Source organism: Dyella sp. SG609 (assembly GCF_012275375.1).
GTDB lineage: Bacteria > Pseudomonadota > Gammaproteobacteria > Xanthomonadales > Rhodanobacteraceae > Dyella_D > Dyella_D marensis.
Genome location: NZ_JAAZQJ010000016.1, coordinates 1 through 91,678, shown reverse-complemented (window position 1 = coordinate 91,678; position 91,678 = coordinate 1). Strand labels below are relative to the sequence as shown.

Sequence of the window (91,678 nt, the reverse complement as noted above, 5' to 3'; positions counted from 1 at the left end):
TCTTTGGTTACTTTCTCTTTGGGCCAGCAAAGAGAAAGTAACTCGGGCGCCGGCAGGCGTCCGAAATGCCCGCTGCATAAGCGGCCAAGTCGCGGCCACGCAAAACCAGGCGACACCGCAAAAAAGATCCCGGCCTAAGCCGACATAATCACGGAGTCCCCGAGATAATCGAGCATCGCCCGATTGAATTCCCCCGGCCGCTGCAGCAACGCAAAATGAGTCCCCCCCGGCAACGCAATCAACTTCGCGCCAGGAATAACCTCCGCCAGGTGCTCCGTATGCCCCCGCGCAACAAACTCATCACGCTCCCCCACCACGATGGCCACCGGCACGCGTATCGCCGCCAGCTCCGCATCGCCATACGTAGGCTGCGTATCCGTCATCCGGCCGACCGCCTGGGCAATCTCCTCGAACCGTTCCGCCTCCGGCGAAAACCGCGCATGGTCGTGCTTCACGCGGTTGAACATCCGCCCCAGCACCGGGTCGTCCATATCCAGCGGCGTCAGGCCGTCCAGATGCATCACCGTGCCGAACGCAAACACCCGGGACACCCGTTGCGGCTGCTGCATCGCCATGGTCAGGCCGATGATGGAACCGTCGCTCCAGCCCACGATGGAAGCTGCCGGCAAGTCCAGCGCATCCATCACCGCAAACACCTCTTCCGCTTCCAGCGCATAGCTCAGCGGCTGCGTACCCAACGTGCTGCGTCCGCGGCCGCGGTTGTCGATGGCGATGGCGCGGTAGCCGGCCTCGGTCAGCGCGGCGATCTGGCGGCTCCAGTCGGCGGACTGGTTGAACGCGCCGTGCAGCAGCAGCACCGGCGCGCCTTCGCCGTAGACACCGCACCAGATCGAGGCGCCGGCATGGTCCACGTGCAGCTCCCGCACAGGCGCCGGCAACGGCGGTGTGCCGTGGGCGGCGTAGTGGCTCAGATCGTCGTCGCGGAAGTCCATCAGGCCACCGCCACGTCGCGGCCGGCCAGCCACAGCGCCACGTTGCGCACGTAGCGGCGCGTGGCGTCGAGCGCATGCGGATGCTGCCGGATCGCATCGCCCGGCGCTTCGCTGACGAAGCTGGGACAGCCCAGGCGCGGGTCCCAGTTGTAATCGGCGAAATGATGGAAGGTGGATTGCGCGATCGCCCTGCCGCCTCCGTCCTTCGATTCGAACGCCACCGCCAGATTGAAGGCCTGCCCCGTCGCCTTGCTGCGCCCCTGCGCAATCACGCGGGCGCTCGCATCGCCGGCGGGCGCGTCGACCGCACCCTCATGCGGATGCGACGGCAGGTAAGCCAGCACACCGTTTGCTTCGTCGGGATCGTGCAGCACGGGATGCGGCTCGCCCACGGCGACGACGTGCTGCCAATCGCCATTGGCACCGGAGTGGAAGTTCGGCCACAGGATGTAGGCGGTGTCGCGGTCGTCGATCTGCCGGCGCGCGGGATCCGGATCGAGATTGTGCGTGTGGAAATAATTCGCCGCACCGATGCCGGCCAGCGAGCAGATCGAGCAGCCCAGATCCATATGGTCGCGCGCCACCAGCACGCCGCCGCCGCGTCCGCGGAAGCGCCCGATGGCTTCGCAGTCCGCGTCGTGCAGGCCGTCGCCGACGTCGACGGCGAACAGCCAGAGCTGGTCGAAGCCGGAGCGGTCCAGCGTGGACAGCACCGGATCGGGCTGACCTACGGGGCCGCGGTCGCGTGCGGTCACCTCGAACAGCGGCGCGCCATCCGCGCCGCTCGCCGCGGCCAGCGTCTGCGCCAGCTGCGAAAAGCGCCCGATATGCCAGTCGTCGGCGGCAGTCGGGATGGTGGTCTGCAGGAGCACCCGGATCGGCTGGCTCATGAAAGCGTCCTCATGTGGTGCGGCACGGAAGGCCAAGCTGACAGCATGAACCGAAGACCGGCGCCTGGGAAGGAAGCGCCGCGCGCATCACCGTGTTGCGCCGGCTGCAACAGCCGCCACCGGGGCAACGGCCTAGAGCGCGAGCTGTCCGTCGACGCGCGTGACGCAGGCGCCGCCGATCCACAGGTCCGCACCGCCGCCGCGCACATGGATGCGGCCCGCGCGCCCGATCGCGGTGCCTTGCGCCATCGCGAAGGGCGCCGCCGCCATGCCCTCCTCCAGCAGCCAGCGCGCGAGGCCGGCGTTGAGGCTGCCGGTGGCCGGGTCTTCGGGCACCGCATCGCCGCCGATAAACGCGCGCACTTCGAACGCGGCATCGCCGCCGGGCCACGGTGCGAACAGGCCGATGGGCACGCCGTGCAATGTGGACAGGTCCGGCGCCAGGCCGAGCAGGCGCTGGCGATCGTCCAGCATCAGGGCCAGCCAGCCGGCGCCGTTGTCGACCCACTGTGCCCGCTGCACTTCATGGCGCTGCAGCCCGAACGCGCCGAGGATGCCTGCCAGCAGCGCTTCTTCCACCGGGCCGGCACGCAGCAGAGGCGGCGCGCGGAAGGCCAGCTGAGCGTGCTCTGCGCGGACATCGACGAGGCCCACGGCGCAGGACTGCACCAGCTGCTGGCCCTTGGGCACACCACCGGCCGCCAGCCAGGCATGCGCGGCGCCGAGCGTGGGATGCCCGGCGAACGGCATTTCGCGCAACGTAGAGAAGATGCGCAGGCGGTAATCGGCGCGCGGATCGTCGGACGGCAGCAGGAAGCAGGTCTCGCTGAGGTTCGTCCAGCGCGCGAGCGCCTGCATGTCCTGCTCCGGCATACCGCCGGCGTCGTGCACCACGGCGACGGGATTGCCGCGAAACGCTTCGGTGGAAAAGACGTCGACCAGGGTGAATCGCTTCGCGCGCATCGGTGTCCCGCCATGGCCGGCGCGCACCGCGCGGCGCCGGAAAGGCGCGACTTTAGCGCAGCGCGCTTATCCCAGCTTGGGCCCCTGCGGCGCGGCCTGTGCTTCCTGCCGCTGATCCAGCGCGGCCGAGCGCTGCAGGCTTTCCTGCAGCGGCGGCGCGGGCCTGGCCAGGTCGACCTGGCCGAGCATGCCGGGAATGCGGCCGGCGATATAGACGGTGTCGTTCTCCACCAGCACGGCGCGCACGTGGCCGGCCTTGATGCCGCCTTCCTTCGCGGCGAGCGTGACCTGGGCAAGGCGGTCTTCCGGCAAGCCGGGGGGCAGCTGCGGCTTCAACTCGTCGTAGAGCGCCGGTGCGATGTCGCGCGCGGCGAGCGTTGCGGCGGCGGGCTCCGCAACCGGCGGTGCGGACGGCGTGCGTTCGGACAGTGCGAACGGGCTGGCGGCAAGTTCGTGGAAGCGGTCCGCCGGATGGATCTCACGCAGCTTCTGCGCGCGCTCCAGGCGCACCTGGCGCGCATCGTCCAGCTCCGCGCGTTCCTTGGGATCGGTCACCGGCCCCGCCACGTCGTGCTGCCACTGCCGGCTGTGCGGATCGAAGGCGTAGCGGTCGTCGCCGCGCTGGATGCGGTCCGGGTCGACCTGCGGCGTGGCGGCCATGGCGCCGGCGTAGGCCACGCCCATGTCCTTGACGTACTCGGCACGGCGCATCTCGTCGTCGCCGTACGCGGCGACCACCGCGGTGAGCGTGTCGTAGCCGCGCCAGGCGCCGAGGCGGCCGCCGTCGAGCATGCTGCGCCAGGCGCCTTCGGTCGCGGTCTCGCCGCCGTGGCGGCGCGCGGCGTCGAGCAGGCGGTTGGGCGTCCAGGCGTCCGCGTCGATGCGCTTGCGCGCGAAGGCTTCGGTGTAGGTCTCCTGCACGTCCTTCACCGGCAGGTTGAGCGCCAGCTCCGGCGCGCCGCCGTTGAAATGCGCGGCGCGGCGCGCGTAGTCCACGCGCACCAGGTCCTGGCCGAATTCCTCCCAGCCGCGTTCGCTCAGGATGGTGTGGTTGCGGCTGTAGGCGTAGTTCTGCGCATAGAGATTGGCGACGGCGCCCGGCGTGCTGTCGTTGCGCACCGCGCCCAGCGCGAGCAGGCCGTAGCCGTCGGCGCCTTCGTGCCTTGCCAGGTAGTTCCAGTAGCGCTCGCGGTTGCCCTGGCGGGCATAGTGGCCGAGCACGTCCATGTCCCTGGGGGTAAGGCCTTCCATCGCTGCGTCTCCCTGCATGCCGATGACGCGCGCCGTGCCGACGGCAACGCGAACACACCTCGCAGCCCACCCTGGGCCGAGGCGAAGCGCAAGATCATAGCGGCTGGCCGGCGAATCGACCACGCGGGCACGGCTTTTACCCGGGCCTCTGGCTGGAAATGTCGTTGCGCGCACATTTCCGGGACCTTCCGGTGGCATGAACCGGCGGGATAAAAAAAGGGGCCGGCCGCGGCAGAGGGGAGATATCCCGCCGTGACCGGCCCGGCGCCTAAAAGTTTGGCGTTACAGCTTGAAGTTGACGCCAACGGCGAAGGTGCGGCCGTTCTTGTACATGCCGATCGGCGCGTACTTCACGTCGTTGTACCAGTAGTAGGTGGAATCGAGCAGGTTGGTCGCGCTCAGGGTCACCGCCATCCACTGGTTCACCTGGTACGAGGCGCTGACGTCCAGCTCCTTGTACTGGTCGGCGAACACGTGCGAATCGAGGCGGCCGATCTGGGTGAAGTACGGCGAACGCCAGCTGTAGTTGACGCGCGCCGACCACGGCCCCTTCTCGAAGTACGGAATGATGTTGAAGGTGTTCTTCGACAGGTACGGCAGGTTCAGGCCCGTGCTGGTGTCGGCATGCGCATAGGTGTAGTTGGTCTGCACGCCGAAGCCGTGGCCCAGGTCCTGCTGGTACAGCAGGGAGATGCCGCGCACCTTGGCGTTGGAGACGTTCACCGGCGAGGTGATGGTATAGACGTTGGTCTGGCCATTGGTCGGGTCGAAGAACGTGCGCTCGTCGGTGGTGCTGACGATGTAGTTGCCGATCTTGCGGTAGAACACCTCGGCGCCGAGCATGCTGGACGGCGCGAAGTACCACTCGCCGGCCAGGTCGTAGTTAGTGGACGAATACGGCTTGAGGTTCGGGTTGCCCGCGCTGCCGGTGCAGTTGCCGCCGGTGCAGCTCAGCGAGACCGAGCCGGCCAGGTCCGCATAGCGCGGACGCGCGATCACCTTGGACACGCCGAAGCGCGCCACCTTGCTGTCGTCGATGTCGTAGGCGATGTTGAAGCTGGGCAGCGGCTTGTAATAGTGCGTCTTGCCCTGCGTCAGGTAGTACGCGCTGCCGCTGGTCGACTGGTAGTAGGTGGACTTGTCGGTGGTGTCCACGTAGCGCACGCCGAAGTTGCCGCGGAAACCGCCGGCGTTGTAGTTGAACTGCGTGTACAGGTCGCGCGTCATTTCGCGCACGTTGTAGATCGACGGATAGTTGATGTTGTACGGACCCTGCGGCTGGCCGTTGAGGTAGGACTTCACCGTGCCCAGGTTCGCGGTCGGCCAGTCGGTCAGGTCGCCGCCGGCGTGCAGGCCGTCGTACAGGTTGCCCGGCGTGGTGCCCGGATCGAAATCGGTCAGCGAGATCGCATCGGTGGTGTTGATGCGGTTGCCCTGCGAGAACTGCGAGTTCACGTGGTTGATGTACTTGAAGCCCATCTGCACCTGGTAGATCGGGCCCCATTCCAGGTCGCGGCTGGCGTCGAACTGGGCGTAGCGCTCGCGGTCCTTGGTGGTCTCGTAGTAGATGCCGCCGGCCTGGTACTTGCCGTTGAGCGTGGAATCGCCCGGCGGCGAACCGGCCGGCGAGGCGGGCAGGCCCCAGTTGGCGGCCGAGCCGTTGTCGTAGTTCACCGCGGTGTTGCGGCCGTCGTAGCTGAAGTTGTAGCCGCCGGAATTCAGCAGGTACTTCATCAGGTATTCGGGGTCCTTGCCGCCGCGCGCGGCGGTGTAGCCGACCTGGCTGGTGAAGATCCACTTGTCGCCGTTGTAGTCGTGGCGCAGGTTGAGGCTCTTGGTGGTCACCTTCGACATGCGGTAGTTGGCGTCGAGCTCGGCATACGGCTGGCCGATGCCGGTATTGCCGGACACCGTGGCATTGGTGATGTAGCCGTTGTTGACCGTGAGGTCGGTGATCTTGTTGGTGTCGCCGCAACCCGGGCAGACGTAGCGCGATTCGCTGAAGTTGTTGTACGAGCCGCGCACGTAGATGCCGGTGAGGTTGAACTCGTTCTTTTCGTCCGGCCGCCACTGCAGCGCGGACTGGATGCCGTCGCGCTTGCGCACCTGCTGGAAGTAGGAGCTGTTGATGCCCACCGGGTACTTGGCGGTGGCCACGTCGCCGCTGCCGTGCACGGTGGCGGTGGACGGAATGCTGGTGCCGGGGGTGGAATAGCCGAAGAACTCGATGCCGGCGCGCGACAGGTTTTCCTTGTCGTGCGTGACCGCGGTGAGGAAGCCGAAGGTGCTGTCGCTGTTCTTCCAGCTCCACAGCACGGAGCCGCGCGGATTGCCTTCCTGCGAGCGATCGTTGTAGCTGTAGCCGAGCGAGCCGCGCAGGGTGTTGGCCGGCAGGTCCAGCGGCTTGCGCGTGTTGACGATAACGGTGCCGCCGATGCTGCCTTCGTCGATATGCGCCTCGGGCGACTTGTACACCTGCATGTTGCCGATGATTTCCGGCGACAGCAGGGTGTAGTTGAAGGTGCGTCCGCTGGTGTCGGTGGGGTTGCCGCCCCAGTCGCCGGAAGCGATGGTCTGGCCGTTGATCAGCACGCGGTTGAGCGCCGGATCGGTGCCGTTGATGCTGACCTTCTCGCCCTCGCCGAACTGGCGGTCCACCGAGATGCCCGGCAGGTGCGACAGCGATTCGGCGGCGTTGGTGTCGGGGAACTTGCCGATGTCCTCGGCGTTGATCGCATCGACGATGGCATTGGCGTTGCGCTTGATCTCGATCGCCTTGGCCAGGCTCTCGCGGTAGCCGGTCACCGTCACCTGCTGGAGGTTCTGCGCCTGCTTTTCCTGCGCGCGCTGCTGCGGGGTCTTGCTCTTGTCGCCGCTGCCGGCGGCGGTGCTGCCGTTCTGCGCCGGCGCGGCGGTGTCGTTCTGCGCATGCGCGGCGCCGGCGAGGCCAAGGCCGCACAGGATGCTGACGCACAGGAGTTTCTTGCCGTTCTTGATCATCAGGTCCCACCCCTTTCGTTGATTGCCGCGGCCCCCCCTCCCAGGAGGCGCGCCGGCGACGCTGTGCTGTGGATTCCGCCCGCTCGGACGGTTCGGCCCTTATCCCGGCGCCTGTTTCGCGGTGCGTGTATGCAGATGCCAGCTGGCGGCACCGACGACGCCGAGCTGTCCGTGGTCCACCACGCGAATGGGGACCTTGTGCAGGAACGGGCGCATCACGCCCTTGTCGAGGAAGCGTTCGACCAAGGGGCCGCAGCGCAGCAGGTCGACGATGCGCGAGAGAAAACCGCCGGCCAGGTACACGCCGCCGGTGGTGCCGTAGAGCATGGCCAGGTCGCCCGCGAAGGAACCCATCCAGCCGCCGAACATCTGCAGCGTCTCGTAGGCCACTTCGTCGCCGGCCTCCGCGGCGGCGACCACGTCGGCCGGCTCGGCGTACGAGGGATAGCGGTCGTACACCGCGCACAGCGCGGCATACAGGCGATGCAGGCCGGGGCCGGACAGCACCGCTTCGTAGGGCGTGTGGCAATCGGGCGCGGCGATGCGGTCGAGCACTTCGCGCTCCAGGCCACCGCGCGCGGCCAGCTGGATCTGCCCCGCCTCGGTGGCGATCACGCGCGGCGGCTCGCCGGGGAACCACACCGCGGCGCCCAGGCCGGTGCCCGGGCCGATCACCGCGATGGGGCCTTGCTGCGCATCGGGCGCGAACGCGGTCTTCAGCGCCACCGAGCTGTGCTCGTCGACGTAGGCGATGGCGTGGGCCAGCGCTTCGAAATCGTTGAGGAAGCGCACGCGCTCCAGGCGCAGTTCCTGCGCGAGCGTGGCCGGCACCAGCGGCCAGGCGAGATTGCGGTTCACCACCACGCCGGCATGCAGATAGCCCGCGCTGGCCAGCACCAGTTCGCGCGGACGCGCGTCCAGCTCCGCGCAGAACTGCCGCACGATGCCGTCGAGATGCGGATGGTCCGCGCAGCGGTAGCTGCGGTAGCTCAGCACGCGCGGCGCGCCTTCCAGCTGCGGCGCCACCAGGCCGAGGCGCGCATGGGTGCCGCCGATATCGGCAGCCAGGAACGGACGCTGCGCATCGGCGTCGCGCACCGTGGGCGCGGAGAAGTACGCGAGGTCTTCGCCGGATTCGATGTTTCGCACGCTCGCAACCACTGGATGTGTCATAGCCGCCCAGCCCTCCCGGCCGCCTCCCCGGCGACCCATGTTCACTGGCGAAACAGAATTTCATATTTAATTTAGATCGTGGCAAGCCGCGCTGCAACAACGACTTACGCGAGGCCCGCTTCGTAAAAAAAAGGAAGAAATTGAAAGAAAAAGGAGGGTCTGGCGGGGCCGTGCCATGATCCCGGCACGCCCTGCTCCCCACACCCCCTGTTCCCAAAGGACGCGCCCATGCAGAACAGCGTTTCCACTCGCCGCCTCGCCGATGCGCTGGCCGCGATCGCCCATCACGAAGCCGCCGCGCAGGCGCGCGACGCGCTGCAGGCAGCCGTGGCCGATGGCGCGCTGCTGGCGCAGGCACTGCTCGATCTGCTCGACGAAGGCGAGGCGCGCGCGGCCTACGATCAGCCGGCGGCGTTCGAGGCGTTTATCCGCGGCGGCGACAACGTGCCGCTGTACGAAGCGACCAGCACGGCGCTGGCGCGCCTCTACGACACGCTGCCGGTGACTTCATTGCTGGATATCGGCTGCGGCGACGGCATGGCGCTGATCCCCGCCCTGCAGCGCGCGCGGCACGCGCCGACGCAGCTGGATCTGGTGGAACCGTCGCCGGCCCTGCTCGGCCATGCCAGCGAAGCGCTGCGCACGATCCCGCTCGCACTCGATCATCTGCTCGCCTGGCCGATCGGCGCGCAGGATTTCGCCGCGTCGCTGCGGCCGGAACAGCAATGGGACCTGGCGCAATCCACCTTCGCCCTGCAATCGCTGCCGCCGGCCGAACGCAAGGACACCTTGCGCCGCCTGCGTCCGCATGTGCGGCAGCTGGCCGTGGTGGAATTCGATGTGCCGGTGCTGGAAGCGCGCAGCGCGGAGTATTTCGATTCGCTCGCGCAGCGCTACGAGCGCGCGCTCGCCGGCTATGGCGAAGATGCGCCGCTGGTCGCGGGCGGCTTCCTCGCGCCGATGCTGCTGGGCCAGCTGCGGCAGGCCTCGCGGCCGTCCAACTGGGAGCAGCCGATCCAGGCCTGGCTGGAGGAATTGCGCGAGGCCGGCTATGCCACCGTGCGCACCGAGGCGCTGTACGACTACAGCTGGTCGCCCGCCGTGCTGATGCTGTTCGAGTAGGTTGGGGTGAGCCGCAAGGCGAACCCCAACGTTGCCGCGCCGTTGGGGTTCGCCTTGCGGCTCACCCCAACCTACCGCAGCCACTGGCGGAACCACGCACCCGCCAGCGCAGCGACATGTTCCAGCGCGCCGGGTTCGTCGAACAGATGCGTGGCGCCGGGCACCAGCACCAGTTCGACCGTATGCGTCATCGAGGCCAGCGCGGATTTGTTGAGTGCGACCACGTCGGTATCCGCCGCGCCGACGATCAGCAAGGTCGGTGCCTGCACCTCGCCGAGCGCGCCATGGCCGGCCAGGTCCGGCCGCCCGCCGCGCGACACCACCGCCTGCACCGCGCGCGGCAGGCGTGCCGCCACCGCCAGTGCGGCCGCCGCGCCGGTGCTCGCGCCGAACAGCCCCAGCGGCAAGCGCGCCAGCGACGGCAGGCGCATCGCCCAGGTCACCGCGGCTTCCAGGCGTCCGGCCAGGCGCTCGATATCGAAGCGCGATGCCAGCGCGATGTCTTCTTCCGCACCGAGCAGATCGAACAGCAGCGTGGCCATGCCGTGCTTGCCGAGTTCCTCCGCCACCTGCCGGTTGCGCGGACTGAAACGGCTGCTGCCGCTGCCATGCGCGAACACCACCAGGCCCCTGGCCTGTTCGGGCACGTGCAGGTCGCCTTCCAGGCGCACGCCGTCGGCCGGGATGCGCACCGTCTGCATGCCGCCGGCCGGCGCCTGCAGCCGCGTCAGCAGGCGCACCACCTCGTCGTCCGTCACCGCGGGAAAGTCGCGGTAGTACTGGCTCACCGCGCCGAAGTCGCGCGGCGACGCCGGGCAGACCACGTCGTCGCACAGCGGCCGCAGCTCCGCCAGGCTGCGCGACGAAGCGACGGGCACGGCGCAGACCAGCGACTGCGGCCCCAGCGCGCGCACCGCGGTGAGCGCCGCGCGCATGGTGGCGCCGGTGGCGAGGCCGTCGTCCACCACGATGGCGATGCGTCCGGCCACCTCGAAAGCTTCGCGATGGGGGTCGTACAGCTGGCGGCGGCGGGCGATCGCGTCGAGCTGGTGCGCGGCCTCGCCGCGCAGATAGTCCGCGTCGGCGCCGGCACGCGCGGCATGTTCGGCCACCAGCACCTGGCCGTCCTCGCCGATCGCGCCGACCGCGAATTCCTCCTGGCCCGGCGCGCCGAGCTTATGCACCAGCACCACGTCGAGATCGCCGTCGAGCCGGTCGGCCAGCACGCGGCCGATCGGCACGCCGCCGCGCGGAATCGCCAGCACCAGCGGATGCCTGCCGCGATAGGCCAGCAGCGCTTCGGCGAGCTGCTCGGCGGCATGCTCGCGATCGTCGAAATAACCCTGGCGAGGAAGCGTCACCCGTACCGCCCTCCGCATCGAAATCGCCGCCCGGCACCGCGCGCCAGGCGGCGAGGCTCAAGCATAAATGGTGGGTCCGCTGGCGTTAATGCCGCGCGATGGCGCGTGAATACGGGGCTACCGCTTTGCCGGGCCGCTCACGCGCGGGTCACGGCCGCTGGACGGCAGCGGCGCCAGAGTGCGGACCTCTCATTGCAGTTCGAGGAGCAAGCGCCATGGCAGAGAACGGCTTCAAATGCGCACACCGGCCGTGCAAATGCACGGTGCCGTCCGAGGGAGAGTTCTGCGGGGATCATTGCAGCAAGGCGGCGGGCAGCCAGGCGCCGGAGACCTTGTGCGGCTGCGGCCATCCGGCCTGCGGCACCAGCCCGCAAGCGCGCCCCGAGGAACAGTCGGATGGTTGATGCCCCAGCCGCGACGGCGCCGTCGATACCAACCTCCCAAGCCTTGAGGCCGCCGATGAACACCGCCCATGCCCAACTGCTCGACTGGCTGCGCAATGCGCACGCGATGGAAGTGCAGTCCGAGGAAATGCTGAAGACGCATATCCGCCGCCTGCGCCACTATCCGCGCTTGCGCGACCGCATCGTCGGCCATCTGGCCGAGACCTGCGAGCAGCAGGCGCGGCTGGAAAGCTGCCTGCGCGAACTGGGCAGCGAGCCTTCGGGGCTGCGCGAGTTCAGTGCGCGCTTTCTGTCGCTGGGCCATGGGCTGCTGCAGGTGGCCTCCTCCGACGAGGTGGTGAAGAGCCTGGTGCTCACCTACTCCTTCGAGTCGATGGAAGTGGTGGTCTACCGCACCCTGGCCACCGCGGCGGAAGTCGCCGCGCAACCGGAAGTGGCCGGCATGTGCGAGGAGATCCTGCGGCAGGAGGAAGCGATGGCCGAATGGCTGCGCGAGCATCTGCCGGATATCGTGCGGCAATACCTGGTGCGGCTGGAGCTGCCGGGCATCCAGGCCAAGCGCTGAGCTAGCGCCCCGGGTCGCCGTCGTCCGGCGGCGCGCGGTCGCGGCGCAGCGCATTCACCACCAGGCCGAAGCCGATGATGCCGGCCAGCGCGAACATCGCACCCGCCAGATAGCCATAGCCGGAACCGGCCGGCGCCAGCCGCGCGATCAGCGCGCCGGCGATCAGCAGCGCCGCGGTGATCAGGCCGGCGGCGATGCGGTTGGCGATCTTCTGCAGGTTCTCGATCAGGTGCGATTCCTCCAGCCCGTCCAGGCGCACGCGCAGGCGGTTGTCCGCCAGGATCTCCACGAAGCGGCCGAGCTGGCCCGGCGCATTGATCGAATAGCGCTGCGCTTCCAGCAGCAGCGCGCCGCCGCGCGCCTGCGACACCGGACGCAGCAGTTGCGCGGCGACGACTTCGAGCAGGCGGGCGCGCATCATCTCGCGCGTCGGCAGGCCGTCGGCCAGGCGCGCCAGCGCCGGCTCCAGGTTGAGCAGCGCGCGGCCCAGCAGGCTCAGTTCGGCCGGCGGGCGCAGGCCGTTGTCGGCGCCGATGCGGGTGAGCGAAAGCAGCAGGCGCCCTTCTTCCAGGCGGCTCTGGTCGCTGGCGCCGGCATAGCGCAGCACCGCGTTGCACACCGCGCGGCGATACGCGGCGCGGTCCATTTCCGGCAGTACCACGCACAGGCGTTCGCCGATATCGGCCACGCCGTCGCCGTCGCCATCCGCGGCGGCGAGCATCAGCCGCAGCAGGTCGTTGCGCATGGCCGGCGACAGGCTGGTGACCATGCCGAAATCCAGCAGGCCCAGCCGGCCATCGTCGGTCAGCACCAGGTTGCCCGGATGCGGATCGGCATGGATCAGGCCATGCACGAACACCTGGTCGACATAGGCCGACAGCAGCTCGCCGGCCAGTTCGGCGCGCGGCGGCTGCGGCACGCCGCCCGGCGGCGCGCCGAGCTTGTGGCCGTGCACGCGCGCCATGGCCAGCACGCGCGAGCTGGTGAAGTCGAAGAACGGCGCGGGGATGTACAGCCCGCGATAGCCCTCCAGCTGGCGGCGGAAGGTATCGAGGTGGCTGGCCTCGGCCATGAAATCCAGTTCGTTGAGCAGGCTGCGGCGCAGCTCGGCGATCCACGGCACGAAGCCGTAGCGGCGGCCGACTTCGGTATGGCGTTGCGCGGTGAGCGCCAGGCGTTCGAGGGCGTCCAGATCGGAGCGGATGCGCTGGGCGATGCCGGGGCGCTGCACTTTGACCACCGCGTCCATGCCGTCGGGCAGCACCACCGCGTGCACCTGCGCGAGCGAACCTGCGGCGAGCGGCACCGGGTCGAAAAAGCGGAACAGTTGTTCCGGCGGCGCGCCGAGTTCGCGGGCGATCACGCCGCGCACGTCGGCGACGTCGATCGGTTCGACGCGGTCCTGGATGCGCGTCAGCGCCGCCAGGAACGGCGCGCGCACCAGGTCCGGCCGGCACGACAGCGCCTGGCCCAGCTTGATGAAGGCGGGGCCGAGGCGTTCGAGGTCTTCCACCAGGCGCTGCGGCAGGCGCTCGTCGGCCAGCTCCGCGCCGCGGCGATGGCCCGGCAAGCCGCGCAGCACGCCGGCGCGGCGGTAGCGCAGCACGAACAGAGCGATGCGCGAATAGCGCGAGAGATAGGTCATCCGCGGTGGCGGTCGTCGATGGCGAACGGGCGTCCGGGGCGTTGCGGTCTCATGGTCGGCGCGCGCGGTTGAAAGCGGTGGCTGCGGCGGATCAACAGGCTCGTCCACAAGGCCGCGATGAACGCTTTGCGCGCGTGGATGACCGGCGAGTGGATGACCGGCGCGTGGATGAGTCGGGGCACGGCGCGTCGACGTCGATGAATCGCAGCTGGCGCGCAGCCGCCGCGTTCACCGCCGCCCGACGCGGCATTCATCGCCGAAGCGCGATCAATGGCGTCCCTACCCTAACCTCACCCAGCACGGAGCCAGGCCCATGAATGCCATCGATCTGCTCGTCAGCGACCACCGCACTGTCGAAAAACTGCTGGAAGAGCTGACGGAAACCACGCCGCGCGCGGTGAAGACACGCGAGATGCTGGTGCAGAAAATCGGCGCGCTGCTGAAGGCGCACACCATGATCGAGGAAGAGATCTTCTACCCGGCGTTCAAGCAGGCCGGCGACAAGGAAGAAGCGAAAATGTATTTCGAGGCGGTCGAGGAACACCGCGCCGCGGGCGAGCTGGTCCTGCCCGACCTGCTGGAAACCGATCCGTCGGGCGAGCAGTTTTCCGGCCGCGCCAAGGTGCTGAAGGAACTGATCCTGCATCACGCCACGGAAGAGGAGAAGGAGATGTTCCCGGCCGCGAAGAAACTGCTGGACGCGGCGAAGCTCAAGGAGCTGGGCGAGCAGATGTCCCAACGCAAGCAGGAACTGCTGAAGGACAAGGAGGAATTGCTGCAGGAGACGCTGCGCGAGCGCGCCTGAAGCACGCCGGCGGGCCAGGCGGGTTGGGGCGAGCCGGCCGCGGGTCCGGCCGGGCGCACCGTGGAGCGTCTGCACCGGCTTGCCGGTGCTCGCCCCAACCCACCTGGCCTGCCCACCTGGCCTGCCGCGCGCACTCGCTACGCCTGCGGCGACGCGCTATCGTTGAGCGCTTTCCTGGCAGCGCGGGCAGTACACCGTGATCGAATGGGTCGGTTTCGACGGCGACGATACCCTCTGGCATAGCGAGGGCTATTACCAGGACGCGCACGCGCAGTTCGAGGAGATCGTCGGCCGCTATGTCGACCTGGCCAACCTGCGCCTGCACGACCGCCTGCTGGCGGTGGAACGGCGCAATATCAAGCTGTTCGGCTACGGCGCCAAGGGCATGACGCTGTCGCTGTTGGAAGCGGCGATCGAAGTCACCGGCTCGCGCATCAGCGCGGCCGATCTGCACCGGATCATCGGCATCGGCAAGCAGGTGCTCGCGCATCCGGTGAAACTGCTGCCGGGCATCCGCGCAGCGGTGGAAGCCGTGGCGGCGACGCATCGCGTGGTGCTGATCACCAAGGGCGACCTGTTCCACCAGGAGCAGAAAGTGGCCGCCTGCGGGCTGGCCGACCTGTTCCATCGCATCGAGATCGTGTCGGAGAAGGACGAGCGCTCGTACCGCCGCCTGCTCGACGAATTCGGCGTGGGCGCCGAGCGCTTCGCCATGGTCGGCAATTCGTTGCGCTCGGATATCGCGCCGGTGGTGGAACTCGGCGGCTGGGGCATCTACATGCCCTACCACGTGACCTGGGCACACGAAGCCGACACCGATTTCGCCGCCGCCTCGCCGCGCGTGGCGCAGGTGAGCGATGCCGGCGGCATTGCGGCCGCGCTGGCCGAACTGGGACTGCGGGCCGCGGCATGAATGCGGACGCGCTGCCGGATGGTTCGCTGGAAGACGACCTGGCGCGCCTGCGCGACTTCATCGCGGCGCATCCGCGCCTGTTCGTACTGACCGGCGCCGGTGTCAGCACCGATTCGGGCATTCCGGACTATCGCGACAACCAGGGCGGCTGGAAGCGCCCGCAGCCGGTGACCTACCAGGCCTTCATGGGCGACGAAGCCACGCGCCGGCGCTACTGGGCGCGCAGCCTGGTGGGCTGGCGGCGCTTCTCGCGGGCGCATCCGAATGCGGCGCACCTGGCGCTGTCGCGCATGGAGGCCGCCGGACAAGTGGAAGTGCTGCTGACCCAGAACGTCGATGGCCTGCACCAGGCGGCGGGCAGCCACCACGTGATCGACCTGCACGGACGGCTGGACCGGGTGCGCTGCATGGCGCACGGGCACCTGGTGCAGCGCTCGGCGTTCCAGGCGGTATTGGAAGAACGCAATCCCGAGTGGGCGCTGCTCGATGCCGGGGACGCCCCGGACGGCGATGCCGATCTGGAAGGCCAGGATTTCTCCCGCTTCGACGTACCCGCCTGCCCGCTCTGCGGCGGGCTGATGAAGCCGGACGTGGTGTTCTTCGGCGAAGGCGTGCCGCGCGAACGGGTGCTGGCCGCCACGCATGGCCTGGAACAGGCGGATGCGGTGCTGGTGGCCGGTTCCTCACTGATGGTGTTCTCCGGCTTCCGCTTCGTGAACGCGGCGGCCAAGGCCGGCAAGCCGATCGCGGCGGTGAACATGGGCCGGACCCGGGCCGACGATCTGTTCAGCCTGAAGATCGAGCGGCCGGTGGCCCAGACCCTGGCGGCTATCGCTTGAGGCTGTCTCGCCAGCTGGCGGATTTTGTAGCAGAGTAAAGAGCCCGGCACGGCCTTCGGTCGCGTCCGGCTCGTTCATGTTGACCTGCATCAGGAGGCGCGGTCGGCGCCTCGGCTAGAAATGACGGGTGGAATCCGTCCCTCTCCGCAGCGGTCGAGTCGAGCCATGAGTGCGATACCTCACCAGCCCAGCCAGTCCATTCCCCGCCCTCGTCCGCCGAAGGCCGCCAAGCCGCCTTCCGCCATCGCCGACCTGTGCGCGACCTACGACGGCTACCTGGCCAAGGCGACCAAGGCCCGCGCGGCCCTGCTGCGCAAGTACGAATCGAAGTCGCTGCACGCCTGGCGGGTGAGCCTGCGGCGCATCACCGCCACCCTCGACCGCGTGGCCGCGGCCCTGCCCGGCGAGCAGCCGGATGGCGTACTGGCGCAGCTCAAGGAGTTCCGCAATGCCACCGGCGGTGCGCGTGATCTGGATATCCTGCTGGACGAGACCCTGCCGGCTTTTCTCGCACACGGCGGGCATGGCGACCGGCTGGATGGCGAACTGCTGCATGCCTTGAATACCCGGCGCGTGCATGGGCATCAGGAAGCCATCGAGGGACTGAAGAAGGCCCGGCTGACCACGGCGGTCCATCATTTCCACGCCTGGGCCGAGACCCATCGCAACGTCACCGAAGACGAACTGCGTGCGGCGGCTGCGGGCGTGATCGACACCCGCTTCCGCCAGCTGCGCAAACGGGCGGCGCGGATGCACGAGGGGCGGATCCGTCTCCATCGCGCGCGCACCGCCACCAAGAAGCTGCGCTACACCATCGAGCTGTTCCAGCCGCTGTTTCCGCGCGAAGCCAGCCAGGCCTGGCTGGAAAAACTGGCCGAGGTGCAGAGCCATCTCGGCGAGGCGCATGACCGGCTGACCGCACGAGCCTTGTGCAAGGAGCTGCTGCCGGCGTCGAGCGAGCACGCCCAGCTGAGGGCCCTGCGCAAGTGGGCCAAGCACACCTCGGGGGAAGCGGCGGCCAAGGCGGAGCATTCGCTGGAGCGGCTGGACAAGCTAGGTCACTACTGGCGGCACTGAAGCTGCCATGCAGGTTGGGGGTGAGCCGCAGGCGAACCCCAACAATGCGCTAAATCCTAGACACTGCGTTGGGGTTCGCCTGTGGCTCACCCCAACCTACGACGGTCAGCGCCTGGAACGAAAGAAATCCCTCAACATGGCCGACGACTCCTCGGCCAGCAGCCCACCATCGACCTGGATACGGTGGTTGTGCCGCTCCGAGATCAGCGTGTCGAACACGCTGCCGGCGGCGCCGGTCTTCGGATCGGTCGCGCCGTAGACCACCCGCCCCACGCGGGCATGCACCAGGGCCATCGAGCACATCGCGCAGGGTTCCAGCGTCACGTACAGCGTGGCGCCGACCAGGCGGTAGTTGCCGATCTTTTCGCCGGCCGCGCGGATGGCCTGGATCTCGGCGTGCGCGGTGGGGTCGTTGAGGGTGATGTTGCGGTTCCAGCCCAGGCCGATGATCTCGCCGTCGAGCACGACCAGGGCGCCGACCGGCACTTCGTTCTCCGCATCGCGGGCATGCCCCGCCAACTGCAGCGCGCGGCGCATGAAGCGCTCGTCTTCGTCGCTGAAAGTGGGCGTGGACGAATCTGGGAGATCGCTACTCATCGGGAGGACAAAGATCAGCAAATAGTCTGAATTGTAGGGTCCTGCTGACTGTTTAGATACGAACAGCTGCTACTTGGCATGCCTGTCCTTTCGCACAAGGCCATGGCGATGACCCAAGACCGGCTTGCCGCGTACCAGGCATTCTGCCGCGACTGCCGCGGCGACTTCCGGCGCATCGCGCGCAAGGCAGGCGACTGCGATGCGGACGATGTCGCCTGCGAAGCCTGGCTGATGGCGGCGGCGTTCGAGGCCGGCGGGACCGGCGTGGATTTCGCGGACACCGATTTCCGGCAACGCCTGCTGGCTCACCTCTTTCAGCATTTCGTCCGCTACAACGACCGCAGGATTGCGGCTGCGCTGCGCTTCGAAGTCGAGGACGAGGCACTGCCGCTGCTGGAGAGGCTTGCGGCGCCGACGCCCGACCCGCTGTCCGTGGCCTTGGCGACCGAAGAACACGTCGATATGCCGCTGCCGTCCTATCGCCATTCGCAGGCAGCCGCCTGGGCCAGTTTCATATCCGTGCGCGGCGGCCATATGCCGACGGTCGCGCGCCATCTGATGATTTCCCTGTCCTGGTGCTATCGCCGCTACACCCGCGCCTTGCGGCTGGCGGAGACGCAGTGGCCCCTGCCGGACGGGCTTCCCGTCCCGCCCGGCGAGCAACCGCAGCCATGGCGGCGCTACCGGGCGATGCGTACGCCGCACCAGTTCAGTTTCGACTTCGATCCGGTGCTGGCGCTGGACGTGCCGCTAGCGGACCAGCGCTTCCAGTTCCTCGAAGGCGGACCGTGGCAGGCGCCGCCCTTCCTTGGCCGCATTGACCTGTAGCGCCACCTGCGCCACCTCGAACATGGCCGGCGCGATCGCATAGCCGCCCCTGGCCTTCAGCCAGGCCAGCACGTCGGCCAGATGCCAGATCGACGCGCTGCCCTCGTGCACCGGCGCCGGGAAGCTGCCCGCATTGACCAGCATCAGCTTGCGCATGTTCTGCCGCGACACGCCCACGATCTCGGCCACGTCGGTGAGCCCCACCAGGTCGGGCGCCACCTCAATCAGCCGCGCGCCGGGCACCGCGCGGCGCACGTCGGCCAGTGCGCTGCGCACGGCGGTTTCCGCGTCGGCAGCTTCGCGGGTGAACTCCAGCGCCAGGCGGCCCGGCAGGCCGGTGCCGATCAGCGCGTCATCGCAGCCGGCTTCGCCCAGGCGGCCGACCAGGGCATCCGGGTCGCGGTCGTCGTCGGCCAGCTGGTATTTGAGGGTGAAGATGTATTCCATCGTGCTGCTCCCCGGCATCGCCGTCGGTGTCGCTAGTGATACGCCGTGCAGTTGTCCACCACGCGCCGCAAGGCGCGCGCATGGTTGTGCGGGTTCTTCGGCGTGCTCCAGATGCTGCTGATGCAGAACTCGCCGCAACGGCAGTCCTGGCTGTTGCGCGGGCAATACATCCGGCCCCAGGCATGGCTGCCGCCGGCCTCGACGCGCCAGCCCCGCTCTTCGGCGTGCCGCAGGGCGAGCTCGACGTTTTTCTTGGGATGAGAGGGACGGGCCATCCATGGTCTCCAGTCTGAGGGGGATTGGTCGGGTTGTCAATTGACAACTTATCCGAATCTTGGACATCGACACCGAGCGGCATCGATATCGGGCAAGCGGCCCGGCCACCTGCATGGTGGCTCACCCTCGCGGCGCATGGCGCATCGAACCGGCCAAATTAGGCCTAGTTCTAGATTTCCTGGCGAGGGAGCATCCGTGCTCGTGCGCCAGTTCGGAAAATCAAAGATTTACGACAACTTCCTATGGGCCGATGGAGCGGCGCGGGCCAGGGGAACTCACTCCCACTCAATGGTCGCCGGCGGCTTGCCACTGATGTCATAGACAACGCGAGAAACACCGCGCAACTCGTTGATAATACGATTGGAAACCTTACCGAGGAACTCATACGGCAAATGCGCCCAATGCGCCGTCATGAAGTCGATCGTCTCCACCGCGCGCAGGGCGATCACCCATTCGTAGGCCCGTGCATCCCCTACTACGCCGACAGATTTCACCGGCAGGAACACGGCGAATGCCTGGCTGGTCTTGTCGTACAGGTCCCAGCGGCGCAGCTCCTCGATGAAGATGGCGTCGGCGCGCGCCAGCAGCTCGGCGTACTCCGGCTTCACCTCGCCCAGGATGCGCACGCCCAGCCCGGGGCCCGGGAACGGATGGCGGTAGACCATCTCGCGCGGCAGGCCGAGTTCGACGCCGATGCGGCGCACCTCGTCCTTGAACAGCTCGCGCAGGGGCTCGACCAGCTTGAGCTTCATGTGCTCCGGCAGGCCGCCGACGTTGTGGTGGCTCTTGATGACGTGGGCCTTGCCGGTCTTGCTGCCGGCCGACTCGATCACGTCCGGATAGATGGTGCCCTGGGCCAGCCACTTCACCTGGCCGCTGCCCGCGGCGGTGACCTTGGCCGATTCCTCGTCGAAGATCTCCACGAACAGGCGGCCGATGATCTTGCGCTTGGCCTCCGGATCCGCCACGCCTTCCAGCGCCTTGAAGTAGCGCCCGGCGGCGTCCACGCGGATCACCTTCACGCCCATGTGCTGGGCCATGGTGGCCATCACCTGGTCGCCTTCCTGCCAGCGCAGCAGGCCGGTGTCGACGAACACGCAGGTGAGGCGGTCTCCGATCGCACGGTGCAGCAGCGCGGCGACCACGGAGGAATCCACGCCGCCGGACAGCCCCAGCAGCACGTGGTCGTCGCCGACCTGGGCGCGCACGCGCTCGATCTGGTCTTCGATGATGTGGGCGGCCGTCCACAGGGTGCGGCAGCCGCAGATCTCGGTGACGAAGCGCTTGAGCAGTGCGGTGCCCTGCTTGGTATGCGTCACTTCCGGATGGAACTGCACGCCGTACCAGCGCCTGGCTTCGTTCTCCATCACCGCGACCGGGATGCGGTCGGTAGTGCCGGTGACGACGAAGCCCGGCGGCGCCTTGGCGACGTGGTCGCCGTGGCTCATCCACACGTCCAGGCGGTGCGCGTCGGCGTGGTCGCTGAGTCCGGCGAACAACCGGCTCGATGCGTTGATGTCGACTTCGGCATGGCCGAACTCGCGCGCATCCGCTGCTTCGGTGGCACCGCCGAGCTGGGCGGCCAGGGTCTGCATGCCGTAGCAGATGCCCAGGATGGGCAGGCCCGCCTCGAACACTTCCTGCGGCGCGGCGGGCGCGCCTTCCAGCGTGGTGGACTCGGGGCCGCCGGACAGGATGATGCCCTTGGCGCCGAACGCGGCGATCTCGGCCGGATCGTGGTCCCAGGCCCAGATCTCGCAGTACACGCCGATCTCGCGCACGCGGCGGGCGATCAGCTGGGTGTACTGCGCGCCGAAATCGAGGATGAGGATTTTGTCGCTGTGGATGTCGGTCATGAGGGCCGGGAATCGGGAATGGAGAATCGGCAATAGAAAAGGGCAAGGCGCCGTGGCGCGCCCTGCCCCGATTGGCTTTGGCGAGGGGGCACGGGGAATGCAGGAGATGCTTTCACTATTCCCTTCTCCCGATTCCCTATTCCCTCAAGAATTCAGCCGGTAGTTCGGCGCTTCCTTGGTGATCTGGATGTCGTGCGGGTGCGCTTCGGTGACGCCGGCCGAGGTCACCTTCACGAACTGCGCCTGGTGGCGCACGTCCTCGATGGTGGCCGCGCCCAGGTAGCCCATGGAGGCGCGCAGGCCGCCGATCAGCTGGTGGATGATGTTGCGCAGCGGGCCGCGGTAAGGCACGCGGCCTTCGATGCCTTCGGGCACCAGCTTGTCGGCGTCGGCTTCGTCCTGGAAGTAGCGGTCCTTGGAACCGAGCGCCATCGCGCCGAGCGAACCCATGCCGCGGTAGCTCTTGTACGAGCGGCCCTGGAACAGCTCCACCTCGCCGGGGGATTCCTCGGTGCCGGCGAACATCGAACCGAGCATCACGCTGGACGCGCCGGCGGCGAGCGCCTTGGGGATGTCGCCGGAGTAGCGGATGCCGCCGTCGGCGATCAGCGGGATCTCGTCCTTCAGCGCGGTGGCGACCATGTCGATCGCGGTGATCTGCGGCACGCCCACGCCGGCCACCACGCGGGTGGTGCAGATGGAACCCGGGCCCACGCCGACCTTCACCGCATCCACACCGGCGTCCAGCAGCGCGCGCGCCGCTTCGCCGGTGACGATGTTGCCGGCGATCACCTGCACCTGCGGGTAGTGCTTCTTGACCCACGCGGCGCGCTCGATCACGCCCTGCGAATGGCCGTGCGCGGTGTCGACCACCAGCACGTCCACGCCGGCGTCCACCAGCGCGGCCACGCGCTGCTCGGTGTCGCCGCCCACGCCCACCGCCGCGCCGACCAGCAGGCGCTCGTGGCGGTCCTTGGCGGCGTGCGGGTTGTCGCGGGCTTTCTGGATGTCCTTGACGGTGATCAGGCCGCGCAGCTGGAAGTCGTCGTTGACCACCAGCACCTTCTCGATGCGGTTCTGGTGCAGCAGCTGCAGCACGTCGTCGTGGCTGGCGCCCTCGCGCACCGTGACCAGCTTCTCCTGGCGCGTCATGATGTTGCGCACCGGGTCGTCGTGCTTGCGCTCGAAGCGCAGGTCGCGGCTGGTGACGATGCCGACCAGCTTCTCGCCTTCCACCACCGGCACGCCGGAGATGTTGTGCGCGCGGGTGAGCTGCAGCACTTCGCGGATGGAGGTGTGCGGGGCGACGGTAATCGGGCTGCGGATGACGCCGGCTTCGAACTTCTTCACCAGGCGCACTTCGGCGGCCTGCTGCTCGGCGGTCATGTTCTTGTGGATGATGCCGATGCCGCCCTGCTGAGCCATGGTGATGGCGAGGCGGGCTTCGGTGACGGTGTCCATGGCGGCGGACACGATCGGGATATTCAGCCGGAGGTTGCGGGTGAGCCGCGTGGAGGTGTCGACGTCGCGTGGGAGGACGGCCGAGTGGGCCGGAACGAGGTACACGTCGTCGTAGGTGAGGGCCTCGGCGAGGATGCGCATGCGATTTTGTCCCGCTGCAAAGATGGAATTATACGCTCCCGCCCGTGGCGCCGCCAGAGCGCCACGGCTGTACGGAACGTCGCAGCCGCCGCCGTTCGTGGCGTCCCGGAAGCGGGCGTTTCCTCAATGCACCTTGTGCGTGGCGCCGCGGGTTTCGGCCGCTTCCAGCGTGTTCTCCAGCAGCGTGGCGACCGTCATCGGGCCGACGCCGCCGGGCACCGGCGTGATCCAGCTGGCGCGCTCGGCGGCCGGTTCGAATTCCACGTCGCCGACCAGGCGGCCGTCGTCCAGGCGGTTGATGCCGACGTCGATCACCACCGCGCCCGGCTTGATCCATTCGCCCTTGATCAGGCCCGGGCGGCCCACCGCGACGATCACGATGTCGGCCTGGCGGATATGGCTTTCCAGGTCGCGGGTGAACTTGTGGCAGGCGGTGGTGGTGCAGCCGGCGATGAGCAGTTCCAGCAGCAGCGGACGGCCGACATGGTTGGACACGCCCACCACCACCGCATGCTGGCCGCGCACCGGCCGGTCGGTATGGCCCAGCAGGGTCAGCACGCCGCGCGGCGTGCATGGGCGCAGGCCGAAGCGGCGCAGCGCGAGGCGGCCGATATTGATGGCCTGGAAGCCGTCGACGTCCTTGGCCGGATCGATGCGGTCGACCAGGGCGTCCTCGTCGATATGTTCCGGCAGTGGCGACTGCACCAGGATGCCGTGCACGGCAGGGTCGGCGTTGAGCTGGTCGATCAGCGCGAACAGTTCTTCCTGCGTGGTGCTGGAAGGCAGGTCGTAGCCGAAGGAGTTGAAGCCGACCTGCTTGCAGGCGGCGCGCTTGTTGCGCACGTAGACGGCGGACGCCGCATCGTCGCCGACCAGCACCACCGCCAGGCCCGGCTCGGCCAGGCCCTGCGCCTTGCGTTCGGCCACGCGGCGGCCGATGCGGTCGAGCAGCTCCTTGGCGATGCGTTTGCCGTCGATGATCCGTGCGCTCATGGTGTCTGCCCGCCTGCAAAGATGCCTATTATCCGGACTCGCTCCGACCCGCACAAACCGCCCATGTCTCAGGACCAAGCTCCCTGGCCTTCCTTTCCGCTGCCGCCCGGCACGCTGCGGGTGCGTCCGTGGCAGCCGGAAGACGCCGACGCGCTGTTCGCCGCGGCCAGCGAGTCGATCCAGAGCGTGGGACGCTGGCTGCCGTGGTGCCGCGCGGGCTATACGCGCGAGGACAGCGTGGCGTGGATCGCGCACGCCCAGGGCTGCTGGCAGCTGGAGGAACTGTTCGCCTTCGCCATCGTCGACGAAGCCGACGGCAGCGTGGCCGGCGGCGTGGGGCTGAACCAGTTCAACCGGCAGCACCGCAGCGCGAACCTGGGCTACTGGGTGCGGCAGTCGCGCCAGGGCCAAGGCATCGCGCCGCGCGCGGTGCCGGCGGTGGCGCGTTTCGGTTTCGGGACGCTGGGCCTGGTGCGGGTGGAGATCGTCGCCGCGGTGGACAACGTGCCCAGCCGCCGTTGCGCGGAAAAAGCCGGCGCGCGGTTCGAAGGCATCGGACGGCAGCGGCTGGTCATCGACGACACCGCCGTGGATGCGGCGGTGTATGCCTTGATTCCGTCCGACCTGGCCTAGCGCTCAGGCCGAGGCGCAGAGTTCGGCGATGTCTTCGTAGCCATGGAAGACCGCCTCATGCCCACAGCCGGGGCATGCCGGGTCGCGCCGCAGCCGCGTCTCGCGGAAACGCATGGCCAGCGCATCGACGTGGAGCAGGCGGCCGGACAAGGTCTCGCCCAGATCCAGGATCAGCTTCAGCGCCTCGGTCGCCTGCAGCAGGCCGATCAGGCCGGGCAGCACGCCGAGCACGCCGGCTTCGCTGCAGTTCGGCGCTTCCGCCGCCGAGGGCGGTTCCGGGAACAGGCAGCGGTAGCACGGCGCGTCGTCGCGGCGCGGATCGAACACGCTGACCTGGCCGGTGAAGCGCTCCACCGCGCCGTAGACCATCGGCAGGCCCAGGCGCCGCGTCGCGGCGGCGATCAAATAGCGCGCGGGAAAATTGTCGGCGCCGTCGATCACCAGATCGTGGCCGGCCAGCAGGCGCTCGACGTTGTCGGCGCGCAGGCGCTCCTCGCGGGTCTCGATGCGCACGCGCGGATTGAGCGCGTTCAAGGCCAGCCGCGCCGATTCGGTCTTGGCCATGCCCACGCGCGCATCGGCGTGGATCACCTGGCGATGCAGGTTGGAACGCTCCACCCGATCGTCGTCGATCAAGGTGAGCTGCCCTACGCCCGCCGCGGCGAGATAAAGCGCCGCCGGCGCGCCAAGGCCGCCGGCGCCGAGCAGCGCGATTCTTGCCGCGCCCAGCTTCGCCTGCCCCGCTTCGCCTACCTGCGGCAGGCGCAGCTGGCGCGAATAGCGTTCGGCCGCGTCGGCGTCGAGCGCGCCGGTGACGATGGGCAGGCCTTCGGCCTTCCAGCGGTTGAAGCCGCCGGCCACCGACGACACCTGCCGATAACCCATGCGCTGCAGCGCCTCGGCCGCCAGCAGCGAACGCTGGCCGCTGCCGCACAGCGCGAGAATGGGACGTTCGCGGTTCGCTTCGGCCTGCTCGATGCGCAGCTCCAGAAAACCGCGCGACAGGCCCAGCGCGCCGGCCGGCGTGCCGTCGGCGCGTTCGTGGTCTTCGCGTACGTCGATCAGGAGGGCGCCGCCGGCCTGCCGGGTGAGCGCTTCCGCCGGGGAGATCTCCGGCACCTGCTGGCGCAGCTGCGCGAGCCAGCTCTCGCGATTGAATGACTCGGTCATGCGGGGGAGTTTAGGACGATCCGGGGAGGGGCGCGCGATCGACCGACGACGCGCCCCTGCTCGTCATTCCGGCGCAGGCCGGAATCCAGTGGCGATAACGCGAGTACAAGCTTCACCGCCCGGGACGCTTTTAAAGCATTGAGCCTGGAGCACATCGCCAGGTCCAGCTCTTCCGCTACTGGATTCCGGCCTGCGCCGGAATGACGAGGGTGTGGGGTGGCGCCAGGGACGAGGATGCGGGGTGACGCCAGGATCGAATCAGCGCTTGCGCTTCTTCATCTCGCGGATCATGCGCTGGCGCTTGCGCATCTGGCCTTCGGTGAGCACGTTCTTCTTGCCGGCGTAGGGATTCTCGCCGTCGCGGAACTCGATGCGCACCGGCGTGCCTTCCAGGCGGAAGCGCTTGCGGAAGAAGTTCTCGAGATAGCGGCGGTAGGCCGGCGCGATGTGCTTGGTGCGGCTGCCGTGGATCACGATGGTCGGCGGGTTGCTGCCGCCGGGATGGGCGAAGCGCAGCTTCGGCGCGTGGCCGCGCACCAGCGGCGGCTGGTAGCCCTCGTAGGCGCGCTCCAGCGTACGGGTCAGTTCCGACGAGCCGAGCTCGCGGTTGGCCGCGTCGTGCGCGCGCACGATCGCGCGCATCAGCTCGCGCAGGCCGGAGCCGTGCAGCGCGGAGATGAACACGTTCTTGGCCCAGTCCACGAACTGCAGGCGGCGCTCCAGCGCGCGTTCGCACTGCTCGCGCTGGTACTGGTCCATGCCGTCCCACTTGTTGACGGCGATGACCAGCGCCCTGCCCTCGTCCACGGCGTGGCCGATCAGGGTGAGATCCTGGTCGGCCAGGTTCTCGCGCGCGTCGACCATCACCACCACCACCTGGGCGGCGGCCATGGACTGCAGCGTCTTGATGACGCTGAACTTCTCCACCGCTTCTTCCACGCGCGCCTTGCGGCGCACGCCGGCGGTGTCGATCAGCACGTAGCGGCGGCCGTCGCGTTCCAGCGGCACGCGGATCGGGTCGCGCGTGGTGCCGGCGACGCTGGAGACGATCAGGCGCTCTTCGCCGAGCAGGCGGTTGATCAGGGTGGACTTGCCGGCGTTCGGGCGGCCGACAATGGCCACGCGGATGGCGCCTTCGTCTTCCGGCGCGAGTTCCTCGTGCGCGTCTTCCGGCAGCAGCGGCAGTACGTGGCGCACCAGCTCGTCGGTGCCGCGGTTGTGCGCGGCCGACAGCGGCAGCGTGGACCCCAGGCCGAACACGGCGAACTCGGCCAGCGCGTTCTGCAGGTCCAGGCCATCGGTCTTGTTGACCGCGGCGATGATCGGCTTGCCGCTGCGGCGCAGGTCGTCGAGGATCGCGCGGTCCTGCGGCAGCAGGCCGTCGCGCGCGTCGAGCACGAACACCAGCACCTGCGCTTCCTCGACGGCGAGGCGGACCTGCTGCGCGGTGAGCGCATCCAGGCCTTCCTCGACGCCGGAAAGGCCGCCGGTGTCCACCACCACGAAGGGGCGGTCGCCGATGCGGCAGACGCCGTAGTGGCGATCGCGGGTGACGCCCGGCATATCGGCCACCAGGGCGTCGCGGCTGCGCGTCATGGCATTGAAGAGGGTCGACTTACCGACGTTGGGGCGGCCGACCAGGGCGACGACGGGCAGCATTTACGGGTACAACCTCGCCGGCTCAGTGCCCGCCGAGGCGGTAGGCGCCGATATGGCCCTTCACGTCCTCGACGTACACGGTATCGCCCACCACCAGCGGCTGGGCGCGGATCGGCTTCTTGGACAGGCGCTCGCGCGCGGCCAGGGCGCCATCGCTGGTCTGCAGCCAGTGCACGTAGCCTTCGCTGTCGGCGACCACCACGTAGTTGTTCTGCACGCTCGGCGCGGTGAGCCAGCGGTACTTGAGCTTCTCGTTCTTCCACATGTCGGCGCCGCCGCTCTTGTCGAACGACCACACCTGGGAATCCTCGTTCACGCCGAACAGCGCGTTGCCGCCGATGTCGACCGAGGTGAAGGTGGAGAACGGGCGCGCCCACAGCGGGCGGCCGCTGGGGCCGTCCACCGCCACGAGGTTGCCGTGGTAGGCGGCGCCGTACAGGGTGCTGCCGTCGAGCACGATGGCGCCGTCGGCGTCGTTCAGGCGGTCGATCTCGGTGCGGCCTTCGCCGCTGGCCATGTTCTGCTCCCACAGCTTCTCGCCGTTGTCCAGGCGCAGGGCGACCAGCTTGCCGTTGTCGCTGCCGAAGAAGATCACGCCGTTGGCCGCCAGCAGCGGGCCGTTGCCGCGCAGGCTGAGCAGCGGGACGTTGCCCTGGTCGTAGGCCCAGCGGCGCTCGCCGGTGCCGCTGTCCAGGCCGTACAGGCGGCCGTCGCCGGCACGCACCACCACCAGGTTGCCGACCACGGCCGGCGCGGCCAGCACTTCGGAGCTGACGCTGGCTTCCCAGCGCGGCGAACCGTCCTTGGCATTGATGCCGTAGACGTGGCCGTCCAGCGTGCCGATCGCCAGCAGGTCGCCGGACACGGCCGGGCCGCCGGCATAGAACGCATCCTTGCGCTTCTTGTCGCCCCAGCCGAACCAGCCCTTGGTGCTGGAGCTCTTGGACCACAGCGTCTTGCCGCTGGTGGCGTCCAGCGCCTCGATCTTGCCGTCGGTGCTGGCCACGTAGAGCACGCCGTCGGCGAAGGCCGGGCGCAGGCGCAGGCCGGATTCACCGGCGCCCTTGCCGACGCTGCTGGTCCACAGGCGGGTGACCTGCGCGGTCGGCTTGAAGTCCTTGTCGAGCGGCGTGGGCGGCTGGACGTTTTCCTTCTTGAAGGAATGGCAGCCGGCCAGGGTCGCCATCGACACCAGACCGACCAGCAAAGCTCGTTTCATCACACCAGCTTTCATGCACCCTGCTTCCCGGCCACGGCCAGATTGTCGAGTTTCAACTGCAAGGCGCCGCTCTGCGGCGCACCCACGCCCAGCACGGCCTTGGCGGCCTCGTAGGCCTTGCGCGCGTCATCCGGGCGACCAAGCTTGACCAGGGCGTCGCCGCGTAGTTCCTGGCTCAGGCCTTCGTAGTTTTTCGCGCCCATGCGGTCGAGCGTGGCCACCGCGTCGGCGGCCTTGTCCTGCGCCAGCTGCAGCTGCGCGATGCGCAACTGCATCAGGGCCTTCAGATTCGGATCGGCGGCATGGCTCTCGGCCCAGTTGAGCGAGACCAGCGCCTTGTCCAGCTGCTTGGCATTGGCCTGGCGCACCGCGCGGTCGCCGGCGGCGAACACCGCGTACGGCGAATCGGCGTAATCCTTGAAGAGCTGTTCGGTGAGCGTCTCGGCCTGGTCGTTCTTGCCGCCGGCGATGGCGCTCTGCACCTGCTGGTAGAGCTGCGACGCCTCGCTCTCGCGGCCGGCCTTGTGGTTGCTCCACTGCTGCCAGCCGAAGATGCCGACCAGGCCGATCGCGACGCCGACCACGATCGAAAGACCGTTCTGGCGCAACCACTTCTGTACGCGTTCGCCCTGCTCGTAGTCGTCGTAGACTTCAAATGCCATGCAATCACCCTTGAAGGGAACGGATGCCGCCGGAGGGCGCGGCGACCTTCCTGGCGCGATAAGAAAAACTGGAACGGACCCGGCCCGACGCTGCCGTCGAGCGGGCAAAGGGCAAGCATAACCGATCGCGCTACTGAGCGTGGCCCGCGGCACGCACCGCAAGTCAGCCCGCAGGCGGTGTCGCGCCAGCCGGCGCGACCCGCGCAAGCACGCTCAGACGCCGGCCGGAGTGGCCTTGCCGTCGCGCACGTCCACCTTGAAATGCGCCACGTTGGCGCGGCGGTAGCTGTCGAGCGCGACCGGCTGGCCGTCGATCGAGACCTGGGCGCCGGTGGCATTGCCGATGCGCACCGTCAGCGGCTTGTCGCTGTGGTAGGTCTTGCTGCTGCCGGCCGGCAGCAGGCCGTATTCCAGGCGGGAACCGTCCGTCGCGACCACTTCCACCCAGCTGGCGTTGGGCAGCTGCAGCGACAGGCTGTGCGCGCCGTCGCCCACCGGTTCGGCCTGGGCCGCCGGCTTGGGCTGCGCGGTGTCGGCGCTGCCCAGGTTCGGGAACGGCGCCATCGAGGCGAGCAGCGGCTGTTCCTGCTGCGCGTCGACCGGCGGCTGCTCGGCGGGCTTGGGCGCGGCGGCCGGCGCATGGGCCGCCAGCGTGCCGGCACTCGCCGCGCTGGTGGCTACCGCGGGCAGGTCCGCCTGGGCGACCGGCTTCGAATCCAGCGGCGCCAGGTGGCTGACGTCGCGGTCGAGCGTGCCGCGCACGCCCAGCCAGATGGTCGGCACCACGATCGCCGCGGTCAGCACCACGTAGGTGGCCGCGCGTGCATAGCGTTCGAGCAGATAGCGCGAATGCGAGATGCCGCCGGTGGCCACCAGGGTCGGCTGCACCGGGGTCAGGCGGGTGAGTTCGGCTTGCAGCGCCGACTCTTCCACGCCGACGTGGCGGCCGTACTTGGTGAGATAGCCGGCGAGATAGACCTGGTAGTCGATGCCGGCGTAATCGCCGCTCTCGAGCTGGCGCAGGACGCGCACCGGCAGGCGCAAGACCTGGCCGCAGCTTTCCACGTCCAGGCCGCGGGCCTCGCGTGCGGCGCGCAGGCGCGCGCCGAAATTATCCGTTACGGCGTTGTCCATCATGGCGGTCGCCCCCTGCGCGCTCGCGTCGAACAGACCTTTTTCACCGGCCTCCGGACCGGTTGGCTGTGACTGCATGGATGTCATTGGCTTGCGGTCGAGTCGATGGCGCGGGCCTGCTCCGAATCCGGGAACTGGCTCTGCAATCGCCTGCTGTAATTGCGGGCAGCGTCCTTGTTGCCCAGTCGGAGTTCGATGTCGTGGCCCAGCTTGAGTCCGGTCGGCGAGACCTGGCCCAGGCTGTCGTAGCGCTGCAGGAAGGCCCGCGCGCGGAAAGCATCGTTGCGCTGGAACAGCAGCGAGGCAACCTGCAGCAGCGCGTCCGCGTTCTGCGGATCGAGCGCGATCGCCTTGCGGTAGTCGTCTTCGGCGCCGGCGACGTCGCCGGTGCTTTCCAGGCAGCGGCCGGCATTGGTCCAGGCCGTGGCCGGCGTCTGGTAGAACGGATCGGCAACCGCCTTCTGGAAATACTGCGCCGCCTCCGCGCCGCGGCCGGTCTTGCACAGGAAGGCGCCGAGATTGTTGTTGGGATCGCCCTTGTCGGGCGCCAGCGCGGCGGCGCGGCGGTAGTGCTTTTCCGCCTCGGCCTGGTTGCCGATGCGCTCGTACAGCACCGCCATCACGGTGTGCGCCGGCACGTAGTTCGGATCGAAGGTGAGCGCCTTGTTGAGCTTGGTCAGCGCGCCCTGCAGGTCGCCGTTCTGCATGTACGACTGGGCCAGTTCGGTATGCACGCGAGCGCCTTCCAGCGCGTTGTCGCTCTTGGCGACGCGCGGGTTCGGGCCCGGGTCCACGCCGGTGGTCTGGCAGGCGGTGAGCGATGCAGCCAGGCAGGCGGCCAGCAGGATCCGGTCAAGCCGCATGGCTGGCGCCCTCGTCGAGTCGTTTACGGAATTCGGCCTGGCGGCGCGTGCGGTCCAGCACCTGTCCCTTCAGCTGGCCGCATGCCGCATCGATGTCGTCGCCGCGGGTGCGGCGCAGCATGGTGAGGATGTTGGCGTTGAGCAGCTGGGTCTGGAAGGCGCGGATCGTGTCGGCGTCGGAGCGCTCGAAGCGCGTGCCGGGGAAAGGATTGAAGGGAATCAGGTTGACCTTGCAGTTGGGCATCTTGCGCATCAGCTTGATCAGCTGGCGCGCGTGCTCGGGCTGGTCGTTGACGCCCTTCATCAGCGTGTATTCGAAAGTGATCGAGGTGCGCGCCCGGCGCTCCAGCCAACGGCGGCAGGCGCCCATCAGCTCCTCGATCGGATAGCGCTTGTTGAGCGGCACCAGCTCGGTGCGCAGCTCGTCGTTGGCGGCGTGCAGCGACACCGCGAGCGACACGTCGATGGCCTCGGACAGCTTGTCGATCATCGGCACCAGGCCGGCGGTCGACAGCGTGACGCGCTTGGAGGCCAGGCCGAAGCCCAGGTCGTCGCGCATCAGGCTCATCGCCTTGACCACGTTGTCGAAGTTCAGCAGCGGCTCGCCCATGCCCATCATCACCACGTTGGTGATGCGGCGGTTCTGGTGCGTGACGTTGCCCAGGTACTTAGCGGCGACCCACATCTGCCCGATGATCTCGGACGTGGCCAGGTTGCGGTTGAAGCCCTGCGTGGCGGTGGAGCAGAACTGGCAGTTCAGGCCGCAGCCGACCTGCGAGGACACGCACAGCGTGCCGCGGGTGGGCTCGGGAATGTACACCGCCTCCACCGCGTTGCCGCCGTCCATGCCCAGCAGCCACTTGTGCGTGCCGTCGGCGGCGCCCTTGTCGAACATGGTCTTGGGCGGGCCGATGTAGCAGGCCGCCTCGAGCTTGGTGCGCAGCGCCTTGCCGACGTCCGTCATGTTTTCGAAGTTGTCTTCCAGGCGGTGGTAGATCCACTTCATCACCTGCTCGGCGCGATACGGCTTCTCGCCGAGCTGGGCGAAGAAATCGCGCAGCCCCTGGCGATCGAAATCGAGCAGGTTGACCTTGTCGGTGGATGGAGTGGAAACGGCCTGGTTCATCGTCTTCAAAAAGCGCGGCCGCGTTGGCCGCATGGCGGACGGCGCCCGTTGCACGGGCGCCGCGGTGAATTACCTGGAATGCACTTCGGTCGCGGCGAAGAAATACGCAATCTCGACCTGTGCGGTTTCAGACGCATCCGAACCATGCACCGCATTCGCGTCGATCGAATCGGCGAAATCGGCGCGGATGGTGCCCGGCGCGGCTTCCTTCGGATTGGTGGCGCCCATCAGCTCGCGGTGCTTGAGCACGGCGTTGTCGCCTTCCAGCACCTGGATCATCACCGGGCCGGAGATCATGAATTCGACCAGCGCCTTGAAGAACGGGCGCTCCTTGTGCACGGCGTAGAAGCCTTCGGCTTCCTGGCGCGACAGCTGCTTCTGCTTGGCGGCGACGACCTTGAGGCCAGCCTTCTCGAAACGGGCGTAGATTTCGCCGATGACGTTCTTGGCGACGGCGTCGGGCTTGATGATGGAAAGGGTGCGCTCCAGCGCCATGAGTAGTCTGCTCCGGAAAAACTGGTATCTGAGTGGGCGGTCTGGCCAGGCTAGCCAGCAAAGTAGGCCAAATCCGATGACGTTTAGAGGATTTAGCTCACGAAAGTCTGACAGATTCTAACTGATTCGCAAGCCGGGCGCCGGGCGTTGTAAACGATCGTTTGACGGCAGGGATTCCTCCCCCGTATGCTCAAACGATCGTTTGATTCCTGCCGTAGCCACCCGGGGGACCGCCCGCTTGCAAGCCGTGCCGCATTCGACCAAGGAACGCATCCTGACCGCCGCCGAGGAGCTGTTCGCCCGGCACGGTTTCGACGGCGCCTCGCTGCGCCAGCTCACCGCCGCCGCGGGCGTCAACCTGGCCGCCGTGAACTACCACTTCGGCAGCAAGGACCGCCTGATCGAAGAGGTCTTCCGCCGCCGCCTGGACCAGCTCAACGGCCACCGCATGACCGCCCTGTCGCGCATCGCCGGCCTGCCGGAAACCAGCCTCGAGGACGTGCTGGCCGCCTTCATCAAGCCGGCGCTGGAGCTGTCCCACGAAGGTAGCGGCTCGCTGTTCATGCGCGTGCTGGCGCGCGCCTTCGCCGAGCACGACGACACCCTGCGCAAGTTCCTGTCGGAGAACTACGGCCACGTCATGCGCCAGTTCACCGCCGAGTTCGGCCGCCTGCTGCCCCAGCTGAGCCGGGAAGAACTGTACTGGCGGGTCGACCTGGTCACCGGCGCGCTGACCCATGCCATGTCCGGCTTCGGCATGATCCAGCGCAAAAGCGATGTCACCGAGCGGGTGCATCGTGAACAGACGGCGGAGCACCTGATCCGCTTCGCCGCCGCCGGCCTCAACGCCCCCTGATTTCCTTACGGAGGCCGGCAACGGTCTCCTTCGCGTTTCAACACCCCTCAAGTGTCCGTCCCACGGAGAAGCCAATGACCGCTCCAGTCGCATCCCATCCGCTGCGCATCCGCAAGGCCGCGGTGCTCGGCGCCGGCGTCATGGGCGCGCAGATCGCCGCGCACCTGACCAACGCCAATGTCGAGACCGTGCTGTTCGACCTGCCCGCCAAGGAAGGTCCCAAGAGCGGCATCGCCCTCAAGGCGATCGAGAACCTGAAGAAGCTCTCCCCCGCTCCGCTGGCCGACGGCAGCCGCGCCGCCGCGATCATCCCGGCCAACTACGACGACGACCTCGAACACCTCAAGGACGTCGACCTGGTGATCGAGGCGATCGCCGAACGGATGGACTGGAAGCTGGATCTCTACAAGAAGATCGCGCCCTACGTCGCGCCGCACGCCGTGCTGGCCAGCAACACCTCGGGCCTGTCGATCAACGGCCTGGCCGAAGCGCTGCCGGAAGACATGCGCCACCGCTTCACCGGCGTGCATTTCTTCAACCCGCCGCGCTACATGCACCTGGTCGAGCTGATCCCGACCCGCCTCACCGACGCCAACGTGCTGCAGGGCCTGGAAGCCTTCCTCACCACCGTGGTCGGCAAGGGCGTGGTCTACGCCAAGGACACGCCGAACTTCATCGGCAACCGCATCGGCGTGTTCTCCATGCTCGCCACCATGCACCACACCGAGCAGTTCAAGCTCGGCTTCGACGTGGTCGACGCGCTCACCGGCCCGGCCGTGGGCCGTCCCAAGAGCGCCACCTACCGCACCGCCGACGTGGTGGGCCTGGACACCATGGCGCACGTGATCAAGACCATGGCCGACACGCTGGCCGACGACCCGTGGCACGAGTACTTCAAGGCGCCCGCCTGGCTGCAGGGCCTGATCGACCAGGGCGCGCTGGGCCAGAAGACCGGCGCCGGCTTCTACCGCAAGGCCGGCAAGGACATCGTGGTGCTGGACGTGGCCAAGCGCGACTACCGCGCCTCGGAGCAGAAGGCTTCCGACGAAGTGGCCGCCATCCTCGCCATCAAGGACCCGGCCGAGAAGTTCGCCAAGCTGCGCGCCAGCGCCGACCCGCAGGCGCAGTTCCTGTGGGCCACCTTCCGCGACCTGTTCCACTACACCGCCTATCACCTGGCCGACATCGCCGACACCGCGCGCGACGTCGACTTCGCCATCCGCTGGGGCTACGGCTGGAAGCTCGGCCCGTTCGAGACCTGGCAGGCCGCCGGCTGGCAGCAGGTGGCCCAGTGGATCGAGGAAGACATCGCCGCCGGCAAGGCCATGAGCAAGGCCCCGCTGCCGAAGTGGGTGACCGACGGCCGCAGCGGCGTGCACGGCAAGAGCGGTTCGTACTCGGCCGGCGCCAACGCCGACAAGCCGCGCTCGCAGCATCCGGTGTACCGGCGCCAGCTGTTCCCGGATCCGATCCTGGGCGAGAAGTTCGACCAGGGCAGCACGGTGTGGGAGAACGACGGCGTGCGCCTGTGGACGCTGGGCGACGACGGCGTGGGCATCATCTCGTTCAAGACCAAGATGAACACGGTCAACGACCAGGTGCTCGACGGCATCCAGCAGGCGATCGACGTCGCCGAGCAGCAGCTGAAGGCCGTGGTGATCTGGCAGACCGGCGAACCGTTCTCCGCCGGCGCGGACCTGAAGGGCGCGCTGGGCCTGCTGCAGGCCGGCAAGCTGGGCGACTTCGAGGCGATGGTGGCCAACTTCCAGCGCACCAGCATGCGCATCAAGCACTCGCTGGTGCCGGTGGTGTCGGCCGTGCGCGGCCTGGCCCTGGGCGGCGGCTGCGAATTCCAGATGCATTCGGCGCGCACCGTGGCGGCGCTGGAAAGCTATATCGGCCTGGTCGAGGCGGGCGTGGGCCTGCTGCCGGCCGGCGGCGGCCTGCACGAGCTGGCGATCCGCGCGGCGCAGGCCAATCCGGCCGATCCGTTCGAGGCGCTGAAGAAGGTGTTCGAGACGGTGGCCATGGCCAAGGTCTCCGGCAGCGCGCTGGAGGCCAAGCAGCTGGGCCTGCTGCGCGACAGCGACGTGGTGGTGTTCAACGCCTACGAGCTGCTCTACGTGGCCAAGCAGGTGGCGCGCGCGCTGGCCGAGAGCGGCTACCGCCCGCCGCTGCCGGCGCGCAGCATCCCGGTCGCCGGCGACGTCGGCACGGCCACTTTCCGCGCCTCGCTGGCCAACATGCTGGCCGGCTATTTCGCCTCCGAGCACGACGTCGAGATCGCCACGCGCATCGCCGACACCTTGTGCGGCGGCGTCATCGAGCGCGGTTCGCTGGTGGACGAGGAATGGCTGCTGGCGCTGGAGCGCAAGCACTTCGTGGAACTGGCGCAGACGGAAAAGACCCAGGCGCGCATCGCTCACACGATGAGCACCGGCAAGCCGCTGCGTAATTGAGAATCGGGAATAGAGAATGGGGAATAGGTAAAGCGCCGTTCCCCGAACCTCGCTATCTATCAATAGTCAGTTAGGCCGGATTCGCGACGGGCTGGGACTCGATTCCCTATTCCCTATTCCCGATTCCCGGCTTTCGGAGAAAGCCAATGAGCAAGCAAGTGCAAGACGCCTACATCGTCGCCGCCACCCGCACCCCGGTCGGCAAGGCGCCGCGCGGCGTGTTCCGCAACACCCGTCCCGACGACATGCTGGCCCACGTGATCCGCGCCGTGATGGCGCAGGCGCCGGGCATCGACGCGCACCGCATCGGCGACGTGATCGTCGGCTGCGCCATGCCTGAGGCCGAGCAAGGCATGAACGTGGCCCGCATCGGCCTGCTGCTGGCCGGCCTGCCGGACACCGTGCCGGGCGTCACCGTCAACCGTTTCTGCTCGTCCGGCGTGCAGGCCATCGCGCAGGCCGCCGACCGCATCCGCCTGGGCGAGGCGGACCTGATGATCGCCGCCGGCACCGAGAGCATGAGCATGGTGCCGATGATGGGCCACAAGGTGGCGATGAATCCCGGCATCTTCGATAACGAGCACATCGGCATCGCCTACGGCATGGGCATCACCGCCGAGAACGTGGCCAAGCAGTGGAAGATCAGCCGCGAGGAACAGGACAGCTTCGCCGCCGCCAGCCATGAGCGCGCGCTGGCCGCGATCAAGGCCGGCGAGTTCAAGGACGAGATCACCCCGTTCAAGCTCGACGACCATTACCCGGATCTCGCCACGCGTTCGATCAAGACGGACAGCCGTCTGATCGACACCGACGAAGGCCCGCGCCCGGGCAGCACGGTCGAGGTGCTGGGCAAGCTCAAGCCGGTGTTCCGCAACGGCCAGTTCGGCGGCTCGGTCACCGCCGGCAATTCCTCGCAGACCTCCGACGGCGCCGGCGCGGTGCTGCTGGCCAGCGAAGCGGCCATCAAGGAATACGGCCTCACCCCGATCGCCCGCTTCGTCAGCTACTCGGTGGCCGGCGTGCGTCCGGAGATCATGGGCATCGGCCCGAAGGAAGCGATTCCCAAGGCGCTCAAGCAGGCCGGCCTGACGCAGGACCAGCTGGACTGGATCGAACTCAACGAAGCCTTCGCCGCGCAGTCGCTGGCGGTGATCAAGGACCTGGGCCTGGATCCGTCGAAGATCAACCCGCTCGGCGGCGCCATCGCGCTCGGCCACCCGCTCGGCGCCACCGGCGCCATCCGCGCCGCCACCCTGGTGCACGGCATGCGCCGGCGCAAGCAGAAGTACGGCATGGTGACGATGTGCATCGGCACCGGCATGGGCGCGGCGGGGATTTTCGAGTCGCTGTGAGCTTGAGCCCCTCTCCCGTCGGGAGAGGGGCTGGGGTGAGGGTGCGGGCGAAGCGCAAGAGTGATGTGTATCGCTCCGGCCGAACCCTCATCCGGCTGCCGCCACCTTCTCTCCCACGGGGACTACCTTCGGGTCGCCGGAGGGAGAAGGGTTCGCCCCTGGGAAGTAGAGAGAAGAAGCGCCGCCTAGTGCGGCGCTTTTTCATGGCAACGATCACAGCAAGAACCGGAGTGTCCGCAGCTCGCGCGAAACCTAAGCTGGCTTCACCCTCGAACCAGGAGACGCGCCATGAACGCTGCCGCCCGCATGAAAGACCACATCGACGCCACCCTGCGCGATCCGCGCTGGAGCCAGCTGCGCAACCGCGACCGGAGCGCGGACGGCTCGTTCTGGTACTCGGTGCGCAGCACCGGCGTGTATTGCAAACCTTCGTGCGCGGCGCGCCCCGCGCGGCCCGAGAACGTCGCCTTCCACGCCAGCCGCGAAGAGGCCGAGCGCGCCGGCTTCCGTCCCTGCGCGCGCTGCCATCCGGAGCGCGTGCGCGAAACGCTGCGCTACGGCATCGGCAGTTCGCCGCTGGGCCTGCTGCTGGTGGCGGCGAGCGAACGCGGCGTGTGCGCGATCCTGTTCGGCGAGCACGCCAAGGCGCTGGAAGCGGATCTGCGCCAGCGCTTTCCGCAGGCCGATCTGTCGCGCGACGACGGCGCGCTGGCCGGCACGCTGGTGCAAACCGCTGCCTTGATCGAGCATCCGCACGCGCCCTTCGACGCCACGCTCGACCTGCGCGGCACGCCGTTCCAGCGCAAGGTGTGGGAAGCGCTGCGCGCGATCCCCGCCGGCGCCACCGCCAGCTACAAGGAAGTCGCGCTGCGCATCGGCATGCCGGACGCCTCGCGCGCCGTGGCGCTGGCCTGCGGCGCCAATGCGCTGGCCATGGCGGTGCCCTGCCACCGGGTGATCCGCGGCGACGGTGCGCTGTCGGGTTATCGCTGGGGCGTGGAACGCAAGCGCGCGCTGCTGGCGCGGGAGGCGCGGGCATGAGCGCGATGCTGGAAGCGGCGCTGGGCGATGACGTCGAGGCACGCCTGGCCGCGTTCGACTGGCCGCTCGTGCTGCAGCAGCTCGACGCGCAAGGCCACGCCATGCTCCCGGGCCTGCTCGCGCCGGAAGCCTGCGACCGCATCGCCTCGCTGTACGACCGCCCCGCGCTGTTCCGCAGCAAGGTGGTGATGGCCCGCCACGGCTTCGGCCGTGGCGAATACCAGTACTTCGGCTATCCCCTGCCCTCGCCCGTCGGCGAATTGCGCGCGGCGCTGTATCCGCGGCTGGTGCCGCTGGCCAACCAGTGGAACGAAACCATGGGCATCGGCGTGCGCTATCCGCAGCGGTACGCCGAGTTCCTCGAACGCTGCCACCACGCCGGCCAGCAGCGACCCACGCCGCTGCTGCTGCGCTACGGCACCGACGACTACAACTGCCTGCACCAGGACCTCTACGGCGAGCACGTGTTTCCGCTGCAGGTGGCGGTGCTGCTGTCGGAACCGTGGCGCGATTTCACCGGCGGCGAGTTCGTGCTGACCGAGCAGCGCCCGCGCATGCAGTCGCGTCCGCACGTGGTGCCCCTGAGCGAGGGCGATGCGGTGATCTTCGCCGTGCATCACCGCCCCGTGCGCGGCAGCCGCGGCAGCTACCGGGTGAACCTGCGGCACGGTGTGAGCGAGCTGCGCTCGGGGCGGCGCCATACGCTGGGCATCATCTTCCACGACGCCAGCTGAGCCTTATCCGGTGGGCGGCTCCTGCCCGCCCGCCGCGCGCGGCAGGTGCCAGCCGTGGCGGATCGCCATGAAGCGCAGGCCGAAGCACACCGCCGCACCGGCCAGGGTGGACACGGTGGGCGGCACCTGCAGCAGGTCGCCGGCCACCACGATGGCGGCGCCGGCCAGCGCGGCCACGGCGTACAGGTCCGCGCGCAGCACGGTCGGAATCTGCGTGACCAGCACGTCGCGCAGGATGCCGCCGCCCACGCCGGTGAGCATGCCGAGCAAGGCGGCCATGGCGGGATTGAGCCCATGCGCCAGCGCCTTCTGCGCGCCGGCCACGGCGAACAGCGCCAGGCCCGCCGCGTCGGACATCTGCACCGGATTCTTCAGCCGTTCGATCAGCCCGTAGCGGTAGAAGGTGACGATGCCGGCCAGCACCGACACCGCCAGGTAGCGCCAGTCCGCGATCGCCGCCGGCGGCGTGGCGCCGATCAGCAGGTCGCGGGTGATGCCGCCGGCGTTGCCCGCGGCGAAGGACAGCACCAGCACGCCGAACAGGTCCAGCTGCCGGCGCACGCCGGTCAGCGCGCCGCTGAGGGCGAATACGAAGGTGCCGAGCAGGTCGAGCACCAGGAGCAGGTAATGCGTCATGAGAGCGGGGGTCATGGCGTCGGATCCAGCGGCGGTCCGTGCATGTCTAGCCTTTGCCGCGGTGCGGCACAAGAGCCGGCGCGCGGGCGCGCTCCAGTTTGCTACGCTGCGGCGCGTGTCCCACGGCGAAGGCGGATATGGCTCCCTCACACGGCATCCACGTCATCGACACCGGCTTCGTGCGTCCACGCTTCGATGCCGCCTACCTGGTGGCCGAGCAAGGCCATGGCGCCTTTATCGACTGCGGCACCAACCATGCCGTGCCGCGCATGCTCGAAGCGCTGGACCAGGCCGGCCTGACGCCGGAACAGGTGGACTGGCTGATCCTCACCCACGTGCACCTGGACCACGCCGGCGGCGCCGGCGAACTGATGGCGCGGCTGCCGAACGCCAGGGCGGTGGTGCATCCGCGCGGTGCGCGGCACCTGATCGATCCCACGCAGTTGTGGGCCGGCGCCAGCGCCGTGTACGGCGAAGCGGTGATGGAGAAAACCTACGGACGGCTGCGGCCGATTCCCGCCGAACGCGTGGTGGAAGCGCCGGAAGGCCACGTGGTGGAACTGCAGGGACGTCCGCTGCGCTGCCTGGATACGCCCGGCCATGCGAAGCATCATCTGTGCGTGTACGACGAGCGGGGCCGGGCCTGTTTCACCGGCGATACCTTCGGCCTGTCCTATCGCGAGTTCGACACGGAACGCGGCCCCTACGCGATCCCCACCAGCACGCCGGTGCAGTTCGAACCCGACGCGCTGCACCAGTCGATCGACCGCCTGGTCGCGCTGAAACCGGACGCCATGTACGTCACCCACTTCGGCCCCGTCGGCGATATCGAGCGCCTCGCCAAGGGGCTGCACCAGCAGATCGACGCGATGGTGAGCCTGGGCCATGCGGTGCGCGGCGAGCCGAAGGACAAGCGCCACGAGGAGCTGAAGTGGGCGCTGACCGATCTCTACGCCGGGCGCCTGGCCGCGCATGGCTGGAAGGGAACGCGCGACGAGCTGCTGCGGATCCTGGGCATGGATATCGAGCTCAATGCGCAGGGGCTGGAGGTGTGGCTGGATCGCGGGGGTTGATGCATCACTGCCCCACGCGCCTCATCCTCCCAAGCTCGTCATTCCGGCGCAGGCCGGAATCCAGTGACTGTAACGTCCGATTGCCGCGGGGGCATTCAAGAGCTGCATCTTGGAGCTGCACGCATTGAATGCAGCACCTCGCTACTGGATTCCGGCCTGCGCCGGAATGACGAGGTAGGCGCCCTCAGGGCTTCTTGGCAGCCCGCTCTTCCTTCAGCTTCTCCTCGAACTTCACCACCGACGACTGCGCCAGCGCCTTGCATGCGTTGCGGTCGAACAGCGGGTCCGGCTGCTTGCCCGCGCGATGCGCGGCGGCGCGTTCGAGGAAATCGCTCATGTCCGGATGCGTGGTGACCAGCACGTCGCAGGGCAGCGCGCCGACGATGTCGAAGGTCTTGCGGAAACCCGTGACGCGCTCCGGATGCGCCGGATCGCTGTAGCGGTACACGCCGTTGGTGAAGGCGGTGATGCTGTCGGCATAGACCACGTCCAGGCAGCGCTGCTTGTCGCAGGAGCGCCAGGTCCAGGTGGTCGCGCCCGGCGTATGGCCCGGCGTGTAATGCGCGGTCACCACGATGTCGCCAACCTTCACCGTGCCGCCGTCGGGCACTTCGTTGACCTTGGCCACCTTGGGGAAATGCGGCGCCTCGCCGTTCTGCGGATCTTCCGCGTAATCGCCGCCGGCCTTCAGCTCTTCCGCGCCGTAGTGGCTGGCGTAGACCTGCGCACCGCTGGCCGCGGCCAGCGCGGCGATCGCGCCGGCATGATCGGCATGCGCGTGCGAGTTGAGGATGGCCTTGACGTCGCCGAGGCGGAAGCCGAGCGCGCGGATGTTCTGCTCCACCAGCCTGGCGTTCTCCGGCAGGGTGCCGTCGATCAGCACGTGGCCTTGCGGCGAGGTGATCAGGATGGCGCTGAGGCCGTGCGTGCCGACGTACCAGGTATCGCCGTAGATGCGGAACGGCTTTTCCGGCGTGGTCCAGCCGCGGTCGTCGGCATCGCTGGCGTGGAGCTGGGCGCAGGCCAGCGCGACGGCGCCGGCGAGAAGAAGGCGGAGCGGCTGGTTCATCGTTCGTCCTGATCGTGGGAGGTGCCGCAGCATGCCGGCCCTGTATGGAGCGGATATGGCCGGCCGCGGGCGAGCCGTGGTCTAAGCGAGGCGCGTGCCGTTCGGCACCGGCCGTTCGATCGCCGTCAGCACCACGCCCTCGTCGGTGGGAAATCCGGTCAGCAGGAACTGCGAGCGGAACGGCCCGATCTGCTTCTCCGGAAAATTGATCACGCCGACGACCTGCCGGCCGACCAGATCTTCCGCGCGGTATAGCGCGGCGATCTGCGCGCTGGTCTTCTTCTCGCCGTAGGGGCCGAAATCCACCCACACTTTCCAGGCCGGCTTGCGCGCCTCGGGAAACGCTTCCACCCGCGTGACCGTGCCGGCCACCAGCAGCACTTTCTCGAAGTCGGCCCAGGTGATTTCCGCGCTGTGTTCGTTCGTCATGCTTCCAGTCTCGTCTTGAACCAATCGCGGCCCTGGTGCCACCAGTAGCTCGCCTGTGCCGCCAGATAGCCGGCGGGACGATGCGCGCTGGCCAGGCCGTAATCGGCGAACTGCTTCCAGCCGCCATCCCGCTCGGCAATGGCCGCGGCCAGCAGCCCGCCCGCCGCGCAGGTCGGCGCCAGGCCATGGCCGCCGAAGGCCTGCGCCCACCACAGGCCTTCCTCGCCGCCTCCGATCTGCGGCATCTGGTGGCGCGCGTAGCTCATCAGGCCGGACCAGGCGAAGTCGACGCGCACGTCCTTCAGCGACGGGAACACGCGCAGCAGGTCGCGCATCAGCAGGCGGCGCACCGCCTGCGGCGAGCGGTTGCGGATGGAAATGCGCCCGCCCCACAGCAGGCGCGTGTCCGGCAGCGGGCGGTAGTAGTCGAAGGCGAAGCGCGTGTCGTAGATCGCCGCGCGCGTGTCCAGGCAGTCGCGCAGGCGCTCGCCCAGCGGCTCGGTGGCCATCACATAGGTGGCGATCGGCAGGATGGCGCGGTCGATGCGCCGCTGCAGGCCGGCCAGGTAGCCGCCGCAGGCCAGCACCACGTGCTCGGCCAGCACCGTGCCCTGGTCGGTTTCCACGCGCCAGCGCAGGCCGTCGCGGCGCAGCTGCCAGGCGTCGGTGTTTTCATGGATGCGCACGCCCTGCCCCGCGGCGGCCGCGGCCAGGCCGATGGCGAAGTTGAGCGGATGCAGATGGAAGGCGTTGCGCTCGTACAGTCCGTCGAAATAGCGCGCGGTATGCACGCGTTCGCGCAGCGCCTGCTGCGGCACCCATTCCCATTGCACGCCGTAGTGTTTTTCCAGCAGCGCCTGGCGCGCGCGCAGCACGGCCGGGTCGCGGAACCAGTTGGCCCACAGCACGCCTTCGTCGACCAGGCCGCAGTCGATGCCATAGCGCAGTACTTGCGCGCGGATGCGTTCCACCGCCGCGGTGGTCAGCCCGAACAGCGCGCGTGCGCGCTCCTCGCCGAGCTGGTCCAGCAGGCTCTGCTCGCCCAGCGAATAGCCGGCGAAGACGAAGCCGCCATTGCGGCCGGAGGCGCCGAAGCCGACCTGCTCGCGCTCCAGCAGCAGCACGTCGCGCACGCCGCGCTCGGCCAGCGCCAGCGCCGTATGCAGGCCGGCGAAGCCGCCGCCGATAATGGCCACCTTGGCTTCCGCGCGGCCGCGCAGCGCGGCGTACGGCTCGTAGGCGTTCGCCGTGGCGCGGTAATAGGAAGGGGCCGGTGGCTGCTTCATCGTGGCGCTCGGAGGCAGGCTGCGCGGGACAGGCCTGGGAGCATAGCGCAGCCCCGCGCGGGCTCCGGCGTGACCGTTGGCAGGGTCGTTCGATCCTGCTTCATCTGGGTACCCGTTATTCGACCAGGCTCACACCCAGCGGCCGGGTATCGCTCATGCCGCGGTCGTCCACCACGCGCACGTCGTAGTTGCCCGCCGCCGGCGGCTGCCAGAACAGCGGCTGCCCCGGCGCGCTGCTGCCGACATAGGCGTCGTTGACGAACCAGTACAGCGTGCGCGTGGCGGCGTCGCCGTTCGCGCTGAAGGCAATGCGGCTCTCGTCGCTCCGCTTCAGCCGCAGCGCGTAGATGCTGCCGCGCAAGGGCGAGGTGATGCGCGGCGGCTCGCCCACCGCCTCGCCGCCGTTGACGCAGGCCTCGTTGCGCGGCGGCGTGCGGCGCGGGATGCCGGCCTGGATAAACACCTGCTGCAGTTCGGACGGCCAGAACTCGTACACCTCCAGATGGGTGCGCTTGCCGTCGTAGGGCGGACAGGCCGGCTTGCCGGTGGCGTCGTCGATCACCACCGGGCGATGCACCTGGCTGACCCGGATCGGCGACTTGCCCGGAATGAACCAGGTGGTGCCCTTCTGCGGGCACCATTGATTAGGCAGCTCGCCGCTGGCCAGGCAGATCGACACGCGCTTGAGATTGGCCGGCATGCGGCGGATCGGCTCGGCCATGCCCGGCTGCTCGGCGCGCAGCGCGTCGACGATCTGGAAGAACAGCGGCGCCGCCGCTTCCACGCCGACGAAGGCCGGATTGCTGCTGCCGTCGAAATTGCCCACCCACACCACCAGCACGTAGGGGCCGAAGCTGCCGGCGGTCCAGGCGTCGCGGAAGCCCCACGAGGTGCCGGTCTTCCAGTACACCGGCAGGCGGTAGGGCTGCGCGCCGGTGGTTTCGTCGGGGCGCGGGTTCTGCCGCAGCATGTCCATCACCATGAAGCTGGCTTCTTCGCTGAGCAGGCGCGTGCCCTGCTTCGGCAGCGGATCGTTCGCGGCCAGGCGCAGCGGCTTCAGTTCGCCGCGGTTGGCCAGCATGGCGTACAGGCCGGCCAGCTCCTGCATGGTCACTTCGCCGCCACCCAGCACCAGGGCCAGGCCGTAGTGCTTCTCGCTGGCCAGGCGGCCGATGCCGGCCTCGCGCAGGAACTGATAGAAGCTCGGCCCGTGCAGCTGCGAGGCCACCCATACCGCGGGGATGTTGCGGCTGCGCACCAGCGCTTCGGTCGCGGTGACCGGCCCGAGAAAATGGCCGTCGAAATTCTCCGGCGTGTACGGGCCGAACGAGGTCGGCACGTCGCGCAGCACGGTCTGCGGATGCAGCACGCCCTGGTCGAAGCCCAGCGCGTAGATGAAGGGCTTGAGCGTCGAACCCGGCGAGCGCTTGGCCTGGGTGCCGTTGACCTGGCCGTGGATGGCGGCGTCGCCATAGCCGGCCGAGCCGATCATCGCCTTGATCGCCATGTCGCGCGTATCGACCAGGATCGCCGCCGCATTGCGCACGCCGCGCGACTGGTTGCGTTCGATATAGCGCGCGACCTGGCGTTCCAGGTCGTGCTGCAGGTCCAGGTCCAGCGTGGATGCGACGCGGCTGTCGGTGTTGCCGGCCTCCAGCCGCCGCGCATTGAGCAGCTGCTCCACCGCATGCGGCGCCTCGAATGGCAGGCGCGAAAGCGAACGCAGGTTGAGCGGCAGCGCGAACAGCGGCTTCAGCGCGGCGTCGGCGGGGTGCTGCTGCAGCCAGCGCGCGTAGAGGCGGTTGCGCGAGTCGGCGAGGTGGCGATTGATCACGTCCGGCGCGGCGTCCGCTGCCTCGCCGCCGGCGCGCAGGCGGCGGGCCGGATCCTGCGGCACCACCGCCAGGGTCAGCGCTTCAGGCAAGGTGAGCGCGGCGGGCGGCTGGTCGAAATAGGCCAGGCTGGCGGCGCCCACGCCTTCCACGTTGCGCCCGTACGGCGCGTAGTTGAGATAGGCCTCGAGGATCTCGTCCTTCGAATAGAACAGCTCCAGCTGCACCGCGCGCCCGAGCTGGCGCAGCTTGCCCAGCGGCGAGCGCGTATTGAGCCGCCACAGCAGGCGCGCCAGCTGCATGGTCACGGTGGAGCCGCCCTGCGGATTGCCGTGGCGCACATAGGTGACCCAGGCGCCGCGCGCCAGGCCATAGGGATTGAAGCCGGCATGCCAGCGGTACCAGCGGTCCTCGTGCAGCAGCACGCCCTGCACCAGCTGCGGCGAGATGTCCTTCAGCGGCACCCACAGGCGGTAGCGGTCGTCGCTGGCCAGGGTGAGGCGCAGCAGGCGGCCCTTGGCGTCGTAGACGGCGGTGGAGGAAGGCAGCCATGTGCGCAGGCGCTGATGAGGCCACAGGCGCAGGCCCGCCAGCACGGCGGCGATCAGCGCGGCGCCGACGAGCCAGTTCTGCCAGCGGAGGACCCAGCGGGTGAGGGCTTTGACGGCGGGATGGGCTAATAGAGCTTTCATTGCGATCGAAGCTCTGCGGAGCTTCGCTATTTCCTCAGTCTCCAAGCTGGAACCCTTCTCCCTCCGGGAGAAGGTGCCGGCAGGCGGATGAGGGTGCGGGCGGAGCGCAACGTCCCGCTCCGCCCATACCCTCACCCCAACCCCTCTCCCGATGGGAGAAGGGCTTTTTTTCACGCTTACGGCTTGCTCACCGTCAACGTCGTACCACCCGGCGAGCGCGCCTGGATCGTGCGGTCGTACATCGACTCGCCGTACGCCGGCGGCACGATGAACTTGCCGGCGTTGGTGGCCTTGATGCGGTACACGAACTGGCGCACGTCCGGGGTGGCGGTGCCGTAGATCACCACGCGGTCCTCGCGGATGTCGGCGTATTCCGGCATCCAGGTGGAACTGGACAGGCCGATCGGCGAGCGCCAGGCGCTGGCCTCGACCTTGCTGTCGCCGCCGGCATCGTTCTGCTCGCTGCCGTCCTCCTGGTGGTCGGTCACTTCCGGCGGCGGCTGGATCACCGGCTCGAAGCCGCCGGGCAGCAGGTCGACGATGGCCACGTTGGAGACGCCCTCGTCGCGGGTGGCGCGGATCTTCACGTGCACGTCGATCTCCTCGCCCACCTTCACCTCGCTCAGCGCCTTGCCGCTGGTGTCGGTGTATTCGCGGATGATCTCGATGCCGTCCTTCACCGCCTTGGCCGGCGCGTCGCGGTCGTAGCCGCCCTGGCTGGCCACGTACCAGGCCGGCAGCGCGCCGCCGTTGACGTAGCGCAGGCGGGCCGCCGCGGCGCTCCAGCTGCCGGCTTGCACCAGGTTGCCCTGCAAGGTGGCGATGGCCTTGACGCTGCCGTCGGCGTGCACTTCGTCGATGCCGAGCTTGGCCACGTCGGCGGCCGCGTCGTTGGCGTAGGCGTCCAGCGCCAGGATGGTCATCGACGAGGACAGCGTGTTGTACCAGCGGTGCGACAGCGCGTAGCCGATGTTCTCCCACACGCGCGGCGACAGGTTCTTCGCCCGCTCGGGGAAGTGCTTGCCCAGGACGTAGAGCACGCTGGAATCGCGGATCAGCGCGTCGTAGTAGTAGCCGTAGACGTAGCGCTTGTCGCGGTCGCTGCGCTCCAGCAGCTTCTGCGGGCCGGCGATCAGCTGCGCGGCCTGCTTGTCCTGCTTCAGCAGCTGGTACGAAGCGGCCAGCCAGGCCGCGGCCAGGTCGTTCTTCCACTGGTCCGGGTACGCATCCTGCAGGCGCTTCTGCACGGCCGCCAGGTCGTTGGTGGTGACATTGCCCTGGCGGGTCAGCAGGTACACGGCGTAGGCGCGCTGGCGCAGCTTGTCCAGCGAGTCCATGCCGTTGTCGCCGGCGAGCTGGCGCAGGTAGGTGTTGCCGGCATTGAACATGTCCGCCGGCACGCTCACGCCGCGGTCGCGCGCTTCGATCAGGAAGTTCATCGCATAGGCCGACACGAACGGCTCGGCGTCGGGCGTGGCCGCCCACAGGCCGAAGCCGCCCTGCCCGTTCTGGCGCGAATGCAGCACGTCGAGGAAGTTGGACAGCGCTTCCTCGTTGCTGAGCTTCTTGGCTTCGAAGGCCGGCTGCAGCGCATGCGCGAACACCGGCACCACCGGCCACTTCGGCAGCACCAGGCGCGGCATGGCCGAGCTGATGATCTGCTCGCTGCAGTAGTTCTGGTAGTTCACCAGATAGCTGGTGAGGCCCTGCGCCAGCACCACCGGCAGCGGCGAGATGGCGGAATCGCGCGCGGCGTATTCGTCGTAGAGCTTGCGCAGGTCCGGCAGGTCGGCCTTGGCGCCGGCATCGACGCGGCCCACGTCGACCTGGGTGCGGTAGGCCGAAGCCGGGCGCACGGAAAGGTCCACGCTCTGCCTGGCCGACTTGCCGCCATAGCCCGCGCTGAAGCTGAGATTGCCCGAGCCGAGCTTGTCGGTGGCCTTCACGCGGAACAGCGCCACGCCTTCGCGCATCTCGCCCAGGCTCAAGGATTGCGTGGCCTCGCCCAGCACCTGCAGCTGCGGGCCGGTCTTCAGCGTGACCGCCACCGGCACCGGCTTGCCGCCCAGGCCCGTGAGGTTGTTGGCCACGCCCACGCTCACTTCGGCCTCGTCGCCCGGGGCCAGGGTGGTGGGCACGTTCGGCGACAGCACGAAATCGCCGCGCACGGTGGTGGCGCCTTCGAAGGTACCGACGCGATCCGGCGACACGCTGACCGCCATCACGCGCAGCTTGCCGTTGAAGTAGTCCGGCACCTGGTAGGTCAGTTCCTTCTCGCCGTCCACGTCGACGATGCCGGACCAGAACGCCACCGGCTTGTCGCGCTTGCGCTTGAAGGGATTCAGCTGGCGGCCGATCGCCGCATCCGCATCGCCGCCGGGGGCAGCCATGGCCATCAGCTTCTCGAAGTCCGGCAGGATCAGGTCGAGGATCTGCGAGGTGCCCACTTCCAGCATGCGCTTGCGGAAGAAGAACTTCAGCGGATCGCCCAGCTTGTAGCGGGCCACCTGCAGGATGCCTTCGTCCACCGCGAACACCACCGCCCTGGTCGGCTGCGGCGCGCTGAGCTTGAAGGTTACTGTCTCGCCCGGCTTCACCAGCGCGGGCGCGTCCACCTTGATGGCGTTGCGGCGCGCATCGAGGTTGACCGAGAACGGCACCACGCCATAGCTCAACGGACTCATGAAGATCTCGTCCGAGGACGGATCGCGGATGTACTGCACGTTGATGTAGCCGTTGCCTTCGAAGTCCGCCGGCACGGTGATGTGCTGCACCGAGCTGGTGGTGTCGGCATGGAACCAGGCGTGCGCGTAGACCTTGTCGCGCTCGATGGTGATCAGGCCGCTGCCCGCGTAAGGCGCACGCACGGCGATCTCGACGGCTTCGCCCGGCGCGTAGTCCGGCTTGCTCAGGCTGAGCTGCAGTTCGGCGTTGCGGTCCAGCGAGCGCGACACGTTGGCGTCGCCGGCCACCGAGAAGTCCACCCGGTTGACCTCGACGCGGTCGCTGCCGCGCAGGATCACCAGGGCGTAGTTGCCCGGCTTGTCGGTGGGCAGCGCGTAGTCCATGCCGGCGGCCGTCAGGGTCAGCGGCTTTTCGCTGACGGCGATTTCCTTGAGCTTGGACTGGTACTTGTAGACGCCCGAATCCTGCTTGGTCAGCACCGAGATATAGCGGCGCTCGATCAGCTCGGCGCGCAGGTCCTTCACCTCGGTGGCCTTGGCGTGGCTGTCGATCGCCACCAGGTGCACGCTGCGCGGCGAGCCGCGGCCGACGTAGTCCAGGCTGTCCGCGGCGCGGTAGCCGACCAGCCAGTCGTTGCTGGAGACCAGGGTCTGCGCGGCGGCGGCGACGTTGCGGCCGCCCTCGGCTTCATAGGCCTTGGCCAGGAAGTACAGCTGGTAGGTGGCGTCGGCGTACTTCTTCAGGTCCAGCGCGAATTCGGCATGGCCCTTGTCGTCGGTGGTGCCGTCCTGCAGGGCTTCTTCGTAGCCCTCCTTGGCGCGGCGCACGTCGTAGAAGTGGTAGTCCTGCCAGCTGCGGAACGCCGGCCAGGCCGGACGCAGGGTGAGCGAGGCCTCGACGCGGCGGTTTTCCGCCGGCGTGCCGAACAGGTTCTGCACGTCGACCAGGCCCTTGAGCTGGTCCGGCTTGACCCAGCCTTCCGGCACCTGCTGCGACAGCCTGGCCTCGACCTTCATGCGGTCGGGCAGGAATTCCTTCACCTGCACGGTGGTGCTGCCGATCTGCGCGCCGGCCTTGCCGTCCTTGACGATGTACAGGTTCACCGTCCAGGTGCCGGTGGGCGCGGTTTCCGCCGGTGCGTAGGAGAGTTCGCCGAAGCCGCTGGCGTCCATGCTCATCGGCAGCTGCTTCACGGTCACGCCGCGCGGGTCGACGATCTCCGCCTGCAGCGGCACGCCGGCCACGCTGCGCGTCCAGCTGGCGGCGCGCACGATCAGGCCGATATGGAAGGTGTCGCCCGGGCGGTAGATGCCGCGGTCGGAGAACAGGTAGCTGGACAGCTGGCCCTGGTTGGTGGCGTTGCGCTCGCCGCCGATGTCGAAGCGCGAATAGTCGAGCTGGCGGTCGTAGCTGCCGATCGGCAGGAAGGAGAGATCCTCGCCCTTCTTCACCAGGTACAGCACCGGGCGCTTCTCGCGCTCCAGGCCCTTGAGCGTGGGGAAATGCACCACGCCGTCGGCGCCGGTGCTTTCGCTGAACAGGGTCTGCCCGTTCACCGCCAGCACCGACACGGTGGCGCCGGCCACCGGCTGGCCGTCGTGGATGGACTGCACGAACACGTCCTGGCTGCCGTCGACGGCGCGCTTGACCAGCATGCCCAGGTCGGTGACCACCACCAGGCGGGTGTCGGCCGGGTCGGGCGTGCTGGTGTCGGCTTCGGCGGCGTCGCCCTCGGCCTCGCCTTCGCCTTCCGCGTCGGCGCCTTCATCCGCGGCCGCGGCGGTGCGCGGCGCGGCTTCCGGCCCCTGCTCCGCCGCCTTGGCGGCATCGGCGCGCTTCTTCTCGGCGGCCGCGTCGTAGGCGGACAGATGCAGCAGGAACACGCCGCGCTTGCCGTCCTTCAGGTACTGCGCGAGATCCACGCCCTCGTAATGCGCCTTGCCCGGGTCGCCCTTGGGGAAGCTGCGCTTCTGCTCGAAGCGGTCGACGATGTGGTCTTCGCTGAACGCGTAGTTGAGCGACGGATGCGCGTAGTTGCCTTCGTTGAGGCTGACCAGGTGCTGCAGCTGGTCCGGCAGCACGCGGCCCACTTCCACCCGCATGCCGGGCAGATTGCGCGACACCACCGAGATGCGCTTGCTGCCGCTGAGCGACAGCAGCGAGCCGTCGGCCATGAAGCGCAGCAGCTTGGGGTAGTCCGGCACGGTCAGCGCCTGCACCCTGGGCTGGCCCAGGATGTAGCCGCCGAACGACTTCAGGCCCTTTTCCACGCGCACGTAGATGCGCTGGCCGGGTTCGGCGTGGAACTTGAAGCTCTGGCCGGCTTCGTATTCGTTCTCGGTCGGCACCAGTTCCAGCTTGAGCGGCTGCGACTTGCGCAGCAGGTCTTCGCTGACCTGGGAAACGTCCCACGGGTACGGCGAGTCGTCGTCGGACTGGTCCACCTTCGGATTGCGGTTCGGCAGGATCCAGGCCTTGGTCAGGCCGGCCAGCTCGCTGTCGCGCACCGTGCCGCCGAGGCCCATTACCAGCACCTGCTCGGGCTCGTACTTGTCGTTGTCGACCAGGGTGGGCGAGATGTCGTCGATGGTGAGGCTGTACAGGCCCGGCACCTTCACCGCGGTATCGAGTTTTTCCTTGTAGGCGTCGCCGCCGCGCAGGCTGCGCACGCCCTTGTCGAGCGCGTACTTCACCGCGCCGTCGTCGCGCGGCAGGGCCAGCGGCTGGGAATGGATCCAGGCCTGCAGCTTGTACGGGTCGTACACGACGGTGAACTTGAGATCGCTGTCGGCGCTGCCCTTCTGGCTGAGCGTGAGCGCGATGCGCTTCTCGAACTGCGCGGTGTCCACCGGATAGTTGAAGCTCACCGGCTGGATGGTCTTCTTGGCGGTGGCGTCCTGCGGGTCCTGGAAGAATTCGCCGCGGCCGAACTTCACCACGAAGGGTTCGGTGTCGAAGCTGAAATGGTCGTCGGCCATCAGCACGTGCGGCGCGAACATCCGGGGGATGTCGAAGCGCACTTCGAAGTGCTTGCCGACCGGCCAGTCCTCGCTGGGGGCGAAGCGCAGGGTGCGGTCGTCCTCCCAGGTCCACTGCCCCTTCATCACCGGGTCCATCACCACGCCCGCGGTGACCGGCTTGCCGACGCCTTCCAGCGGCGCGGCCGAACGCGAGAAGCGCACGGTGAGCGGGTCGTAGCTGATGGTCTGCGCGGTGTAGTTGGTGATGCCCGGCTTGCTCACCTCGAAGGTGATGCGGGTGGGTTCGACCGGCTTGGGGCGGTTCTTGTACCACTCCCAGCCGAACCAGCCGCCCACCGCCAGCGCCACCACGCCGACCAGCAACCCGGCCGACTGCAGCGGCTTGCGCCTGACGAAGGCGCCCGTGGCGGGCACCCAGCCCGGCGCGGACCAGGACACGTTGCCGATCAGCGGCCGCAGCAGCAGCGCGATCACATAGAGCAGGCCGCGCAGCAGGCGCAGGGGCAACGAGAGCAGAAACCGCAGCAAATCCATAATGCTTCCTGGCAATTCATCCGATGAAGACGCAAGACGGCGCTAGGCCGACTCTGGGCCGGAACCCGCATGCGACAAAGCCGCTCCAGCGAGTGGAACAGCGTCGTGATCAGGTCTTTCCCCTTGACGCATCCTGCCTGCGATTCCTGGCGGAATGCTGATGGGATTGTGGCATGGGCGCGTTGAGATTTGGGCGGCGAAGAGTATTGCGCGCCTACAAATCAGAGTTCTTCTCCCCTCCGGGGAGAAGATGCCGGCAGGCAGATGAGGGGCCACTCTAGCGACAGTGTTTCTATGGAGCGGAGAAAAGCTTTCAGGCTTTCTCGACCCTCAGCTCACCGCTCCGGCCGCCCCCTCACCCCAACCCTCTCCCCGGAGGGGAGAGGGGGTAGGTCGTCGTGGGCTGGGAGGCTGCTCTTTACAGGCCGGCGAGCAGCTCGCGCACCACCGGCGCCAGCTTCGGATCCTGCAGCGCCATGTGCATGGTCGCGCGCACCAGGCCGGCCTTGTTGCCGCAGTCGAAGCGGGTGCCTTCGAAGCGGTAGGCCAGCACCTTGCCCTGTTCCTTGAGCAGGGCGTCGATCGCGTCGGTCAGCTGGATCTCGCCGCCGGCGCCCGGCGTGGTCTTTTCCAGCAGCTCGAAGATGCGGCCCGGCAGCACGTAGCGGCCGACCACGGCGAGGTTGGACGGCGCCTCGGACGGCTTGGGCTTTTCCACCATGTGGCGGATCTGCGCGCTGCGCGGATCGATCGGCGTGGCGTCGACGATGCCGTACTTGTCGGTGTCGTTCTGCGGCACTTCCTCCACCGCGATCACGCCGCCGGCGCCCTGGCTCTGCGCCAGCTCGGCCATCTGGCCCAGCGCGCCCTTGCCCTTGTTCCAGATCAGGTCGTCCGGGAGGATCACGCCGAACGGCTCGTCGCCGACCACGGGCTTGGCGCACAGCACGGCGTGGCCCAGGCCCAGCGCCTCGGGCTGGGTGACGAAGATGGCGCGCACGTTGCGCGGCAGGGTGCCCTGCACCAGGGCCAGCAGTTCGTCCTTGCCCTTTTCCTGCAGCTTCGCTTCCAGCTCATAGGCCTTGTCGAAGTAGTCGGCGATGGCGTGCTTGTAGCGGTTGGTGACGAACACCAGGGTGTCGGCGCCGGCATCGACGGCTTCATCCACCGCGTACTGGATCAGCGGCCTGTCCAGCACCGGCAGCATTTCCTTGGCGACCACCTTGGTGGCCGGCAGGAAACGCGTGCCCAGGCCCGCTACGGGAAACACCACCTTGCGCAAAGGCTTGCTCACTCACTTCTCTCCTGATTCGTTGCGACGGATCGACACCACGTTGTCCGGCTGCGCCACATCGCTCCAGCGGAACGAGGGCAGCAGGCTGGACACGCAGCGCCTGAGGGTTTCCTCATCGTAGGCGACCGTGGCTTCGGACGCCTTCACCAGCTGGGCCTGCAGCAGGTCCCAGCTGACCTGGCGGTACTGCGCCAGGAAGATCTTGGCGTGCGCGGTCGCCGTGTAGTTTTCCAGCGGATGGAACAGTTCCTCGAACAGCTTCTCGCCGGAGCGCAAACCGGTGAACACGATGGGAATCTCGGTGCCCGGCTTCTTGCCGGCCAGGCGGATCATCTGCTCGGCGAGGTCGCGGATCTTCACCGGCTCGCCCATGTCCAGCGCGAAGATCTCGCCGCCCTTGCCCAGGCTGGCCGCCTGCAGGATCAGCTGGCAGGCCTCCGGGATGGTCATGAAATAGCGCGAGATCTCCGGGTGCGTGATGGTGACCGGGCCGCCCGCGCGGATCTGCTTGCGGAACAGCGGCACCACCGAGCCGGCCGAATCGAGCACGTTGCCGAAGCGCACGGTGATGTAGCGCGTGGTGGAGCGGGCATCGAGGTTCTGGCACCAGATCTCGGCGATGCGCTTGCAGGCGCCCATCACGCTGGTGGGGTTGACCGCCTTGTCGGTGGAGATCAGCACGAAGCATTCGACGTGGTGGCGGTCGGCCAGGTCGGCCATGTTGCGCGAGGCCAGCACGTTGTTGCGGAAGGCCGAGCGCAACTGGCCCTGCAGCAGCGGCACGTGCTTGTAGGCGGCGGCGTGGAACACCACCTGCGGCTTGTATTCGACGAACAGGCGCGTCATGGCGGCGGGGTCGCCGCAATCGGCCAGGATCGGGTCGAACAGCAGCTCGGGGAATTCCTGGCGCAGTTCCTGCGCGATCTGGTAGAGGTTGAACTCGCCGTTGTCCACCACGCACAGCGACTGCGCGCCCAGGCGCGCCACCTGCCGGCACAGTTCCGAACCGATCGAGCCGCCGCCGCCGGTGACCAGCACGCGCTTGCCGGTGAGGGTTTCGCGGATGGCCGTCCAGTCCAGCTCCACCGCGTCGCGGCCGAGCAGGTCCTCGATGGCGACTTCCTTGATCTCGTTGAACTGGGCGCGGCCGGCGACCACGTCCTCCAGCTTGGGCACGGTGCGGTACGGCAGGCCGGTCTGGTCGCACAGCTCGACCACGCGGCGCATTTCCTCGGTGGAGGCACCGGGCATGGCGATCAGCAGCATCTGCGCGGCCACTTCGCGCGCCAGCTCCGGCAGCAGCTCCACCCGGCCCAGCACCGGGCGGCCGTTGATGCTGGCGCCGCGCAGGCTGTCGTGGTCGTCGACGAAGCCGACCACGGCGTAGCGGCTGTCGCGGTGCAGGTCGCGCGCCAGCGCCTCGCCGGCGCGGTCGGCGCCGACGATCAGCACGCGCTGCACCGGCTGCGACTGGAACATGTCAATGCGGCTGTCCTTCCAGAAGCGGTAGGCCAGGCGCGGGCCGCCGAGCAGCATGGACAGCACTACCGGATAGACCAGCAGCACCGAGCGCGGCACGTCTTCCAGGCGGTTGTAGAGGAACAGGATCAGGCCGATGGCGAGCGAGCCGATGACCGTGGCGCGCAGGATGTTCCACAGGTCCGGCAGGCTGGCGAAGCGCCACAGGCCGCGGTATAGGCCGGTCCAGTTCAGTACTAGGCCCTGCACCGCCAGCACCAGCGGGAATTCCAGCAGGTGGAAGTGCACCGACACGCCGCCCACCAGGGCGTAGCGCAGCGACTTGGCGATCCACCAGGCCAGCGCCGCCATCAGCAGGTCGTGCAGCACGACGGCCGCACGCGGATGGATGACAGCGATGAATTTACGTAGCGACATGACTAGCCTTGTGCTGGATACGCCACAGACAGTAGCGCTTGGCGAGCACCCAAGCTGCGCCCGCGATCAAATAGGTGACGACGCCTATGGTCCATCCCCATCCCGGACAGCAGCATGACAGCCACGCCAGCGGCGCCGCCACCAGTACGTTCCAGGCCAGATAACAGGCATCCCCCCTGGCGTGCGAAAAGCCGCTGCGAACCAACCATTGATACAGGTGCTCGCGATGCGGGGCGTACCAGCGCCGTCCCTTCAGGAAACGGTTCAGCAGGGTAAGGCTGGCGTCCGTTACGAAGGATGAACTCAGGATCACGGCCGGCCAGACCAGATGGTCTACCCGCCATAGCAGCGCGGTGAAGGCAAACAGCAGGAAACCCAGGGTGCCGCTGCCCACGTCGCCCATGAAGATGGCCGCCCGCGGCCGGTTGTAGCACCAGAAGCCCAGCGCGGCGGCCGCCAGGCAGGCGGCGGACACGGCCAGGGCCGGCTGCCCCGCCCCGCCCGCCAGCAGGGCCAGTCCCACCGCCACGAACAGGCATTGCTGGGCCAGGATGCCGTCGATGCCGTCCATGAAGTTGTGCAGATTGATGCTCCAGGCCCCGCCCAGCACCAGCAGCGGCAGCCACAGCCAGGACACCTCGCCCAGGGCCGGCGCCCCCGCGATCAGCGCGCCGCCGAACAGCAGGCTGGCGCCCAGCTGAACGCCCAGGCGCGGCAGCACGGGCAGCGAATGATGGTCGTCCCACCAGCCGATCGCGGCCACCAGCACGGTGCCCAGCGCAAAGGCCAGCGCCACCTGCCACGGCCACGCCGGCGCGAACAGCAGCAGCGCCCACGGCGAGGTCGCCAGCACGGCGGCGACCATGCCGATGCCGCCGCCGCGCGGGGTGGGAATGGAATGCGAGCGGCGCTGGCCGGGGTGGTCGAGCATGCCGCGCCAGCGCGCATAGGCGATCGCGGCGAGCACGATCAGCAAGGCAAGGATGAGCGAGGCCAGCACCATTCCTGAGGCCAGCACGAGGGGCGTCATCATCGCGGCCTCACTCGTTGGCGACGCCGTGGATCGGCCGGATCGTGCTCCAGCTCTTGCAGCTGGGGCATTGCCAGTGGTGGGCCTTGGCGCCGAAGCCGCAGCGGCTGCAGCGGTACATGGCCTGGCCTTCCAGCAGCTTCTTGGTGAGGTCGCGCAGGATCAGGAAGTTCTCGCGCGCCTCGCCTTCGACCTTGTCCATGGTGGCGTCGATCAGCGCCATCAGGCCGCGCACCGAAGGGCGCTGGCGCAGCTGCGAGGTGAGGAAGTCGATCGCCGTGCGCTCGCCGTCGCGCTGCTGGTACAGGCGGGTGAGCGCGAGCACCGGCGAGATGCCGTGGTAGCGCTCCAGGATGTCGCGCAGGAAACGCTCGGCGCGTTCCATCTGCTGCGAGCGCGCGTAGCTGTTGAGCAGCGGCGGCAGGATTTCCGGCACGAAGGCGATATCCGCTTCCACCGCCGCCTCGTAGGCCTCGATGGCCTTGCCGTGCTCGCCCTCTTCCGCATGCAGGCGGCCGGTGAGCATGAAGGCGCGCACGCTGTCGTGCTGGCAGGCGAAGGCCTGGCGCAGGTATTCGCGGGCGTCCTGGCGCGCGCCGTGCTGGCGGGCCTGCTCGGCCAGTTCGCAATAGAACTGGGCGATCATGCCGGCCTCGTCTTCGCCGGTCATGGCTTCGAGGCGGCGCGCGTGTTCGATCGCCTTGTGCCAGTCGCGCTCGTGCTGGTAGATCGCGATGAGGTGGCGCAGCGCGGACGGCGCGTGCGCATCCATCGCCACCAGGTCGGAGAACAGCGTTTCGGCGCGGTCGAGCAGGCCGGCGCGCATGTAGTCCTCGCCCAGTTCCAGCAGCGCGACGGTCTTCATCGCATCGGACAGGCCCGGACGCGAGACCAGATGCTGGTGCAGGCGGATCGCGCGATCCACTTCGCCGCGGCGGCGGAACAGGTTGCCCAGGGCGAGATGCGTTTCCACCGTGTCGCGGTTGTATTCCGCCAGGCGCAGGAACACTTCGATGGCCTTGTCCTGCTCTTCGTTGAGCAGGTAGTTCAGGCCGCGGAAGTAGTCGGAGGAAAGCTCGCTGACCTGCGCGCCCGAGCGTTTCGCTCCGGCGCTCCGGGCGGTCCACCAGCCACTGATGAAGGCGACCGGGATCAGCAGGGCCAGCACATAGAGGGCGATCATGCGTCGGCGGGGAGCTTGGAATCCGTGCCGCGGGCGCTCTGCCGGCGCTGGCGGCGATGCCGCGCGCTGGTGCCCAGCCATGCCGTCAGCCCGCCCAGCAGCCAGCCCACGGCCATCGCGGCGAGCAGGGCCGCGCCCTTGGGCAGCTGGAAGCGTGCGAAGCCGAGGTCGTAGCCGACAAGGTCGGCGTTGAGCGCGCCCAGCGCCACGCCGGCGGCGATGAAGAGCAGGAGAACGAGCGTGACGATCAATCGCATGCCCGGGACTTTAACCGATTGATGCCTACCGGCACAGGCGTCCGCGAGGCCAGTGTTCATGCGGTGTGCGCAGGTTTTCGCATTCACGACGCACAGACAAAAAAGAAGGCAGGACCGGCTCGACGCCGCCTGCCTCCATCACTTGCCTGGCCTGAAGCCTTCAGGCCGCGGAAGCCGCTTCCGCTTCGGCCAGGGCCTGGTTGACGCGTTCGCGCAATTCCTTGCCCGGCTTGAAATGCGGCACGTGCTTGCCCGGCAGGGCCACCGCTTCGCCGGTCTTGGGATTGCGGCCCATGCGCGGCGGACGGTAGTGCAGCGCGAAGCTGCCGAAACCGCGGACTTCGATGCGTTCGCCGTGGGAAAGCGCGTTGCTCATCTGCTCGATGACGCTCTTGACGGCCAGTTCGACGTCGCTGAAGGCCAGATGGGTCTGGCGCCGTGCCAGCGCTTCGATCAATTCGGATTTGGTCATGGGTCCCCAATGTCCGTGACGATGGAACCACGGGGCGGCGAGCGCCGCCCCGTGTCTTGCGTGTGTTGCTTAGTCGGCCTTGTTCAGCTGCTCTTTCAGCAGGGCGCCGAGCTTGGTGGTACCGCCGGAAGCCGACGAGTACTCCTGCATCGCGTCCTGCAGGTCTTCTTCATCCTTGGCGCGGATGGAGAGCTGCAGCTGGCGACCCTTGCGGTCCATGCCGGTGAACTTGGCTTCGACCTTGTCGCCCACCTTCAGGTGCTGGGTGGCGTCGTCGATGCGCTCCTTGGCGATGTCGTTGGCGCGGATGTAACCCTCCACGCCCTCGCCCAGGTCGATCACCGCACCCTTCGCGTCGACTTCCTTCACGGTGCCGTTGACGATGGTGCCGCGCGGGTTGGTCGCCATGAACTGGCCGAACGGGTCCTGCTCCATCTGCTTGATGCCGAGGGAGATGCGCTCGCGCTCCGGATCCACCGCCAGCACCACGGCCTCGATCTCGTCGCCCTTCTTGAAGTTGCGCACGAGGTCTTCGCCGGTGCCCTGCCAGGAGATGTCGGACAGGTGGACCAGGCCGTCGATGCCGCCGTCCAGGCCGATGAAGATGCCGAAGTCGGTGATCGACTTGATCTGGCCCGACACCTTGTCGCCCTTCTTGTGCATGGCGGCGAAGGCTTCCCACGGGTTCGAGCGGGTCTGCTTGATACCCAGCGAGATGCGGCGACGCTCTTCATCCACGTCCAGCACCATCACTTCGGTCTCGTCGCCGACCTGCACCACCTTGGCCGGGTTGACGTTCTTGTTGGTCCAGTCCATCTCGGACACGTGGACCAGGCCTTCCACGCCCGGCTCGATCTCGACGAAGCAGCCGTAATCGGTGACGTTGGAGACCTTGCCGAACAGGCGGCTGCCGACCGGGTAGCGGCGGGCGATGGCGACCCACGGGTCGTCGCCCAGCTGCTTCAGGCCCAGCGACACGCGGTTGCGCTCGCGGTCGTACTTCAGCACGCGCACGTCCAGCTCGTCGCCGACGTTGACGACTTCGGACGGGTGGCGCACGCGCTTCCACGCCATGTCGGTGATGTGCAGCAGGCCGTCGATACCGCCCAGGTCCACGAACGCGCCGTAGTCGGTGAGGTTCTTGACCGTGCCCTTCACCACCGCGCCTTCGGTCAGACGCTCAAGCAGCTTCTCGCGCTCCTCGGAGAACTCGGTCTCGACGACGGCGCGGCGGCTGACGACCACGTTGTTGCGCTTGCGGTCCAGCTTGATGATCTTGAACTCGAGGTCCTTGCCCTCGAGGTACACCGGGTCGCGGACCGGGCGCACGTCGACCAGGGAACCCGGCAGGAACGCGCGGACGTCCTTGATGTCGACGGTGAAACCGCCCTTGACCTTGCCGGAGATCTTGCCGGTGATGGTCTCTTCCTTCTCGAAGGCGGCTTCCAGGTCGTCCCACACCATGGAACGCTTGGCCTTCTCGCGGGAGAGCTTGGTCTCGCCGAAGCCGTCTTCCAGCGCGTCGAGAGCGACCTTCACTTCGTCGCCCACCTGCACCTCGAGCGTGCCGCTCTCGTCCTTGAACTGCTCGATCGGGACGATGCCTTCGCTCTTGAGGCCGGCGTTGATGACCACGACGTCGTTGCGGATTTCCACAACGATGCCGCTGACGATCGCGCCCGGCTTCAGCTTGGAGATGGCCTGTTGGCTCTGTTCAAACAGCTCGGCAAAACTTTCAGTCATGTTGATTCCAGAAATGAGAAAAGGCCTGCTCCACCGCGCGCATGGGAAAGTTTGCGCAATGTGGATCGGCCCACCGGTTGTGGGTGTCTACAGAGGAGGATCCCCTTCGGCACCGTTGACCAAAACCCCGCTCGAGGCGGGGCGCCTTGATGCCTTCGCGCAGCCCTAGGGCTGCAGGACGGCAAGTACTTTCGCGACGACGTCGTCGATGCCCATGCCGGTGGTATCCACCAGGACCGCATCGTCGGCGGGCTTGAGCGGCGCGACGGTCCGGGAGGCATCCCTGGCATCGCGCGCTTCAATCTCTCGCTGAAGGCCGGAGAGTGTAACGCTGAGACCCTTTGCTTTCAACTGTTTATAGCGCCTTTTCGCCCGTTCGGCGGCGCTGGCGGTCAGGAACACCTTGTAGGGGGCGTCCGGGAAGATCACGGTGCCCATGTCGCGCCCGTCGGCGACCAGGCCCGGCGCCTTGCGGAAGCCCAGCTGCAGGTCGACCAGGGCAGCCCGCACCGAGGGGATCGAGGCGATGGCCGAGGCCGCCGCGCCGGCGGTCTCGGTGCGCAGTTCGTCGGTGGCGTCGTGGCCGTTGACCAGCACGTGGGTGTCGCCGCCGTCCGGGGCGGCCTGGAAGCGGATCTTCACGTGCTGGGCGCAGCGGGTCACAGCCTCGGCGTCGGACAGGTCCAGCCCTTCCATGCCGGCGGCGTAGCCGACCGCGCGGTAGAGCGCGCCGGAATCGAGCAGGCGCCAGCCCAGGTGCTCGGCCACCAACCGGCTGATGGTGCCTTTCCCGGATCCCGAGGGCCCGTCGATGGTCAGCACGGGAACGGGGGTCGAGGGACTCATGGGGGCTCCGGCGGCGGGCAAACCACTATGTTAACGCGTTGACCCCACCCGGAGCGCATGCTATCTAGCCGGCCGCCTCCGTCCTGCCGCGTGCCCAAGCCCATCCATGAGCGACGATCTTCAAAGCGAGTTCCAGCAAGCCGCCGAGGACGTCCAGGGGCTGGGCGAGCGCCCGGACAACGACACCCTGCTCAAGCTCTACGCCCTCTACAAGCAGGGTTCGGAGGGCGACGTGCACGGCACCGTGCCCGGCTTCTTCGACTTCGTCGGCACCGCCAAGTACGAGGCCTGGGCCAAGCTGCGCGGCAGTTCCCGCGAAGACGCCATGCGCCGCTACATCGCCCTGGTACGCCAGCTGCTCGCCTGAGCCTTGCTTTTGAGCCCGCCCAGCGGGCACATTCATACGACCGTTTGAACCGACCGGGCCGTATGGACTACCCCCACCTCTTCGCACCGCTCGACCTGGGCCACACCACCCTGCCCAACCGCATCCTGATGGGCTCGATGCATACGGGCCTGGAGGACAAGGCCGCCGACTACGACAAGCTCGCCGCGTATTTCGCCGAGCGCGCCCGCGGCGGCGTGGGGCTGATGGTCACCGGCGGCATCGCGCCCAGCATCGAAGGCTGGCTGAAACCCTTCGGCGGACGCCTGTCCATGCCCTGGCACGTGGCGCGGCACCGCAAGCTGACGCGGGCGGTGCAGGCGGAAGGCGGCAAGCTGTGCATGCAGATCCTGCATGCCGGCCGCTACGGCTATCACCCGCTGTCGGTGGCGCCTTCCAGGCTCAAATCCCCGATCACCCCGTTCACGCCGCGCGGCCTCTCTTCGCGCGGCGTCGAGCGCACCATCGCCGACTTCGTGCGCTGCGCGAAGCTGGCGCGCGAGGCCGGCTACGACGGCGTCGAGGTGATGGGTTCGGAGGGTTACCTGATCAATCAGTTCCTGGCCGAGCGCACCAACCGCCGCAGCGACGGCTGGGGCGGCAGCGCGGCCGGGCGCATGCGTTTTCCGGTGGAGATCATGCGCCGCATGCGCGAAGCGGTGGGCCGCGATTTCATCATCATCTACCGCCTGTCGATGCTGGACCTGGTCGAGCAGGGCCAGGACTGGGGCGAGATCGTCACCCTGGCCAAGGCCGTCGAAGCCGCCGGCGCCAGCATCATCAACACCGGCATCGGCTGGCACGAGGCGCGCATCCCGACCATCGTCACCAGCGTGCCGCGCGCCGGCTTTGCGTGGGTGACGCGCAAGCTCAAGGGCGAGGTCGGCATTCCGCTGATCACCACCAACCGCATCAACATGCCCGACGTGGCCGAGCGCATCCTGGCCGGGGGCGATGCCGACATGGTGTCGATGGCGCGGCCGCTGCTGGCCGATCCGGAGTGGGCGAAGAAGGCCGCCACCGGGCGCGCCGACCGCATCAACACCTGCATCGCCTGCAACCAGGCCTGCCTCGACCACGTGTTCCAGAACAAGCGCGCCAGCTGCCTGGTGAATCCGCGCGCCTGCCATGAGACCGAGTTGCCCATCACCGCGGCCGCGCAGCGCAAGCGCATCGCCGTGGTCGGCGCGGGCCCCGCCGGCATGGCCTGCGCCAGCACGCTGGCGGAGCGCGGCCACGAAGTGACCCTGATCGACCGGGCCGAGGAAATCGGCGGCCAGTTCAACTATGCGAAGCGGATTCCCGGCAAGGAGGAATTCCACGAGACGCTGCGCTATTTCCGCCATCGGCTGGCGGATCTCGGCGTGAGCCTGCGCCTGCGCACCAGGGCAGACGTCGAGGCGCTGCGCGGCTATGACGAGGTGGTGATCGCCACCGGCATCGCGCCGCGCAAGGTGGCCTTCCCCGGCAGTGACGATGCGCGCGTGCTGAGCTATCTGGACGTGCTCGCGCACAACCGTCCCGTCGGCCAGCGCGTGGCCATCATCGGCGCCGGCGGCATCGGCTTCGACGTGGCGGAATTCCTGGCCGAGCATGCGCCCTCCCCGACCACCGACGTGCTGCGCTGGACGCGCGAATGGGGCGTGGACATGCGGCTCGACGCGCGCGGTGGACTGCTGGCCGCGGCGCCGGAAAAACCCGCGCGGCAGATCTGGCTGATGCAGCGCTCCGAAGGCCGCCCCGGCGCGCGCCTCAACAAGACCACCGGCTGGGTGCACCGCGCCACGCTGAAGAACAAGCAGGTGGCGATGCTGGGCGGCGTCAGCTACGACCGCCTCGACGAGGCCGGCCTGCACATCACCGTCGGCGGCAAGCCGCAGCTGCTGCCGGTCGACCACGTCGTGGTCTGCGCCGGCCAGGAGCCGCTGCGCGAACTCGCCGACGCCCTGCTCGCCGCCGGCATCAGCGCGCACGTGATCGGCGGCGCCGACGTGGCGGCCGAACTGGATGCGAAGCGCGCGATCGCCCAGGGCACGCGCCTGGCCAGCACCCTCTGAGGGGCTGGTCAGTCGCGTTTCCGGGGAGCAGAAAAGAAAGCGCCCCGCTAGACGACGCGTCGATAGCGGGCCAGGGGGAGGGGGCCGGGTATCGCGGGGGTAGCGTCGCTGCGGGGCGAGGGTCGCCGCCACCTGGGGGGAGGGGACGGTGGCGGGACGAACGGAAGCATAGGTTCGACAGACCGCATCGGCCAATATATATTTCGGACGATTCTTATATGTAAACCCTATATGTTCGATTTCCGCCAGCTCCGCTACTTCGTCGCCGTGGCCGAGGAACTCAGCTTCACCCGGGCCTCGCAGCGCCTGCATATCTCCCAGCCGCCGCTGTCCCAGCAGATCCAGGCGCTGGAAGCGGACCTGGGCGTGCGCCTGCTCGACCGCGACAAGCGCAACGTGGCCCTGACCGAACCCGGCCGCGTGTTCCTGGAGCAGGCCCGGCAGATCCTGGCCAAGGCCGACGAGGCGCGCAGCCAGGTCTCGCAGGCCGCGGCGGGCTTCAGCGGGCAGCTGCGGCTGGCCTACACCGTGTCGGTGACCTTCCACCCTTCCCTGCCCCAGACCCTGCTGCGCTACGGGCGCCACGCGCCGCACGTGCGGGTGATCCTCAGCGAGATGTATACCGAGCCGCAGTTCGCCGCCCTGCTGGCCGGCGAGCTGGACGTGGGCTTCGTGCGCGACCTGCCCAGGCACGAGGCGGACACCCACACCCTGCGCATCGACGAGATCGACCGCGAACCCCTGCTGCTGGCCCTGCCCTCCGAGCATCCGCTGGCCGCGCGCCGCAAGATCTGGCTGCGCGAAGTGGCCGACGCCCCCTTCGTGGTGCAGCCGCGCGAGCTGGCCGCCACCCTGTACGACCGCCTGACCCTGATCGCCGCCAAGGCCGATTTCCACCCGCTGATCCGCCAGCACGCCCAGCAGATCAACGGTTTGCTGATGCTGGTGGCCGCCGGCATGGGGCTGGCGCTGATTCCCGCCTCGATGTGCTCGGTGGCCCTGGCCGGGGTCAGCTACGTACAGCTGGAAGACCCGGACGCCTACATGCTGCTGGCCGTGGCCAGCCGCCGCGACGACGCCTCCCCGGTGCTGGCCCAGTTCCTATCCCTGGTGGCCGAGGCGCGCTCCGTACCGAATTTGTTGTGAGGACGTACTTGTTCCAGGGCAATCAAGCAGCTACACTTGCGAGCTTGTCTTTTCCCGTTAGTGTCAGGAGCTGGCCGTGAAGGTGCTTTCCTCTTTGAAGTCCGCCAAGCAGCGGCACCGTGACTGCAAGGTTGTGCGCCGTCGCGGCAAGGTGTTCGTGATCTGCAAGAGCAACCCGCGTTTCAAGGCCCGTCAGCGCTGAGTTTCAGCCGCGACGAGTCATAAAAAGGGCCGCATCAGCGGCCCTTTTTTATTGCCTGGGTTTTGTGTCGCCAACCTATGGGCACTTCCTACAGCGTCATCCCGGCGTAGGCCGGGATCCAGTAGCGAGGCGCTGGATAGGACACGAACGTCACAAGCTCAGCCCTTGAAGTCAGTAGCGACCACCAGACGGAGTCGCCACTGGATCCCGGCCTGCGCCGGGATGACGGGCTGAGGGGCGCGAGGAAAACCTCGCGCCCCCAGCCACGTCAGTTGTAGCGCACCCCGGTGATCACATACCGCTTCGTCCCGTTCGGCGCCTGGAACTCGAAGCTGTCGTCCGCGCTCTTGCCGATCAGCGCGCGGGCGATCGGCGAAGACACCGCGATCAGGCGCTGTTTGATGTCCGCCTCCAGGTCGCCGACGATCTGGTAGGTCACCGCCTCGCCGCTGTCCTCGTCTTCCAGGTCCACGATGGCGCCGAACACCACGCGCGAACCGGGATTGAGACGGGTGACGTCGATCACCTCGGCGGTGGACAGCGCGGCTTCGAGTTCGGCGATGCGTCCCTCGGTGAAGCTCTGCTGCTCGCGCGCCGCGTGGTATTCGGCGTTTTCCTTCAGGTCGCCGTGCGCGCGCGCCTCGGCGATGGCCGCGATGATGCGCGGCCGGTCCACGGACTTCAGCCGTTCCAGTTCCGCGCGCAGGCGCTCGGAACCCAGTTTGGTGATAGGGGCGCGACTCATGCTGTGAGCTCCTTGTGCAGCTCCTGCAAGCTGTGCACTTCACCGGCGCCGTGGTAGTCCAGCGAATGCACCAGTGCACGGGCACCGGCGACGGTGGTTGAGTAGGTGACGCGATGCTGCAGGGCTTCGCGGCGGATCGAGAACGAGTCGGCGATCGCCTGCTTGCCCTCGGTGGTGTTGACGATATAGACGATCTCGCCGTTCTTGATCAGGTCGACGATATGCGGGCGGCCTTCGGCCACCTTGTTGATGCGCTCGCAGGCCACGCCGTGCCCGGCCAGGTACGCGGCCGTGCCTTCGGTGGCGACCAGGCTGAAACCGCGCGACACGGCGTCCTTGGCCACCGGCAGCAGGCGGTCCTTGTCGGCATCGCGTACCGACACGAACACCTTGCCCTTGGGCGGCGTCTTGATGCCGGCGGCGTCGTGGCCGCGCGCGAAGGCGGCGCCGAAGCTGCGGCCCACGCCCATCACCTCGCCGGTGGAACGCATCTCGGGGCCGAGGATCGGGTCCACGTTCTGGAACTTCAGGAACGGGAAGATCGCTTCCTTCACCGAGTAGTACGACGGGATCACTTCCTTGGTGGTGCCCTGCGCGGTCAGCGTGCGGCCGGCCATGGCGCGCGCGGCGATCTTGGCCAGCGGCACGCCGGTGGCCTTGGACACGAACGGCACCGTGCGCGAGGCGCGCGGATTCACTTCCAGGATGAACACGGTGTCGCCCTGGATGGCGAACTGGGTGTTCATCAGGCCGATCACCTTCAGCTCCCTCGCCATCAGCGCGGATTGGCGGCGCAGCTCGTCCTGCACTTCCTTGGAGAGCGAATACGGCGGCAGCGAGCAGGACGAGTCGCCGGAATGCACGCCGGCCTCCTCGATGTGCTCCATGATGCCGCCGACCAGCACGTTGCCTTCGGCGTCGGCGATGATGTCCACATCCACCTCGACCGCGTGGTCGAGGAAGCGGTCCAGCAGCACCGGCGAATCGTTGGAGACCTGCACCGCCTCGCGGATGTAGCGCGAGAGATCGGCATCGCCGTAGACGATTTCCATCGCGCGGCCGCCCAGCACGTAGCTCGGACGCACCACCAGCGGGTAGCCGATCTCGCGCGCCAGCGCCAGCGCCTCGTCGGCGTTGCGCGCGGTGCGGTTCGGCGGCTGCTTCAGGCCGATCTTCTCGATCATCTGCTGGAAGCGCTCGCGGTCCTCGGCCAGGTCGATCGAGTCCGGCGAGGTGCCGATCACCGGCGCACCGGCCGCTTCGAGCGCGCGCGCCAGCTTCAGCGGCGTCTGGCCGCCGTACTGCACGATCACACCCTTCGGCTTTTCGAGATCGACGATCTCCAGCACGTCTTCCAGCGTCAGCGGCTCGAAGTACAGGCGGTCGGAGGTGTCGTAGTCGGTGGACACGGTTTCCGGGTTGCAGTTGACCATGATGGTCTCGAACCCGTCCTCGCGCAGCGCCAGCGCCGCATGCACGCAGCAGTAGTCGAACTCGATGCCCTGGCCGATGCGGTTCGGACCGCCGCCCAGCACCATGATCTTGTCGCGGCTGGTGGGGTTGGCTTCGCACTCTTCCTCGTAGGTCGAGTACATGTAGGCCGTGGTGGTGGCGAATTCGGCGGCGCAGGAATCCACGCGCTTGTACACCGGGCGCACGCCCAGGGTACGGCGCAGGTGGCGCACGGCGGCTTCGTCGGTGCCGGTCAGTTCCGCGATGCGCGCGTCGGAGAAGCCCATGCGCTTCAACTCGCGCATGCGCAGTGCGTCCAGCGCGCTGATGCCCTGCGCCTGCACTTCGTTCTCGGTCAGCACGATGTCCTCGAACGCGGCGAGGAACCACGGATCCACGCGGCTGAGGCCGTACACCTCTTCCAGCGACAGGCCGGCGCGGAACGCGTCGCCCAGGTGGAACACGCGGTCCGGGCGCGGCTCGCGCAGCTCGCGCTTGAGCGCGGCCAGGCCTTCGTCGCTGGTGAAATCCACGCCGGTCGGGTTCAGGCCGGTCTTGCCGATCTCCAGGCCGCGCAGCGCCTTCTGCAGCGACTCGTGGAAGGTGCGGCCCATCGCCATCACCTCGCCCACCGACTTCATCTGCGTGGTCAGGCGCGCATCGGCCGAGGGGAATTTCTCGAAGGCGAAGCGCGGAATCTTGGTGACCACGTAGTCGATGGTCGGCTCGAACGAGGCCGGGGTGAGGCCGCCGGTGATGTCGTTCTTGAGCTCATCCAGCGTGTAGCCCACGGCCAGCTTGGCCGCGATCTTGGCGATCGGGAAGCCGGTGGCCTTGGAGGCCAGCGCCGAGGAGCGCGACACGCGCGGGTTCATCTCGATCACCACCACGCGGCCGTCCTCGGCATTGATGCCGAACTGCACGTTGGAGCCGCCGGTGTCCACGCCGATCTTGCGCAGCACGGCGATCGAGGCGTCGCGCAGGCGCTGGTATTCCTTGTCCGTAAGCGTCTGCGCCGGCGCCACGGTGATCGAGTCGCCGGTGTGCACGCCCATCGGATCGAGGTTTTCGATCGAGCACACGATGATGCAGTTGTCCGCCTTGTCGCGGACCACTTCCATCTCGAATTCCTTCCAGCCCAGCACCGATTCCTCGACGAGGATTTCGTGCACGGGCGAGAGATCGAGGCCGCGCTTGGCGATCTCCTCGAATTCTTCCTTGTTGTAGGCGATGCCGCCGCCCGAACCGCCCAGGGTGAAGCTGGGGCGGATGATGGTGGGGAAGCCCACCTTGGCCTGGATGTCCAGCGCCTGCTCGAAGGTCTTGGCCACCTCGGCCTTGGGGCATTCCAGGCCGATGTCCTTCATGGCGATGCGGAACAGCTCGCGGTCCTCGGCCATGCGGATGGCTTCGCGCGAGGCGCCGATCAGTTCCACGCCGTACTTTTCCAGCACGCCGTTGTCGGCCAGGTCCAGCGCGCAATTGAGGCCGGTCTGGCCGCCCATGGTGGGCAGCACCGCGTCGGGGCGCTCCTTGGCGATGATGCGTTCCACCGTCTGCCAGTTGATCGGCTCGATGTAGACCGCGTCGGCGGTTTCCGGGTCGGTCATGATCGTGGCGGGGTTGGAGTTCACCAGGATCACCCGGTAGCCCTCTTCCTTCAGCGCCTTGCAGGCCTGCGCGCCGGAGTAGTCGAACTCGCAGGCCTGGCCGATCACGATCGGGCCGGCGCCGATGATCAGGACGCTCTTGATGTCTGTGCGCTTGGGCATCTCAGCGGGACTCCTGCATCAGCTGGGCGAAACGTTCGAAGAGGTAACCGATGTCGTGCGGGCCGGGGCTGGCTTCCGGGTGGCCCTGGAAGCAGAACGCCGGGCGGTCGGTGAGCGCGAAGCCCTGCAGCGAGCCGTCGAACAGCGAGCTGTGGGTGACGCGCACATTGGCCGGCAAGGTGGCCGGGTCGACCGCGAAGCCGTGGTTCTGCGAGGTGATCAGCACGCGGCCGTCGTCGTGGTCCTTCACCGGATGGTTGGCGCCGTGGTGGCCGAACTTCATCTTCAAGGTCTTGGCGCCCAGCGCCAGGCCCATGATCTGGTGGCCCAGGCAGATGCCGAACAGCGGGATCTTCGCGTCCAGGAATTCGCGCGTGGCGGCCACCGCGTAATCGCAGGCCGCCGGGTCGCCGGGGCCGTTGGACAGGAACACGCCGTCCGGCTTCATCGCCAGCACCTCGGCGGCGGGCGTCTGCGCCGGCACCACGGTGATGTCGCAGCCCTGCGCGGCGAGCAGGCGCAGGATGTTGAACTTCACGCCGTAGTCGTAGGCCACCACCTTGAAGCGCGTGGCCGGCTGTGCGAAGGCCTGGCGGTCCAGATCGTAGGTGCCTTCCTTCCAGGCGTAGGGCCTGGTCACGCTGACCACCTTGGCCAGGTCCATGCCGTTGAGGCCCGGGAAGGCGCGCGCCTTGGCCAGCGCGGCCTCGGCGTCGGCGTGCTCGCCGGCGACGATGCAGCCGGCCAGCGCGCCCTTGTCGCGCAGGATGCGGGTAAGGCGGCGGGTGTCGATGCCGGCGATCGCCACGATGCCAAGGCGCTTGAGGTAGTCCGGCAGGCTCTCGGTGCTGCGCCAGTTGCTCGCGCGGCGCGGCACGTCGCGCACGATCAGGCCGGCGGCGTGCACGGCCAGCGACTCGGCGTCCTCGGCGTTGACGCCGGTGTTGCCGATGTGCGGATAGGTCAGGGTGACGATCTGACGCGAGTACGAGGGATCGGTGAGGATCTCCTGGTAGCCGGTCATGGCGGTGTTGAAGACCACTTCGCCAACGGTTTCACCAGTCGCACCCACGGCCTGGCCGTGAAATACGCTGCCGTCTTCGAGGGCAAGCAGAGCGGGAATAGGCATGGAGGGGGCCGCCTTTTAGGTGCAGCAAAGTCCGCAAGCCGCTACCAGCTGGCTTGTGGACCTTGGTCGAGGAAAGTCTTTGGGCGGGTCGCAATGATAGGTGCGAAGGCCTGTTCTGTCCACCGATCTCTACCGCTGACACCGCCGTGAACGTGGCGTGTTCTTGTCCGCCGGACGACAGGACAGGCGCTACACTAGCGCCCGTTCCAAAGGAGATGCACACGCCCATGAGCGCCGCCGTTCTGCTCGATCCTGCCCGCCTCGACCGACCGGACACGGATATCAGGCTGGAGCCCTTCCCGTTCCTGATCGCCCACGGGCAGCTGCCGGACGAGTCGCGCACCGACCTGGAACGCGATTTCCCGCGCTACGCCAGCGCCGGCTTCTTTCCCTACGACGCCAGCGACTGCGGCCCCACCGTCAACGCCCTGGTCGAGCGCCTGACCACGCCGGAATTCGCCGGCGCGATCGGCAAGCGCCTAGGGATAGAGAACCTGGGCCAGTACCCCACCCTGGTCACCCTGTGCCGCTCGCTCAACAAGCGCCACGGCACCATCCACACCGACAGCAAGTCCAAGGTCGCCACCGCCCTGCTCTACCTCAACACGCAGTGGCCGGACACCAGCGACGGCTGCCTGCGCTTCCTGGGCAGCATCGACAATATCGACGACATCGTCGCGCCCGAACTCAAGCCGCTGTACGGCGAGTTCGCGGTGTTCAAGCGCTGCGACAACTCCTTCCACGGCCACCTGCCCTACGAGGGCGAGCGCCGGGTGATCCAGGTGGCCTGGCTCACCAGCGAGGAGGAAAAGCTGCGCAAGACCAAGCGCGGCAAGTTCGCCCGCGCCTTCAAGAAGCTGTTCGGCTCGCTGGACCGCAAGCTCGGCGCGGACCGCGACCGCAACGCGGCGCACCGCGGCTGACATACCCCGGGGTGGATTCCCCGGGTAACCCGCGTTCGCGTAGCATCAAGGACTTCGACCGCTTGCATCCTAAGGAGAGGGCATGCCCGTCGTCGTCATGTTGTCCCTGGCCCTTCAGATCGGCTGCGCCGTGCACGTGGTGCGCAGCGGGCGGCCGATGTACTGGATCTGGCTGATCCTGATCGGTTCCTACCTGGCCGTGGCGGTCTATGTCCTCGCCGCCGTGCTGCCCGACCTGCGCCATGACCCGCGCGGCCGCAAGGCCGCCAGCAAGGCGCTGCAGGTGATCGACCCGCAGCGCCGCCGCCGTGAGCTGCAGCGCCGGCTGGAGCTGAGCAACACCATCGACAACCGCCGCCGGCTGGCCGAGGAATGCCTGGAGCTGGGCGACTACGCCAATGCGCAGGAGCTGTTCCAGAGCCTGCTCACCGGCATGTACGCCACCGAGCCGGGCTTCATGCTGGGCCTGGCCCGGGCCCAGGCCGAAGGCGGCGACCCGGCCAAGGCGCGGCACACGCTGGAGGCGCTGATCGGGGCCAACCCAGGCTTCAAGTCCAGTGAAGGCCACCTGCTCTACGCCCGCTGCCTGGAGGAACTGGGCGACACCGAGGCGGCGCTGGAGGAATACCGCGTGCTGGCGGACAGCTACCCCGGTGAGGAAGGCCGCTTCCGCTACGGCCGCCTGCTGGGCCGGCACCAGCGCCACTCCGAGGCGCGCGAGGTATTCGAGGCGCAGCTGCGCCGCGCCAAGCTGATGCCCGGCTACTACCGCCGCAAGGAACAGCCCTGGCTGAAGGCCGCCAAGCAGGAACTGACCCGCCTGGATGCCAGCGCGGTCGAGCCGTGAGCGCGGCGGGCCGGCCAGGGTGAGTCCGGTCGCGCTGCATACCCTGTTCGAGGCCCTGGCCTACGCCATCGGCTTCCGGACCTTCCTGTGGACGCGCCGCAAGCTGGCGCCCCAGGCCTTCAGCCATGACGACCATGTGGCCTGGGTGGCCGTCGGCGCCATCGTCGGCGCGGCCCTGGGGGCCAAGCTGGCGTTCTGGCTGGACGATCCGCTGGCCGCCTTCCGCGACTTCCCCAACCTGTGGCATCTGCTGGAGGGCAAGTCCATCGTCGGCGCCCTGCTCGGCGGCCTGGCCGGGGTGGAACTGGCCAAGAAGATCGCCGGCGTGCGCAACTCCACCGGCGATGCCTTCGTGCTGCCGCTGACCGTGGGCATGTGCATCGGCCGCGTCGGCTGCTTCCTGGCCGGCTTGAACGATCACACCTATGGCAACCCGACCGCGCTGCCCTGGGGCGTCGACTTCGGCGACGGCATGCCGCGGCATCCCACCCAGCTCTACGAGATCGCCTTCCTGCTGGCGCAGTACGCGCTGATCCATGCGCGCCGCCAGGCGCTGGCCGAACCCGGCGACCGCTTCCGCTCCTTCATGATCGGTTACCTGTCGTTCCGGCTGCTGGTCGAATTCATCAAGCCCCTGCCCTACGCCTATCTGCATGCGCTGTCCGGCCTGCAGCTTCTGTGCGTGGCCGGACTGCTTTATTACCATCGCGAGCTGCCCCGCATCCTGCGGGTGCTGTTCGCCAGGAGAGGCGCATGGGAGCCAAGGTAAGGCCGTATCTGTTCTACGACAGCGCGATCTCGATCTGCAGCACCTGCCTGCGCCGGGTCGAAGCGAAGATCCTGATCAAGGACGAGCGCGTCTATCTGGAGAAATGGTGTCCGCAGCACGGCCGCGAACGCGTGCTGCTGGCCGACGACGCGGCGTATTACCGGCAGTGCCGCGAGATCTATATCAAGCCGCCGGAACTGCCGCAGCGCTTCAACACGCCGCAGCACTACGGCTGCCCCTACGACTGCGGTCTGTGCCCGGAGCACATGCAGCACTCCTGCCTCACGCTGGTGGAGATCACCGACCACTGCAATCTGCGCTGCCCGGTCTGCTATGCCGAAAGCGGCCCGCACCGCCCAGGCTTCCGCGATCTGGCCACGGTGGAGCGCATGCTCGACGCGGTGGTGGCAAACGAGGGCGAGCCGGACGTGGTGCAGATCTCCGGCGGCGAACCCACCGTGCATCCGGATTTCTTCGCCATCCTGGACGCGGCGCGGCAACGCCCGATCCGCCACCTGATGGTCAACACCAACGGCCTGCGCATCGCCAAGGAGCCGGATTTCGCCGCGCGCCTGGCCGAGTACCTGCCGGGCTTCGAGCTGTACCTGCAGTTCGATTCGCTGCGCGACGAGGTGCACAAGGACCTGCGCGGCGCCCGCCTGCGCGACGTGCGGCTGAAGGCGCTGGAGCATCTGAACCGCCACGACATCTCCACCACCCTGGTGGTGACGGTGAAGAAAGGCCTCAACGACGGCGAGCTGGGCGAGATCATCGACTTCGCCCTCACCCAGCCCTGCGTGCGCGGCGTGACTTTCCAGCCGATCCAGGCGGCCGGACGGCTGGAAGGCTACGAACCGGAACGCGACCGCCTCACCTTGAGCGAAGTGCGCCGGCGCATCCTGGAACAGAGCCCGCTGTTCCAGCCCGACGACCTGATCCCGGTGCCGTGCAATCCGGACTGCCTGGCCATGGCCTATGCGCTGAAGCTCGGCGAGCAGGTGCTGCCGCTGACCCGCTTCGTCTCGCCGGAAACCCTGGTGAACAAGGGCCGCAACACCATCGTGGTGGAGCGCGACGAGGAACTGCGCGCGCATGTGTTCGAGCTGTTCGCCACCAATCATTCGCCGGAATCGCAGGCCTGCTCGCTGTCGGACCTGCTGTGCTGCCTGCCGCAGGTGCAGGCGCCTAACGACTTGTCGTACCGCAACGTGTTCCGCGTGCTGATCATGCAGTTCATCGACGCGCACGGTTTCGACCTGCGCGCGGTGAAGAAATCCTGCGTGCATATCGCGCAGCCGGACGGGCGCATCGTGCCGTTCGATACCTTCAACCTGTTCTATCGCGACGACAAGGCGCAGAAGCTGCGCGTCTTGCGGCAGGAGATCGAACAGGCGCGCGCCATCGAAAGGAGCAACGCATGAGCGAACAGTCGCCCGGCCCCGGCCAGAACGCTGCGCCGCCGGTGCCCACTCCTCCGCGCCCGGCACCCGACCAGCGCGGCTCGTTATGGGCCGGCATCGGCATCGCCTGGGCCGTAATGATCGGCGGCGAAGTCGCCGTGCTGCAGACCAACGCCATGCTGTGGCCGCTGCCGCCGGTGGCGGTGGTGGTATGGGCCGTGGTGCTGCTGGTGCGCGGGCGCACGCGCACCGGCGGGGGCATGCTGCTGGGGCTGGCCTCGGTGATCGCCGTGCTCCTGCTGCTGGTGGCAGCCTGTTTCGGGCTGCTCTACAGCGGCGGCAGCGGCTTCCACGGCTGAACGGCGCTGCCCGTGGGCAGCGCCCCGCGGCTCACGCGGCGAAATGCCAGGCCACGTACAGCGCGAACACGCCGTACAGGCCGCCCACCGGCACCATCCAGCGCGCATCCACGCGGCCGCGGCGGAACAGCCACCACAGCGCGATCACCGCCACGCCCGTCAGCACGCCGGCCACCATCAGCGGCGCATCGAACAGCCACGGCGTGGCGAAGATCGCCAGCGCGCTGGGAATGGTGGCCTGGATCATCATGGCGCCGGAGATGTTCGCCAGCGCCAGCCGCTCCTTGCCCTGGCGCACCCAGATCAGCGCATTCACCGTCTCCGGCAGCTCGGTCGCCACCGGGCTCAGCACCAGCGCCACCAGGTGCGGCGACAGCTGCAGGGCCAGGCCGATCGCCTCGATCTGCTTGACGAAGGTATGCGAGGCGAAGGCGATCACCAGCAGCGCCAGCGTGGTCTGCAGCAGCACGCGCGACAGCGCGGGGTCCAGCGCCTTGGGCTGGAATTTCAGCGGCTCCAGTTCCTCTTCTTCCGGCGCGGTGTCGGCGTTCTGCAGCTCGCGCCACACGTACAGGCCGTACGCGGCCAGGAACAGCACGCCCAGCCAGGGCTTCCACGCGAACGCGATCAGGCCCAGGCCGCACTTGACCACGAAGATGGCGAGGAACCAGCCCTGGTCGCGCGCCAGGCGTCCGTGCTCCACGCGCACCAGGTTGTCGGTGCGCTGCAGCCGGCGGCGATTGGCCCACAAGGCCAGGCCGACCACCGCATAGGCGATCGTCGCCAGCACCAGCGGGCCGCCGAGCGCGGCGCCGACGCCGATGTCCTTCTGCTCGGGCGTGCGGCCCAGCACCACCGCGACGAAGGTGACGGCGCTTTCCGGCAGCGCCGTGCCGAACGCGGCCAGCACGGTGCCGGTGGCGGTGGCGCCAAGGTTGAGCTTGCGCCCGAACCACTCGACGCCGTTGACGAAGTATTCGCAGGCGACGTAGATCGCGCCGGCCGAGAGCAGGAACAGGAAGGCGGTGAGCATGGGCTTCGAATCCTAGGCCGGGCGAGCGGATAACCGATGGCAACGACGCACCTCGCCCGGCCGGGCAAGCGCGTCGCGCCAAAGGTCTCGCCGGGCATGCGGCCACCGTGACCGGTAGCGGCTGCCATTCGCGCCATGAAGCCGAAGCTTCAAGTCTGTTGACGCGAATTCCTCTGGTAGTGGAAGCGAAGCTTCCGGGAGCGAGGATGGCTACTCCCCAATGACAACGGGCGGCATGGTAGCGGCGCCGCCGGGCCGCAGCAAGCCGCTCAGCGCCGCAGGCGCTCGGACAACATGGTGTCGATGTCCCAGGCGCCGGGCTGGCGGCCGGCCAGCCAGTGCGCGGCTTCGATGGCGCCGCGGGCGAAGATCGAGCGGTCGGTGGCGCGGTGATTGAGTTCTACCCGCTCGCCCTGCCCGATCACCCACACCTCGTGCTCGCCGACGATGTCGCCGCCGCGCACCACGGCAAAGCCGATGCTGCCGTGCTCGCGCGGGCCGGTGGTGCCTTCGCGGGCATAGACGGCGCTGTCGCTCAAGGACACGTTTCGTCCGGCAGCCGCCGCTTCGCCCAGCGCCAGCGCAGTGCCGGAGGGCGCGTCCACCTTGCGGTTGTGGTGGGCTTCGAGAATGTCCAGGTCCCAGTCCGGCAGGGCCGCCGCGGCTTCGCGCACCAGGCGGCGCAGCACGGCCACGCCGAGGCTGAAGTTGGCGGCGCGCAGTACGGGGATGTCGTGCGTGGCGGCGGCGAGTTGATCCTGCAGCGCCTGATCCAGCCCCGTGGTGCCGGTGACCAGGGCGATCCCGTGCGCACGGCAGTGCGCAAGCGCGGCGCCGAGACCAGCGGGGCCGCTGAAATCGATCGCCACCTCCGGCGCCACGGCCGGCCATTCGCGCGTGTAGCGCAGGCCTTCCTCGCCGGCATGCACCGGCTCGCCCAGCCGCGACGACGAGGCCAGCGCCGCCACCACCTCGAACCGGGCGTCGTCCTTCAGCAGGTCCAGCAAGGCGCGTCCCATGCGGCCCGTGGCGCCGACGACGGCGAGGCGGAGAGGACGGCTCATGCGGGAACTCCTGCGGACGGTGAAGCGGCGATGCTAGCGCCGGCACGCGCCGGCGCAACATCCCGACAAAGATCGGCTGTTACGACGTGACGCGCGACCAGAACTGCTTCACGCCATCCACCCAGGTCTTGGCGCGCGGCGTGTGCTGGTCGGCGTCGTCGTGGGTGAAGGTGGCTTCCAGCTGCTCCATCAGCTCGCGCTGCTGCCTGGTCAGGCGCACCGGGGTTTCCACCACCACGTGGCAGATCAGGTCGCCCGTGCGCCCGCTGCGCACCGACTTCACGCCGCGGCCGCGCAGGCGGAACTGCTGCCCCGTCTGGGTTTCCGGCGGCACCTGGATCGACACCTCGCCTTCCAGCGTCGGCACCAGCAGCTCGGCGCCGAGCGCGGCCTGGCCGAAACGGATCGGCAGCTCGCAGTAAAGATCGTTGCCCTGGCGCTGGAAGATGGCGTGGTCGCGCACGTGCACTTCCACGTACAGGTCGCCGGCCTCGGCGCCCGCGCCGCCGGCTTCGCCCTGGCCGGTGAGGCGGATGCGGTCGCCCGTGTCCACGCCGGCCGGAATGCGCACCGACAGCGTGCGGTTTTCTTCCAGGCGGCCTTCGCCGCGGCAGGGGCGGCAGGGTTTCTCGATGGTCTGGCCGGCGCCGCCGCAATGCGGGCAGGTCTGCTGGATCGAGAAGATGCCGTTCTGCATGCGCACGCGGCCGTGGCCGTTGCAGGTGCGGCACTGCGCGGTCTTGCCGTCTTCGGAGCCGGAGCCGTTGCAGTGGTGGCAGTTCACCTGGGTCGGCACCTGGATGTTCTTCTCGACGCCGAACACGGCTTCCTCGAGATCCAGTTCCATCAGGTAGCGCAGGTCGGCGCCGCGGCGCGTGCGTCCGCGCCCGCCGCCGCCCATGCCGAAAATGTCGCCGAAGATGTCGCCGAAGATATCGCCCATGTCGCCGAAGCCGCCGGCGCCGCGCCCGCCCATGCCGCCTTCGAACGCGGCGTGTCCGTGCTGGTCGTACAGCGAGCGCTTCTGCGGATCGGACAGCACCTCGTAGGCCTCCTTGGCCTCCTTGAACTTCTCCTGCGCATGCGGATCGTCCGGACAGCGGTCCGGGTGGTACTTCATCGCCAGGCGGCGGAAGGACTTCTTCAGTTCGACCTCGGTCACCGTCCGTTCGACGTCGAGGATTTCGTAATAGTCGCGCTTGCTCATGCTGGTTTCCGACTTGGATCGCTGCTTTCCATGAATCGGCGGCGATCCATGACTCTCCTCACGAAACAGCCCGCGCCTCGGTTTCCCCAGGCGCGGGCTGCGTCAGATCGGCCATGACGGCCGCTCCATCACTTCTTGTCGTCGCCCTTCACTTCGGTGAACTCGGCATCGACCACGTCGTCGGCCGCACCGGAAGCGCCGCCCTGCGGGCCGGCCTGCGGACCACCGGCACCGGCGCCCTGGGCCGCCGCGTTCAGCGCCTGCGCGGCCTGCTCCAGCTTCTCGATCTTCGCCTCGATCGCGGCCTTGTCGTCGCCGTCCTTCGCCTTCTCAAGCTCCGACAGCGCGCCTTCGATCGTGCTCAGCTGCTCGCCCGGCACCTTGCCGCCGTGCTCCTTCAGCGCGCTGCGGGTGGCGTGCACCAGCTGGTCGGCCTTGTTGCGGGTGCTGACCAGTTCCTGGAACTTGCGGTCTTCTTCCTTGTTGGCCTCGGCGTCCGCGACCATGCGGGCGATCTCCTCCTCGGACAGGCCCGAGCCGGCCTTGATCTCGATCTTCTGTTCCTTGCCGGTCTTCTTGTCCTTGGCCGACACGTGCAGGATGCCGTTGGCGTCGATGTCAAAAGTCACTTCGATCTGCGGCATGCCGCGCGGCGCGGCATCGATGCCGGTGAGGTCGAACTTGCCCAGCGACTTGTTCGCGCTGGCGCGCTCGCGCTCACCCTGCAGCACGTGCACGGTCACCGCGGTCTGGTTGTCGTCGGCGGTGGAGAACACCTGCGAGGCCTTGGTCGGCACCGTGGTGTTCTTCTCGATCAGCTTGGTCATCACGCCGCCCATGGTCTCGATGCCCAGCGACAGCGGGGTCACGTCCAGCAGCAGCACGTCCTTGACCGAACCGCCCAGCACGCCGCCCTGGATCGCGGCGCCCACGGCCACGGCCTCATCGGGGTTGACGTCCTTGCGCGGCTCCTTGCCGAAGAAGTCCTTCACCGACTCCTGCACCTTGGGCATGCGGGTCTGGCCGCCGACCAGGATCACCTCGTCGATGTCCGAGACGCGCAGGCCCGCATCGTTCAGCGCGGTGCGGCAGGGTTCGATGGTGCGCTTGACCAGGTCTTCCACCAGCGCTTCGAGCTTGGCGCGGGTCAGCTTGATGTTGAGGTGCTTCGGGCCCGAGGCGTCGGCCGTGACGTACGGCAGGTTCACTTCGGTCTGGTGGCTGGAGGACAGCTCGATCTTGGCGCGCTCGGCGGCGTCCTTCAGGCGCTGCAGGGCCAGCGGGTCCTTGCGCAGGTCCATGCCCTGGTCCTTCTTGAACTCTTCCACCAGGTAGTCGATGACGCGCAGGTCGAAGTCTTCGCCGCCCAGGAAGGTGTCGCCGTTGGTGGCCAGCACCTCGAACTGCTTCTCGCCGTCGACGTCGGCGATCTCGATGATCGACACGTCGAAGGTGCCGCCGCCCAGGTCGTACACCGCGATCTTGCGGTCGCCGCCCTTCTTGTCCAGGCCGTAGGCCAGGGCCGCCGCGGTCGGCTCGTTGATGATGCGCTTCACTTCCAGGCCGGCGATCTTGCCGGCGTCCTTGGTGGCCTGGCGCTGGCTGTCGTTGAAGTAGGCCGGCACGGTGATCACCGCTTCGGTGACCGGCTCGCCGAGATAGTCCTCGGCGGTCTTCTTCATCTTCATCAGCACCTTCGCCGAGATCTCCTGCGGCGCCATCTTCTTGCCGTCGGCGGTGCTGACCCAGGCGTCGCCGTTGTCGTGCGCGACGATGCCGTACGGCACGATGTGCAGGTCTTTCTGCACCTCGGCGTCGGTGAACTTGCGGCCGATCAGGCGCTTCACCGCGTAGAAGGTGTTCTTCGGGTTGGTCACGCTCTGGCGCTTGGCGGGCGCGCCCACCAGCACTTCGCCGTCCTTGGTGAAAGCGACGATCGAAGGCGTGGTGCGATCGCCTTCCGAGTTCTCGATGACCTTGGCCGTACTGCCGTCCATGATGGCGACGCAGGAGTTGGTCGTACCCAGGTCGATGCCGATGATCTTGCCCATGTCTGTATGCTCCGAATCTCGATGCGGCCCCGCGGCCGCGATGTCTGGTCAAATGGGGCCCGGCTCAGGCGATTCAACGCGCCGGCGGACCCTTCTCTGGTGTTTTGAAGCTGTCGGCGTGGCCGCGTTCAGGCGGCCAAACCCAGGTCAGTCCTTGGCGACCGCGACCAGCGCGGGACGCAGCAGGCGGTCGTTCAGCACGTAGCCCTTCTGCAGCACGCTGACCACCGTGTTCGGCGCCTTGCCCGGCGCTTCCACCATGCTCACCGCGTGATGGCGCTCCGGGTCCAGCGGCTGGCCGACCGGGTCGACCTGCACGAGGCCGTTGTTCTCGGCGATCTTCAGCAGCGACTTGAGCGTGAGCGCGATGCCCTCGCGCACGCTGGCCACGTCGCCGCCTTCCACCGTCAGGCCCATTTCCAGGCCGTCGTACACCGGCAGCAGCTCGTTGAGCAGCTTTTCGTTGGCGAAGCGGCGGGCCTGCTCCACGTCGCGGTGCAGGCGGCGGCGCTGGTTCTCGATCTCGGCCTTCTCGCGCAGCACGGTGTCGCGCAGCTCCGTGTTGGCGGCTTCGAGTTCGGCGACCCGGGCCTTCAAGGCCTCGAGTTCGGCGTGGGCCTGCGCGTCCGGCGCGTTGGCCTCGGGCGCCCCGCTGGGCACCTGCTGGTCGTTGTTCTGCATGAAAGACTCCAAAACCCAAACATGGCCGGCACGGCGTGCCGACCTCCCTACATTGCGCGGGTAACCCCGCCTCCCGTGGCGGTTATAAGGCCGTGGCGGCGCGATTCAAGGCGTCGCTCAGCACGCCGGCCGTGGCCTGCACGACCGGGATCACCCGCTCGTAGGCCATGCGGGTGGGGCCGATCACCCCGACCGCCCCCAGCACGCGCCCCTGGGTGCCGTAGGTGGCGGTGACCACGCTGCAGCCGTCCAGTGCCGCGAAGCCCGATTCCTCGCCGATGAACAGCCGCACGCCCGGCGCCCGGGCGCACACTTCCATCAGCTGCAGCAGCTCGTTTTTCTTCTGGAACGCCTCGAACAGCTCGCGCAGGCGCTCCAGGTTGGCCAGTTCGGCGTAGCCCATGAGGTTGGTCTGGCCGCTGACCAGCACGTCGTCGCTCTCGCTCTGCGGCGCGAACGAGGCGGCGGCGAGCTCCACCGTGCTGGACATCATCCGGTTCAGTTCGCTGCTGGCCTCGCGCAGCTCGCGCAGCAGGTGGGCGCGGATGTCGTCCAGGCGCAGCCCGGCGAAATGCGCATTGAGGTAATTGGCGGCCTGTTCCAGCTCGCCCGGGTCCAATGGCTTGGCCAGCTGGATCACGCGGTTCTGCACCTGGTTGTCCGAGAACACCAGGATCACCAGCACGCGCGCCTCGGGCAGGGCCACGAAGTCGATATGGCGCAGCGGGAAATCCACCTGCCGCGGCACCGTGACCACGCCGGCGAAATGGGTCATGGCCGAGAGCAGGCTGGACACGTTGCCCAGCAGGTCGCGCGTGGTGGTGGGGCCGGCCGGCAGCTCGCGCTGCAGGCGGGCCATCTCCTCGTGCGGCAGCGGCTGCAGCTCGATCAGGCTGTCCACGAACAGGCGCAGGCCGCGCGGCGTCGGCACGCGGCCGGCCGAGGTGTGCGGCGAGGCGACCAGGCCGGCGTCTTCGAGGTCGGCCATGATGTTGCGGATGGTGGCGGGGCTGACGTCCAGCCCGGAGGAGCGCGACAGGGTGCGCGATCCCACCGGCTCGCCGTCGGCCAGGTACTGCGCGATCAGCGTGCGCAGCAGCCGCCGGGCGCGGATATCCAGGTCGTGGGCGAGAGGTCGTGACATGCGCGCTGTGGCAATCCGTGAGACGGCTAAGAAATAAGGTTTGGTCCGCTAGTTTGCAAGAAAACCGGACAGGCGGGGGCTGGTACCGGGGGCGTTCAGGCCCGCTCCTCCCCGCCGGGGTCTGCCTTTACAATCCTCCGACTCACCGACGCGATACCCCATGCTTACCTCGCTCTACGTCCGCCATTTCGCAGTAGTAGAAGAAGCCGAGATCGCCTTCGGCCCAGGCCTTACCGTGGTCAGCGGCGAGACCGGCGCCGGCAAGTCCCTGCAGGTCGACGCCCTGCTGCTGCTGGCCGGCGGCCGCGCCGACAGCGGCATGGTCCGCGCCGGCAGCGACCGCGCGGAACTGGCCGCCGAATTCGACCTGGCCGCCCTGCCCGAGGCGCGCGAATGGCTGCGCAGCGAGGAACTGGACGAAGAGGACGGCAGCTGCCGCCTGCGCCGGGTGATCCGCGCCGAGGGCAGCTCGCGCGCCTGGATCAACGGCCGTCCGGCCAGCGCCAGCCAGCTCGGCGAGCTGGCCACCCTGCTGGTGGAAATCCACGGCCAGCACGAGCACCAGGCCCTGCTCTCCCGCGCCCACCAGATGGCACTGCTGGACGCCTACGCCGGCCACGACGAACTGCTGGCCCAGGCCCGCGACAGCGCCGTGCAGTGGCGCGAGGCCGGCGCGCGCATCCGCAAGCTCAGCGGCGGCGAAGACCGCGAGCAGCGCCTGGAACTGCTGCGCCACGAGGCGGCGGAACTGGAGCAATGGGTGCTGGCCCCGGCCGAACTGGCGGAGCTGGAAGCCAGCCACAAGCGCCTGGCCAATGCCGGCCGGCTGGCCGAAGGCGCCTCCGGCGTGGCCGAGCTGATCGACGGCGACAGCGAGCTGGCGCTCAGCCGCGCCCTGGCCCGCGCCCACGCCGACCTGGACAAGCTGGCCGCCCTGGACGACCGCCTCGCCCCGCTGCTGCAGCTACTGGACGACGCCGCCATCCAGCTGGGCGAAGCCGCCGACGGCCTCAATCGCTACGCCCAGGACGTGGACCTGGACCCGGAGCGCTACACCGAGGTCGACACCCACCTCACCCGCCTGCACGAGCTCTCGCGCAAGCACCGCACGCCGGTGTCCGACCTGCACGAGAAAACCGCCGCCCTGCGCGCGGAACTCACCGAACTGGAAGGCGCCGGCGAAGCGCTGGAACAGCTGGCCGCCCAGCGCGACCAGCTGCGCCGCGATTACGACGCCGCGGCGACGAAGCTCAGCAAAGCCCGCACGGCGGCGGCCGCCAAACTGGGCAAGGAAGTCGGCGCGCTGATGTCGGAACTGGGCATGGCCGGCGGCCAGCTGGTGATCGAGCTGGAACCGGCCGGCAGCGACGAACCGGACCCGCAGGGCCGCGAACGCTGCGAGCTGCTGGTCAGCGCCAACCCCGGCCAGCCGCCGCGCCCGCTGCGCAAGGTGGCCTCCGGCGGCGAACTGGCACGCATCAGCCTGGCCATCGAAGTGGCCACGCTGGGCAAGGACACGGTCGGCACCATGGTGTTCGACGAAGTGGACACCGGCATCGGCGGCGCCGTGGCCGAAGTGGTCGGCCAGAAGCTGCGCGCCCTGGGCGGCCAGCGGCAGGTGCTGTGCGTCACCCATCTGCCGCAGGTGGCGGCGCAGGGGCATGCGCATCTGCGGGTGAGCAAGCACAGCGACGGCAGTTCGACGCAGACGCGGATCGAGAAGCTGGATGCGAACGGACGTCGCGACGAGCTGGCGCGGATGCTGGGCGGGGTGGAGATCACCAAGGAGACGCGGGCGCACGCGAAGCAGATGCTGGATAGGGCGCAGACGGCCTGAGCTTTTGCTCGTCATTCCTGCGCAGGCAGGAATCCAGTGACGTCAGCGTCGGATTATCGCGAAAAGCACAAAGGCCATGCCTTTGAACGCCCACGCATTTATCAGGCGCCCCGCTACTGGATTCCGGCCTACGCCGGAATGACGGGAGAGGTTGTGGCTAGCTTGAAAGGCTGAAGCCTCAGCCCTTCCCCTCGCGCCGCGGCAACAACCCCCGCTCGCTCGCCATCCGGTAAAGATCCAGTTCCGACCCCGCCCCCAGCTTCCCCATCAGGCTGGCGCGGTGGATGTAGACGGTCTTCTGTCCGATCCCCAACTCACCTGCCACCTGCTTCGGCGCACGCCCTTCCGCCAGCAGCAGAAACACCTCGCGCTCGCGGCTGGTGAGGCGGTTGATCGGATCCAGCGCCTCGCTCGGCCGTTCGGCGCGGCGCTGGCGCAAATCGGAGCTCAGGAAACACTCGCCCTGCATCACCGCGCGCAGGCCGGCCACCAGCTCTTCCGGCGCCACGCCCTTGGTGACGTAGCCGCTGGCGCCGCGGCGCAGCGCTTCGGAAACATACGGTTCGCCGTCGTGCATGCTCAGCACCACGATGCGGGTCTGGTCGGCCACGCTGCGCAGGTGCTCGATCAGCGGCAGGCCGCTGCCGTCGGGCAGGGAGAGGTCCAGGGCGACCAGGTCGGGGCGGCGCTGGCTCACGGCTTCCACCGCGTCGTCGGCGCTGCGGCACTCGGCCACCACCTCGAGGTCCGGCTCCAATTCGATCAGCCGCTTGAAGCCTTCGCGGACTATGGCGTGGTCATCGACCAGGACAATGCTGTACATGGGTCCGCACTGTATAGCAGCCCCCGGTCCTTTGCCCACGGGCCACCTCAGTCCCCAACTTCGAACCCTTCTCCCTCCGGCGACCCGAAGGTAGTCCCCGTGGGAGAGAAGGTGGCGGCAGCCGGATGAGGGTCCGGGCGAAGCGACACCCATCACTCTTGCCCCCCAAGCCCCTCGCTCCGCCGTTGGCCGCATGTACCATCGCCGCCATGCTTTCGAGACCCCTGTTCCTGCCCTGGGCCGGCATCTTCGCCTGCGTCGGCTATTTCCTGCTGTGGCTGCTGCTGTGGCCGACCGAGCAGCCCTACTGGATGCTGCCCTACGGCCTGCGCTTCGGCGCCCTGCTGCTGTCGCCCACGCGGATGTGGCCGTGGCTGCTGTTCGCCGAATTCGGCGCCACCACCCTGCTGGCGCTGACCCAGGGCATGCCGCTGGGCTGGCAGGGGCTGATCCTGGGCGAGCTGCCGGAACCGGTCGTGGTGACGCTGTGCCTGTGGCTGATGCGCCGCGCGCAGCTGCACGTGAGCATGCGCGATCCGGAAGACGTCTCGCGCCTGCTGCTGTCGGCGGCGTTCACCGTGGCGGCGACCACGGTGGTGGATGCGGCGATCCTCACCGCCGTGCACGCCGTGCCTTCCTCGCAGCTGCTGATGCGCGCGCTGGGCCAGGACCTGCTGGGCAATTACGTCGGCACCCTGCTGGTGGTGCCGCTGCTGATCATGCTGTTCCGCGCGCATCTGGAGCATCGCGCGCTGGCCAACCTCACCATGGACGGCCTGCTGGTGATGCTGCCGGCGCTGGCGATTTTGCTGCTGCTTTCTTCGCACCCCGCGCCGCAACCGCAGTTCGCGCGCATTCTGTCGCTGGCGCCGGTGCTGTTCTTCGCGTTCCGCCACGGCTGGCGCGGCGCCAGCCTGGCCATGCTCATTTCCAGCCTGGGCATGACGGTGGTCGACCATTTCGCCGGCCGCCCCGCGCCGGAAGCCCCCGCGCAGCTGTTCCTCGCCGTCGCCGGCACCGGCGCGCTGATGCTGGGCGCGGCCACCGACGCGCTACGCCGCAGCAGCGAGCGCGTGGCCGAGCAGAACGTGTACCTGGCCGCGGTGAATCGCCGCCTGGACCAGCTCGCCCGCCAGCTGCGCGACGCCGCGCGCGGCAACCTGCAGGCCGAGGAAAACCAGCGCCGCCACATGGCCGCCGAACTGCACGACGAACTCGGCCAGAACCTCACCGCGATCTCCACCCACCTGAAGCTGGCGCAGGCGCGCCTGGCGCAGGCGGGCATGGACGATATCGGCCTGTCGATCAATGGCATCCTGGGCCATATGCGCCGCGCGCTGCATCGCCTGCTGGACGACCTGCGCCCCGCCGTGCTCGACGAATTCGGCCTGCTGCGCGCGCTGGACGAAGGCCCCATCCGCGATCTGCTCGCCACCGCCGGCGTCATCTACCGCACCGACCTGCACGGCGACCCGCGCCTGCTGGACGAAGACACGCGCACCGCCATCTACCGTCTGGTGCAGGAGAGCGCGACGAATGCGGTGAAGCATGCGCAGGCGTCCACTTTCCAGCTGCGTTTGCGCATCGGCGAGCGCCAGGGCGGCGCGCTGGCGCTGTTGGATATCCGCGACGACGGCGTGGGCCTGCCCACCCGCATGCCGCGCGGCGGCCGCGGCCTGCAGGGCATGCGCGACCGCGTGACCTCGCTGGGCGGCGTGTTCCGCCTGCGCCCGGAATCGCAGGGCGTGCACCTGCGCATACTGCTGCGCAGCAGCAATGCGAACGGCTTCACACAGCGTTTGTAAACCGTTCCAGAAAGTTCCCACTTCTAGGAAATTTTCCAATACCGGGCTCGTGAACAGCTCGTTAGCATCCTTCCCATCGATGTGGGGGAGCCACCATCGCAAGATGGTGAGCCATGCCAACCGTGGGGACGGTGGGCATGAAGAACGGCAGGAAGCCGTTCCTCCGCTACCGGAGGGCATAGCCTGACAAACTGGCGAGCAATTCGCCCCGTCAGGAAGCCGATCGGTAGCGGATCAGCCGCCGGGTGGACAGGAGTCCTCCCGCGGCTTTTTTTATGGGCGTGTGTTTTTCCGCCGCCCCCCTCCAGGAATGAGTCCCTTCTCCCCTCCGGGGAGAAGGTGGCGGCAGCCGGATGAGGGGCCGCTCTAGCGCCAGTCTTTCTACGAAGCGAAGAAAAGCCCTGAGGCTTTCTTCGGCCCTCAGCACCCCGCTCCGCCCGCCCCCTCACCCCAGCCCTCTCCCCAGCGGGGAGAGGGGGCAAAAAAAAGCCGGTGGCTGGGCCACCGGCTTTTTTTCATCCCAATGAAACTCAACGCCCGCGCGGCTTCGGCCTCACATACAGCACCAGGCTGTGATCCTCGATCACATACCCATGCCGCGCCGCGATTTCATGCTGGAGGCGTTCGATCTCCTCGCTGACGAACTCGATCACTTTTCCGCTGTCCACGTCGATCATGTGATCGTGATGCTTGCCGCGATCCAGTTCGTAGACGGCCTGGCCGCCTTCGAAATTGTGCTTCACCACGATGCCGGCGGCCTCGAACTGGGTCAGCACCCGGTACACGGTGGCCAGGCCGATGTCTTCCTGGTGGGCGAGCAGCTTCTTGTAGATGTCCTCGGCGGTGAGGTGGTGAGCCTCCTCCTCCTCAAGAATCTGCAGGATGCGCATGCGGGGGTGGGTCACTTTCAGCCCGGCTTTGCGCAGTTCCTTGGTTTCCTGTTCCATCGCTCGACCTCCAGGCACACGGTGCCATCAACTCGATAGTGTATCATCCGCCACCTTCACGATCCGGACGCAACACGCATGCACAAGCTGATCCGCACGCTGGGTTTCGCCTTGCTGGGCCTGTCCCTGGCCAGCTGCCGACTCGTCTATACCCCCGACGTGCAGCAGGGCAACCTGCTCGACAAGAAGAACGTGGATCAGCTCAAGCCCGGCATGACCAAGCGCCAGGTGCTGGTGCTGATGGGTTCGCCCTCGGTGGCCACCCCGTTCGACCAGAACCGTTGGGACTACGTGTCCACCCAGCAGCACCGCGGCGGCCCGATCAAGGTGCGCACGCTGAGCCTGAGCTTCAATAACGACAGCCTGGTGCGTACCGAAGGCGATTTCTTCGCCGAGGACGCCAAGAAGCTGGTCGAGGAGCAGAAGAAGTTCCGCGCCGGCTACCCGGTGGACGAGACCTCGGGCGACAAGACCAAGACGCCGGAAGAGCAGAAGAAGGACGGCAACACCTTCCCGACCGGCAACAACGGCGGCAACTAAGCCGTCAGGTGTTCTGGGCGCGCCGCCGACGCGCCTCTTTCGGATCGAGGCTGAGCGGCCGGTAGATTTCCACCCGGTCGCCGTCTTCCAGCACCTGGTCCGGCGCTGCCTTGCGGGAAAACACACCCAGCCGCGCCGGGTCGATCTGCAGCCCCGGTACCTGCGCCATCAAGCCGGACGCCTCGATCGCCTGCATCACCGTGGCGCCGGCCGGCAGTTCCACCGGCAACACCCACTGGCGGCCCGCTTCGGCATAGGCCACTTCCACCACGATGCGCTCAGCCATAGGCGCGCTCCGCCTCGCGGACGAAATCCTCCACCATGCGGCTGGCCAGCGCCTGGAAACCCATCTTCAGCGCGGCGCCGGCCAATCCGCCGGCATAGTCGAAATCGAGGGCGAAGTTGATCTTGCAGCCGGCGTCGCCCAGGGCCAGAAAGTCCCACACGCCGTCCAGGCTGCGGAATGGCCCTTCCACCAGGCTCATGTGCAGCCGGTGCGGACGCTCGGTGGTATTGCGGGTGGTGAAACTCTGGCGCAGGCCGGCGAACTTGAGATCCAGCCGCGCCACCAGCATGTTCTCCCCGCGCTCCAGCACGTCGGCCCCGGCACACCAGGGGAAACGCTTTGGGTATGCTTCGACATCGTTGACCAGGTCGAACATCTGCGCCGGGGAATACTTCACCAGCGCGCTGCGGCGGATCTCGATCACATCAGCCTCTTCTTCGAATCACTCGGTGCGGCCCCCGGCCGCATCGCCAGCGGGGTCGTCGGCCCCGAAGTTTAGCGGACATGGCCAAGGCTAAGGACAAAGACAACAAAGGCAGCGGCACCATCGCGCTCAACAAGCGCGCCCGCCACGAGTACCACATCGACCAGCGCTACGAGGCGGGCATCGCCCTGCAGGGCTGGGAGCTGAAGGCGCTGCGCGCCGGCCGCATCAATTTCGGCGACAGCTACGCCATCGTGCTGAGGGGCGAGATCTTCCTGGTAGGCACCTCGATCCCGCCGCTGATCAGCGCCTCCACCCACGTGGTGGCCGAGGACCGCCGCACACGCAAGCTGCTGCTGCACCGCGAGGAGATCGACCAGCTCGTCGGCGCGGTGGAACGCAAGGGCTACACCCTGGTGCCCATGGCCATGTACTGGAAGGGCAACAAGGTGAAGGTCGAAGTGGGCGTGGCCCGCGGCAAGCAGGCGCACGACAAGCGCGAGACCGAGAAGGAACGCGACTGGCAGCGCGAAAAGCAGCGCACCATGCGCGCCCACAACCGCGCCTGAGGCCTGGCCTTAAAGCTGCGACCTCAGGCGAGGCCCAGCTTCATCGCATCGTTCGAAGATTTGAAGCCGTGGCGCTCGTACAGCGCCCTGGCCCGCGCATTGGCATGCAAAGTGAGCGCATCCACGCCCTGCTCCCGCGCCGCCGAGCCCACCGCCGCCAGCAGCGCCGTACCGATGCCGCCCTGCCGCTGCGCCGGCTTCACGTAGACATTGAGCAGGTACCAGCCCTGCCCCGTCGGATAATTCGCCGAAGGCATGTGCGGATAAGGATTGACCGCCGCACTGCCCACCACCCGCCCCTCGTGCTCCGCCAGCCAGGCATGCAGCCGGCCGGCTTGCAGCGCGGTTTCGATCCAGTCGCGCAGATGGTCGGAGAAGCCATCCGGTAGCCGCTGCCCCATTTCCTCGAGAAAGGCGCAGCGCAGTTCCGTCAGCGCGCCCGCATCGCTCTGTACCGCCAGCCGAACCCTGGTCATGCGCTTTCCCCTGTCGTCTGCGTGGGCCAACGATAGCGGCACAGTGCGGTGCATCCGCAAGCTTGAAGTGAGCCCGTGCGGCTCCATATACTGTCGCGTTCCAGCAATCTTTTCCCCGGGGGTGTCCTGGCTTCGACGGGGGTAGTGAGATAGCTTGGTGCATGCCGAGGGGGCGACTTTCCTCGTAAATCCAGTTGCAAACTTATAGTTGCCAACGACGACAACTACGCTCTGGCCGCTTAAGGCCTAGCCCCGAACCCACTTGTGCTCGTGCTCGTGGATGTAGGGTCACTATCACGAGATCGCCCAAAGCTGCCGCCTGTCGGTAAGGGTTAAATCAAGCAGGCTGGTCCTTCGATGCGCTTCGCACACTGTGCTGTCGCGGGATGAGATCTAACGGTGAGCTAAGCATGTAGTACCGGGCGTCAAACGCCTTCGGACGCGGGTTCGACTCCCGCCACCTCCACCAATGAAGCAGGAAAAAGCCCGGCGAGAGATCGTCGGGCTTTTTTGTTTCCGAAGACCTAGCTCTCTCAAAGCCCCTTCTTGGCACTCTTGCAACGGTCTTGCGGCTCCCGCAATCTCCGGCCCGTTGCATGGACCGATTCAATCCGCCGTTAGGACGGATGCAGGGAAAAGCAGACAGGGGGAATATCGTGAGTGATTCGAAGGCTATTGCCGTCCGCTTAATCGAGCGGTCGAAAAAATATCTGGAAGCTCCTGATCAGGGCCACTGGCTCTACGAGAAATGGATTGAAGACGAGGAGGAGTTGGTCGCCGGAGTATCTGCGGATATTAGAATCGAAGCACTCGAACTGATTCACGCCGACGACCACTTGCTCGCTAGTAGCGCCATCCAGGCACTAGCTTGTGTAGGCACGAAACACGACGTAACTGAGTTGGCTCCGTTAGCCTCATCCAGTGACGAAGAGCTATCAACAGAAGCTCGCGCCGCCATCGGGCACATATTGCAGCGATCGAAATCTATAGAAGAGCTGCTCGATGAAGTCGACAGCAAAGCGTCTTTTCTTTTGTTCGTAGAAGCCCTAGCTAAAGAACGACTCCTCGCAGAAAAGTTAGAGCGAGCAGACAACCGTCTCAGGCTCGAAGGAGAACTCGGCTGGCAATATTTCCTCCTTCCTCTTTGCGACCATGTCTGGACTTGATGTCGAGGCCGAAGAGGCGCCATCTTGGAAGATGATCGCAACTTTACTTTACTGCGGGAAGGTTATTGAGTAACCCCGAAAGGATCGGTACCTCCGGATAACAGCAGGAGCCCACTTTCCACCAGCTCAAAACAGAACTTAAGCCCTTTATTGCCTTACTTAAGAAGATGCCTCCTTTTAAGTGATACCCTAGCTAGTGCCGCACTTAATCTTCAGGGATCCTGCGGCGCATAATTCAAGTCGAATCCGCCGCCTCAATACAAGGAACGATTACCGTGGCCTCTAAAGGACGAAATTCGAAATACGGCGCAAAAATCCCTATGGCTGGCAAACAATCCAGATCCGTGGATCCATGGCAAGGGCTAGAAGCAACTGTCCGAGCGCTTGCCGAGCTGAAGTTCGGCGGGGCAGCGAGGGCGGAAGACATTGCAGGCGTTCGATGCGACTGTGTGATTCGACTCCCAGCTGGCGAAGCAGTAATCGTCGAAATTAGCAAAGAACACACCATCACAAAACTGCGAACGGACATCGCAAAATTCAATTCTGTGCGACCTTACTTCATCGGGAAGGGGATCTTTCCGCGATGCATCTTCGTGACCCTCAGCGAACCGACACCCGCACTGATCGAAACTGGCCAAGCCAACTTCGTCCAGGTTTACTCCGTCTCTCAATTCTTCAACTCTCTCTTAGGACTCGGGAACTACACCACACTTCGCTCGAAGGCGGCATTTGGATCAGCGATTGACCTTTACTCCGGAAAGCCTGATGAAAGTTCGTACGTCCCCGTCACCTACTACACAAATACTGGCGAGATGTTCGACACGCGAAAAATCGCCACGAAGCTGATCGAGGGGAAATCGATCGTTCTCATTGGCGAATACGGTGTCGGTAAAAGCCGTTGCGTCAAAGAAGTCTATACCGAACTTTCGGGCAGCTCCCTCAAGCATTACAAGAATCCCATCGCGATCAATCTTCGCGAAAATTGGGGACTAAAGCGTGCCTCTGAAATGCTTACAAGACATTTCACAGAGCTCGGCCTGGGTGAACGGGTGAGCGACATTCTGAAAGTCGGTTTTTCGGGAGCAACCGTATACCTACTTGACGGCTTTGACGAAATCGGCGCGCAGACTTGGAGCGATGATCCAACGAAGCTCCTTGAAATCCGCAAGCAATCGCTCATAGGCGTGAAGGACCTCGTCCAAAAGGCGTCAGGAGGCATCCTTATTACGGGCCGGGAGCACTACTTCAACGACGATGCAGAGCTCATTACTTGCTTAGGCCTTGCATCCAAGGACGTGATCTTTCTCCGTTGCAATCAAGAACTGAGTGAGGAGCAATTTTCAGAACTCGTGGGGTGGCAACAAGAAACCCTTCCAGCATGGCTGCCTCGCAAGCCGCTCATTGGCACAGTCATGCGAAAAATTGAGCAAGCTGCCATGAAGTCTGGTACGCCCCCGATTCCGTAGACACCTGATAGTGTCTATTGAGGATCGGAGGATCTATGACCAGCAAACGTTTCACCGACGAGTTCAAGGCTG

General features: G+C 67.7%; 79 protein-coding genes, 1 other RNA gene and 1 riboswitch. Of the genes, 30 read left to right on the top strand and 50 right to left on the bottom strand.

Going from position 1 to position 91,678, the window contains the following annotated elements; all coding sequences use genetic code 11:
* Positions 1-134: 134 nt before the first annotated feature.
* The 6 genes from FHW85_RS21110 to FHW85_RS21085 all read right to left on the bottom strand — a co-directional run bounded on the left by FHW85_RS21110 (position 135) and on the right by FHW85_RS21085 (position 8,206).
* Complete coding sequence (locus tag FHW85_RS21110) at positions 135-953, bottom strand: alpha/beta hydrolase (RefSeq protein WP_168649565.1); 819 nt, start codon at positions 951-953, stop codon at positions 135-137.
* On the bottom strand, positions 953-1,843 hold the full coding sequence (locus FHW85_RS21105; protein WP_168649564.1) for a hypothetical protein: 891 nt from the start codon (positions 1,841-1,843) through the stop codon (positions 953-955). The genes FHW85_RS21110 and FHW85_RS21105 overlap by 1 nt, the downstream gene beginning before the upstream one ends.
* Before the next feature lie 132 nt (positions 1,844-1,975).
* On the bottom strand, positions 1,976-2,806 hold the full coding sequence (locus FHW85_RS21100; RefSeq protein ID WP_168649563.1) for a PhzF family phenazine biosynthesis protein: 831 nt from the start codon (positions 2,804-2,806) through the stop codon (positions 1,976-1,978).
* A gap of 66 nt (positions 2,807-2,872) precedes the next feature.
* The gene (locus tag FHW85_RS21095) at positions 2,873-4,057 is read right to left on the bottom strand and encodes a hypothetical protein (protein WP_168649562.1); all 1,185 of its coding nucleotides are present in this window, start codon (positions 4,055-4,057) and stop codon (positions 2,873-2,875) included.
* A gap of 282 nt (positions 4,058-4,339) precedes the next feature.
* On the bottom strand, positions 4,340-7,057 hold the full coding sequence (locus FHW85_RS21090) for a TonB-dependent receptor (protein WP_168649561.1): 2,718 nt from the start codon (positions 7,055-7,057) through the stop codon (positions 4,340-4,342).
* Positions 7,058-7,156: 99 nt separating this feature from the next.
* Positions 7,157-8,206, bottom strand: coding sequence for a glucokinase (locus FHW85_RS21085; protein WP_167257642.1), 1,050 nt, complete (start codon positions 8,204-8,206; stop codon positions 7,157-7,159).
* Between the two features lie 252 nt (positions 8,207-8,458).
* Here FHW85_RS21085 and FHW85_RS21080 point away from each other — a divergent pair, with 252 nt between their 5' ends.
* Positions 8,459-9,352 carry a class I SAM-dependent methyltransferase gene (locus FHW85_RS21080; protein WP_167257643.1) on the top strand — a complete coding sequence of 298 codons (894 nt, stop codon included), beginning with the start codon at positions 8,459-8,461 and terminating at the stop codon, positions 9,350-9,352.
* Positions 9,353-9,423: 71 nt separating this feature from the next.
* Here FHW85_RS21080 and FHW85_RS21075 read toward each other — a convergent pair whose 3' ends face one another.
* Complete coding sequence (locus FHW85_RS21075; protein ID WP_343203723.1) at positions 9,424-10,713, bottom strand: alpha/beta family hydrolase; 1,290 nt, start codon at positions 10,711-10,713, stop codon at positions 9,424-9,426.
* A 459-nt stretch (positions 10,714-11,172) separates the two neighbouring features.
* Here FHW85_RS21075 and FHW85_RS21070 point away from each other — a divergent pair, with 459 nt between their 5' ends.
* Complete coding sequence (locus tag FHW85_RS21070) at positions 11,173-11,682, top strand: ferritin-like domain-containing protein (RefSeq protein ID WP_167257645.1); 510 nt, start codon at positions 11,173-11,175, stop codon at positions 11,680-11,682.
* A 1-nt stretch (position 11,683) separates the two neighbouring features.
* Here FHW85_RS21070 and FHW85_RS21065 read toward each other — a convergent pair whose 3' ends face one another.
* Positions 11,684-13,327 (bottom strand): AarF/UbiB family protein, encoded by a 1,644-nt coding sequence (locus FHW85_RS21065; RefSeq protein ID WP_168649559.1) that lies wholly within the window; start codon positions 13,325-13,327, stop codon positions 11,684-11,686.
* A 313-nt stretch (positions 13,328-13,640) separates the two neighbouring features.
* Between FHW85_RS21065 and FHW85_RS21060 the strand changes: the two genes are divergently transcribed.
* The 4 genes from FHW85_RS21060 to FHW85_RS21045 all read left to right on the top strand — a co-directional run bounded on the left by FHW85_RS21060 (position 13,641) and on the right by FHW85_RS21045 (position 16,961).
* A complete protein-coding gene (locus FHW85_RS21060) occupies positions 13,641-14,132 on the top strand; it encodes a hemerythrin domain-containing protein (protein WP_167257647.1) in 492 nt (163 codons plus the stop codon).
* A gap of 196 nt (positions 14,133-14,328) precedes the next feature.
* Entirely contained in the window at positions 14,329-15,045 is a 717-nt protein-coding gene (locus FHW85_RS21055) for an HAD family hydrolase (protein WP_168649558.1), read from the top strand.
* Positions 15,042-15,884, top strand: coding sequence for an NAD-dependent protein deacetylase (locus FHW85_RS21050; protein WP_167257649.1), 843 nt, complete (start codon positions 15,042-15,044; stop codon positions 15,882-15,884). Before FHW85_RS21055 ends, FHW85_RS21050 begins: the two co-directional genes overlap by 4 nt.
* 165 nt (positions 15,885-16,049) lie before the next feature.
* The gene (locus tag FHW85_RS21045; RefSeq protein ID WP_168649557.1) at positions 16,050-16,961 is read left to right on the top strand and encodes a CHAD domain-containing protein; all 912 of its coding nucleotides are present in this window, start codon (positions 16,050-16,052) and stop codon (positions 16,959-16,961) included.
* 105 nt (positions 16,962-17,066) lie between these two features.
* Here FHW85_RS21045 and tadA read toward each other — a convergent pair whose 3' ends face one another.
* A complete protein-coding gene (tadA, locus tag FHW85_RS21040) occupies positions 17,067-17,558 on the bottom strand; it encodes a tRNA adenosine(34) deaminase TadA (RefSeq protein WP_167257651.1) in 492 nt (163 codons plus the stop codon).
* Between the two features lie 78 nt (positions 17,559-17,636).
* Here tadA and FHW85_RS21035 point away from each other — a divergent pair, with 78 nt between their 5' ends.
* Positions 17,637-18,386 carry a hypothetical protein gene (locus FHW85_RS21035; protein ID WP_168649556.1) on the top strand — a complete coding sequence of 250 codons (750 nt, stop codon included), beginning with the start codon at positions 17,637-17,639 and terminating at the stop codon, positions 18,384-18,386.
* Here the strand turns inward: FHW85_RS21035 and FHW85_RS21030 are convergent.
* From FHW85_RS21030 to folD, 5 genes are all read right to left on the bottom strand, one after another.
* A complete protein-coding gene (locus FHW85_RS21030) occupies positions 18,309-18,833 on the bottom strand; it encodes a DNA-binding protein (protein WP_168649555.1) in 525 nt (174 codons plus the stop codon). The genes FHW85_RS21035 and FHW85_RS21030 overlap by 78 nt on opposite strands.
* A gap of 32 nt (positions 18,834-18,865) precedes the next feature.
* Positions 18,866-19,108, bottom strand: a complete 243-nt coding sequence (locus FHW85_RS21025) for a hypothetical protein (protein ID WP_167257654.1) — start codon at positions 19,106-19,108, stop codon at positions 18,866-18,868.
* A 276-nt stretch (positions 19,109-19,384) separates the two neighbouring features.
* Entirely contained in the window at positions 19,385-20,965 is a 1,581-nt protein-coding gene (guaA, locus tag FHW85_RS21020; RefSeq protein ID WP_168649554.1) for a glutamine-hydrolyzing GMP synthase, read from the bottom strand.
* Between the two features lie 144 nt (positions 20,966-21,109).
* On the bottom strand, positions 21,110-22,567 hold the full coding sequence (guaB, locus tag FHW85_RS21015) for an IMP dehydrogenase (RefSeq protein ID WP_167257656.1): 1,458 nt from the start codon (positions 22,565-22,567) through the stop codon (positions 21,110-21,112).
* A 123-nt stretch (positions 22,568-22,690) separates the two neighbouring features.
* On the bottom strand, positions 22,691-23,560 hold the full coding sequence (gene folD / locus FHW85_RS21010; protein WP_167257657.1) for a bifunctional methylenetetrahydrofolate dehydrogenase/methenyltetrahydrofolate cyclohydrolase FolD: 870 nt from the start codon (positions 23,558-23,560) through the stop codon (positions 22,691-22,693).
* A gap of 63 nt (positions 23,561-23,623) precedes the next feature.
* Here folD and FHW85_RS21005 point away from each other — a divergent pair, with 63 nt between their 5' ends.
* The gene (locus FHW85_RS21005; RefSeq protein ID WP_168649553.1) at positions 23,624-24,193 is read left to right on the top strand and encodes a GNAT family protein; all 570 of its coding nucleotides are present in this window, start codon (positions 23,624-23,626) and stop codon (positions 24,191-24,193) included.
* A 3-nt stretch (positions 24,194-24,196) separates the two neighbouring features.
* Here FHW85_RS21005 and moeB read toward each other — a convergent pair whose 3' ends face one another.
* The 8 genes from moeB to ndk form a co-directional block, all read right to left on the bottom strand.
* The gene (gene moeB, locus FHW85_RS21000; RefSeq protein WP_168649552.1) at positions 24,197-25,363 is read right to left on the bottom strand and encodes a molybdopterin-synthase adenylyltransferase MoeB; all 1,167 of its coding nucleotides are present in this window, start codon (positions 25,361-25,363) and stop codon (positions 24,197-24,199) included.
* 258 nt (positions 25,364-25,621) lie between these two features.
* Positions 25,622-27,022 carry a ribosome biogenesis GTPase Der gene (gene der / locus FHW85_RS20995; RefSeq protein ID WP_167257660.1) on the bottom strand — a complete coding sequence of 467 codons (1,401 nt, stop codon included), beginning with the start codon at positions 27,020-27,022 and terminating at the stop codon, positions 25,622-25,624.
* 22 nt (positions 27,023-27,044) lie between these two features.
* Positions 27,045-28,241, bottom strand: a complete 1,197-nt coding sequence (gene bamB, locus FHW85_RS20990) for an outer membrane protein assembly factor BamB (protein WP_243868209.1) — start codon at positions 28,239-28,241, stop codon at positions 27,045-27,047.
* Between the two features lie 11 nt (positions 28,242-28,252).
* Positions 28,253-28,903 (bottom strand): tetratricopeptide repeat protein, encoded by a 651-nt coding sequence (locus FHW85_RS20985; protein ID WP_167257661.1) that lies wholly within the window; start codon positions 28,901-28,903, stop codon positions 28,253-28,255.
* A 213-nt stretch (positions 28,904-29,116) separates the two neighbouring features.
* Positions 29,117-30,115 (bottom strand): helix-turn-helix domain-containing protein, encoded by a 999-nt coding sequence (locus tag FHW85_RS20980; RefSeq protein WP_246866839.1) that lies wholly within the window; start codon positions 30,113-30,115, stop codon positions 29,117-29,119.
* A gap of 5 nt (positions 30,116-30,120) precedes the next feature.
* Positions 30,121-30,900: a type IV pilus biogenesis/stability protein PilW gene (gene pilW, locus FHW85_RS20975; RefSeq protein WP_167257663.1), complete on the bottom strand. Its 780-nt coding sequence runs from the start codon at positions 30,898-30,900 to the stop codon at positions 30,121-30,123.
* Positions 30,890-32,026, bottom strand: a complete 1,137-nt coding sequence (gene rlmN, locus FHW85_RS20970) for a 23S rRNA (adenine(2503)-C(2))-methyltransferase RlmN (RefSeq protein WP_167257664.1) — start codon at positions 32,024-32,026, stop codon at positions 30,890-30,892. The genes pilW and rlmN overlap by 11 nt, the downstream gene beginning before the upstream one ends.
* Before the next feature lie 69 nt (positions 32,027-32,095).
* A complete protein-coding gene (gene ndk / locus FHW85_RS20965; protein WP_167257665.1) occupies positions 32,096-32,521 on the bottom strand; it encodes a nucleoside-diphosphate kinase in 426 nt (141 codons plus the stop codon).
* Positions 32,522-32,759: 238 nt separating this feature from the next.
* Here ndk and FHW85_RS20960 point away from each other — a divergent pair, with 238 nt between their 5' ends.
* From FHW85_RS20960 to FHW85_RS20940, 5 genes are all read left to right on the top strand, one after another.
* On the top strand, positions 32,760-33,377 hold the full coding sequence (locus FHW85_RS20960; RefSeq protein ID WP_167257666.1) for a TetR/AcrR family transcriptional regulator: 618 nt from the start codon (positions 32,760-32,762) through the stop codon (positions 33,375-33,377).
* A 74-nt stretch (positions 33,378-33,451) separates the two neighbouring features.
* A complete protein-coding gene (locus tag FHW85_RS20955; RefSeq protein ID WP_167257667.1) occupies positions 33,452-35,836 on the top strand; it encodes a 3-hydroxyacyl-CoA dehydrogenase/enoyl-CoA hydratase family protein in 2,385 nt (794 codons plus the stop codon).
* Between the two features lie 146 nt (positions 35,837-35,982).
* The gene (locus FHW85_RS20950) at positions 35,983-37,188 is read left to right on the top strand and encodes an acetyl-CoA C-acyltransferase (protein ID WP_167257668.1); all 1,206 of its coding nucleotides are present in this window, start codon (positions 35,983-35,985) and stop codon (positions 37,186-37,188) included.
* Between the two features lie 288 nt (positions 37,189-37,476).
* Positions 37,477-38,229 carry a methylated-DNA--[protein]-cysteine S-methyltransferase gene (locus FHW85_RS20945; RefSeq protein ID WP_343203722.1) on the top strand — a complete coding sequence of 251 codons (753 nt, stop codon included), beginning with the start codon at positions 37,477-37,479 and terminating at the stop codon, positions 38,227-38,229.
* The gene (locus tag FHW85_RS20940; protein WP_168649550.1) at positions 38,226-38,963 is read left to right on the top strand and encodes a 2OG-Fe(II) oxygenase; all 738 of its coding nucleotides are present in this window, start codon (positions 38,226-38,228) and stop codon (positions 38,961-38,963) included. Before FHW85_RS20945 ends, FHW85_RS20940 begins: the two co-directional genes overlap by 4 nt.
* Before the next feature lie 3 nt (positions 38,964-38,966).
* On the opposite strand, the gene FHW85_RS20935 is transcribed toward FHW85_RS20940, so the two are convergent.
* Positions 38,967-39,614 carry a trimeric intracellular cation channel family protein gene (locus FHW85_RS20935; RefSeq protein ID WP_168649549.1) on the bottom strand — a complete coding sequence of 216 codons (648 nt, stop codon included), beginning with the start codon at positions 39,612-39,614 and terminating at the stop codon, positions 38,967-38,969.
* Positions 39,615-39,736: 122 nt separating this feature from the next.
* On the opposite strand from FHW85_RS20935, the gene FHW85_RS20930 reads away from it, so the two are divergent.
* The gene (locus FHW85_RS20930; RefSeq protein WP_168649548.1) at positions 39,737-40,672 is read left to right on the top strand and encodes an MBL fold metallo-hydrolase; all 936 of its coding nucleotides are present in this window, start codon (positions 39,737-39,739) and stop codon (positions 40,670-40,672) included.
* A gap of 184 nt (positions 40,673-40,856) precedes the next feature.
* On the opposite strand, the gene bla is transcribed toward FHW85_RS20930, so the two are convergent.
* The 13 genes from bla to cmk all read right to left on the bottom strand — a co-directional run bounded on the left by bla (position 40,857) and on the right by cmk (position 60,901).
* Positions 40,857-41,741 (bottom strand): subclass B3 metallo-beta-lactamase, encoded by an 885-nt coding sequence (gene bla / locus FHW85_RS20925; protein WP_168649547.1) that lies wholly within the window; start codon positions 41,739-41,741, stop codon positions 40,857-40,859.
* 81 nt (positions 41,742-41,822) lie between these two features.
* Positions 41,823-42,170, bottom strand: coding sequence for a tRNA-binding protein (locus tag FHW85_RS20920; protein WP_168649546.1), 348 nt, complete (start codon positions 42,168-42,170; stop codon positions 41,823-41,825).
* Positions 42,167-43,456: an FAD-binding oxidoreductase gene (locus FHW85_RS20915; RefSeq protein WP_168649545.1), complete on the bottom strand. Its 1,290-nt coding sequence runs from the start codon at positions 43,454-43,456 to the stop codon at positions 42,167-42,169. The genes FHW85_RS20920 and FHW85_RS20915 overlap by 4 nt, the downstream gene beginning before the upstream one ends.
* A 115-nt stretch (positions 43,457-43,571) precedes the next feature.
* On the bottom strand, positions 43,572-45,980 hold the full coding sequence (gene pbpC / locus FHW85_RS20910) for a penicillin-binding protein 1C (protein ID WP_168649544.1): 2,409 nt from the start codon (positions 45,978-45,980) through the stop codon (positions 43,572-43,574).
* Between the two features lie 176 nt (positions 45,981-46,156).
* Positions 46,157-52,180: an MG2 domain-containing protein gene (locus FHW85_RS20905; protein WP_168649543.1), complete on the bottom strand. Its 6,024-nt coding sequence runs from the start codon at positions 52,178-52,180 to the stop codon at positions 46,157-46,159.
* Between the two features lie 418 nt (positions 52,181-52,598).
* A complete protein-coding gene (gene galU / locus FHW85_RS20900; protein WP_167257677.1) occupies positions 52,599-53,474 on the bottom strand; it encodes a UTP--glucose-1-phosphate uridylyltransferase GalU in 876 nt (291 codons plus the stop codon).
* A complete protein-coding gene (locus tag FHW85_RS20895; protein ID WP_167257678.1) occupies positions 53,475-55,370 on the bottom strand; it encodes a nucleoside-diphosphate sugar epimerase/dehydratase in 1,896 nt (631 codons plus the stop codon). It lies immediately after the preceding gene.
* On the bottom strand, positions 55,357-56,403 hold the full coding sequence (locus FHW85_RS20890) for a glycosyltransferase family 4 protein (protein WP_343203721.1): 1,047 nt from the start codon (positions 56,401-56,403) through the stop codon (positions 55,357-55,359). Before FHW85_RS20890 ends, FHW85_RS20895 begins: the two co-directional genes overlap by 14 nt.
* A 7-nt stretch (positions 56,404-56,410) precedes the next feature.
* Positions 56,411-57,583: a lipopolysaccharide assembly protein LapB gene (gene lapB, locus FHW85_RS20885; protein WP_167257679.1), complete on the bottom strand. Its 1,173-nt coding sequence runs from the start codon at positions 57,581-57,583 to the stop codon at positions 56,411-56,413.
* On the bottom strand, positions 57,580-57,840 hold the full coding sequence (locus FHW85_RS20880) for a LapA family protein (protein WP_167257680.1): 261 nt from the start codon (positions 57,838-57,840) through the stop codon (positions 57,580-57,582). The genes lapB and FHW85_RS20880 overlap by 4 nt, the downstream gene beginning before the upstream one ends.
* Before the next feature lie 160 nt (positions 57,841-58,000).
* A complete protein-coding gene (locus FHW85_RS20875; RefSeq protein WP_026634345.1) occupies positions 58,001-58,312 on the bottom strand; it encodes an integration host factor subunit beta in 312 nt (103 codons plus the stop codon).
* A gap of 69 nt (positions 58,313-58,381) precedes the next feature.
* Positions 58,382-60,055 (bottom strand): 30S ribosomal protein S1, encoded by a 1,674-nt coding sequence (rpsA, locus tag FHW85_RS20870; RefSeq protein WP_167257681.1) that lies wholly within the window; start codon positions 60,053-60,055, stop codon positions 58,382-58,384.
* A gap of 165 nt (positions 60,056-60,220) precedes the next feature.
* A complete protein-coding gene (gene cmk / locus FHW85_RS20865) occupies positions 60,221-60,901 on the bottom strand; it encodes a (d)CMP kinase (protein ID WP_167257682.1) in 681 nt (226 codons plus the stop codon).
* A gap of 106 nt (positions 60,902-61,007) precedes the next feature.
* Here cmk and FHW85_RS20860 point away from each other — a divergent pair, with 106 nt between their 5' ends.
* From FHW85_RS20860 to ykgO, 4 genes are all read left to right on the top strand, one after another.
* Entirely contained in the window at positions 61,008-61,268 is a 261-nt protein-coding gene (locus tag FHW85_RS20860) for an acyl-CoA-binding protein (protein WP_168649542.1), read from the top strand.
* Positions 61,269-61,330: 62 nt separating this feature from the next.
* Complete coding sequence (locus FHW85_RS20855; RefSeq protein ID WP_168649541.1) at positions 61,331-63,343, top strand: NADPH-dependent 2,4-dienoyl-CoA reductase; 2,013 nt, start codon at positions 61,331-61,333, stop codon at positions 63,341-63,343.
* A gap of 231 nt (positions 63,344-63,574) precedes the next feature.
* Positions 63,575-64,489 (top strand): LysR substrate-binding domain-containing protein, encoded by a 915-nt coding sequence (locus tag FHW85_RS20850; protein WP_167257685.1) that lies wholly within the window; start codon positions 63,575-63,577, stop codon positions 64,487-64,489.
* Between the two features lie 76 nt (positions 64,490-64,565).
* Positions 64,566-64,691, top strand: a complete 126-nt coding sequence (gene ykgO, locus FHW85_RS20845) for a type B 50S ribosomal protein L36 (RefSeq protein ID WP_008215056.1) — start codon at positions 64,566-64,568, stop codon at positions 64,689-64,691.
* A 268-nt stretch (positions 64,692-64,959) separates the two neighbouring features.
* Here the strand turns inward: ykgO and greA are convergent, their stop codons facing one another.
* Genes greA through carA form a run of 3 tightly spaced genes read right to left on the bottom strand, consistent with a single transcriptional unit; the run spans position 64,960 to position 69,789 of the window.
* On the bottom strand, positions 64,960-65,436 hold the full coding sequence (greA, locus tag FHW85_RS20840) for a transcription elongation factor GreA (protein ID WP_167257686.1): 477 nt from the start codon (positions 65,434-65,436) through the stop codon (positions 64,960-64,962).
* Positions 65,433-68,660 (bottom strand): carbamoyl-phosphate synthase large subunit, encoded by a 3,228-nt coding sequence (carB, locus tag FHW85_RS20835; protein WP_168649540.1) that lies wholly within the window; start codon positions 68,658-68,660, stop codon positions 65,433-65,435. The genes greA and carB overlap by 4 nt, the downstream gene beginning before the upstream one ends.
* A gap of 1 nt (position 68,661) precedes the next feature.
* Positions 68,662-69,789: a glutamine-hydrolyzing carbamoyl-phosphate synthase small subunit gene (gene carA / locus FHW85_RS20830; protein ID WP_168649539.1), complete on the bottom strand. Its 1,128-nt coding sequence runs from the start codon at positions 69,787-69,789 to the stop codon at positions 68,662-68,664.
* 227 nt (positions 69,790-70,016) lie between these two features.
* On the opposite strand from carA, the gene FHW85_RS20825 reads away from it, so the two are divergent.
* The 5 genes from FHW85_RS20825 (at position 70,017) to FHW85_RS20805 (ending at position 74,087) form a co-directional block, all read left to right on the top strand.
* Complete coding sequence (locus tag FHW85_RS20825) at positions 70,017-70,712, top strand: 2OG-Fe(II) oxygenase (protein ID WP_167257689.1); 696 nt, start codon at positions 70,017-70,019, stop codon at positions 70,710-70,712.
* Between the two features lie 82 nt (positions 70,713-70,794).
* Positions 70,795-71,559 carry a tetratricopeptide repeat protein gene (locus FHW85_RS20820; protein ID WP_167257690.1) on the top strand — a complete coding sequence of 255 codons (765 nt, stop codon included), beginning with the start codon at positions 70,795-70,797 and terminating at the stop codon, positions 71,557-71,559.
* Positions 71,537-72,328, top strand: coding sequence for a prolipoprotein diacylglyceryl transferase family protein (locus FHW85_RS20815; RefSeq protein ID WP_168649538.1), 792 nt, complete (start codon positions 71,537-71,539; stop codon positions 72,326-72,328). The genes FHW85_RS20820 and FHW85_RS20815 overlap by 23 nt, the downstream gene beginning before the upstream one ends.
* Positions 72,313-73,749: a radical SAM protein gene (locus FHW85_RS20810; RefSeq protein WP_168649537.1), complete on the top strand. Its 1,437-nt coding sequence runs from the start codon at positions 72,313-72,315 to the stop codon at positions 73,747-73,749. The genes FHW85_RS20815 and FHW85_RS20810 overlap by 16 nt, the downstream gene beginning before the upstream one ends.
* Positions 73,746-74,087: a hypothetical protein gene (locus FHW85_RS20805; protein ID WP_167257693.1), complete on the top strand. Its 342-nt coding sequence runs from the start codon at positions 73,746-73,748 to the stop codon at positions 74,085-74,087. The genes FHW85_RS20810 and FHW85_RS20805 overlap by 4 nt, the downstream gene beginning before the upstream one ends.
* Before the next feature lie 31 nt (positions 74,088-74,118).
* Here FHW85_RS20805 and FHW85_RS20800 read toward each other — a convergent pair whose 3' ends face one another.
* The 6 genes from FHW85_RS20800 to hrcA all read right to left on the bottom strand — a co-directional run bounded on the left by FHW85_RS20800 (position 74,119) and on the right by hrcA (position 81,267).
* A complete protein-coding gene (locus tag FHW85_RS20800) occupies positions 74,119-75,120 on the bottom strand; it encodes a sodium:calcium antiporter (protein ID WP_168649536.1) in 1,002 nt (333 codons plus the stop codon).
* Between the two features lie 38 nt (positions 75,121-75,158).
* A riboswitch (yybP-ykoY riboswitch) is annotated at positions 75,159-75,351 on the bottom strand.
* A gap of 38 nt (positions 75,352-75,389) precedes the next feature.
* A complete protein-coding gene (gene dapB / locus FHW85_RS20795; protein WP_168649535.1) occupies positions 75,390-76,184 on the bottom strand; it encodes a 4-hydroxy-tetrahydrodipicolinate reductase in 795 nt (264 codons plus the stop codon).
* A gap of 79 nt (positions 76,185-76,263) precedes the next feature.
* Complete coding sequence (gene dnaJ, locus FHW85_RS20790) at positions 76,264-77,391, bottom strand: molecular chaperone DnaJ (RefSeq protein WP_167257696.1); 1,128 nt, start codon at positions 77,389-77,391, stop codon at positions 76,264-76,266.
* A gap of 128 nt (positions 77,392-77,519) precedes the next feature.
* Positions 77,520-79,484, bottom strand: a complete 1,965-nt coding sequence (gene dnaK / locus FHW85_RS20785) for a molecular chaperone DnaK (protein WP_343203724.1) — start codon at positions 79,482-79,484, stop codon at positions 77,520-77,522.
* Positions 79,485-79,589: 105 nt separating this feature from the next.
* A complete protein-coding gene (gene grpE / locus FHW85_RS20780; protein WP_167257698.1) occupies positions 79,590-80,123 on the bottom strand; it encodes a nucleotide exchange factor GrpE in 534 nt (177 codons plus the stop codon).
* Between the two features lie 82 nt (positions 80,124-80,205).
* Positions 80,206-81,267: a heat-inducible transcriptional repressor HrcA gene (gene hrcA, locus FHW85_RS20775; RefSeq protein ID WP_167257699.1), complete on the bottom strand. Its 1,062-nt coding sequence runs from the start codon at positions 81,265-81,267 to the stop codon at positions 80,206-80,208.
* A gap of 160 nt (positions 81,268-81,427) precedes the next feature.
* Here hrcA and recN point away from each other — a divergent pair, with 160 nt between their 5' ends.
* A complete protein-coding gene (gene recN / locus FHW85_RS20770; protein ID WP_168649533.1) occupies positions 81,428-83,104 on the top strand; it encodes a DNA repair protein RecN in 1,677 nt (558 codons plus the stop codon).
* Between the two features lie 178 nt (positions 83,105-83,282).
* Here recN and FHW85_RS20765 read toward each other — a convergent pair whose 3' ends face one another.
* A complete protein-coding gene (locus tag FHW85_RS20765) occupies positions 83,283-83,927 on the bottom strand; it encodes a response regulator transcription factor (protein ID WP_026634366.1) in 645 nt (214 codons plus the stop codon).
* Positions 83,928-84,136: 209 nt separating this feature from the next.
* Between FHW85_RS20765 and FHW85_RS20760 the strand changes: the two genes are divergently transcribed.
* On the top strand, positions 84,137-85,732 hold the full coding sequence (locus tag FHW85_RS20760; protein WP_167257701.1) for an MASE1 domain-containing protein: 1,596 nt from the start codon (positions 84,137-84,139) through the stop codon (positions 85,730-85,732).
* A 530-nt stretch (positions 85,733-86,262) separates the two neighbouring features.
* Here the strand turns inward: FHW85_RS20760 and fur are convergent.
* Positions 86,263-86,679: a ferric iron uptake transcriptional regulator gene (gene fur, locus FHW85_RS20755; protein ID WP_167257702.1), complete on the bottom strand. Its 417-nt coding sequence runs from the start codon at positions 86,677-86,679 to the stop codon at positions 86,263-86,265.
* A 78-nt stretch (positions 86,680-86,757) separates the two neighbouring features.
* Here fur and bamE point away from each other — a divergent pair, with 78 nt between their 5' ends.
* Positions 86,758-87,219, top strand: a complete 462-nt coding sequence (bamE, locus tag FHW85_RS20750) for an outer membrane protein assembly factor BamE (RefSeq protein ID WP_167257703.1) — start codon at positions 86,758-86,760, stop codon at positions 87,217-87,219.
* A 4-nt stretch (positions 87,220-87,223) separates the two neighbouring features.
* Here bamE and FHW85_RS20745 read toward each other — a convergent pair whose 3' ends face one another.
* Together FHW85_RS20745 and FHW85_RS20740 are read right to left on the bottom strand one after the other, a co-directional pair.
* Positions 87,224-87,505: an RnfH family protein gene (locus tag FHW85_RS20745; RefSeq protein ID WP_168649532.1), complete on the bottom strand. Its 282-nt coding sequence runs from the start codon at positions 87,503-87,505 to the stop codon at positions 87,224-87,226.
* Positions 87,498-87,929 (bottom strand): type II toxin-antitoxin system RatA family toxin, encoded by a 432-nt coding sequence (locus FHW85_RS20740; RefSeq protein ID WP_167257705.1) that lies wholly within the window; start codon positions 87,927-87,929, stop codon positions 87,498-87,500. Before FHW85_RS20740 ends, FHW85_RS20745 begins: the two co-directional genes overlap by 8 nt.
* An 80-nt stretch (positions 87,930-88,009) precedes the next feature.
* On the opposite strand from FHW85_RS20740, the gene smpB reads away from it, so the two are divergent.
* Positions 88,010-88,498, top strand: coding sequence for an SsrA-binding protein SmpB (gene smpB / locus FHW85_RS20735; protein ID WP_167257706.1), 489 nt, complete (start codon positions 88,010-88,012; stop codon positions 88,496-88,498).
* Between the two features lie 23 nt (positions 88,499-88,521).
* Here the strand turns inward: smpB and FHW85_RS20730 are convergent, their stop codons facing one another.
* Positions 88,522-88,974 carry a GNAT family N-acetyltransferase gene (locus tag FHW85_RS20730; protein ID WP_168649531.1) on the bottom strand — a complete coding sequence of 151 codons (453 nt, stop codon included), beginning with the start codon at positions 88,972-88,974 and terminating at the stop codon, positions 88,522-88,524.
* A gap of 117 nt (positions 88,975-89,091) precedes the next feature.
* On the opposite strand from FHW85_RS20730, the gene ssrA reads away from it, so the two are divergent.
* The 3 genes from ssrA to FHW85_RS20715 all read left to right on the top strand — a co-directional run bounded on the left by ssrA (position 89,092) and on the right by FHW85_RS20715 (position 91,606).
* Positions 89,092-89,443: a transfer-messenger RNA gene (ssrA, locus tag FHW85_RS20725) on the top strand.
* A gap of 127 nt (positions 89,444-89,570) precedes the next feature.
* Positions 89,571-90,140: a hypothetical protein gene (locus tag FHW85_RS20720; protein WP_168649530.1), complete on the top strand. Its 570-nt coding sequence runs from the start codon at positions 89,571-89,573 to the stop codon at positions 90,138-90,140.
* 275 nt (positions 90,141-90,415) lie between these two features.
* Positions 90,416-91,606, top strand: coding sequence for a hypothetical protein (locus FHW85_RS20715; RefSeq protein ID WP_168649529.1), 1,191 nt, complete (start codon positions 90,416-90,418; stop codon positions 91,604-91,606).
* Positions 91,607-91,678 lie beyond the last annotated feature (72 nt).

Bases quoted from the DNA above. Each gene is read 5' to 3' on its own strand.
- FHW85_RS20815 (WP_168649538.1), top strand. From the start codon at position 71,537: ATGCCAGCGCGGTCGAGCCGTGAGCGCGGCGGGCCGGCCAGGGTGAGT.
- guaA (WP_168649554.1), bottom strand. From the start codon at position 20,965: ATGACCGACATCCACAGCGACAAAATCCTCATCCTCGATTTCGGCGCG.
- FHW85_RS21070 (WP_167257645.1), top strand. From the start codon at position 11,173: ATGAACACCGCCCATGCCCAACTGCTCGACTGGCTGCGCAATGCGCAC.
- pbpC (WP_168649544.1), bottom strand. From the start codon at position 45,980: ATGAAAGCTCTATTAGCCCATCCCGCCGTCAAAGCCCTCACCCGCTGG.
- FHW85_RS20800 (WP_168649536.1), bottom strand. From the start codon at position 75,120: ATGCTCACCGCCTTCCTGTTCCTGCTCTCGGCCGGCGCGATCTACGTC.
- FHW85_RS21050 (WP_167257649.1), top strand. From the start codon at position 15,042: ATGAATGCGGACGCGCTGCCGGATGGTTCGCTGGAAGACGACCTGGCG.
- FHW85_RS21060 (WP_167257647.1), top strand. From the start codon at position 13,641: ATGAATGCCATCGATCTGCTCGTCAGCGACCACCGCACTGTCGAAAAA.
- FHW85_RS21005 (WP_168649553.1), top strand. From the start codon at position 23,624: ATGTCTCAGGACCAAGCTCCCTGGCCTTCCTTTCCGCTGCCGCCCGGC.
- bamB (WP_243868209.1), bottom strand. From the start codon at position 28,241: ATGAAACGAGCTTTGCTGGTCGGTCTGGTGTCGATGGCGACCCTGGCC.
- FHW85_RS20730 (WP_168649531.1), bottom strand. From the start codon at position 88,974: ATGACCAGGGTTCGGCTGGCGGTACAGAGCGATGCGGGCGCGCTGACG.
- FHW85_RS20875 (WP_026634345.1), bottom strand. From the start codon at position 58,312: ATGACCAAATCCGAATTGATCGAAGCGCTGGCACGGCGCCAGACCCAT.
- FHW85_RS20760 (WP_167257701.1), top strand. From the start codon at position 84,137: ATGCTTTCGAGACCCCTGTTCCTGCCCTGGGCCGGCATCTTCGCCTGC.
- FHW85_RS20805 (WP_167257693.1), top strand. From the start codon at position 73,746: ATGAGCGAACAGTCGCCCGGCCCCGGCCAGAACGCTGCGCCGCCGGTG.
- dapB (WP_168649535.1), bottom strand. From the start codon at position 76,184: ATGAGCCGTCCTCTCCGCCTCGCCGTCGTCGGCGCCACGGGCCGCATG.
- rpsA (WP_167257681.1), bottom strand. From the start codon at position 60,055: ATGACTGAAAGTTTTGCCGAGCTGTTTGAACAGAGCCAACAGGCCATC.
- fur (WP_167257702.1), bottom strand. From the start codon at position 86,679: ATGGAACAGGAAACCAAGGAACTGCGCAAAGCCGGGCTGAAAGTGACC.
- FHW85_RS20915 (WP_168649545.1), bottom strand. From the start codon at position 43,456: ATGAAGCAGCCACCGGCCCCTTCCTATTACCGCGCCACGGCGAACGCC.
- FHW85_RS21110 (WP_168649565.1), bottom strand. From the start codon at position 953: ATGGACTTCCGCGACGACGATCTGAGCCACTACGCCGCCCACGGCACA.
- FHW85_RS21025 (WP_167257654.1), bottom strand. From the start codon at position 19,108: ATGGCCCGTCCCTCTCATCCCAAGAAAAACGTCGAGCTCGCCCTGCGG.
- FHW85_RS20810 (WP_168649537.1), top strand. From the start codon at position 72,313: ATGGGAGCCAAGGTAAGGCCGTATCTGTTCTACGACAGCGCGATCTCG.
- FHW85_RS21080 (WP_167257643.1), top strand. From the start codon at position 8,459: ATGCAGAACAGCGTTTCCACTCGCCGCCTCGCCGATGCGCTGGCCGCG.
- FHW85_RS20985 (WP_167257661.1), bottom strand. From the start codon at position 28,903: ATGGCATTTGAAGTCTACGACGACTACGAGCAGGGCGAACGCGTACAG.
- FHW85_RS20930 (WP_168649548.1), top strand. From the start codon at position 39,737: ATGGCTCCCTCACACGGCATCCACGTCATCGACACCGGCTTCGTGCGT.
- smpB (WP_167257706.1), top strand. From the start codon at position 88,010: ATGGCCAAGGCTAAGGACAAAGACAACAAAGGCAGCGGCACCATCGCG.
- FHW85_RS20855 (WP_168649541.1), top strand. From the start codon at position 61,331: ATGGACTACCCCCACCTCTTCGCACCGCTCGACCTGGGCCACACCACC.
- moeB (WP_168649552.1), bottom strand. From the start codon at position 25,363: ATGACCGAGTCATTCAATCGCGAGAGCTGGCTCGCGCAGCTGCGCCAG.
- cmk (WP_167257682.1), bottom strand. From the start codon at position 60,901: ATGAGTCCCTCGACCCCCGTTCCCGTGCTGACCATCGACGGGCCCTCG.
- FHW85_RS21090 (WP_168649561.1), bottom strand. From the start codon at position 7,057: ATGATCAAGAACGGCAAGAAACTCCTGTGCGTCAGCATCCTGTGCGGC.
- recN (WP_168649533.1), top strand. From the start codon at position 81,428: ATGCTTACCTCGCTCTACGTCCGCCATTTCGCAGTAGTAGAAGAAGCC.
- FHW85_RS20950 (WP_167257668.1), top strand. From the start codon at position 35,983: ATGAGCAAGCAAGTGCAAGACGCCTACATCGTCGCCGCCACCCGCACC.
- FHW85_RS20905 (WP_168649543.1), bottom strand. From the start codon at position 52,180: ATGGATTTGCTGCGGTTTCTGCTCTCGTTGCCCCTGCGCCTGCTGCGC.
- greA (WP_167257686.1), bottom strand. From the start codon at position 65,436: ATGAGTCGCGCCCCTATCACCAAACTGGGTTCCGAGCGCCTGCGCGCG.
- carA (WP_168649539.1), bottom strand. From the start codon at position 69,789: ATGCCTATTCCCGCTCTGCTTGCCCTCGAAGACGGCAGCGTATTTCAC.
- FHW85_RS20880 (WP_167257680.1), bottom strand. From the start codon at position 57,840: ATGCGATTGATCGTCACGCTCGTTCTCCTGCTCTTCATCGCCGCCGGC.
- FHW85_RS21105 (WP_168649564.1), bottom strand. From the start codon at position 1,843: ATGAGCCAGCCGATCCGGGTGCTCCTGCAGACCACCATCCCGACTGCC.
- FHW85_RS20945 (WP_343203722.1), top strand. From the start codon at position 37,477: ATGAACGCTGCCGCCCGCATGAAAGACCACATCGACGCCACCCTGCGC.
- FHW85_RS20825 (WP_167257689.1), top strand. From the start codon at position 70,017: ATGAGCGCCGCCGTTCTGCTCGATCCTGCCCGCCTCGACCGACCGGAC.
- FHW85_RS20980 (WP_246866839.1), bottom strand. From the start codon at position 30,115: ATGCAGTCACAGCCAACCGGTCCGGAGGCCGGTGAAAAAGGTCTGTTC.
- grpE (WP_167257698.1), bottom strand. From the start codon at position 80,123: ATGCAGAACAACGACCAGCAGGTGCCCAGCGGGGCGCCCGAGGCCAAC.
- lapB (WP_167257679.1), bottom strand. From the start codon at position 57,583: ATGATCGCCCTCTATGTGCTGGCCCTGCTGATCCCGGTCGCCTTCATC.
- guaB (WP_167257656.1), bottom strand. From the start codon at position 22,567: ATGCGCATCCTCGCCGAGGCCCTCACCTACGACGACGTGTACCTCGTT.
- tadA (WP_167257651.1), bottom strand. From the start codon at position 17,558: ATGAGTAGCGATCTCCCAGATTCGTCCACGCCCACTTTCAGCGACGAA.
- FHW85_RS21100 (WP_168649563.1), bottom strand. From the start codon at position 2,806: ATGCGCGCGAAGCGATTCACCCTGGTCGACGTCTTTTCCACCGAAGCG.
- FHW85_RS20940 (WP_168649550.1), top strand. From the start codon at position 38,226: ATGAGCGCGATGCTGGAAGCGGCGCTGGGCGATGACGTCGAGGCACGC.
- FHW85_RS20955 (WP_167257667.1), top strand. From the start codon at position 33,452: ATGACCGCTCCAGTCGCATCCCATCCGCTGCGCATCCGCAAGGCCGCG.
- bla (WP_168649547.1), bottom strand. From the start codon at position 41,741: ATGAACCAGCCGCTCCGCCTTCTTCTCGCCGGCGCCGTCGCGCTGGCC.
- FHW85_RS20935 (WP_168649549.1), bottom strand. From the start codon at position 39,614: ATGACCCCCGCTCTCATGACGCATTACCTGCTCCTGGTGCTCGACCTG.
- FHW85_RS21030 (WP_168649555.1), bottom strand. From the start codon at position 18,833: ATGGAATACATCTTCACCCTCAAATACCAGCTGGCCGACGACGACCGC.
- FHW85_RS20765 (WP_026634366.1), bottom strand. From the start codon at position 83,927: ATGTACAGCATTGTCCTGGTCGATGACCACGCCATAGTCCGCGAAGGC.
- FHW85_RS20860 (WP_168649542.1), top strand. From the start codon at position 61,008: ATGAGCGACGATCTTCAAAGCGAGTTCCAGCAAGCCGCCGAGGACGTC.
- dnaJ (WP_167257696.1), bottom strand. From the start codon at position 77,391: ATGAGCAAGCGCGACTATTACGAAATCCTCGACGTCGAACGGACGGTG.
- der (WP_167257660.1), bottom strand. From the start codon at position 27,022: ATGCTGCCCGTCGTCGCCCTGGTCGGCCGCCCCAACGTCGGTAAGTCG.
- FHW85_RS20745 (WP_168649532.1), bottom strand. From the start codon at position 87,505: ATGGCTGAGCGCATCGTGGTGGAAGTGGCCTATGCCGAAGCGGGCCGC.
- bamE (WP_167257703.1), top strand. From the start codon at position 86,758: ATGCACAAGCTGATCCGCACGCTGGGTTTCGCCTTGCTGGGCCTGTCC.
- carB (WP_168649540.1), bottom strand. From the start codon at position 68,660: ATGCCCAAGCGCACAGACATCAAGAGCGTCCTGATCATCGGCGCCGGC.
- ndk (WP_167257665.1), bottom strand. From the start codon at position 32,521: ATGGCGCTGGAGCGCACCCTTTCCATCATCAAGCCCGACGCCGTCGCC.
- FHW85_RS20720 (WP_168649530.1), top strand. From the start codon at position 89,571: ATGGACCGATTCAATCCGCCGTTAGGACGGATGCAGGGAAAAGCAGAC.
- hrcA (WP_167257699.1), bottom strand. From the start codon at position 81,267: ATGTCACGACCTCTCGCCCACGACCTGGATATCCGCGCCCGGCGGCTG.
- FHW85_RS21065 (WP_168649559.1), bottom strand. From the start codon at position 13,327: ATGACCTATCTCTCGCGCTATTCGCGCATCGCTCTGTTCGTGCTGCGC.
- FHW85_RS20850 (WP_167257685.1), top strand. From the start codon at position 63,575: ATGTTCGATTTCCGCCAGCTCCGCTACTTCGTCGCCGTGGCCGAGGAA.
- FHW85_RS20820 (WP_167257690.1), top strand. From the start codon at position 70,795: ATGCCCGTCGTCGTCATGTTGTCCCTGGCCCTTCAGATCGGCTGCGCC.
- FHW85_RS20920 (WP_168649546.1), bottom strand. From the start codon at position 42,170: ATGACGAACGAACACAGCGCGGAAATCACCTGGGCCGACTTCGAGAAA.
- FHW85_RS21035 (WP_168649556.1), top strand. From the start codon at position 17,637: ATGCCTGTCCTTTCGCACAAGGCCATGGCGATGACCCAAGACCGGCTT.
- FHW85_RS20895 (WP_167257678.1), bottom strand. From the start codon at position 55,370: ATGTCGCTACGTAAATTCATCGCTGTCATCCATCCGCGTGCGGCCGTC.
- pilW (WP_167257663.1), bottom strand. From the start codon at position 30,900: ATGCGGCTTGACCGGATCCTGCTGGCCGCCTGCCTGGCTGCATCGCTC.
- FHW85_RS21095 (WP_168649562.1), bottom strand. From the start codon at position 4,057: ATGGAAGGCCTTACCCCCAGGGACATGGACGTGCTCGGCCACTATGCC.
- rlmN (WP_167257664.1), bottom strand. From the start codon at position 32,026: ATGAACCAGGCCGTTTCCACTCCATCCACCGACAAGGTCAACCTGCTC.
- FHW85_RS21045 (WP_168649557.1), top strand. From the start codon at position 16,050: ATGAGTGCGATACCTCACCAGCCCAGCCAGTCCATTCCCCGCCCTCGT.
- folD (WP_167257657.1), bottom strand. From the start codon at position 23,560: ATGAGCGCACGGATCATCGACGGCAAACGCATCGCCAAGGAGCTGCTC.
- FHW85_RS20890 (WP_343203721.1), bottom strand. From the start codon at position 56,403: ATGATGACGCCCCTCGTGCTGGCCTCAGGAATGGTGCTGGCCTCGCTC.